The 111470-nt window shown below is 71.0% G+C and carries 116 protein-coding genes and 1 tRNA gene (2 of these 117 cut by a window edge); 78 read left to right on the top strand and 39 right to left on the bottom strand.

What is annotated here, in order from left to right; all coding sequences use genetic code 11:
* The 13 genes from recN to EV187_RS11810 all read left to right on the top strand — a co-directional run.
* A protein-coding gene (gene recN, locus EV187_RS11870; RefSeq protein ID WP_130353213.1) for a DNA repair protein RecN crosses the window boundary here: on the top strand, positions 1 to 993 show its 3' portion. The gene continues 708 nt to the left of window position 1, outside the view; the window shows 993 of its 1701 coding nt (coding positions 709-1701); its start codon lies off the left edge, out of view; its stop codon occupies positions 991 to 993.
* A 40-nt stretch (positions 994 to 1033) separates the two neighbouring features.
* Positions 1034 to 2818, top strand: coding sequence for a CTP synthase (locus tag EV187_RS11865; RefSeq protein ID WP_130353212.1), 1785 nt, complete (start codon positions 1034 to 1036; stop codon positions 2816 to 2818).
* On the top strand, positions 2811 to 3452 hold the full coding sequence (locus EV187_RS11860) for an NUDIX domain-containing protein (protein WP_130353211.1): 642 nt from the start codon (positions 2811 to 2813) through the stop codon (positions 3450 to 3452). The genes EV187_RS11865 and EV187_RS11860 overlap by 8 nt, the downstream gene beginning before the upstream one ends.
* A complete protein-coding gene (gene xerD, locus EV187_RS11855; RefSeq protein WP_130353210.1) occupies positions 3449 to 4354 on the top strand; it encodes a site-specific tyrosine recombinase XerD in 906 nt (301 codons plus the stop codon). Before EV187_RS11860 ends, xerD begins: the two co-directional genes overlap by 4 nt.
* 58 nt (positions 4355 to 4412) lie before the next feature.
* Positions 4413 to 5300 (top strand): ParA family protein, encoded by an 888-nt coding sequence (locus EV187_RS11850; RefSeq protein WP_130353209.1) that lies wholly within the window; start codon positions 4413 to 4415, stop codon positions 5298 to 5300.
* Positions 5284 to 6156 (top strand): segregation and condensation protein A, encoded by an 873-nt coding sequence (locus EV187_RS11845; protein ID WP_130353208.1) that lies wholly within the window; start codon positions 5284 to 5286, stop codon positions 6154 to 6156. The genes EV187_RS11850 and EV187_RS11845 overlap by 17 nt, the downstream gene beginning before the upstream one ends.
* A 61-nt stretch (positions 6157 to 6217) precedes the next feature.
* Positions 6218 to 6904 carry an SMC-Scp complex subunit ScpB gene (scpB, locus tag EV187_RS11840; protein WP_423190887.1) on the top strand — a complete coding sequence of 229 codons (687 nt, stop codon included), beginning with the start codon at positions 6218 to 6220 and terminating at the stop codon, positions 6902 to 6904.
* Positions 6897 to 7709: a pseudouridine synthase gene (locus EV187_RS11835; RefSeq protein ID WP_130353206.1), complete on the top strand. Its 813-nt coding sequence runs from the start codon at positions 6897 to 6899 to the stop codon at positions 7707 to 7709. Before scpB ends, EV187_RS11835 begins: the two co-directional genes overlap by 8 nt.
* Positions 7706 to 8788 carry a prephenate dehydrogenase gene (locus EV187_RS11830; RefSeq protein ID WP_130353205.1) on the top strand — a complete coding sequence of 361 codons (1083 nt, stop codon included), beginning with the start codon at positions 7706 to 7708 and terminating at the stop codon, positions 8786 to 8788. Before EV187_RS11835 ends, EV187_RS11830 begins: the two co-directional genes overlap by 4 nt.
* An 8-nt stretch (positions 8789 to 8796) precedes the next feature.
* Complete coding sequence (gene cmk / locus EV187_RS11825) at positions 8797 to 9477, top strand: (d)CMP kinase (RefSeq protein ID WP_130353311.1); 681 nt, start codon at positions 8797 to 8799, stop codon at positions 9475 to 9477.
* Between the two features lie 39 nt (positions 9478 to 9516).
* The gene (gene der / locus EV187_RS11820; protein ID WP_130353204.1) at positions 9517 to 11034 is read left to right on the top strand and encodes a ribosome biogenesis GTPase Der; all 1518 of its coding nucleotides are present in this window, start codon (positions 9517 to 9519) and stop codon (positions 11032 to 11034) included.
* 8 nt (positions 11035 to 11042) lie between these two features.
* Positions 11043 to 11486: a nitroreductase/quinone reductase family protein gene (locus tag EV187_RS11815; RefSeq protein ID WP_130353203.1), complete on the top strand. Its 444-nt coding sequence runs from the start codon at positions 11043 to 11045 to the stop codon at positions 11484 to 11486.
* A 40-nt stretch (positions 11487 to 11526) separates the two neighbouring features.
* The gene (locus EV187_RS11810; RefSeq protein ID WP_130353202.1) at positions 11527 to 12447 is read left to right on the top strand and encodes a CHAD domain-containing protein; all 921 of its coding nucleotides are present in this window, start codon (positions 11527 to 11529) and stop codon (positions 12445 to 12447) included.
* A gap of 14 nt (positions 12448 to 12461) precedes the next feature.
* Here the strand turns inward: EV187_RS11810 and EV187_RS11805 are convergent, their stop codons facing one another.
* On the bottom strand, positions 12462 to 13082 hold the full coding sequence (locus EV187_RS11805) for a GNAT family N-acetyltransferase (protein ID WP_165391171.1): 621 nt from the start codon (positions 13080 to 13082) through the stop codon (positions 12462 to 12464).
* 101 nt (positions 13083 to 13183) lie between these two features.
* Between EV187_RS11805 and EV187_RS11800 the strand changes: the two genes are divergently transcribed.
* Both EV187_RS11800 and EV187_RS11795 read left to right on the top strand, forming a co-directional pair.
* Positions 13184 to 13657 (top strand): MarR family winged helix-turn-helix transcriptional regulator, encoded by a 474-nt coding sequence (locus EV187_RS11800; RefSeq protein WP_130353200.1) that lies wholly within the window; start codon positions 13184 to 13186, stop codon positions 13655 to 13657.
* Positions 13654 to 14310 carry a hypothetical protein gene (locus EV187_RS11795; protein WP_130353199.1) on the top strand — a complete coding sequence of 219 codons (657 nt, stop codon included), beginning with the start codon at positions 13654 to 13656 and terminating at the stop codon, positions 14308 to 14310. Before EV187_RS11800 ends, EV187_RS11795 begins: the two co-directional genes overlap by 4 nt.
* A 23-nt stretch (positions 14311 to 14333) precedes the next feature.
* Here the strand turns inward: EV187_RS11795 and EV187_RS11790 are convergent, their stop codons facing one another.
* Positions 14334 to 14840, bottom strand: a complete 507-nt coding sequence (locus tag EV187_RS11790; RefSeq protein WP_130353198.1) for a hypothetical protein — start codon at positions 14838 to 14840, stop codon at positions 14334 to 14336.
* A 230-nt stretch (positions 14841 to 15070) separates the two neighbouring features.
* Between EV187_RS11790 and EV187_RS11785 the strand changes: the two genes are divergently transcribed.
* Positions 15071 to 15147: transfer RNA gene (locus EV187_RS11785), tRNA-Pro, on the top strand.
* Between the two features lie 118 nt (positions 15148 to 15265).
* Here the strand turns inward: EV187_RS11785 and EV187_RS11780 are convergent.
* From EV187_RS11780 to EV187_RS11765, 4 genes are all read right to left on the bottom strand, one after another.
* Entirely contained in the window at positions 15266 to 15865 is a 600-nt protein-coding gene (locus EV187_RS11780) for a hypothetical protein (RefSeq protein ID WP_130353197.1), read from the bottom strand.
* A gap of 16 nt (positions 15866 to 15881) precedes the next feature.
* Entirely contained in the window at positions 15882 to 17186 is a 1305-nt protein-coding gene (locus EV187_RS11775; protein WP_130353196.1) for a glycosyltransferase, read from the bottom strand.
* Between the two features lie 1149 nt (positions 17187 to 18335).
* Entirely contained in the window at positions 18336 to 19154 is an 819-nt protein-coding gene (locus EV187_RS11770; RefSeq protein WP_130353195.1) for an SDR family oxidoreductase, read from the bottom strand.
* Between the two features lie 289 nt (positions 19155 to 19443).
* On the bottom strand, positions 19444 to 20490 hold the full coding sequence (locus EV187_RS11765; protein ID WP_130353194.1) for a type 1 glutamine amidotransferase family protein: 1047 nt from the start codon (positions 20488 to 20490) through the stop codon (positions 19444 to 19446).
* A 205-nt stretch (positions 20491 to 20695) separates the two neighbouring features.
* Between EV187_RS11765 and EV187_RS11760 the strand changes: the two genes are divergently transcribed.
* Positions 20696 to 21220 (top strand): TetR family transcriptional regulator, encoded by a 525-nt coding sequence (locus EV187_RS11760; RefSeq protein ID WP_165391170.1) that lies wholly within the window; start codon positions 20696 to 20698, stop codon positions 21218 to 21220.
* A 317-nt stretch (positions 21221 to 21537) separates the two neighbouring features.
* Here EV187_RS11760 and EV187_RS11750 read toward each other — a convergent pair whose 3' ends face one another.
* Positions 21538 to 22854, bottom strand: coding sequence for a DUF2252 domain-containing protein (locus EV187_RS11750; RefSeq protein WP_207221811.1), 1317 nt, complete (start codon positions 22852 to 22854; stop codon positions 21538 to 21540).
* A gap of 632 nt (positions 22855 to 23486) precedes the next feature.
* Between EV187_RS11750 and EV187_RS11745 the strand changes: the two genes are divergently transcribed.
* A complete protein-coding gene (locus EV187_RS11745) occupies positions 23487 to 26351 on the top strand; it encodes a WD40 domain-containing protein (protein WP_130353191.1) in 2865 nt (954 codons plus the stop codon).
* Positions 26352 to 26433: 82 nt separating this feature from the next.
* On the opposite strand, the gene EV187_RS18555 is transcribed toward EV187_RS11745, so the two are convergent.
* The gene (locus EV187_RS18555; protein ID WP_207221810.1) at positions 26434 to 26577 is read right to left on the bottom strand and encodes a hypothetical protein; all 144 of its coding nucleotides are present in this window, start codon (positions 26575 to 26577) and stop codon (positions 26434 to 26436) included.
* A gap of 179 nt (positions 26578 to 26756) precedes the next feature.
* Entirely contained in the window at positions 26757 to 27755 is a 999-nt protein-coding gene (locus EV187_RS11735) for a caspase family protein (RefSeq protein ID WP_130353189.1), read from the bottom strand.
* A 277-nt stretch (positions 27756 to 28032) separates the two neighbouring features.
* Here EV187_RS11735 and EV187_RS11730 point away from each other — a divergent pair, with 277 nt between their 5' ends.
* From EV187_RS11730 to EV187_RS11715, 4 genes are all read left to right on the top strand, one after another.
* Entirely contained in the window at positions 28033 to 29172 is a 1140-nt protein-coding gene (locus tag EV187_RS11730; protein WP_165391169.1) for a serine hydrolase domain-containing protein, read from the top strand.
* A 164-nt stretch (positions 29173 to 29336) separates the two neighbouring features.
* Positions 29337 to 29672: a hypothetical protein gene (locus EV187_RS11725; protein ID WP_242609555.1), complete on the top strand. Its 336-nt coding sequence runs from the start codon at positions 29337 to 29339 to the stop codon at positions 29670 to 29672.
* Between the two features lie 178 nt (positions 29673 to 29850).
* Positions 29851 to 30198, top strand: coding sequence for a carboxymuconolactone decarboxylase family protein (locus tag EV187_RS11720; protein ID WP_130353187.1), 348 nt, complete (start codon positions 29851 to 29853; stop codon positions 30196 to 30198).
* A 137-nt stretch (positions 30199 to 30335) separates the two neighbouring features.
* On the top strand, positions 30336 to 32702 hold the full coding sequence (locus tag EV187_RS11715) for an arylsulfatase (protein ID WP_130353186.1): 2367 nt from the start codon (positions 30336 to 30338) through the stop codon (positions 32700 to 32702).
* Positions 32703 to 32858: 156 nt separating this feature from the next.
* Here the strand turns inward: EV187_RS11715 and EV187_RS11710 are convergent, their stop codons facing one another.
* From EV187_RS11710 to EV187_RS11700, 3 genes are read right to left on the bottom strand one after another with little or no spacing between them, the layout of a single operon-like run.
* On the bottom strand, positions 32859 to 33200 hold the full coding sequence (locus EV187_RS11710) for an SHOCT domain-containing protein (RefSeq protein ID WP_207221809.1): 342 nt from the start codon (positions 33198 to 33200) through the stop codon (positions 32859 to 32861).
* Positions 33201 to 33235: 35 nt separating this feature from the next.
* On the bottom strand, positions 33236 to 33676 hold the full coding sequence (locus EV187_RS11705; protein ID WP_130353184.1) for a DUF6325 family protein: 441 nt from the start codon (positions 33674 to 33676) through the stop codon (positions 33236 to 33238).
* Positions 33677 to 33686: 10 nt separating this feature from the next.
* Positions 33687 to 34076 carry an SHOCT domain-containing protein gene (locus EV187_RS11700; protein WP_130353183.1) on the bottom strand — a complete coding sequence of 130 codons (390 nt, stop codon included), beginning with the start codon at positions 34074 to 34076 and terminating at the stop codon, positions 33687 to 33689.
* Between the two features lie 246 nt (positions 34077 to 34322).
* On the opposite strand from EV187_RS11700, the gene EV187_RS11695 reads away from it, so the two are divergent.
* Entirely contained in the window at positions 34323 to 34673 is a 351-nt protein-coding gene (locus tag EV187_RS11695) for a carboxymuconolactone decarboxylase family protein (protein WP_130353182.1), read from the top strand.
* On the opposite strand, the gene EV187_RS11690 is transcribed toward EV187_RS11695, so the two are convergent.
* Positions 34670 to 36922: a winged helix-turn-helix domain-containing protein gene (locus EV187_RS11690; protein WP_130353181.1), complete on the bottom strand. Its 2253-nt coding sequence runs from the start codon at positions 36920 to 36922 to the stop codon at positions 34670 to 34672. The two genes, EV187_RS11695 and EV187_RS11690, sit on opposite strands and share 4 nt — an antisense overlap.
* 178 nt (positions 36923 to 37100) lie before the next feature.
* On the opposite strand from EV187_RS11690, the gene EV187_RS11685 reads away from it, so the two are divergent.
* Positions 37101 to 37496: an SHOCT domain-containing protein gene (locus EV187_RS11685; RefSeq protein WP_130353180.1), complete on the top strand. Its 396-nt coding sequence runs from the start codon at positions 37101 to 37103 to the stop codon at positions 37494 to 37496.
* A gap of 67 nt (positions 37497 to 37563) precedes the next feature.
* Here EV187_RS11685 and EV187_RS11680 read toward each other — a convergent pair whose 3' ends face one another.
* On the bottom strand, positions 37564 to 38298 hold the full coding sequence (locus tag EV187_RS11680; protein ID WP_130353179.1) for an alpha/beta fold hydrolase: 735 nt from the start codon (positions 38296 to 38298) through the stop codon (positions 37564 to 37566).
* 129 nt (positions 38299 to 38427) lie between these two features.
* On the opposite strand from EV187_RS11680, the gene EV187_RS11675 reads away from it, so the two are divergent.
* From EV187_RS11675 to EV187_RS11665, 3 genes are read left to right on the top strand one after another with little or no spacing between them, the layout of a single operon-like run.
* Complete coding sequence (locus tag EV187_RS11675) at positions 38428 to 39294, top strand: hypothetical protein (RefSeq protein ID WP_130353178.1); 867 nt, start codon at positions 38428 to 38430, stop codon at positions 39292 to 39294.
* Between the two features lie 29 nt (positions 39295 to 39323).
* The gene (locus EV187_RS11670) at positions 39324 to 40118 is read left to right on the top strand and encodes a ferritin family protein (RefSeq protein WP_130353177.1); all 795 of its coding nucleotides are present in this window, start codon (positions 39324 to 39326) and stop codon (positions 40116 to 40118) included.
* A gap of 32 nt (positions 40119 to 40150) precedes the next feature.
* Positions 40151 to 40954, top strand: a complete 804-nt coding sequence (locus EV187_RS11665) for a class I SAM-dependent methyltransferase (protein ID WP_130353176.1) — start codon at positions 40151 to 40153, stop codon at positions 40952 to 40954.
* Positions 40955 to 41059: 105 nt separating this feature from the next.
* On the opposite strand, the gene msrA is transcribed toward EV187_RS11665, so the two are convergent.
* Both msrA and msrB read right to left on the bottom strand, forming a co-directional pair.
* Complete coding sequence (msrA, locus tag EV187_RS11660; RefSeq protein WP_130353175.1) at positions 41060 to 41605, bottom strand: peptide-methionine (S)-S-oxide reductase MsrA; 546 nt, start codon at positions 41603 to 41605, stop codon at positions 41060 to 41062.
* On the bottom strand, positions 41602 to 42105 hold the full coding sequence (msrB, locus tag EV187_RS11655; RefSeq protein ID WP_130353174.1) for a peptide-methionine (R)-S-oxide reductase MsrB: 504 nt from the start codon (positions 42103 to 42105) through the stop codon (positions 41602 to 41604). Before msrB ends, msrA begins: the two co-directional genes overlap by 4 nt.
* A gap of 286 nt (positions 42106 to 42391) precedes the next feature.
* On the opposite strand from msrB, the gene EV187_RS11650 reads away from it, so the two are divergent.
* From EV187_RS11650 to EV187_RS11640, 3 genes are all read left to right on the top strand, one after another.
* Complete coding sequence (locus EV187_RS11650) at positions 42392 to 42583, top strand: hypothetical protein (RefSeq protein WP_242609554.1); 192 nt, start codon at positions 42392 to 42394, stop codon at positions 42581 to 42583.
* 71 nt (positions 42584 to 42654) lie between these two features.
* Positions 42655 to 44370, top strand: coding sequence for a cation:proton antiporter (locus tag EV187_RS11645; protein ID WP_130353172.1), 1716 nt, complete (start codon positions 42655 to 42657; stop codon positions 44368 to 44370).
* A gap of 375 nt (positions 44371 to 44745) precedes the next feature.
* Positions 44746 to 45513 (top strand): lytic transglycosylase domain-containing protein, encoded by a 768-nt coding sequence (locus EV187_RS11640; protein WP_242609553.1) that lies wholly within the window; start codon positions 44746 to 44748, stop codon positions 45511 to 45513.
* Between the two features lie 63 nt (positions 45514 to 45576).
* Here the strand turns inward: EV187_RS11640 and EV187_RS11635 are convergent, their stop codons facing one another.
* Complete coding sequence (locus tag EV187_RS11635; RefSeq protein ID WP_130353170.1) at positions 45577 to 47163, bottom strand: Na+/H+ antiporter; 1587 nt, start codon at positions 47161 to 47163, stop codon at positions 45577 to 45579.
* A 183-nt stretch (positions 47164 to 47346) separates the two neighbouring features.
* Between EV187_RS11635 and EV187_RS11630 the strand changes: the two genes are divergently transcribed.
* On the top strand, positions 47347 to 48408 hold the full coding sequence (locus EV187_RS11630) for a YihY/virulence factor BrkB family protein (RefSeq protein ID WP_130353169.1): 1062 nt from the start codon (positions 47347 to 47349) through the stop codon (positions 48406 to 48408).
* Positions 48409 to 48505: 97 nt separating this feature from the next.
* Here EV187_RS11630 and EV187_RS11625 read toward each other — a convergent pair whose 3' ends face one another.
* On the bottom strand, positions 48506 to 48724 hold the full coding sequence (locus EV187_RS11625) for a hypothetical protein (RefSeq protein WP_130353168.1): 219 nt from the start codon (positions 48722 to 48724) through the stop codon (positions 48506 to 48508).
* A gap of 175 nt (positions 48725 to 48899) precedes the next feature.
* Between EV187_RS11625 and EV187_RS11620 the strand changes: the two genes are divergently transcribed.
* Positions 48900 to 49406, top strand: a complete 507-nt coding sequence (locus EV187_RS11620) for a nitroreductase family deazaflavin-dependent oxidoreductase (RefSeq protein ID WP_130353167.1) — start codon at positions 48900 to 48902, stop codon at positions 49404 to 49406.
* Positions 49407 to 49448: 42 nt separating this feature from the next.
* Here EV187_RS11620 and EV187_RS11615 read toward each other — a convergent pair whose 3' ends face one another.
* The gene (locus EV187_RS11615; protein WP_130353166.1) at positions 49449 to 50363 is read right to left on the bottom strand and encodes a LysR family transcriptional regulator; all 915 of its coding nucleotides are present in this window, start codon (positions 50361 to 50363) and stop codon (positions 49449 to 49451) included.
* A 72-nt stretch (positions 50364 to 50435) separates the two neighbouring features.
* Between EV187_RS11615 and EV187_RS11610 the strand changes: the two genes are divergently transcribed.
* The 5 genes from EV187_RS11610 to ligD all read left to right on the top strand — a co-directional run bounded on the left by EV187_RS11610 (position 50436) and on the right by ligD (position 54460).
* Entirely contained in the window at positions 50436 to 51389 is a 954-nt protein-coding gene (locus tag EV187_RS11610) for an EamA family transporter (RefSeq protein WP_165391168.1), read from the top strand.
* Positions 51367 to 52143 (top strand): lysophospholipid acyltransferase family protein, encoded by a 777-nt coding sequence (locus tag EV187_RS11605; protein WP_130353164.1) that lies wholly within the window; start codon positions 51367 to 51369, stop codon positions 52141 to 52143. The genes EV187_RS11610 and EV187_RS11605 overlap by 23 nt, the downstream gene beginning before the upstream one ends.
* A 146-nt stretch (positions 52144 to 52289) precedes the next feature.
* Positions 52290 to 53057, top strand: a complete 768-nt coding sequence (locus EV187_RS11600; protein ID WP_130353163.1) for a DUF2306 domain-containing protein — start codon at positions 52290 to 52292, stop codon at positions 53055 to 53057.
* Positions 53058 to 53066: 9 nt separating this feature from the next.
* Entirely contained in the window at positions 53067 to 53345 is a 279-nt protein-coding gene (locus EV187_RS11595; protein WP_130353162.1) for a DUF2277 domain-containing protein, read from the top strand.
* Positions 53346 to 53437: 92 nt separating this feature from the next.
* On the top strand, positions 53438 to 54460 hold the full coding sequence (ligD, locus tag EV187_RS11590; RefSeq protein WP_130353161.1) for a non-homologous end-joining DNA ligase: 1023 nt from the start codon (positions 53438 to 53440) through the stop codon (positions 54458 to 54460).
* Between the two features lie 102 nt (positions 54461 to 54562).
* On the opposite strand, the gene EV187_RS11585 is transcribed toward ligD, so the two are convergent.
* Both EV187_RS11585 and EV187_RS11580 read right to left on the bottom strand, forming a co-directional pair.
* On the bottom strand, positions 54563 to 55351 hold the full coding sequence (locus tag EV187_RS11585) for an isocitrate lyase/PEP mutase family protein (protein ID WP_130353160.1): 789 nt from the start codon (positions 55349 to 55351) through the stop codon (positions 54563 to 54565).
* The gene (locus tag EV187_RS11580) at positions 55345 to 56160 is read right to left on the bottom strand and encodes a cytochrome P450 family protein (RefSeq protein ID WP_130353159.1); all 816 of its coding nucleotides are present in this window, start codon (positions 56158 to 56160) and stop codon (positions 55345 to 55347) included. The genes EV187_RS11585 and EV187_RS11580 overlap by 7 nt, the downstream gene beginning before the upstream one ends.
* A 64-nt stretch (positions 56161 to 56224) precedes the next feature.
* Between EV187_RS11580 and EV187_RS18885 the strand changes: the two genes are divergently transcribed.
* Both EV187_RS18885 and EV187_RS11575 read left to right on the top strand, forming a co-directional pair.
* The gene (locus EV187_RS18885) at positions 56225 to 56353 is read left to right on the top strand and encodes a hypothetical protein (RefSeq protein ID WP_278039406.1); all 129 of its coding nucleotides are present in this window, start codon (positions 56225 to 56227) and stop codon (positions 56351 to 56353) included.
* The gene (locus EV187_RS11575; protein ID WP_207221808.1) at positions 56350 to 56910 is read left to right on the top strand and encodes a helix-turn-helix domain-containing protein; all 561 of its coding nucleotides are present in this window, start codon (positions 56350 to 56352) and stop codon (positions 56908 to 56910) included. Before EV187_RS18885 ends, EV187_RS11575 begins: the two co-directional genes overlap by 4 nt.
* Positions 56911 to 56964: 54 nt before the next feature.
* Here the strand turns inward: EV187_RS11575 and EV187_RS11570 are convergent, their stop codons facing one another.
* Positions 56965 to 57603: a GTP pyrophosphokinase gene (locus EV187_RS11570; RefSeq protein ID WP_130353309.1), complete on the bottom strand. Its 639-nt coding sequence runs from the start codon at positions 57601 to 57603 to the stop codon at positions 56965 to 56967.
* A gap of 193 nt (positions 57604 to 57796) precedes the next feature.
* Between EV187_RS11570 and EV187_RS11565 the strand changes: the two genes are divergently transcribed.
* From EV187_RS11565 to EV187_RS11555, 4 genes are all read left to right on the top strand, one after another.
* Positions 57797 to 58663, top strand: a complete 867-nt coding sequence (locus EV187_RS11565) for an MBL fold metallo-hydrolase (protein WP_130353158.1) — start codon at positions 57797 to 57799, stop codon at positions 58661 to 58663.
* 89 nt (positions 58664 to 58752) lie between these two features.
* Positions 58753 to 59388: a flavodoxin family protein gene (locus tag EV187_RS11560; protein ID WP_130353157.1), complete on the top strand. Its 636-nt coding sequence runs from the start codon at positions 58753 to 58755 to the stop codon at positions 59386 to 59388.
* A gap of 24 nt (positions 59389 to 59412) precedes the next feature.
* The gene (locus tag EV187_RS18880) at positions 59413 to 59544 is read left to right on the top strand and encodes a hypothetical protein (RefSeq protein ID WP_278039403.1); all 132 of its coding nucleotides are present in this window, start codon (positions 59413 to 59415) and stop codon (positions 59542 to 59544) included.
* 69 nt (positions 59545 to 59613) lie between these two features.
* A complete protein-coding gene (locus EV187_RS11555) occupies positions 59614 to 60084 on the top strand; it encodes a VOC family protein (protein WP_130353156.1) in 471 nt (156 codons plus the stop codon).
* 23 nt (positions 60085 to 60107) lie between these two features.
* Here EV187_RS11555 and EV187_RS11550 read toward each other — a convergent pair whose 3' ends face one another.
* Positions 60108 to 60521, bottom strand: a complete 414-nt coding sequence (locus tag EV187_RS11550; protein WP_130353155.1) for a YchJ family protein — start codon at positions 60519 to 60521, stop codon at positions 60108 to 60110.
* A 151-nt stretch (positions 60522 to 60672) separates the two neighbouring features.
* Here EV187_RS11550 and EV187_RS11545 point away from each other — a divergent pair, with 151 nt between their 5' ends.
* A complete protein-coding gene (locus EV187_RS11545; RefSeq protein ID WP_242609552.1) occupies positions 60673 to 61512 on the top strand; it encodes an aggregation-promoting factor C-terminal-like domain-containing protein in 840 nt (279 codons plus the stop codon).
* Positions 61513 to 61633: 121 nt separating this feature from the next.
* Here the strand turns inward: EV187_RS11545 and EV187_RS11540 are convergent, their stop codons facing one another.
* The 10 genes from EV187_RS11540 to idi are packed head-to-tail and all read right to left on the bottom strand — an operon-like array spanning position 61634 to position 68726.
* Positions 61634 to 62320 carry an NAD(P)H-hydrate epimerase gene (locus tag EV187_RS11540; protein WP_130353154.1) on the bottom strand — a complete coding sequence of 229 codons (687 nt, stop codon included), beginning with the start codon at positions 62318 to 62320 and terminating at the stop codon, positions 61634 to 61636.
* Between the two features lies 1 nt (position 62321).
* Complete coding sequence (locus tag EV187_RS11535; RefSeq protein ID WP_130353153.1) at positions 62322 to 62615, bottom strand: GNAT family N-acetyltransferase; 294 nt, start codon at positions 62613 to 62615, stop codon at positions 62322 to 62324.
* Between the two features lie 59 nt (positions 62616 to 62674).
* On the bottom strand, positions 62675 to 63043 hold the full coding sequence (locus tag EV187_RS11530; protein WP_130353152.1) for an RNA-binding S4 domain-containing protein: 369 nt from the start codon (positions 63041 to 63043) through the stop codon (positions 62675 to 62677).
* 9 nt (positions 63044 to 63052) lie between these two features.
* Positions 63053 to 63961, bottom strand: coding sequence for a prenyltransferase (locus tag EV187_RS11525; RefSeq protein WP_130353151.1), 909 nt, complete (start codon positions 63959 to 63961; stop codon positions 63053 to 63055).
* The gene (locus EV187_RS11520; RefSeq protein WP_130353150.1) at positions 63948 to 64280 is read right to left on the bottom strand and encodes a lycopene cyclase domain-containing protein; all 333 of its coding nucleotides are present in this window, start codon (positions 64278 to 64280) and stop codon (positions 63948 to 63950) included. Before EV187_RS11520 ends, EV187_RS11525 begins: the two co-directional genes overlap by 14 nt.
* A complete protein-coding gene (locus tag EV187_RS11515) occupies positions 64277 to 64666 on the bottom strand; it encodes a lycopene cyclase domain-containing protein (RefSeq protein WP_130353149.1) in 390 nt (129 codons plus the stop codon). Before EV187_RS11515 ends, EV187_RS11520 begins: the two co-directional genes overlap by 4 nt.
* Positions 64663 to 66270, bottom strand: a complete 1608-nt coding sequence (crtI, locus tag EV187_RS18360; protein WP_165391167.1) for a phytoene desaturase family protein — start codon at positions 66268 to 66270, stop codon at positions 64663 to 64665. The genes EV187_RS11515 and crtI overlap by 4 nt, the downstream gene beginning before the upstream one ends.
* Positions 66267 to 67148, bottom strand: a complete 882-nt coding sequence (locus tag EV187_RS18355; protein WP_165391166.1) for a phytoene/squalene synthase family protein — start codon at positions 67146 to 67148, stop codon at positions 66267 to 66269. Before EV187_RS18355 ends, crtI begins: the two co-directional genes overlap by 4 nt.
* Complete coding sequence (locus EV187_RS11505; RefSeq protein WP_242609551.1) at positions 67145 to 68191, bottom strand: polyprenyl synthetase family protein; 1047 nt, start codon at positions 68189 to 68191, stop codon at positions 67145 to 67147. Before EV187_RS11505 ends, EV187_RS18355 begins: the two co-directional genes overlap by 4 nt.
* Positions 68184 to 68726, bottom strand: coding sequence for an isopentenyl-diphosphate Delta-isomerase (gene idi / locus EV187_RS11500; protein WP_207221807.1), 543 nt, complete (start codon positions 68724 to 68726; stop codon positions 68184 to 68186). Before idi ends, EV187_RS11505 begins: the two co-directional genes overlap by 8 nt.
* A gap of 58 nt (positions 68727 to 68784) precedes the next feature.
* Here idi and EV187_RS11495 point away from each other — a divergent pair, with 58 nt between their 5' ends.
* Together EV187_RS11495 and EV187_RS11490 are read left to right on the top strand one after the other, a co-directional pair.
* On the top strand, positions 68785 to 69336 hold the full coding sequence (locus EV187_RS11495) for a MarR family winged helix-turn-helix transcriptional regulator (RefSeq protein ID WP_130353148.1): 552 nt from the start codon (positions 68785 to 68787) through the stop codon (positions 69334 to 69336).
* 24 nt (positions 69337 to 69360) lie between these two features.
* Entirely contained in the window at positions 69361 to 69810 is a 450-nt protein-coding gene (locus EV187_RS11490) for an NUDIX hydrolase (RefSeq protein WP_130353147.1), read from the top strand.
* Positions 69811 to 69855: 45 nt separating this feature from the next.
* On the opposite strand, the gene EV187_RS11485 is transcribed toward EV187_RS11490, so the two are convergent.
* Positions 69856 to 70683: a DUF1295 domain-containing protein gene (locus EV187_RS11485; RefSeq protein ID WP_130353146.1), complete on the bottom strand. Its 828-nt coding sequence runs from the start codon at positions 70681 to 70683 to the stop codon at positions 69856 to 69858.
* 32 nt (positions 70684 to 70715) lie between these two features.
* Here EV187_RS11485 and EV187_RS11480 point away from each other — a divergent pair, with 32 nt between their 5' ends.
* From EV187_RS11480 to EV187_RS11465, 4 genes are all read left to right on the top strand, one after another.
* Entirely contained in the window at positions 70716 to 71339 is a 624-nt protein-coding gene (locus tag EV187_RS11480) for a CDP-alcohol phosphatidyltransferase family protein (protein WP_130353145.1), read from the top strand.
* Between the two features lie 110 nt (positions 71340 to 71449).
* Entirely contained in the window at positions 71450 to 71863 is a 414-nt protein-coding gene (locus EV187_RS11475; protein WP_242609584.1) for an FHA domain-containing protein, read from the top strand.
* Positions 71863 to 72555, top strand: a complete 693-nt coding sequence (ftsR, locus tag EV187_RS11470) for a transcriptional regulator FtsR (protein ID WP_130353144.1) — start codon at positions 71863 to 71865, stop codon at positions 72553 to 72555. Before EV187_RS11475 ends, ftsR begins: the two co-directional genes overlap by 1 nt.
* Before the next feature lie 110 nt (positions 72556 to 72665).
* On the top strand, positions 72666 to 73220 hold the full coding sequence (locus EV187_RS11465) for a MerR family transcriptional regulator (protein WP_130353143.1): 555 nt from the start codon (positions 72666 to 72668) through the stop codon (positions 73218 to 73220).
* A 39-nt stretch (positions 73221 to 73259) separates the two neighbouring features.
* Here EV187_RS11465 and EV187_RS11460 read toward each other — a convergent pair whose 3' ends face one another.
* On the bottom strand, positions 73260 to 74093 hold the full coding sequence (locus EV187_RS11460) for a ParA family protein (RefSeq protein WP_130353142.1): 834 nt from the start codon (positions 74091 to 74093) through the stop codon (positions 73260 to 73262).
* A gap of 75 nt (positions 74094 to 74168) precedes the next feature.
* Here EV187_RS11460 and EV187_RS11455 point away from each other — a divergent pair, with 75 nt between their 5' ends.
* The 3 genes from EV187_RS11455 to def all read left to right on the top strand — a co-directional run bounded on the left by EV187_RS11455 (position 74169) and on the right by def (position 79502).
* A complete protein-coding gene (locus EV187_RS11455; protein ID WP_130353141.1) occupies positions 74169 to 77573 on the top strand; it encodes a pyruvate carboxylase in 3405 nt (1134 codons plus the stop codon).
* A 64-nt stretch (positions 77574 to 77637) separates the two neighbouring features.
* Positions 77638 to 78999, top strand: coding sequence for a MinD/ParA family ATP-binding protein (locus tag EV187_RS11450; protein WP_207221831.1), 1362 nt, complete (start codon positions 77638 to 77640; stop codon positions 78997 to 78999).
* An 11-nt stretch (positions 79000 to 79010) separates the two neighbouring features.
* The gene (def, locus tag EV187_RS11445) at positions 79011 to 79502 is read left to right on the top strand and encodes a peptide deformylase (RefSeq protein WP_130353140.1); all 492 of its coding nucleotides are present in this window, start codon (positions 79011 to 79013) and stop codon (positions 79500 to 79502) included.
* Between the two features lie 78 nt (positions 79503 to 79580).
* Here def and EV187_RS11440 read toward each other — a convergent pair whose 3' ends face one another.
* A complete protein-coding gene (locus tag EV187_RS11440) occupies positions 79581 to 81410 on the bottom strand; it encodes an AMP-dependent synthetase/ligase (RefSeq protein WP_130353139.1) in 1830 nt (609 codons plus the stop codon).
* A 146-nt stretch (positions 81411 to 81556) separates the two neighbouring features.
* Here EV187_RS11440 and EV187_RS11435 point away from each other — a divergent pair, with 146 nt between their 5' ends.
* From EV187_RS11435 to EV187_RS11425, 3 genes are all read left to right on the top strand, one after another.
* Positions 81557 to 82504 carry an ROK family glucokinase gene (locus EV187_RS11435; RefSeq protein ID WP_130353138.1) on the top strand — a complete coding sequence of 316 codons (948 nt, stop codon included), beginning with the start codon at positions 81557 to 81559 and terminating at the stop codon, positions 82502 to 82504.
* Between the two features lie 53 nt (positions 82505 to 82557).
* On the top strand, positions 82558 to 83247 hold the full coding sequence (locus tag EV187_RS11430; protein WP_130353137.1) for a lysophospholipid acyltransferase family protein: 690 nt from the start codon (positions 82558 to 82560) through the stop codon (positions 83245 to 83247).
* Between the two features lie 80 nt (positions 83248 to 83327).
* On the top strand, positions 83328 to 84698 hold the full coding sequence (locus EV187_RS11425; protein ID WP_423190884.1) for a class II 3-deoxy-7-phosphoheptulonate synthase: 1371 nt from the start codon (positions 83328 to 83330) through the stop codon (positions 84696 to 84698).
* A 51-nt stretch (positions 84699 to 84749) separates the two neighbouring features.
* Here the strand turns inward: EV187_RS11425 and pknB are convergent, their stop codons facing one another.
* Positions 84750 to 86672, bottom strand: coding sequence for a Stk1 family PASTA domain-containing Ser/Thr kinase (gene pknB, locus EV187_RS11420; protein ID WP_130353136.1), 1923 nt, complete (start codon positions 86670 to 86672; stop codon positions 84750 to 84752).
* A gap of 117 nt (positions 86673 to 86789) precedes the next feature.
* Positions 86790 to 88031: a LysM peptidoglycan-binding domain-containing protein gene (locus EV187_RS11415; RefSeq protein ID WP_130353135.1), complete on the bottom strand. Its 1242-nt coding sequence runs from the start codon at positions 88029 to 88031 to the stop codon at positions 86790 to 86792.
* Between the two features lie 171 nt (positions 88032 to 88202).
* Between EV187_RS11415 and EV187_RS11410 the strand changes: the two genes are divergently transcribed.
* Positions 88203 to 88541 carry an Rv2175c family DNA-binding protein gene (locus EV187_RS11410; RefSeq protein WP_130353134.1) on the top strand — a complete coding sequence of 113 codons (339 nt, stop codon included), beginning with the start codon at positions 88203 to 88205 and terminating at the stop codon, positions 88539 to 88541.
* 6 nt (positions 88542 to 88547) lie between these two features.
* On the opposite strand, the gene EV187_RS11405 is transcribed toward EV187_RS11410, so the two are convergent.
* Positions 88548 to 89660: a polyprenyl synthetase family protein gene (locus EV187_RS11405; protein ID WP_130353133.1), complete on the bottom strand. Its 1113-nt coding sequence runs from the start codon at positions 89658 to 89660 to the stop codon at positions 88548 to 88550.
* Positions 89661 to 89734: 74 nt separating this feature from the next.
* On the opposite strand from EV187_RS11405, the gene EV187_RS11400 reads away from it, so the two are divergent.
* The 21 genes from EV187_RS11400 to dnaE form a co-directional block, all read left to right on the top strand.
* Entirely contained in the window at positions 89735 to 90118 is a 384-nt protein-coding gene (locus tag EV187_RS11400; protein ID WP_130353132.1) for a DUF3040 domain-containing protein, read from the top strand.
* A gap of 309 nt (positions 90119 to 90427) precedes the next feature.
* On the top strand, positions 90428 to 90859 hold the full coding sequence (gene mraZ / locus EV187_RS11395) for a division/cell wall cluster transcriptional repressor MraZ (RefSeq protein WP_130353131.1): 432 nt from the start codon (positions 90428 to 90430) through the stop codon (positions 90857 to 90859).
* Positions 90860 to 90960: 101 nt separating this feature from the next.
* Positions 90961 to 91914 (top strand): 16S rRNA (cytosine(1402)-N(4))-methyltransferase RsmH, encoded by a 954-nt coding sequence (gene rsmH / locus EV187_RS11390; protein WP_130353130.1) that lies wholly within the window; start codon positions 90961 to 90963, stop codon positions 91912 to 91914.
* A complete protein-coding gene (ftsL, locus tag EV187_RS11385) occupies positions 91911 to 92498 on the top strand; it encodes a cell division protein FtsL (RefSeq protein ID WP_130353129.1) in 588 nt (195 codons plus the stop codon). The genes rsmH and ftsL overlap by 4 nt, the downstream gene beginning before the upstream one ends.
* 19 nt (positions 92499 to 92517) lie before the next feature.
* Positions 92518 to 94323 carry a peptidoglycan D,D-transpeptidase FtsI family protein gene (locus EV187_RS11380; RefSeq protein ID WP_242609549.1) on the top strand — a complete coding sequence of 602 codons (1806 nt, stop codon included), beginning with the start codon at positions 92518 to 92520 and terminating at the stop codon, positions 94321 to 94323.
* A 13-nt stretch (positions 94324 to 94336) separates the two neighbouring features.
* Entirely contained in the window at positions 94337 to 95884 is a 1548-nt protein-coding gene (locus tag EV187_RS11375; protein WP_130353128.1) for a Mur ligase family protein, read from the top strand.
* Positions 95881 to 97293 carry a UDP-N-acetylmuramoyl-tripeptide--D-alanyl-D-alanine ligase gene (locus EV187_RS11370; protein WP_130353127.1) on the top strand — a complete coding sequence of 471 codons (1413 nt, stop codon included), beginning with the start codon at positions 95881 to 95883 and terminating at the stop codon, positions 97291 to 97293. Before EV187_RS11375 ends, EV187_RS11370 begins: the two co-directional genes overlap by 4 nt.
* Positions 97290 to 98387 (top strand): phospho-N-acetylmuramoyl-pentapeptide-transferase, encoded by a 1098-nt coding sequence (gene mraY, locus EV187_RS11365; RefSeq protein ID WP_130353126.1) that lies wholly within the window; start codon positions 97290 to 97292, stop codon positions 98385 to 98387. Before EV187_RS11370 ends, mraY begins: the two co-directional genes overlap by 4 nt.
* The gene (gene murD, locus EV187_RS11360) at positions 98372 to 99928 is read left to right on the top strand and encodes a UDP-N-acetylmuramoyl-L-alanine--D-glutamate ligase (protein ID WP_130353125.1); all 1557 of its coding nucleotides are present in this window, start codon (positions 98372 to 98374) and stop codon (positions 99926 to 99928) included. The genes mraY and murD overlap by 16 nt, the downstream gene beginning before the upstream one ends.
* A complete protein-coding gene (gene ftsW / locus EV187_RS11355) occupies positions 99888 to 101141 on the top strand; it encodes a putative lipid II flippase FtsW (protein WP_130353124.1) in 1254 nt (417 codons plus the stop codon). The genes murD and ftsW overlap by 41 nt, the downstream gene beginning before the upstream one ends.
* The gene (locus EV187_RS11350) at positions 101138 to 102238 is read left to right on the top strand and encodes a UDP-N-acetylglucosamine--N-acetylmuramyl-(pentapeptide) pyrophosphoryl-undecaprenol N-acetylglucosamine transferase (protein WP_130353123.1); all 1101 of its coding nucleotides are present in this window, start codon (positions 101138 to 101140) and stop codon (positions 102236 to 102238) included. The genes ftsW and EV187_RS11350 overlap by 4 nt, the downstream gene beginning before the upstream one ends.
* Positions 102239 to 102318: 80 nt before the next feature.
* A complete protein-coding gene (gene murC / locus EV187_RS11345) occupies positions 102319 to 103719 on the top strand; it encodes a UDP-N-acetylmuramate--L-alanine ligase (RefSeq protein WP_130353122.1) in 1401 nt (466 codons plus the stop codon).
* Between the two features lie 13 nt (positions 103720 to 103732).
* The gene (locus EV187_RS11340; RefSeq protein WP_242609548.1) at positions 103733 to 104866 is read left to right on the top strand and encodes a cell division protein FtsQ/DivIB; all 1134 of its coding nucleotides are present in this window, start codon (positions 103733 to 103735) and stop codon (positions 104864 to 104866) included.
* 178 nt (positions 104867 to 105044) lie between these two features.
* Positions 105045 to 106244 (top strand): cell division protein FtsZ, encoded by a 1200-nt coding sequence (ftsZ, locus tag EV187_RS11335; RefSeq protein WP_130353121.1) that lies wholly within the window; start codon positions 105045 to 105047, stop codon positions 106242 to 106244.
* Positions 106245 to 106275: 31 nt separating this feature from the next.
* Positions 106276 to 106947, top strand: a complete 672-nt coding sequence (locus EV187_RS11330; RefSeq protein WP_130353120.1) for a YggS family pyridoxal phosphate-dependent enzyme — start codon at positions 106276 to 106278, stop codon at positions 106945 to 106947.
* A 33-nt stretch (positions 106948 to 106980) separates the two neighbouring features.
* Entirely contained in the window at positions 106981 to 107451 is a 471-nt protein-coding gene (locus tag EV187_RS11325) for a cell division protein SepF (protein WP_130353119.1), read from the top strand.
* Between the two features lie 5 nt (positions 107452 to 107456).
* Positions 107457 to 107774 carry a YggT family protein gene (locus EV187_RS11320; RefSeq protein ID WP_130353118.1) on the top strand — a complete coding sequence of 106 codons (318 nt, stop codon included), beginning with the start codon at positions 107457 to 107459 and terminating at the stop codon, positions 107772 to 107774.
* A gap of 116 nt (positions 107775 to 107890) precedes the next feature.
* Entirely contained in the window at positions 107891 to 108574 is a 684-nt protein-coding gene (locus EV187_RS11315; RefSeq protein ID WP_130353117.1) for a DivIVA domain-containing protein, read from the top strand.
* Positions 108564 to 109223 carry a signal peptidase II gene (gene lspA, locus EV187_RS11310; RefSeq protein ID WP_165391164.1) on the top strand — a complete coding sequence of 220 codons (660 nt, stop codon included), beginning with the start codon at positions 108564 to 108566 and terminating at the stop codon, positions 109221 to 109223. Before EV187_RS11315 ends, lspA begins: the two co-directional genes overlap by 11 nt.
* A 2-nt stretch (positions 109224 to 109225) precedes the next feature.
* Entirely contained in the window at positions 109226 to 110146 is a 921-nt protein-coding gene (locus EV187_RS11305) for an RluA family pseudouridine synthase (protein ID WP_130353116.1), read from the top strand.
* A 90-nt stretch (positions 110147 to 110236) separates the two neighbouring features.
* A protein-coding gene (gene dnaE / locus EV187_RS11300) for a DNA polymerase III subunit alpha (RefSeq protein WP_130353115.1) crosses the window boundary here: on the top strand, positions 110237 to 111470 show its 5' end (the start). The gene runs 2297 nt beyond the window's last position; only the first 1234 of its 3531 coding nucleotides appear in the window; it begins with the start codon at positions 110237 to 110239; its stop codon lies off the right edge, out of view.

Genomic DNA, 111470 nt, shown 5'->3' with positions numbered 1-111470 from the left:
GTCTCGGCAGAGGACCTCGTCGACGGCGCCCCCGATGCGGTGGCGCTGGTCGACAGCGCTCGTCGGCACCTCGACCGCGTGGTCGAGCACGATGCCGCACTCGCACCGATCGCCGAGGTGCTGCAGAGCGCCGGCTTCCTCCTCGCGGACGCGGCGACCGAGCTCGCCGGCTATCTCGCCGGGCTCGACGCCGACGGTGCGCGCGAGCTCGAGGTCGTGCAGGAGCGGCGGGCGCTGCTCACGGCGCTCGTGCGGCGGCACGGTGGCACGCTCGAGGAGGTGCTCGACTTCCGACGCTCGGGCGGGCTCCGACTCGTCGAGCTCGACGGCGACGACGAGCGCATCGACGGCCTGGAGGCATCCGTCGCGACGCTCGAGGCGGAGGTCGACCGGCTCGCGGGCCGGCTCACCGAGCTGCGCATCGACGCGGCATCGCGCCTCGCCGACGCGGTCACCGCGGAGCTCGCGGCACTCGCGATGCCCGATGCGCGCCTCACCGTGAGCGTTGACCCCGACCATGAGCCGGCCGCACACGGCCGCGACCAGGTCGCGATCCTGCTGCGACCCCACCCCGGCGCCGAGCCCCGCCCGGTCTCCCGCGGCGCGTCGGGCGGAGAGCTCTCCCGGGTGATGCTCGCGATCGAGGTCGTGATCGCCGGCAGCGACCCCGTGCCGACGTTCGTCTTCGACGAGGTCGATGCGGGCGTCGGCGGCGCGGCGGCGATCGAGATCGGCCGGCGGCTCGCCCGCCTCGCCGAGCAGTCCCAGGTCATCGTCGTCACGCACCTCGCGCAGGTCGCGGCGTTCGCCACGAACCACCTGAGCGTGGTGAAGGGAACCGACGGCCAGGTGACGTCGTCGAGTGTGCGGCAGCTCTCCGGAGCCGACCGTGAGGCCGAGATGGCCCGACTGCTGTCGGGCCTGACGGATTCGGAGAGCGGGCTCGCGCACGCGCGCGAACTGTTGGAGATCGCCGCGGATCGCGCGGCGTGACGGCGGCGGCCGAGGCCGCCGGAGACGCGGCATCCGTCGGATGTCGCGGGATGAGGGGGAACGCGTGGGGCATGTCGGCGTGGGCGACGGCGAACGTGGGTTAGACTATAAGCCCGTGGTGGATGAACGCGGTAGAGCTCTTTCGAGCACAGACATTTTGAACGACACGACCAAGCACATCTTCGTGACCGGTGGTGTCGTTTCCTCGTTGGGCAAGGGACTCACGGCGGCGAGCCTGGGCAATCTCCTGACCGCCCGGGGACTCCGGGTCGTCATGCAGAAGCTCGACCCATACCTGAACGTGGACCCGGGCACGATGAACCCGTTCCAGCACGGCGAGGTCTTCGTGACCGACGACGGCGCCGAGACCGACCTCGACATCGGTCATTACGAGCGGTTCCTCGACATCAACCTGAGCCAGGCGGCGAACGTCACCACCGGCCAGATCTACTCGACCGTGATCGCGAAGGAGCGCCGCGGCGAGTACCTCGGCGACACGGTGCAGGTGATCCCGCACATCACCGACGAGATCAAGCGCCGGATGCGCCTGCAGGCGACTGAGAGCCCGAAGCCCGACGTCATCATCACCGAGATCGGCGGCACCGTCGGCGACATCGAGTCGCAGCCGTTCATCGAGTCCGCACGCCAGGTGCGCCACGAGCTCGGCCGCAAGAACGTGTTCTTCGTGCACGTCTCCCTGGTGCCGTACATGGGCGCGTCGGGGGAGCAGAAGACCAAGCCCACCCAGCACTCGGTCGCCGCCCTGCGATCGATCGGCATCCAGCCCGACGCGCTCGTGCTGCGCAGCGACCGCCCCGTGACCGAGTCGAACAAGCGCAAGATCGCCCTCATGTGCGACGTCGACGAGGCGGCCGTGGTGAACGCGGTCGACGTGCCGTCCATCTACGACATCCCGACGATGCTGCACGACCAGGGGCTCGACGCCTACATCATCGACTCGCTCGGGCTCGGCACCAAGGCCGACGACGTCGACTGGTCGGACTGGAGCGACCTCCTCGACGTGGTGCACGACCCCAAGCACGAGGTCACCATCGGCCTGGTCGGCAAGTACATCGACCTGCCCGACGCGTACCTCTCCGTCACGGAGGCCCTGCGCGCCGGCGGATTCGCGAACGACACCAAGGTGAACATCGAGTGGATCCCGTCGGACGAGTGCCGCACGCCCGAGGGCGCGCAGAAGCACCTCGCCCACCTCGACGGCATCTGCGTGCCGGGCGGGTTCGGCGTCCGCGGCATCGAGGGCAAGCTCGGCGCGCTGCGCTTCGCCCGCGAGAACGGCGTCCCCGTGCTCGGCCTGTGCCTCGGCCTGCAGTGCATGGTCATCGAGTACTCGCGCAACGTGGTCGGCCTTCCCGGCGCGTCGTCGAGCGAGTTCGACCCCGACACCCGGTTCCCCGTCATCGCGACGATGGAGGAGCAGGTCGAGATCATCGCCGGCGGCGACCTCGGCGGCACCATGCGCCTCGGGCTCTACCCCGCGAAGCTCGCCGACGGTTCGATCGCGGCCGAGCTGTACGGCTCGACCGAGGTCAGCGAGCGGCACCGTCACCGCTACGAGGTCAACAACGGCTATCGCGACCAGATCGCAGGTGCGGGCCTCGTCTTCTCGGGCATGTCGCCCGACCGGCACCTCGTGGAGTTCGTCGAGCTCCCGCGCGACGTGCACCCGTTCTACGTCGGCACGCAGGCGCACCCCGAGCTGCGCAGCCGCCCGAACGACCCGCATCCGCTGTTCCGCGGACTGGTGGCCGCCGCCCTCGAGCGCCAGCAGGCCAGCCTCCTCTTCGACGTCGCGAATGGCTGACGACCTCGCCGACGACCCGGTCGACCTCCCGCTGCGGGAGAGCGACCGGGTGTTCGACGGGCTCGTCTGGGACCTCCGGCGCGACACCTTCGAGCTCGGCGGTCGGCCGATCGTGCGCGAGTACGTCGACCACCCCGGTGCGGTCGCGGTGCTCGCACTCGACGAGCACGACCGCGTCTTCCTGATCCGGCAGTACCGGCATCCGGTGCGCACGCGCGAGTGGGAGATCCCGGCGGGCCTCCTCGACGTCGACGGCGAGGACCCGTTCGTCGCGGCGCAGCGCGAGCTCGCCGAGGAGGGCGACCTCGGGGCATCCGAGTGGGCCGTGCTCGTCGACTTCTTCACGTCGCCCGGTGGCAGCGACGAGGCGATCCGCATCTACCTCGCGCGCGGCCTCCGCGCCCTGCCCGACGCGTACCCGCGGGAGGACGAGGAGGCGCACATGGAGACCCGGTGGGTCGACCTCGACGCCTGCGTCGACGCGGTGCTCGCCCGCCGGGTGCAGAACCCGTCGCTCGCCATCGGCGTGCTCGCGGCCCACGCGTCGCGGGCACGCGGATGGAGTACGCTCGCCGCGGCCGACGTCCCCTGGCCCGGCCGCTCGACGCCGCGCGGGGAGCCGACCCGGCGATGACGGATGCCGCGTGGACCTCGGGGTACCTCCGGCACCTCACCGTGGAACGCGGGCTCTCACGCAACACGGTCACCTCGTACCGCCGCGACCTCGGCCTCTACGCGGATTGGCTGGCGAGCCGCGGCCTGGACGGACCCGCAGCCGTTCGCGAGCAGGACCTCGCCGACTTCGTGCGCCACCTCGGCACCGATCGACGGCCACCGCTCGCGACGAGCTCGATCGCCCGGGTGCTCTCGTCGGTGCGCGGGCTGCACCGGTTCCTCGCCGAGGAGGGCGTCATCGAGGCGGACGTCTCGCGCGAGCTGCGCCCGCCGAAGCTGCCGATGCGCCTGCCGAAGGCGATCCCCGTTGAGGACGTCGTCGCGCTGATCGATGCGGCGGGCGGCGAGGAACTGCACGAGCTCCGGGACGCGGCGCTGCTCGAACTGCTCTACGCGACGGGCGCGCGCGTGTCGGAGGCGGTGTCGCTCAATGTCGACGACCTCGTCGACGAGGATGTCGTCCGGCTCTTCGGCAAGGGCGGCAAGCAACGCGTCGTGCCGCTCGGATCGTATGCCCGGCGCGCCGTCGACGCCTACCTGGTGCGTGCACGGCCCACGCTGTCGGCACGAGGCCCCTCCACCCCGGCGCTGTTCCTCGGGCTGCGCGGACGACGGATGTCCCGTCAGGCCGCGTGGGACGTGATCCACCGCGCCGCGGAGCGGGCCGGGCTCGGGGCATCCGTCTCGCCGCACACGCTGCGGCACTCGTTCGCGACGCACCTGCTCGAGGGCGGCGCCGACGTTCGGGTGGTGCAGGAGCTGCTCGGCCACTCGTCGGTCGCGACCACGCAGATCTACACGCTTGTCACAGCCGATACACTCCGGGAGATGTACACGGCTGCCCACCCACGTGCTCGCTAGAATCGACCAAGCCCTCGCACGGACGCACGGCTCGCATGATGCAGGAGAGAGACCAGACGTGACCCACCAGACGCACGACCCGGCGGACGGAATCCTTTCGCTGGAGCCGGAGGTCGGTCCGACCGGGCGTCCCCTTCGCGAGTTCCCCGAGCCGAAGCGGCTGCGCTCGCACGGGCCGGCCCGCATCATCGCCCTGTGCAACCAGAAGGGCGGCGTCGGCAAGACCACCACCACGATCAACCTCGGCGCGACGCTCGCCGAGTACGGTCGTCGCGTGCTGGCCGTCGACTTCGACCCGCAGGGCGCGCTCTCCGCCGGGCTCGGTGTGCCGACGCACGACGTGCCCACGATCTACGACCTGCTGCTGTCGCGGGCCATCGACCCGGCCGACGCCATCCAGCAGACGGGCACCGAGGGCCTCGACGTGATCCCGGCGAACATCGACCTCTCCGCCGCCGAGGTGCACCTCGTCACCGAGGTGGCACGTGAGCAGATCCTCGCGAGCGTGCTGCGGCGCGTCGCCGCCGACTACGACGTCATCCTCATCGACTGCCAGCCGTCGCTCGGCCTCCTCACCGTCAACGCCCTCACCGCGAGCCACGGCGTCGTGATCCCGCTCGAGTGCGAGTACTTCGCGCTGCGCGGCGTCGCGCTGCTCATCGAGACGATCGACAAGGTACGCGACCGGCTGAACCCCGCGATCGAGCTCGACGGGATCCTCGCGACGATGTACGACGCGCGCACCCTGCATTCCCGCGAGGTGCTCGAGCGCGTGGTCGACGCGTTCGGCGACAAGGTGCTCGAGACGGTCATCACCCGCACGGTGAAGTTCCCGGATGCCACGGTCGCCGCCACCCCGATCACCGAGTTCGCCCCCGAGCACCAGGCCTCCAAGGCGTACCGGCAGCTCGCGAGGGAGCTGGTCTTCCGTGGCGCGGTCGCCTGAGGCCGTTCCGGTCTCGGGGGAGGGCGCAGCCGGCGCGACCGCGCCCGCCGGGGGCGACGCGACCGCGGCATCCGAGACCGGCTTCCGGGTCGCCCTCACGAACTTCGAGGGTCCCTTCGACCTGCTGCTCTCGCTCATCGCCAAGCACGAGCTCGACATCACCGAGGTCTCGTTGTCGGCCGTGACCGACGAGTTCATCTCCTACCTGCGCGGCCTCGACTCCGAGGAGGAGCTCGATCGCGCCTCGGAGTTCCTCGTGGTCGCGGCGACCCTCCTCGACTTGAAGGTCGCCGGGCTCCTGCCGCAGGGGGAGCTCGTGGACGCCGAGGACGTCGCCCTCCTCGAGGCACGCGACCTGCTGTTCGCGCGCCTGCTGCAGTATCGTGCCTTCAAGGAGGCGTCGCGGTGGTTCGCCGCGCACCTCGAGGCGGAGTCGCATCGACACGCCCGCATCGTGCGGCTCGAGGAGCGGTTCCGCCAGCGCGAGCCCGAGCTGCGGTGGACCCTCAGCGCCGAGGACTTCGCCGCCCTCGCGACCCTCGCGCTCACGCCGAGGGAGATCCCAGTCGTCGGCCTCGACCACCTGCATGCACCGCTCGTGTCGATCCGGGAGCAGGCCGCCCACGTCGTCGCCGTGCTGCGGCGCGGCGATCCCGTCACCTTCCGCGAGCTCATCGCGGGCATCGGGCAGCCGGGCGTGGTCGTGGCGCGGTTCCTCGCCGTGCTCGAGCTCTACCGGCACGCGGCGATCGGGTTCGAGCAGCTCGAGCCGCTGGGCGAGCTCACGCTTCGCTGGGCGGCCGAGTCGTGGACCGACGAGAACCTCGAGAGCCTGGGAGCCGACTATGACGAATGACACGGATGCCGCCGAGACGGATGCCGTGGCCGCCGACACGTCGGCCGCCGCAGTCGACGCCGTGACCGGGGAGACGTCCGTCGACGGCGCGCCCCACGCCGTCGACGGACCCGAGCTCTCGATCGTCACGCCCCTCGACGTGCCCGGCCAGCCGCGACTCGACCTCGACCGGGCGCTCGAGGCGATCCTGTTCATCGCGGACGAGCCGCTCCCGGTCGTCACCCTCGCGGCGGCCGTCGCCCGCCCCGTCGCGGAGGTGCGGGCGTCGATCGCCCGCCTCCGGGCCGACTACGACGGCGAGGGCGCGTCGGGCGAACCGCGAACGGATGTCGCAGACGAGGCACCGGCCGGCGGCATCCGTCGCGGTTTCGAACTCCGCGAGGTCGGCGGCGGATGGCGGTTCTACGTCCGGGCCGAGTACGACGCCCTCGTCGCCGACTTCGTGCTCGCCCAGTCGTCGACGCGGCTGTCGCAGCCCGCGCTCGAGACGCTGTCCGTGATCGCGTACAAGCAGCCGATCTCGCGCTCGTCGATCGCGTCCATCCGTGCCGTGAACGTCGACTCCGTGGTGCGCACCCTGCTCGGACGGGGGCTCATCACCGAGGTGGCGACCGACGCCGAGACGGGGGCCATCCTGTACGGCACGACCGACCTGCTGCTCACGAACCTCGGCATCAACTCGCTCGACGAACTGCCGCACATCTCGCCGTTGCTCGACGACGGCCAGGAGGGATTCGACCTTGACTGACGCATCCGCCCCGGGTGGCGATCCGACCGAGGGCGTGCGGCTGCAGAAGGTGCTCGCCGCCGCGGGCGTCGCGAGCCGTCGCGTGTCCGAGCAGCTCATCGTTGAGGGCAGGGTCGAGGTGAACGGCCGGATCGTGACCGAGCTCGGAAGCCGGATCGACCCGGCCACCGATCTCGTCGCGGTGGACGGCGTCGCCGTGCAACTCGATCCCGCGAAGCGCTACTACATGCTCAACAAGCCGCGCGGCGTCGTGTCGTCGATGCGCGACGAGCAGGGGCGCCCCGACCTCACGCGCTTCACCGAGGAGCTCGAGGAGCGGGTGTTCAACGTGGGCCGCCTCGATGCCGAGACGAGTGGACTGCTGCTCCTCACCAACGACGGGGACCTCGCGCACGTGCTCGCCCACCCGTCGTTCGGCGTGGAGAAGACGTACATCGCCAAGGTGCGAGGTCGCGTCACGCCGCAGGTCGTGCAGCAGCTCAAGCGCGGCGTGGAGCTCGAGGACGGCATCATCGCGGCGGACCGCGCACGGGTGCTGCAGCAGCAGGGCGACGACCAGCACTCGATGGTGGAGCTGACGCTGCATTCGGGTCGCAACCGCATCGTGCGCCGCATGCTCGATGCCGTGGGGCATCCGGTCGTCGAGCTGGTGCGCCGCAGCTTCGGGCCGCTCAACCTCGGGACCCTCCGATCGGGTGCGATGCGCGAGTTGACTAAGGTGGAACTCGGCCAATTGCTCACGATCTCCCGCGCCGCGGATGCCGCCCGGCACGCCGGCAGCGGAACGAACGAAGGGGACTCGTGACCGAATCACGCCTCATCGGGCCGGTCCGCGTCGTCGGTGCCGGCCTGCTCGGCACCAGCGTCGCGCTCGGCCTTCGCTCCCGCGGCATCGAGGTGATCCTCGCGGACGCGTCGCCGACGCACGTCGCGATCGCCGTCGACCTCGGCGCCGGACGTGTCGCCGCGCCGGGCGACGCCCCGCAGCTCATCGTCGTCGCCGTCCCGCCCGACGTGACGGCGTCGGTCGTCGCCGCCGAGCTCGCCGAGTTCCCCGATGCGATCGTGACGGATGTCGCGAGCGTCAAGGCCGGCATCCTCGACGCGCTCCGGGGGGCCGGCGCCGACGTCTCGCGCTACATCGGCTCCCATCCCCTCGCCGGTCGGGAGCGCGGCGGCCCGCTCGCCGCGCGCGCCGACCTCTTCGCCGGACGGCCGTGGGTCGTCGCGGCGCACGATGCCATCACCTACCAGCGCGCCGGCGCCATCGACGACCTCATCCTCGACCTCGGCGCGACCCTGGTGGAGATGACGCCCTCCGAGCACGACCGCGGGGTCGCGCTCATCTCCCACGTGCCGCAGGTCGTCGCGAGCATAATGGCCCGCCGGTTCATCGACGCGCCGAACGCCGCGCTGGGGCTCACGGGCCAGGGGGTCCGCGACGTGACGCGCATCGCCGCCAGCGACCCCGACCTCTGGGTGCAGATCCTCGGCGCCAACGCGACGCCCGTGCGCGACATCCTGCTCGCCTACCGCGACGACCTCGACCGGTTCATCGACGCGCTCGCCGACCCGACCGCGCCCGGCGCCCGGCGCAGGGTGGCCGAGGAGCTCGCCGGCGGGAACACCGGCGTCGAGCGGCTGCCGGGCAAGCACGGCACCGACAAGCGCTTCACGATCGTCGTCGTGATGGTCGAGGACCGTCCGGGCGAGCTGGCCAGATTGCTCGCGGAGGTCGGCGAGATCGGCGTGAACCTGGAGGACCTCCGACTCGAGCACTCGCCCGGCCGCCAGGTCGGGCTGGCCGAGATCTCCGTGCTGCCCGAGGCGGCAGACCGACTCACCAACGAGCTGGCCGAGCGCGGCTGGCGGATAGCAGGCTGAACGTGTCCGTGGTCTTCCCCCTCGTCGTCGCCGTCGACGGTCCAGCCGGCAGCGGCAAGTCGAGCGTCTCCAAGGAGGTCGCGCGGCGGCTTGGATTCGGGTTCCTCGACACGGGCGCCGCGTATCGGGCGCTGGCCTGGCATGTCGAGGCATCCGGAGTCGACACGGATGACGCGGCATCCGTGGTCTCGTGCCTGCCGAGCTTCGCGTACCGCATCGGCACCGATCCTGCGGGCTACGCGGTGCACGTGGGCGAGGTCGACGTGACGACCGCCATCCGCGACCCAGAGATCTCGGCGGTGGTGAGCCGGGTGGCGAGGGTGCCCGAGGTGCGCACGCATCTCATCGAGCTGTTCCGGAGCATCATCGCGGAGGAGCCGACGGCCGGCATCGTCGTCGAGGGGCGCGACATCACGACGGTCGTGGCGCCCGATGCCCCGGTGCGGATCCTCCTGACCGCGTCGGAGGACGTTAGAATAGCGAGGCGCTCCGCGGAGCTCGTCGGCGATTCGGCCCAGGCGGCGGGAGAGCAGCTCCATCGGCGCGATGAGGCGGACTCCAAGGTCGTGGACTTCATGACCGCCGCCGATGGCGTGACCACGGTGGATTCGACGGAGCTCGACTTCGATCAGACCGTCGATGCCGTGATCGGCGTGATCCGGGCCACGCAGCCCGAGGCGGTGCGATAGCGCCGGCGCCACGAGCGCACCAGACTCAGAGGAGACACCATGACCGACCAGCGCGACGAGTACGACGACGAGGCGATCGTCGAGGACGACCTCGCCGAGCGTCTCGCCGACGTCGACGAGGACCTCGCCGAGCGGCGCGCCGCCGCCCTGCGGTCGGGCCTGTCCGAGTACGAGCTCGACGAGGACGACCTCGAGGTGCTCGAGATCTCCGAGGAGGGCGAGGAGGGCATCCGCTATCTCCCGGCCCTTCCCGTGATCGCGATCGTCGGCCGCCCCAACGTCGGCAAGTCGGCGCTGGTCAACCGCATCCTCGGCCGCCGCGAGGCCGTCGTCGAGGACACCCCCGGCGTCACGCGCGACCGCGTGTCGTACAAGGGCGAGTACCTCGACCGCCGCTTCACGCTCGTCGACACGGGCGGGTGGGAGCCCGACGCGAAGGGCATCGACGCGTCGGTCGCCGCGCAGGCGGAGGTCGCGATCGATCTCTCCGACGTCGTGCTCTTCATCGTCGACGCGACCGTCGGCGCCACGTCGACCGACGAGCACGTCGTGCGCCTGCTCCGCAAGACGAACAAGCCCGTCTTCCTCGTGGCGAACAAGGTCGACGACGCCCGGCAGGAACCCGAGGCGGCGGCACTCTGGAACCTCGGCCTCGGCGAGCCGTACCCCGTCTCGGCGCTGCACGGGCGCGGCGTGGCCGACATGCTCGAAGAGGTCTTCAAGGTGCTGCCGCAGGTTTCGGCGGTCGCGAAGGACGAGTTCGGCGGACCCCGACGCGTCGCGATCCTCGGTCGCCCGAACGTCGGCAAGTCGAGCCTGCTCAACAAGGCCGCCGGCGAGGAGCGCGTCGTCGTCCACGACCTCGCAGGCACCACACGCGACCCCGTCGACGAGCAGATCGAGCTCGGAGGCAGGATCTGGCGGTTCGTCGACACGGCCGGCATCCGTCGTCGCGTGCACCTGCAGCAGGGCGCCGACTTCTACGCGTCGCTGCGCACCCAGGCCGCCCTCGAGAAGGCCGAGGTCGCCGTGGTCCTGCTCGACGTCTCGCAGCCGATCTCCGAGCAGGACGTGCGCATCATCGACCTCGTGCTCGAGTCGGGCCGGGCGCTCGTGCTCGCCTACAACAAGTGGGACCTGCTCGACGACGACCGGCGCCGCTACCTCGAGCGTGAGATCGAGCAGGACCTGCACCACGTGGCCTGGGCGCCGCGCGTGAACATCTCCGCACGCACCGGCCGTCACCTCGAGAAGCTCGTGCCCGCCCTCGAGACGGCCCTCGAGTCGTGGGACACGCGAATCCCCACCGGCAAGTTCAACGCCTTCCTCACCGAGCTCACGCAGGAGCACCCGCACCCCGTGCGCGGCGGCAAGCAGCCCCGCATCCTGTTCGGCACGCAGGCCGCGAGCCGCCCGCCCACATTCGTGCTCTTCACCACCGGGTTCCTCGACCCCGGCTACCGCCGGTTCATCCAGCGGCGCCTGCGCGAGATCTACGGCTTCGAGGGCTCGCCTATCGTCATCAACATGCGCGTGCGCGAACGGCGCCAGCGCTAGCACGGCGGATGACGCGACGCGGTCGGTTCGCCGACGTCCGGTTCAGAATGGTCTCACGCGGCCACGCCCTCCTCCTGAGGACGACCGGGTGGCGGGTGGGCGCGGGAATCGTCGGCATGCCGGTCGTGATGCTCGCGACGACCGGTCGACGCAGCGGACGCCGGCGCACGGTCGTGCTCTCGGCGCCGGTGGTCGACGGTGACCGAGTCGTGCTCGTGGCATCCAAGGGCGGCGACGACCGCGACCCGGAGTGGTACCGCAACCTCGTCGCGCACCCATCGGTGGAGCTCACGATGGGCGGCGTAACGCGGCGGATGACCGCCAGGACGGCCGACGCGGGGGAGCGCGCCACGCTCTGGCCCCGGGTCGTCGGCGCCTTCGACGGATACGCCGCGTACCAGCGGCGCACGACGCGGGAGATCCCGCTCGTGATCTGCGAGCCCGAGGACTGACGTCCGCCGGCACCGCACCATCTCGGCCTAGCATGACGCTATGACCGCGGACACGACTGGCCTCGATGCGGGCGATGCCGTCGTGCGCGCACTGCGTGCGATCAGCGAGCGCCTCGACGAACTCGAGCCCGCAGCGCTCCGCGACGAGCCCGACGCCGTGCACCAGATGCGCACGCACGTACGACGGCTCCGCAGCGTGCTGGCCGCCTTCGCGCCCCTGTTCGACAGCGCGGTGGCCGAAGCGCTCCGTCGCCGGTACGGGGAGTTCGGCCGCGAGCTCGGCACGGTGCGGGACCTCGAGGTGCGGATCGGGATGGCCGAGCGCGCCGTGGAGGAGCTGTCCGAACAGGGCAGGGAGGAGATCGCCGACGTCGACGCCATCCGCGTGCGGCTCATCGACGACGAGGTCGAGTCGCACCGGCTCGCCCATGCGCGCTTCGTGCAGCTGCAGCGCCTGCCGCGCGCTGCAGCGCGTCGTAGGGACCTGGCCGAGTTCCTCGCCGATGCGCCGCGCACGCCCGGCGCGGACGAGCCCGCCGGCTCCACGCTCGGCGACCTCCTGGATCGGGAGGCACGGCGCACGACGCGACGCGCCTCCCGGGTCGACGAGTCCGCCGGCGCCGAGCGCCTGCATGCGGTGCGCAAGGCGGGACGGCGCCTGCGGTACGCCGCGGAGGCCCTCACGGAGGAGCCGGTCGTGCTGTTCGGAAAGCGTGCGCGCACGCTCGCCCGCGCGGGTGAGGAACTGCACGACGTGCTCGGCGACCATCGCGACGAGGTGCTGTTCGCCGAGCACGTACGGCGGGTCGCGGCCCACGCCGCGCACGCCGGCGCACCGGTCGACGCGCTGGAGCGCATCGCCATCGACGCCGATCGTCGCGCGGCCGAGCGGCTCTCGCAGCTCGACGCGGTGGTGCGCGAGTTGCGACGCGCGAATCGGAAGTGGGTGGCCTCGCGCTGAGCAGGGCGAGAGGATCAGCCGCGCAGCCGACGTTGCATGATCGCGCGGTCGGCCTTCGGGCGCGCCACCTCGCTGAACCCGGCATTCTCGAACATCGTGACCGTGCCGGGGAAGAGATCGGCGGCGGGCGCTCCGGAGCGGGCGGACGGGTCGACGGCGTATCCCTCGAGCAGGCGGGCACCGCGGGCGCGCGCGTACTCGACCGCGGCCTCGGCCAGTGCCCGCCCGACCCCACGCCTTCGGTACGCCCGCGGGACGACGAAGCAGGTGACCGCCCAGATCGACGGGTCGTCGAAGTCGGGGTCGGGCGTGCCGCCGGCGATCGTGCGGCTGTGCGGCAGACGCTCGAGATTGGGACGGGGTTCGACCGCGCACCACCCGACCGGGGTGTCGCGGTCGTAGGCGAGCAGCCCCGGCCCGGCGCCTCCGGCTCGCACCTGGGCCTCGAGGAGGTCGCGCAGGGCCTCGTCGCCGACGTTGCGGAAGTCGCTGCCCGGGATCTTGTACCACTGGCACCAGCAGTGCGCCGGATCGCCCTTCGTGCCGAACACCGCGACGACGTCGTCGAACGGCGCGTCGTGCGCGGGGATGATGCGCAGCTCGCCGGTCAGGGCGTCGGTCACCGGGCTCGGCATGTCCTTCACGTTAGCGCGGGCGTCCGACATCCGCTCGCCGCCGGGGCGCGCGCAGCAACCCCGAATCGTGAAGTGAGGTAACGATGTAGTATCATCATGATATGGCTGCCGAGATCACCGTGCTCGACCGGCTCCTCGAGATCGGGGAGCTGTTCCAGAAGGACATGGCGCGCGCCTTCGAGGGCACGCCGCTCACCCCGGCACGTACGCGCCTGCTCTGGGAGCTGCAGCACGGCGGTCCGTCCACTCAGCACGCGCTGGCAGAGCGCCTCGAGGTGAGTCCGCGCAACATCACCGGGCTCGTCGACGCGCTCGAGGCGGGCGGCTACGTCACCCGCTCGCCGCACCCGAGCGACCGCCGGGCCACGATCGTGGCGCTCGCGGCATCCGCTCGTGACATGATGCGCGAGATGCAGCGCGAGCACGCCGAGCTGACCGAGGAGCTGTTGGGGGTCGTCGAGCCGGCCGACCGTGCGGCCCTCGAGCGCGGCGTCGACGCGATCGCGGCACGGCTGCGCGAACTGGTCGCCGCCGAGGAGGCGCGTCGTGCCGAACATACGGAGGTCGGCGCATGAGCGTCGAGGCACCGGCCCGCCCCGCGGCATCCGCCTGGCGTCGCGCCCTGGGGCTCGCGAAGCGGGCCCTGCTCGTCGAGCTCGCCGTGTACGCGAACATCGGGCGCTTCATCGCGCGTCGGCCGGCGATCCCACGGGGCGCCGCGGGCTTCGGCTACCACAAGCCCGTATTCACCGTGCTCATGATCTTCATCGTGCTCTCCGCGGTGGAGATCCCGATCGTCGATCTCATCGTGCATCGCTGGCCCGCGGTGCGCATCGCGTTCCTCATCCTGGGCATCTGGGGCGTCACCTGGATGTTCGGCCTGCTGTGCGCGTACCTCATGCGGCCGCACACCGTCGGCCCCGACGGCATCCGGGTGCGTCAGGGCTTCGAGACCGACGTCGCCCTCGGCTGGGACGACATCGCCTCGGTGGCCCGTGTGAAGCGGGTCGACGAGCCGAAGTCGCCCCGATTCGAGGAGACGGATGCCTCGCGCACGCTCGTCTACCGCATGCAGGACGAGACCGACATCGAGATCGAGCTCGAACGCCCCACCGTGGTGCGGCTGCCCGGCAATGGCCCCCGCGGCGGGGAGCAGACCATCACCGGGCTCCGCATCTGGGTCGACGATCCGCAGGGGTTCATGGACGAGGTGCGCAAGCACCTCTGAGGGCGGCCGCGGGACGTCGGGTGTCAGACGCGGTTCGCCGCCGTTTCCCTCGCGGTCTCGGAACCGCCCTCGAGCTCGGCTTCGTCCCTGGCGCGCTGCGGCTCGGCAGCGTCGGCGTCGGCGTCCGTCGCCTCGCCGTCAGCGTCGGCCCGGTCGCGCTCGGCGAGCACGTCGCCCTCGTCGAGGCGGTCGTCCAGGTCGTCGAAGTCCTCGGATGCGACGGGCTCGTGCGTCGCGGCATCCGCCACCGTGTTCGCGGCGAGGATCGCGGCAGATCGCGCGCGGGCGTGCGTCGCGAGGGCGAGCAGAAGGCCGACGACACCCGCGGCGAGCAGGAGTCCGCCCATCGTGGTGGTGGACTGGGCGGACAGCAGTTCGAGGGGGTCGGTACCGCCGGCGGTGTAGAACTCCGCCTGGGCGGCGTTGCCGCGCTGCACCAGCCAGTAGCCGACCGCGGCGACGCCGACGGCGGCGATCCACAGCACGAGCAGGGGCAGGTTGAGGGCGAGGCGTCGGGGCGTGGTCGGCAAGGGGTCCTCCATGGGGGTCGGTGTTCGCGGGGTGCGCGAGATGGCACCGGCAGGTTCGACCGTATCCGGTCCCGACGAGGCTACGAGCCGAACCTATGCATCGGGTATGGGGGAGCGGTGCGTCGCCCGTGGGTCGCGGAAGCGGGTTGGCGAGGAGCTTGGCGTGCCGTGGGCGTGCACGAGCACTCCTGCGGATGCCGCTATGATGGTCAAGTTGTCCTCGACGACAACGGGCTGTGGCGCAGCTTGGTAGCGCACTTGACTGGGGGTCAAGGGGTCGCAGGTTCAAATCCTGTCAGCCCGACCAGAAAGTCCCGGAAACTCAAGGGTTTCCGGGACTTTTGAGGTTTTCCATCGACGACTCGGCCTATGACCTCCTCGATGTCACGGTCGGCGTAGCCATAGACGGCACTGGCACCGCGCGTTCAGCGGGCATTCGATGCGAGGATGACCCACCACGCGGGAAACGCGATCATCGCGAGCGCGACCGGTATCCCGCCGGCGACGATGAGCACGTTTCGCATTGTCGAGCCTGCAGGGACCAGGAAGGCGCCTCCAACGACCGCCCCGCCCACCACGAACGCGAGCAGGATGCTGATGCTGAGCGGGAGTACCCAGCTCGGCACTGCCGACGCGCCGACCGCTGCTGCCGCTGCGGGCCACAGCCAGATGAATCCGACGAGCGTCATCGGCGTCGCCACAAGGAACTGCACGTTGAGCCCGACTCTGCCGGCCAGCATGAGCGCCGTCACGAAGGCACCGGCCGCAATGAGAAGGCAAAGGATTCCGGTGAGGATCCAGAGCAGCGCTCCACCGCGCACGCGCTCAACGAGCAGCACTGACGCGATGATCCAGGGTGCCGCGCCGAGTACGTAGAGCCAGTCGTTCACGGGCCCGAGCCACGCCCACCGCTGCTGTTCCGCTCCAAACGGCGTCGCGAGCGTGAAGAACAAGAGCAGAGCAAGCAATCCTGCGGCACTCACGAACCCTTGGAGTCCAGCCCAGATACGCAGCTGTTCGGTCATCGCCGCTCCTTCCCACTCACTCCGTGAGTGGGTCGGCGGTCGCGAGACTGTCCAGCAGTCCGCGCTCGATGATTCCGACTGAGTCGTATGCGGCCAGGGCGGTCTTCACCGCCGCCACCCGGACTCTCATGTCGGAATCGCTCAGCACCCGCTGGGTTCCGCGCGCGATGGCCCGTGCTGAGGGGTGCTCGGAGCGGAGATCCACCGCAAGGCCGCGGTAGGCGAGTCGGACATTGATGTCGCCCTTGCCCTCGCGTGTGCCCGCGACAAGGAGCGGAACTCCGTGGCTGAGCGCAAGAAGCACTCCGCCGAGCCCGCCGTTGGTGACGTAGAGCTCAGTGTGTGGGAAGAGCAGATCGAAGTCGACGAAGTCCTCGATCAGCAGATTGTCATGCTGATATCGGGCACGCAGCTCGTCGGTGCCGACCCCGCCGGTCACGACGACGAGAAGCCGGTCACCGCCCATGAATGCCTCGATTGCCGGGATCATGAGCTTCTGTGGGTCGTGATTATCGACTGTTCCCTGAGAGACCACGACCACGCGTCCGGAACGCTCGATGACACGCGGGTGCAGCGGTGCGGCGGCGGCCGTGCGGTGTGGGAGCAGCGCGCCGACCCACTCGGCGTTCGGAGGGACGTACGCGTCGGGAAAGTCGAGTTCGGGGAGCCCGACGTTGAACACGCGCCGCGCGACATCCGGTTGCTGTGTGCAGTCGAAGTAGTCCTCGACCGCCAAAGCGGGCAGCCCCTCCTCCGCGAGGTATCCGTTGAAGGTCTCGACCCCCTTCCGACTGCCTGACACGAGCATCGCGCGGGCCGCGCGGTTCACCATGCGACCGAGGAAGGTCCTCGGCGGACGCAGTCCGAAGAACGGCGTGACCGCATTCCTTCCCCGAAGACTCGGCGCTGCGATCGACCCCATCACGAACACCGGCACATCCAGGCGCTTCGCCACGAGATAGCCGGCATAGAACGCGCCGTCGATCAGCAGCGCGTCGAACGGGAATCGCTCGCGTGCGTTCCGGATGTCACGGAACTGCGCGTGAGCCGGACGTGCGAAGAACACGTCCGCGTCGAACTCAATCGCCTTCGCGCCCCTGAGCTTCGGACGTTCCGGGAAGAGTGCGTTCACGTTGTCGCCTGTGATCTCGGTCGCCTCCTCATACGGGATGACCTCGAGCCCGAGTCGCTTCACCCGCGCGGCGTACGCAGGGCCCGCGTACCACCTGACGTCATGGCCGAGTTCGGCGAGGCGCACGGCGGGGCCGGTGAGCGGATTGAAGTGACCCGCTGCAGGAACGGTGGCGATGAGAATCCGCATGTCGGCCCCCTGAACAGATGAAGTTTGCTGGAAGAGGCCCCTTGCGTAGTTCACTACCTGTCCGAGGCATCCGCTCTAACGCTCACGTTTGCTGCGTATCGTGGCTGCCGGAACGCGGCAGGCCCGAACTGCGGATACGGCGCGCTGCACTTCCTGATGGAGGCCAACCCCGGGTCAGGTCCGCAGAGAAATACGCGCCGCCTCGCGCCATCGACGGATGCGCGCATCTCGATTGGGCGTCTTCGTCCCCATCACCTACCCATCACATTCATCCGGGAGCGACCGAACCAACCGGTTGGAATCGGAGTCTGCGAACGGCCTGGTTCCCCGTCATCTCAAGGGAACCCGCGAGTTCCCGGGACAACCGGTGAAGACCCGAAAGCGGCCGAATCCTCCAAGGGGTCGCTGGTTCGAATCCAGTCAGCCCGACCAACGACAAGAGTCCCGGTAGATGTGGAAATCTGCCGGGGCTTTTCGCTCGGCTCTCGCCTACCACCCCGCCCGCACACCGTCGTCGTGAGCGTCTTCGACGGGTTGCGGTTGTTGAGTGTTGTCACCGGTCGAGGCGTCCTTGCTGCCAGAACTGTGCCGAGTGCATTGTGAGCGATTTCTGCTTTCGCTTGACGCCAGGGTGGCTGACCGGTGGCCGATGGCGGCCAGACGTCGGCCATGTCGTCACTCCGTCCGGTCCCCTTCGGGCGCATGGCGACGCCCGGTCGTCTTGCGCCCGAAGGGCTCGGGCTCGGCGTATCAGTGAACGACGACCCGGACCCGGTCGAGGTTCTGCGCCCGTGTGAACGGGTCATTCGTGTTGGACTACTCCCGCTGGACGGTGACGCGCACGACCGCGAACCAAGTGCCCGACTCGGTGAACGTGTGCGTCGCTTTCAGGTTCTTCACCATTGGGTTCTTCGTCGCCCTTGCGGTCGGGTACGTGCCAGTCCCGTCGAAGTCCCATTCCACCTTCGCGATCCTGCCCGTGCCTGGTGGAACCCCTCGCGTCCACCGAGAACTCGATCTCATCGCCGACGCCGGCCTCGCTCCGCTCCGGGATCCCGCGACCGACAGCTCCACCAATGGCTGGATTCCCCTGTGGTGCGGGTGCACGCCGTGGTGTGGGCGTGTCATGGCCCGCAGGCCCGGCGTTTTCTACTTGCCTTCTGCGGCCTTGGACACGTGCGCCCACTCGGCCCACTCGGCCAGGCGCTGCTGGTATACCTGCGGTGCCATCTGAGTCGGCCCCTCCCCGAAGAAGACACGCTTCGGAGCGACCTCGGCGTCCACGACCTTGAGGATCGCGGACTTGAAGCCGACCGGCTCCGGGAGTACGACCTGCGCCCGCTGCGCGGCCATGTTCTCGTGCAGAGCCGCGTACGCGGGATGCGCCTCGGCGACGATGGCGGATGCACCGGACCAGTCGGTGGCGAAGCCGCCGGGTTCGACCAGGGTGACCTTGATGCCGAAGCCGGCGACTTCTTGAGCGAGTGCGTCCGTCATCCCTTCCAGTGCCCACTTCGACGCATGGTAGGCACTGAGGGTCGGGAACGCGACGATGCCGCCCATGGTCGAGATCTGGATGATGTGGCCCGCGCGCTGCTCGCGGAGGATCGGGAGGACCGCCTGGGTGACATGGAAAACGCCGAATAGGTTCGTCTCGAGCTGGTCCCGCAGCTGCTGTTCGGTGATCTCCTCGACCGTTCCGAAGAGCCCGTAGCCCGCGTTGTTGATGACGACGTCGATCCGCCCGAACGTCTCGTGCGCGGACGTCACCGCGGCGAACACCTGGTCGCGGTTGGTGACGTCGAGCTTGACCGGGAGGACGGCGTCGCCGTACTGCTCGACCAGGTCATTCAGAGTGTCCGTGTTGCGGGCGGTCGCTGCGACCTTATCGCCACGCTCGAGGGCGGCGAGGGCGAACTCGCGGCCAAAGCCTTTCGACGCCCCGGTGATGAACCAAACTTCGCTCATGATGTAAATACCTCCTGTTGGTATGGACGGCCACCCGCAAGTGGAGGGCTATCCGGATTGTGTTGAGTTCGTTGTGGAGGTGGGCGGCGGTAGCGGCCCGCAGCTCCACGGTCAGCGGCCTTGCACTGATGTCACCGGAAACGGACTCTCGAGGGGCCTGAATCTCGTGCGGGAAGCTCGCCCCGGTGATCTGGCGGGCCGCATCAGCCCGCCACCGATCCAGTGATCCATCTGCTCGACCGGGTCGTTCACTGTGCGGCCGGCAGAGTGGATGGTCACGGTTACTTGATCAGCTGCTTGTCTTGCTCAGCTGCTTGTCGCTGGTGCGCTGGGCGGTTCGGGTGCTGGTGAGGATGCTGCGCAGCTTGGCGGCCTGCTGGTCGATGGCCTGCGGGCCGTTGCCGGTGAGCAGCCGTACTGACGGCTCGTAGGCCAGGAGCGGGGCGGAGATGTTGGGGGAGGTCGCGAGGGTGAAGCCGGCTTCCTTGATGGCCACGTCGACGAAGTAGGGCAGTCGGGTGGTCTTGCCGGGGACGCGGGGGTAGAGGAACCGCAGCGCGAACCGCTCGCCGATCGTGGGGACGGTCGAGATGGGGGCGGCGAGGAACGGGTTGTCGCTGACGAGGTAGGGGCGGCCCTGTGCGTCGACGCGCTGCCGGGTGGAGGTCACCGCGATGGGCGCGTGGCAGATCAGCGAGATGGTGACGTCGTTCTCCCGGGCCACGTGGAGGGTTTCGCCGAGCCACGGGTCGTCGCGGAAGTCGACCATGGGGGCGTGACCGCCGGGGGCGTGGATGAAGTCGAAGTCGGCGAAGGTGAACGGGTCGGCTGGGTCGCGGTGGCGCAGGACGAGTTCCTGCAGCGAGTGGAAGGTGCCCTCGGGCAGCTTGTTGAGGCGGCGGATCAGTTCGGGGCGGTACTCGGCGAGCTCCGGCTCGCTGTTGGGCAGTAGTTCGGAGACCGGGATCCGGCCGATGTGCCGCTCCAGCAGCCGGACTTCCTGCTCGCGGCGGGCGACCAGCTCGGGGTGGCGCTGCCGGAAGCTGCTCACGTCGAACGAGCGGCGGCGCTGCTGCATGCGCATGGGGAGGGTCTTGGCGCCGGTCTTCTCGATGGACTGCACGGACAGGGCCATGCCATTGATGTCGAGTTGCGGGGCGTTGCCGTCGGGGGTGGCGAAGGTGAACTCGTAGTCGTTCTCGAACTCCTTGAATACCTGGGCCATCTCGACCAGGAAGAACCCGGTCGAGATCGACGTGACCTCGACCGGCGCGGCCAGCGGCAGCTGGCGGCCGGACGAGATGAGGATCAGTGCGCGGCGCTTGGTGGTGGGCATGACGTTGCTCCTTCTGGATTCTGTCGGCCGGGGTGAGGGCAGGCCGCCCATGTCACTTATCGGCTCGACAGCTACTATACGCCATAAATGACACTCGGTGTCAAGTGTGCGTCCGCGTGGTATTGTTGTCGTCATGCAGAGCCATCCACTTCCAGTCCGGGAACGCACCCGCCGGGCCGTCCGCGGGGAGCTGGCGCAGCTCGCCGTGGACCTGTTCGTCGAAAAGGGTTACGACGAGACCACCATCGACGACCTGGCGGCAGCGGCCGGCATGTCCAAGCGCACGTTCTTCCGCTACTTCGCGTCGAAGGAAGAGCTCGTCATGGGCAAGTACGAGGTCCTCGGGGAGCAGCTCGCCGAGGACCTGGCCGCCCGCCCGGCCGACGAACCCATCTGGGTGTCGCTGCGGCAGGTGTTCGGCCGGGTCGCCGAATACTTTGAGAGCGAAGCCCGGGGAGCCACAACGGTCGCCATGGAGAAGATCGTGCGGGACCATCCGACGCTCAACGCCAGCTACCTCGACCGGGTGTCGCGGATGCAGGAGCTTGTGCTCGACGAGGCGCGCACCCGCACCGGCCGGTCAGATCCGGCCGACCCGCGCACCGCGGCGATCGTCGGTGCGGCCTTCTCCTGCCTCCTCGCGGCCTGGACCACCTGGCTCACCACCAACCAGGCACAGCCGTTCGGCGAGCTGCTCGACCAGGCAATGGATGCCATCCAACCCACCTGACCCGCGTGGCTGGCACCAGGGCGGACATCGACACCGCCACCTGGCCGCCCGCCCGGACCGGGCGCTGACTCACCTGGCGCACCACCAGCACCGGCCGCTCCTGACCGTCCCGCGGAACGTGGTCGACTGGAAGGAGATCCGCGCACCATGGGCGGCTGAATCATCCCACCGGCCCTCACGGAGGCCCTGCCGCTCAGAGGCGTGCGACTCCTCGGGCTTGCCGGCCTGGTCGCGGCAGCGCCGCCGTCGGCGCAGTGTGGCCCGCTGGCTCCTGGAATCTCGCGTCGGGGTCCGGAGGTGCACGCCCCGAACCGCGGTCAGACTCCGGTCTCGGCCGAGAGGCGTCCGGATGCGACGGCTCGGCGCAGCAGCTCGAAGTCGGCCTCGGCGACATCGGCGTACGCGGCCGACCATGCCGCCGTCGCCTCGGCGAATTCCTCGGATCGGCCGAGGTAGCCCACGATCGCAGCCGAGGCGGGGGACTGCCCGTGCGCCCGAGCCAGGAGTGCGGCGCACAGCGCACCGTACGAGCGGAACTGTTCGGTGTCGAGCGTGTCCGGCTCGATCGACCCCTTCATGTCGCGGAACTGCCGCCAGTAGTAGTCCACCCGGTAACGGTCCGCGGAGTCACCGGCCCAGCCGCGCATCCATCCGACGAAAAGGTCGGAGTTCGCCTGCAGGATCCGCTGGGCGGCGACGACGCGGTGACCCTCGATGAAGTCAGTCACGCCGGGGCGACCGGGGATGATCGACCGCCGGCCCCCGTACGTCGTCAGGACGGACGGCGGAGCCTCCTTGGCCTGGAGGAACAGCATGTCGCCGGTGGGGCCCTCGACTGCGAGCAGGTAGCAGCGGGTGCCGACGCTGCCGACACCGACGACCCGCAGGGCGAAGTCGACCACGCGGTACTGCTCCAGCAGGAACGCGATGTCCTCGCGCAGGGTCGCGCGGTATTGGGTGAAGAGGTCGGTGACCTCGCCCAACGTCGCGTGGTCGACGTGGCGCAGGATGGGAGGTTGATCGACGATGCGGATGCCGCCGTCGACCGAAATCGTCGTCAGGCGCTGCAGGAGCCGCTCGGACGTGCGTGCGCGAGCCTTCTTCGCCGCTTTGCGGACCGTCCGCTCGCCTTTCTCGCCGAGGTGACGTGCGACCGAGGACGTGTCGACCCGGGTGTAGTAGCGCTCTCGCGTGGAGAGGCGGCAATAGCTCCGCAACATCTCGCGGTACGCGTCAGCCGCGGCGAAGGCCGCGTCGCGGCATGCGTCCTCGCTCGAGCCGATGTCGCGCCCGCTGATGTACACGCTCGCGGTGAGCCGGCGCACGTCCCACTCCCACGGCGCGACGCCGCCCTCGTCGAAGTCGTTGAGGTCGAAGACGAGCGCGCGTTCGGGCGAGGCGAAGAAGCCGAAGTTCGAGATGTGGGCGTCGCCGCAGGAGACGACCTCGAGGTCGGTGGTGGGTGCACCGCGCAGGTCGGCCGCCATGACCGCCGCCGTGCCCCGGTAGAACGAGAACGGCGATTGCAGCATCCGACCCACCCGCACCGGCACGAGATCCTTCAGTCTCGACGCGTTCTGCTCCTCGAGGATGCCCATGGGATCCCGGTCGACGGGGAGGACCAGCTCGGCCAAGCCTCGCCGCGGCAGACGCTTGCGCACCCGGCGCCCGGCTTCATTCGCGGGTGACCGTCGCTCGCCGTTGCCCATGTGGGCAGGGTACCGCGTGACGGCGAGCGACCGGGGGCGCGTTCCGAACTGTTCGGGTTTCGACCACGCCCCACGCGGAGAAGACGATCGGCGACTGCTGGGTACATCCCATTCCCATCTTCTACCCATCAGATCGACCCGTGAGTGACCCAGGTGACCGGGTGAGCTCGGCGTCAGCGAACCGTCCGGTTCCCTGTAAACACGAGGGAGTCTGAGGGTTCCGGAGATTTTCGGGAGTGACCGGCAGACGCTCGGATCCTCCAAGGGGTCGCAGGTTCAAACCCTGTCAGCCCGACCGAAGTCCTGGGAACCAAAGGGTTTCCGGGACTTCCGAGGTCAAGAGTTTCGATCCCCCTGCCAGACCAGCTCGTCGTCCTGCTCCGTTCCGGACACTCGCCGTGTTGCCGAGCGAAAGCGGATCCCGACGATTCCGGGCTGCCCCGGAGGCTGGCAGACCGCCGATACGAGGAGTATTTGTGGGAGAGGTTCGAGACGTACACCGGGGTTGCCCAACCCCGGAGATGTCCCGGCACTGATATTGGACAAAGCGGCACACGATGTACAGCCCACGTAATAGATCCGCGCAATCGACAGACACCACGCCGGCAACTCGGGAAGGACCGGACGGGTTCAGCTTCGACGCGTTCCTGTCGTACAGCCACCACGACAGTGCACCGGCCCGGGGCGTACAGCGTGGTCTGGCGTCCATCGGTCGCCGGTTCGGGCAGTTGCGTGCGCTGCGGGTGTTCCGTGATTCCACCGACCTCACGGCAAGCCCCGATCTCTGGGAGAAGGTGGCCGCGGCGATGGATGCGTCCCGCCATATGGTCGTACTGCTCTCGCCGAAGGCGGCATCGTCGAGATGGGTGGACAAGGAGCTCTCCTATTGGCTGGACCGGAAGGGACCGGAGCGCCTGTTCCTGGTCATCGCTGACGGAACCTTGGAGTGGGACGAGTCGGAAGGATGCTTCGACCCCGCCCGCTCCTCCGCAGCGCCCGAGTTGTTGACCCATCCAGGTGTCCTTCCCGCCCAACCCTTCTACGTGGACATCAGCGGGGATGCGCCGTGGGATCCCAGGGCACCCGGATTCCGCGAGCGTGTCACCGATCTGGCCGCGCCCATGCAAGGCAAGGAGAAGTCCGAGCTCGCGGGTGAGGATCTCCGCCAGCAGCGCCGTGAGCGCAGGCTGCGCCGCGCCGCCGTCGCCGTCCTCGCCGTCCTCACCCTGCTGGCTGTCGTGGCAGGGGTCGCGGCGCTGCTGCAGGCCGCCGAGGCGCAAGCCCAGCGCGACGAGGCCCGGCGTCAACGCGACCAGGCGGTAGGGCAGGCCCTCGTTTCCGAGTCGCAGGTTGTCGTGGACGACAACCCGGCGCTAGCCCTTGCATTGGCTGCCGAAGCCCAGGGCGCGACGAGCACAGGCCCCTCGCGGGCGGTTGAAGCGGTCTGGGAAGCTCGGCGCGCAGCAATGACGAAGGCGGCGCATCAGATCGGTCGACCGCTGACCGGCCACGTCGACCGGGTCATGTCAGTTGCGTTCAGCCCGGACGGTGGCTTGCTCGCCTCGGCGGGTGACGACGGAGCTGTGCGGCTGTGGGATCCGAACACCGGAGATCCGATCGGAGAACCGCTTGCTGGCCATGTCGGCGTCGTGGAGTCCGTGGCGTTCAGCCCGGACGGCAAGCTGCTGGCTACAGCAGGTGAAGACGAAACGGTTCGGCTGTGGGATCCCGACAGAGGCGTTTCAATCGGAGAACCGCTCACGGGCCACAATGCAGATGTGGTGTCGGTTGCATTCAGTCCCGACGGGACCACGCTTGCGACTGGCGGAATCGACTCCGTGCGGCTCTGGGATCCGGGTACGGGCGAGTTCATCGGGCAGCCGCTCACGGATTACGACTACCGGGTGAAGCCGCTGGCCTTCAGCCAGAACGGAAGTCTGCTCGCTTCAGCAGGTCCTGACTGGGCCATGCGCCTATGGGATCCAGAAACGGGCGATCCAATGGGGGAACCGCTCACCGGCGAATACCTCTCAGCACTGTCCGCGGCGTTGAACCCGAGCGGGGATCTGCTCGCCATCGGCACCTATGAGGGGCCCGTGCAGCTCTGGGATTCAGCAACGGGCGAGCCGGTCGGCGAGCCGCTCACCGGCCATGACGACATGGTGTCGTCATTGGACTTCAGCCCCGACGGGAGTCTGCTCGCCTCCGCCAGCGAGGACGGGACCATACGGTTATGGGATGTTGGCACCGGTGATCCGATCGGCGAACCGCTTAGTGGACGCGGCGTCAGAGTCACGTCGGTCTCCTTCAGCCCTGACGGAGATCTGCTCGCGTCCGCGGGCTACGACGGGACCGTGCGGTTGTGGCACATCAGCACCAGCGATCCGATCGGCGAAGCCCTTCGAGTTCAAGACGAAGCTGTGACATCGGTCGCCATCGCACCGGACGGGAAGATGCTTGCCTCGGCCGGCGGCCGCGAAGGGATGGTGCAGCTTTGGAGTACGGACACCGGCGACCCCATCAGTCAAGTGCTCACCGGCCGAGAGTACTACCGAGCGTTGTCGGTGGCGTTCAGCCCGGACGGAACTCTCCTCGCGGCCGCCGGGGAGGACGGGGCTGTGCGGCTGTGGAGTACCGACACGAGCGACCTGATTGGTGAGCTGCTCACCGGCCGAGAGTTCTACCAGGCGTTGTCGGTGGCGTTCAGCCCGGACGGAAACCTGCTCGCATCCGCCGGCGACGACGGGGCCGTGCGACTGTGGAGCGTCAGCACCAGCGAACCAGTCGGACAACCGCTGACCGGCCACGACGACCGGGTGGAGTCGGTGGCGTTCAGCCCGGACGGGAACCTGCTCGCGTCCGGCGGAAGTGACGCAATCGTGCAGCTGTGGGATGTCGGCACTGGCGAGCCGGTCGGCGAACCGCTCATCGGTCACCTCGACCGAGTGACATCGGTGGCGTTCAGCCCGGACGGGAACCTGCTCGCTTCCGCGGGAACTGACGGGACCGTGCGGCTGTGGGATGTCGGCACTGGCGAGCCGGTCGGCGAGCCGCTCATAGGCCATCACGACTGGGTGAGATCCGTGGCCTTCAGTCCGGACGGCAATCTCGTGGTGTCCGCCGGCCATGACGGAACAGTGCGGCTGTGGCGTGCTGATACCGGTGAAGCGATCGGCGAACCGCTCACCGGCCACGACTACTGGGCAACGTCGGTTGCGTTCAGCCCGGACGGGATGATGCTCGGCTCAGGCAATATGGTCGCGGTTGACCCTCCATACGACTTCGACGGGAGCGTGCGGCTGTGGCCGACCTCTTGGCTGACTTCCGACGCCTGCGCACTCACGGAACCGTACGTGTCGTCTCTCGACCTCGAGCCGTTCCTTCCGTCTGACTGGACACCCATGTGCGACTACCGGAAGTGACGAGCACGGCAACAGCAGGAAACGCGATGGAGGCGTACCGCGCGAGGACGGTCCTCATTGGGTCGCGGCACCCACCGTGCGATCAGATCGCAGGCGCGCCATTCGTCGGTGGTGTGACTGGACACTCGCCCTCGAGCGCCCGTTCGATGATGGGCAGGTATCGTTCGACCTGCTCGCGGTCGCTGTCCTTCTCGGCCTCCGGCAGAGACGCGTAGAGGGAGTCCATCTGTCGGCTCCATCTCCGCACGAGCTCGGCCGGAATGACCAAGGACCCGTCGGCGGTCGGTACGCACTGGGCGAACAGGTATCGCTGCCAGGTGGACCAGCGCTCATGCTCGGCCGCAGCGAGTTCCTCGATGAGCCCCGGATCTCTGAGTCGCGCTCGCGGGACGTCTGCCGGCACGGTCATATGAGGTCCTCGTGCACGAGCTTCCAGTAGTGCTTTCCCAGCACCGTCAGTTCGCACGCCTTGCTCCCCATCGCGGCATGCCACATGTGAGGTGCGCCGACCGGCCGCACGAGATTGACGCTCACGTAATTCTGGAGGACCCGGAACGCCGCAGTGTGCTCGGGATCGGGCTCCGGGATCGTCGGATCTGCCGACTGCTCTGGGGATCGCTCTGGTTCGTATGACGGGTCGAGTTGATATCGGTGGTTCGCTGTGGGGAAGTACGTCGTGAGGGCACGCAGTTCTCGCAGGGCGATCGGTGGCTCGGCGCGACGAAGAGAGACGAACCGCTTCACGTTGGTCTTGAAGACGGGGCGCTGCGCCCACGGGCCGAGGGACTGATCGATATGCGCATAGACGCTTCCCGGCGTGATGTCGCCGACGAGATTTGCCGCCGCCCCGTCGAGCGCGTCCACGAGCAGTCGCGTGAACACCCCCCCGCCGCCACCCGACACTTCCATGGCGCCCTGCTTCGCCGTCGATGCCGTGAGGATGGTGAGACCGTCCGAGATCTCTGCGAGGTCCTGCGCAACTGGATTGTTGCCAACAGCTCCTCCGTGGCAACTGTCGAGGATGATGATCCTGTGCTTCGCCGGGGACTTGTTGGCCAGAGCCATCAGCTCCTGCAGCGAGAGCCCGTCGTCGCCGGTCTCTGCGTCGCTGGCGCACAGGAAGCCCCCCGTCGCGTCGATGTAACCATGCCCCGCGAAATAGACGAGCGCGATCTCCGCATCGTCGTCGAAGACGTCGCGCACGCCATCCCTCAACTGTCGCTTGGTCACGACCCGGGCGGGCGAATCCGCGAGCATGAGCTTCGGGGCCGGGAAGTTCAAGGATCCATCGGCGTTCCGCTCGAGGACGGCTCGGACCGACCGGGCGTCGTTGACACATCCGGTGAGTCCACCGATGCGCTCGTAGTAGTCGACGCCCACAATCAGCGCCTTGCGCGTGGTCATCGCGCGCCCCCCGACCTCGTAATGCGCTCGTCGGTCTCCGACTTGGCGATCACGATAGAGAGTGTAGCCGCGCAGGAGGACTGCGCCCAGAGTGCAGACCAAGCAGCGAGCCGGGTAAGCACCCCGTTGATCTGCCGAGCGCCAACACCTCCTGCCAGAAGACGCGAAGGGACGCCGGGCGCACGGGCATCAACATGGTCTTCCTTCAGAATGGTGCTAGTATTATTAGCACTATGGCGAGCGTCGAGGTCCGAAGGGCGGCCACGAGTTGAGGGCCGTGGGGATCGGTGCGGTGCTCGGGGTGGTCCTGCTGGTCGCGGGCTGCACCGGCACGACGACGCCTCCCGACGGCCCTGCGTCCTCAGCCCCAGCGACCGCGTTGGATCCGCTCCTGCCGGCCGCCACCTCCGCGGCCGACCTCGCCGTGGACCAGCAGCTGGCCGCGGCGCTGGATCAGGAGTTCGCCTCGGATGCCTACGCCGGCCTGGCCTCCGTCATCGTGCTCGCTGATGGCCGGACCGCATACGAGCGGTACTACGACTCGGTGGCGACCGATCACCACCACGTCTGGTCGGTGACCAAGAGCATCATCAGCACGCTGGTCGGCATCGCGATCGGCGAGGGGAAGATCCCCGGGGTCGACGCGACACTCGCCGAGCTGTTGCCCGACCATGCCGAGGACATGACGGCCGGCGTAGCCGGAATCTCCTTGGAACAGCTGCTGACGATGACCGCCGGCGTCGCGGGCGACCTGCCGACACCCGACGACGCCGTGGCCTCCATCGTGGGGGAGCAGGTGTCCGAGCCGGGCACCGCGTTCTCCTACGTCAACAACGGTGCCCACCTCATCTCGGCGATCCTGGTCGAAGCCACCGGCATGCCCGTGCTGGAGTACGCCCGCGCCTCGCTGTTCGACCCGCTGGGCATCCCCACCCGGCCAGCCGACCAGCCGACGTTCACCGACTGGGGCGACCTGACCGCCCCTTCGGGCTTCGAGTGGTACGTGGACCCCCAGGGAATCAACCTCGGGGGCCTCGGCCTCTCTCTACGCGCCCAGGACCTGGCCAAGATCGGCCTGCTCTACCTCAGCCGCGGCGCATGGCGGGGCGAGCAGGTCGTGCCCGCGGACTGGGTGAAGACGGCCACGACCGAGCACGTCCCGCTCGAGATGGGCGTCGAAGGCTTCGCTCCAGCCGGTGAGGTCGGCTACGGCTACCTGTGGTGGACCAGCCGTGTCGACGGTGACGCGGCCTACTCGGCCAACGGCAGCTTCGGCCAGAGGATCATCGTGGTCCCCGACCGCGACCTCGTCGTCGTGACGCAAGCGAACTTCACCTCTGCGACGAACGATTGGGCACCCGGCGACACCGCCGTCAATGACGCGTTCATCTCCCTCATCGCCCCTGCCTTCAGCTGACGGAGCACGCTCGGCCGGGCTCCGGATCCCGGACCGGCCACGTTGCCATCACATCCAGCCAACCTGCACGGCGTACGGCGACGAGCCGCGGGCCGACGAGTTGACTGACCTCGGACATCCGCCCCACGTTCGGTCATCGACGGGCGGAGGGAAGGGGAACCGCCATGGCGTTCGCACCGACCGTGCTCAGGAGCTGGACCGGCTGGATCCGTCGAGCAGACCGGGAGCCCTACCGCGAGTACCTGGAACGCACCGGCCTGCGAGCCTATCGAGACACTCCGGGCAATGTCGGCGCGGTGCTCCTGTACCGCGACGTCGAGGATGACCGCACGGAGGTTCGAACCCTGTCGCTGTGGCGTTCGCGCGCGGACATCGTCGCATTCGCGGGTGAGGACATCGACTCTGCGGTGTTCTACCCGGAAGACGACCGCTACCTGATCGACCGACAGACGACCGTCGAGCATTTCGACGTGGCGTGGTCGGACCTGGGCGCCGAATAGGCCCCCGCCCCGGTCCGCCTCGCCGACCACGCCACTCCGATGGGTCCTCCGGGCCCAGGGTGCTTTCACCCGATCTCCATGATGCGAGGCGGCCGCGCACGGAGTCACATGGGGGGGGGGGGGGGGACGGCATCGTTGCCGCCCGAATCGCATCCACCACCTGGGGGAAGGACCCTTCATGTCCGACGCACTGAACGACGACACTCCCGTGCTCGACCTTCTCGCACGAATGACCGCGGATTCGCTGCAGGCATCCGGCCTCGACGCCGAGACCCTGATCCTCGTGCGGATCGCCGCGCTCGTCGCGGTCGACGCTCCGCCGGTGTCGTACGCGCTCAACCTCGAGGTCGGTGCGGAGGCGGGCATCGACGCCGACGCCATTCGCGACGTCCTCACGGCGATCGCGCCGATCGTCGGCACCGCGCGGATCGCGGCGGCGACCGGCAACATCGTGAAGGCGCTCGCCGCCGAGATCGAGCTCGAGGACCTCGAGATCGCGCTGCTCGAGGAGGACGACGACGAGTGAGCGGGTGGCGACCGACGCCGGCACGATCCGTCGCGCCATCCATCGCGGGCTCCGCAATCATGCGGTCTGGGTGATGCGGGTGCCGGAGGGCGCCCACAGTCTGAAGTCTGCTCGTACTCCAAGGGGGAGGAACTGTCATGCGACCTGATCGCGATGCACGTGCGATGCTGCCGATTCCGGATCGGCCGGCACCTGGCCTGACCACTTATGACGCGAAGGATCCGGACACGGCGTTCGCGCCGATCGAGCCCTTGCTGCCGCCTGAGGGGGCGCCGAACGTGCTCATCGTGCTGATCGATGATGCGGGCTTCGGCGCAGCGAGCGTGTTCGGGGGACCGTGCCGGACGCCGAACGCCGAGAAGCTCGCGGCGGGTGGGCTCACGTACAACCGGTTCCACACCACCGCGCTGTGCGCGCCGACGCGGGCGGCGATGCTCAGCGGACGCAACCACCACTCCGTGGGCATGGGCAGCATCACCGAGACGGCGACGTCGGCGCCGGGGAACAGTTCGTTGCGGCCGAATACGAAGGCGCCGCTGGCGATGACGCTGAAGCTGAACGGGTACTCCACGGCGCAGTTCGGAAAGTGCCACGAGGTGCCGGTGTGGCAGTCGTCGCCGATGGGTCCGTTCGACGCATGGCCGTCGGTCGGTGGCGGCTTCGAGACGTTCTACGGCTTCATCGGCGGCGAGAACAACCAGTGGGACCCCTCGCTGTACGACGGCACGACTCCGGTGGAGCCGCCGGCGAGCCCGGAGGAGGGGTATCACCTGACGGAGGACCTCGCCGATCATGCGGTGACGTGGATTCGCACGCAGAAGGCCTTGATGCCCGACAAGCCGTTCTTCGTGTACTTCGCTCCGGGTGCGACGCACGCCCCGCACCATGTCCCGAAGGAGTGGGCTGACAAGTACGCGGGCGAGTTCGCCGATGGCTGGGACGTGCAGCGTGAGCGCACGTTCGCGCGGCAGAAGGAACTCGGGGTGATCCCGGCCGACGCGGAGCTCACGCCGCGGCATGCGGAGATCCCGGCGTGGGACGACATGCCGGACGACCTGAAGCCGGTGCTGGAGCGTGAGATGGAGGTCTACGCGGGGTTCATGGAGCACACCGACCATCACGTCGGGCGGGTGATCGACGCGATCGAGGATCTCGGCATCCTCGACGACACGATCATCTACTACATCATCGGCGACAACGGAGCCTCGGCGGAGGGCACCGTCAACGGCGCATTCAACGAGATGGCGAACTTCAACGGCATGGCCGCGCTCGAGACGCCGGAGTTCATGCGGGCGAAGATGGACGAGTTCGGCTCACCGAGCTCCTACAACCACTACGCGGTGGGCTGGGCATGGGCGATGGACACGCCGTTCCAGTGGACCAAGCAGGTCGCGTCGCACTGGGGGGGCACCCGCAACGGAACCGTCGTGCACTGGCCCGCGGGCTTCAGCGAGCGGGGCGGGCTGCGCACCCAGTTCACGCATTGCATCGACGTCGCCCCGACCATCCTCGAGGCGGCGGGCCTGCCCGAGCCGACGATGGTGAACGGCGTGCTGCAGTCGCCGATCGAGGGCACGAGCATGCTCTACACCTTCGAGGACGCCGACGCCGACGAGCGGCACGACCTCCAGTACTTCGAGATGTTCGCGAACCGCGGCGTGTACTACAAGGGTTGGAGCGCAGTCACCAAGCACCGCACGCCGTGGGTCATGGTCGGCGGCGACCTCCCCGCGTTCGACGACGACGTCTGGGAACTCTACGACGGCAGCACCGACTACAGCCAGGCCCGGAACCTCGCGGCCGAGCAGCCCGACAAGCTGCACGAGCTCCAACGACTCTGGCTGATCGAAGCGGTCAAGTACAACGTGCTGCCACTCGACGACCGCGGCGCCGAGCGCCTGAATCCCGATATCGCCGGACGACCCAGTCTCATACGCGGGAAGTCCCAGCTGTTCTTCCCGGGCATGGGGCGGCTGTCGGAGAACAGCGTGGTCAACATCAAGAACAAGTCGTTCTCCGTCACCGCAGAAGTGGTCGTGCCCGAAGGAGGCGCGGAGGGGGTCATCATCGCCCAGGGCGGCCGGTTCGGCGGGTGGACGCTGTACGCGAAGGACGGCAGGGCCAGGTTCGTCTACAACGTGCTCGGCATCCAGGAGTTCCCGACCGGTGCCGAGTCGCCGATCCCGGCCGGCACCCACCAGGTGCGCATGGAGTTCGCGTACGACGGCGGCGGCCTGGCCAAGGGCGGGGCGGTCACGCTCTACTACGACGGGGACCAGGTCGGTGCCGGCCGCGTCGGTGCGACCCAGGCCATGGTCTTCTCAGCCGACGAGACGACGGACATCGGCTACGAGTCGGGCACCCCGGTCGCCTCGGACTACACCACGAAGGCGAGCCGGTTCACCGGCAGGATCAACTGGGTCCAGATCGACCTGGGCGACGACGACCACGATCACTTCATCGATCCCGACGAGCGCATGCGGATCGCCATGGCGCGCCAGTAGCGTCGACGGCCGGATGCCGCGGTGTCAGCGGATGCCGCGGCATCCGCTGTGCCAGGGCGGACGTACGGAACGGCGCTGCAACGCGGCCGAGACGCAACGGAAGGCCGGTCGCGCGTCCCCCGATGCGCGACCGGCCTCCCTCGCCGGATGTGCCTGCTAGCCGAGGAGCTTCGCCTTCGCGTCGGCGAACTCCTGGTCGCTCAGCACGCCCTGCGCCTTGAGATCGGCGAGCTGCTGCAGCTGGGCGATGACATCGCTGGATCCGGAAGCCGCGGCGGCCGGCGCGGCAGCCGGAGCAGCCGCCTGCTGTGCCGCGACGGCGTCCGCCGCCGCCTGCTGCATCGCCGCCTGCTGCTGCTGGGCCTCGTTCTGCTCTGCTTCGTACTGCTGGTTCGCCTTCGCCTGCTGCTTCCCGGCGACGGCGCCGCTCACGGCGGTCGCGGTGCCCGCGACCACGGCAGTCCTGGCGGCCATGCCGACCAGTCCCGGTCGGCCCATCCTTCTCATCATCGGCATCGGTCTGCCTCCCGTTCTCAGTCCTCGGCCAACGCGCCGGCGACGCGTGCCTCTTCCACAACGGCGTTGACCACCGGAGCGGGGATCCGCACGGAGTCGACGACGTAGCCGTCGGCCTCGAACAGCCGGGAGGCGAGGTGCTTCGCCCAGGTGAGCTCGACGACGAGCAGGAGCGCCGAGGTGCCGTACGGCAGTCGGCCGCTCAGCTCCTCGAGGTCCTCGTGCGATGCCAGTCCGCTCGCCGCGAGGTCGATCTCGCCGAGCTCGATGCCCGACTCATCGAGCTCGACCCAGTCGACGACCCCGTCGTCGGAGCGGGTGACGTAGACGAGGTCGAGCAGGCGCACGGTGCCGGCATCCGCGAGGTCGAGGATCGCCTCGAGCACGCCCGCCTTCGGCGTATCGCCTTCGAACGCCGCGAGCACGAGCTCGACGGGCCCGAATTCCAGGTCAGTCATGATCGATCACCTACGACGTCTGCAGCGCCTTGGCCTTCAGCGCGTCGAACTCGGCCTGGGAGATCGCACCGCTGTCGAGCAGCTGCTTGCCCTTCTCGATCTCGGCTGCCGTCGAGGACGACGATCCCGCCACGGTCCGGATGTAGTCCGCATTGGCTGCCTGGGCCTCGGCTGCCCGTGCGGCGTTCCGCTCCGCCATCCCGCGTCCGCGGGCGATCAGGTAGATGAACGCGGCGAGGAACGGGAGGAAGACGAGGAACAGCACCCACAGGGCCTTGCCCCAGCCATTCAGGGTGTTGTCCCTGAAGATGTCGATGAACACGGTGATGAAGATCCAGATGCACGCGATGATCACGTAGAACCAGAAGAGCCAGACGAGGAAGTCCCAGAAAGAATTCATGACCACGGCCTTTCATGTCGAGTGGCCGGTCTCTGCCGGCATCTGTCCCGACGCTATGCCGCGGCATCCGGCCTCGCATCACGCAGATGGCATGAAGCGGGGTGCGCATTCACGCCGCCGTGTGCTCGGGTCGGCGGCGTGGAGGCACGGCGCACGCCGAATCATCCGATCTGCATGATGCGCCTCGGGTCGTCGGAGGCTGCACTTGGACGTAGCATCCGACCGAGGTGAGGGAGGGGGGTCACCGTGGACTACACCGACCGGCTCCGGCGACTGGCCATCAACGATGAGCGGCTCGCGGAGGACGACCTCGGCGTCCTGGGCGTCGGCGCGGAGTCACTCGACCCCAAGTCGTTGGCGCTCGCCCGGGTGGCCGCGTTGGTCGCGGTCGGCGGGGCCGAGCCGTCCTTCGGTTCGCAGGCGGATGCCGCGGTGAGCGCCGGCGCCACGCCGTCGGAGATCGTCGACGTGCTGGTCGGCATCATCCCGGTGGTCGGGCTGCCCCGGGTGGTGGCCGCCGCACCGAAGGTCGCGATGGCCCTCGGCTACGACCTCGACGAGGTGCTCGACCAGTCCGCGGGCGCCCCACGCGACTAGGCGCCCAGCAGGCCCATCGCCATTGCCCGCTCGACCGCCTCGCTGCGCGCCGACACTCCGAGCTTGCGGTAGATCGATCCGACCTCCGAGCTCACGGTGTTCCGTGAGATGAAGAGCCGCTCGCCGATCTCGCGGATCGACAGGTGCGTCTGCAGGTAGGGGAGCAGGCGAAGCTCGGCCGGCGTGAGGGGAGGGCCGCTCGTCGCTCCGGGCTGCTCCGTCGACGAGACGAACCGGCGGAAGTCCGATACCTCGTCGACCAGCGCTCCGAGTGCGGGCCGGTGCAGCAGGATGTCGTCGACCTCGCGCAGCAGGTGCCGTGCCGTCGCGTGGTCGTTGAGGGCCCAGAAGACCCTTGCGAGCTGCAGGCGGACCCGCACTGCGAGGTACGGGATCGCGGAGGTGCACATCGGCCGCGCGCGCATGGCTCGGGTCAGCTGCCGATGCACGTCATCGAGGTCACCGCGATGCATGGCGAGGCGGGCCGCTTCGGCGAAGGCGAGCACCGCCGTCGCGTAGTCGTGCATGCGCCGCCGCTCGATCGCGCCCAGTGCCGCGTGCACGTGGTCGGCCCCCTCATCCCATCGGCCGTGATCCATCGCCAGCACGGCGAGCTCCGACTCGCTGACGATCAGCACGTCGGTGTTGTCCCGCGCGCCGGCGCTCGCGGAGCACTCGAGGAACGCGGCCTCCGCCCCCGCCGCGTCACCGCTGAGCAGCTTCGCCTCGCCGAGCAGCACGAGCGCCTGGTCGCGCCACGGGCTCCAGGTCGGCTCCGCGGCGATCGCGAACTCGGCATCGGCCATCGCCCGTTCGGGGCCGTCGGCGCACATGACCGATCGGAGCATCGCTCGCGCGGAGGCGAACGATGCGGACCCGTCGTTGGGCCGACGGTCGTAGGATGCAGCATCCAGCAGGGCCGCCCATCGATCGGCCTCGTTGACCTGCCCGGTCAGTGCGGAGATCCAGCCCGCGAGCACGGCGAGCGGCGGGTACGCCTCGATCGCGGAGTCCCCGAGCTCGGCGAACCATCGCTGCACGGTCGTGAGCTGACCGGTCTGGTACGTCATGAGCGCGACGGATGCCACGAGGTGCGTCGCTCGCGTGCGCTTCGTCGAGTTGTCGAGCAGGTGCTCGATCGCCATGGCGGGAGAGCCGTGCTCCTCGAACCAGGCGGCCGCGGCGAGGTGCAGGTCGACGATCGCCTCGGGCTCGACGCGCCTGAGTTCTCCGAGCAGGAACTCGCGGAAGAGGGCGTGGTACCGGAACCACTCGCGACGTCGGTCGAGGGGGACCAGGAAGACGTCGGATGCCTCCAGCTCGCGCAGCACGTCCTGCGCGTCGACGCTGTCGAGCACGGCGTCGCAGAGCGTCGCGGAGAACGTGTCGAGCACGGCCGTGCGGCGCAGGAATCGCTGCTGGTGCTCGGGGAGCTTGGCGAGCGATTCCCGGTAGAGGTAATCGGCCACGTAGCGGTCGTCGCCGGACACCGCCGGCGCGTCGCCGCCGCCGTCGCGCGCGATGGCGGCGGCGAGGAACACCCCGACGGGCCACCCCTCGGTGCGCTCGACGACCACGACCGCGTCGTCAGGGCTGAGCGGAACCTGCGCCTCGGCGAAGATCCGGCTGGCACCCGCGGCATCGATCGCGAGCTCGGTCGCGGTGATCTCGAACGTGTCTCCCGAGGCGCGGAGGCGCGGCAGGTGCGGTTGCTCGCCGCGGCTCGCCGCCACCAGCTGGGATCCCCGCGGGATCCCGGCGAGCACCACCCCGAGCACGTCGTGGCACGCGGGGGAGCGTATCTCGTGGAGGTCGTCGAGCATGAGGACGAACGGCGCGGAGCCGGCCCTGAGCGCGCTTGCCAGCAGCGGCGCCGCGCGACCCAGCGCCGAGACGCCGTGACCGCGCACGTCGACCGCGAGGTGGTCCATGCCGGGCGCGATGCTCGCGTAGGCCGACGCCAGGAGGGCGAGGAGCGCAGCAGGATCGTCGTCGAAGCGGTCGAGCGACACCCACGCGACCGGACGTTCCTCCGAGTGCGCCCACTCGGCCAGGAGCGTCGACTTCCCGTACCCCGCCGGCGCCGTCACGCCCACCACGCGGCGGCCGCTCGACCGTGCCGATGCGATGAGCCGGGCTCGACTGACGGAGCCTCGGGCCGGTGGCTCCGGGACTGACAGCTTGGCGTCGAGCAGGAGTTGATCCAGCTCGACCCCCGGCGTGAGGGACCCCGGAGCTTCCTCGAACACGCTCGAAGCCTATTGTCGGGGCGTGCCCGGCTCAATAGGACGCGCGGCGCGTGCCCCCCGAAGTGGGATCCCCGGATCATCCGTGTCGACGAGAGCGAAGCGGGCGCCACGAGGAGTATGTTGAGCGACACGCGACCGCGACACGCGACGCGGCATCCGACCTCGAAGGGGGCGTGCGGTGAACTTCATCGGCAACGTCTGGGACATCTTCTGGTTCTTCTTCTGGATCTTCGCCTATGTGGCCTATCTGTTCGTGCTCGTCTACGTCCTCATCGACATCTTCCGCGACCACACGCTGAACGGATGGCTGAAGGCGGTGTGGGTCATCTTCCTCGTCTTCGTGCCCTGGCTCACGGCGATCGTGTACCTCATCGCGCGCGGCAAGGGCATGGCGGAGCGCTCGGCAGGCCGGCGCCCCGACATCGTCGAGTACTCCGACGACGAGGTGCGGGCGGTGTCGTTCGCGAGCCCGTCCGAGGAGATCGCGAAGGCGCAGGCACTGCGCGACCAGGGGGTCATCAGCGACGGCGAGTTCGAGGCGCTCAAGGCGAAGGCGCTCGGCAGCAGGTTCTGAGGCGTCGCCGACGCGCAGCGACGCGCACGTGCCCCGGCGGAGCCCGACACCGCCGGGGCACGATCCGTCAGATCGAGGCGACGGCCGCCAGGATCGCCGCGACCGCGGCATCGGGGTGCGACACCATCGAGACGTGCGACGCCTCGAGTTCACTCACGGTCGACCCGGCCCGCTCGGCCATGCGACGCAGCACCGCGACCGGGATGACCCGGTCGTCGGTGCCGATGACGGCCCAGCTCGGGATCGTCTTCCACGCGGGCGCGCCCGACGGCGTGACGTTCGCCACGAGCGACGCGGGACGCTGGCTGGCGACGATCGTCCACCGGTCCGCCTCGGGAAGGTCCTGCGCGAACGACGCGTGCACGACCTCGGGCTTCAGGAAGACCTCAGCCGCGCCCTCGGGTGCGCCCGGGTAGCCGGCGATGTCGAAGACGGTGGTGGGGTCGGCCACGGCCAGCGCCGAGCCCGAACCCTCGAGGATCTGGAGCACGGTCTCGGCCTCGTCGGGCATGAACGCGTTCACGTAGACGAGCGCGCGCACGTCGCCGCCGGATGCCGCGGCGTTGGTGATGACCGCGCCGCCGTACGAGTGCCCGACGAGCACGACCGGCCCGCTCGTGCGCTGCGCGAGGAACGACGCGACGTACGCGGCGTCGTCGGTGAGTCCCCGCAGGAGATTCGGTGGAACCAGCACCGTGAAGCCCTGCGCCTGCAGCTCCCTCGTCACGGCATCCCAGCTCGAGCCGTCGGCCCACGCGCCGTGCACCAGCACGATCGTCGGCTTCGTCGTCGCATCCGTCATCGTTCGCCCTCCCTTGATCAGGCGTCGACGAAACCCGCCTCGCCAAGGCGCAGGATACGCCGATTCGCCGACGCCACGCCAGAGCGGACCGAACTGGCACGCCGAAGCCCGACCACGTAGCCTCGGCCTATGACGCGCTCCCCGTCGTCCGGGCCCGCCGAACCGGCGGAGTTCGACGTGCGGGCGTTCGCACGAAGCGCGCACGGCAGCCTGCGCGACGACCTCGACCTCGAGGCCGTCGCCGCGGCGCCGCTCGCGCCCGACGTGGTCGCCGTGCTGGACACGCTGGCCGTACTGGAAGGCGCCACGATGGCGCACCTGCGCAACGTGCTCGTCACGAACACGCACAAGGACGCCCGCGTCACCGCGTTCCTCGTGACGTGGGCGTTCGAGAAGTTCTGGATCGCGGACGCGCTCCGCGCGATCGTCGACGCGAGCGCCGGGGCGGGTGCCGGCCCGGGCGTCGGCGCGGAGGGCCGTGGGTCGCCGCCCCGAACCGGAACCGCGGCGCCGGGCGCTGCGGCATCCGCAGGTCGTGGACCCGTGCGGCGCGCGTTCGCCGGGATCACGCAGGGGTGGGCGGTCGTCGGGGCGCACATGACGGTCGGCCTCGTCGACGACCGTGCGCTCGGGGCGGCCTACGCGAGGGTGGCCGAATCGTCCACGAGCGCGGCGCTCGATGCGGCGGTCGGGCGGATCGTCGCCGTGAAGGGCCGGCACGCGCGGTTCTTCGACGAGGAGGCGAGGCGCCGGCTGACGACGTCGCCGCGTGCCGCGCGGCTTGCGCGCCGTGAGCTCCGCCGGACCGCGTGGCCGCTCGGCGGCGCCGCGCTCACGGCCGAGCAGCGCGCCGGGTTCTCGCGATTCGCCTTCGGCGGCCCGGAGGGGCACGCGCGCGCGGCCGACCTCGAACGCGGCATCGCGGCGCTGCCCGGGATGGACGCCCGCACGGCCGCGATCGTCCGGCGAGGGCTCGCCGGCCGATCCGCGGCCTGATTACATGGAGCGGGCGGGAAGGGGCAGGCGTGGCGTTCGACATCGACAGGTACACCGCGACCTCGGTCGGCGTGCGCTGGGACGACCTCGACCTCGAGGACTTCCGAGCGCATCCGCTGCCCGAGCGGTCGCTCCGCACGCTTCGGTACATGGCCGACGTCGAGTACCACACGGTCTGCTACACCCGCGACCTCCTGACGACGCCGTCGCATCGCGAGCCCGACGTCAGCGCCTTCATGACCATGTGGAACCGCGAGGAGTTCTGGCACGGCGAAGCGCTCGCCGCGGTGCTCGCGATGCACGACATCACCGTCGACTACGACGTGCTCAGGGCGAGCCGACTAAAGCTCGGCTGGAAGGACCGGCTCGACCCGATCAAGCAGTCCGTGCTCGGCTCGCTCGTCGGCGCCGACTTCGTCGCCGTGCACATGTCGTGGGGAGCCGCGAACGAGTGGTCGGCGATCACGGCCTACCAGCGCATGGCCGAGCTGGAGGAGCATCCGGTGCTGGCCGAACTCCTGCGCCGCATCGCGAAGCAGGAGGCCAGGCACGTGGCCTTCTACACGTCGCAGGCGCGTGAGCGGCTCGCGGCGAGCACGAAGGCGCAGAAGGTCACGAGGTTCGCGCTCAGCCGGTTCTGGGCGCCCGTCGGCTCGAGCATCAACTCGACCGACGACGTGCGCCACGTCATGACGCATCTCATGAGCGGGACGGAGGGTCGGCGCGCGGCCCGCAAGGTCGACGAGAGCATCAGCGGGATGCCTGGCCTCGAGGGCCTGACGATCGTGCAGGACGCCCTCGAGGAGCTCGGCGTCCCCGCCTGAGACGGATCGACCGACACGCGGTACCGTTGAGCATGCCTCAACGACACGTGCCCGACACGTGGGAGCAGGGCCGGGCCTACGAGCGATACGTCGGCCGATGGAGCCGCGAGGTCGCGCCGCGCTTCCTCGAGTGGCTGCGCCAGCCCCCTGGGCTGCGCTGGTTGGATGTCGGCTGCGGCACCGGTGCGCTGAGCGCGGCGATCCTCGACACCTGCACGCCGGCCTCGGTCGACGGTGTCGAGCCGTCGGAGGGCTTCCTCGAGACGGCGGTCGCGGACCTCGGCAACCGGGTCACGTTCCACCGAGCGGATGCCTCGGCTCTGCCGCTCGACGACGAGTCCGCCGACGCCGTGGTGTCTGGTCTCGTACTGAACTTCGTGCACGACGTGGACACGGCGCTCGCCGAGATGTCGCGCGTCGCCGTGGACGGCGGCGTGGTCGCGGGCTACGTCTGGGACTACGCCGACCGGATGGAGCTCATGCGCTGGTTCTGGCGGGCTGCGGTCGAGCTCGACCCCGCCGCCGCCGCGCTCGACGAGGGCACGCGGTTCGACGACTTCACGCCCGAGGGCCTCACCTGGCGCTTCGCGAGCGCCGGGCTCGTCGACGCGGAGGCGGGCTCCGTCGAGGTCCCGACGAGGTTCGCCGACTTCGATGAGTACTGGTCGCCGTTCCTCGGCGGGCAGGGGGTCGCCCCGGCCTACGCCATGTCGCTCGACGAGCCGGCCAGGGACCGCCTGCGCGAGCGGCTGCGCGAGCTCGTGCCGACCGGCCCCGACGGCTCGATCGACCTCGTCGCGCGGGCCTGGACCGTGCGCGGGCTCGTCAGCCGCTGAACCTCCTGCGGCCGTCACCTCGGGACGAGTCCACGGGCCCGGCGGCCGGACGCTGACGGCCCCGGCGGACCTTCGCCCGCCGGGGCCGTCGTGCGCGAGCCGCGACTACGCCGCGGGCTCCGCATCGCGCTTCGGCAGCTTCCAGTCGGGCCGCACGAAGTGGCAGGTGTACCCCCACGGGATGCGCTCCAGGTAGTCCTGGTGCTCGGGCTCCGCCTCCCAGAAGTCACCTGCGGGGGAGACCTCGGTGGTCGCCGGTCCCGGCCAGAGCCCCGACGCGTCGACATCCGCGATCGTCTCGTACGCGACGACCTCCTGCTCGGGAGTCGTCGGGAAGATCGCCGAGCGGTAGCTCATCCCGACGTCGTTGCCCTGGCGGTTCCGCGTCGACGGGTCGTGGATCTGGAAGAAGAACTCGAGCAGGTCGCGATACGACTCCTTCGAGGGGTCGAAGACGATCTCGATGGCCTCGGCGTGCGTGCCGTGGTTGCGGTACGTCGCGTTCGGCACGTCGCCGCCGGTGTAGCCGACGCGCGTGTCGATAACGCCGGGGCGCTTGCGGATCAGGTCCTCCATGCCCCAGAAGCAGCCGCCTGCGAGCACGGCGGTCTCGGTGCCCGGGATCGTGGTGATGGCGCCGGGGGTGGTCATGATGCGTCCTCCTTCTCGGATGCCGCGCCCGCGGCATCCGTGGTCGTGGTCCCGCTGCCCGGGAAGAGCGAGCGGTACTGCCCGTAGCCCTGCTCCTCGAGCTCCGACGCGGGCACGAATCGCATGGCCGCGGAGTTCATGCAGTAGCGCAGGCCGCCGGCCTCGACCGGCCCGTCGTCGAACACGTGGCCGAGGTGGCTGTCGGCGCCAGACGAACGCACCTCGGTGCGCTTCATCCAGAGCGAGCGGTCGACCTTCTCGGTGACGGCGTCGGGCTCGATCGGCCGGGTGAAGCTCGGCCATCCGGAGCGGCTGTCGTACTTGTCGGTCGACGCGAAGAGCGGCTGACCGGAGACCACGTCGACGTAGATGCCGGGCTCGTGGTTGTTCCAGTACTGGTTGCGGAACGCGGGCTCCGTCCCGTCCTCCTGCGTGACGTGGTACTGCTGGGGGGTCAGGCGGGCGACCGACTCGGGAGTCCTGCGGTAGTCCTGTGGCACTTCGTTCCTCCTTCGTGGGCGACGCTGGCTGCGGCGCCTCGCACGCGCGGCGAACCCCTGGGGGTTCTCATGGCGTCACTGGAGAGAACGAGTGGCGGCGCCGCGCTGTTCCGCATCTCACGCCTCCCCGCTGTGACTTCGCTGTGAGCGCCGTCGTCGCCCTCCGGTCGTACGATGGAGGCACGTCGGCCGGGGCGCTCTGGAAGGAGCAGCACTGGCCACCACCTGGCACCCGATCCTCGCCGCGGCCGAGCCCGAACCGGGGCGCTGGCGCCTCGTCGACAGCATGGGCCGCGAGTACGGCACCGTCACCATCGTGCGCGTCGACGGCGAGGTGCGCTACCGCGCCGAGTTCGGCGGGCGCCTGCTCGGCTGGGGCACCACGCTCCGCGGCGCGTGCGAGCGCGTCCACCACGCGTTCGTGCGCTCGCACGGCCCCACGGAGTGGCCGGGATACCCCGACTTCCACGACCGCTGACGGCTCCGTCGTCGCGCCGCGGCTCGGTGTTGCGCCAGACTTGCGACAGGCGCGTCGGGGAGGTGGAGGCCGTGGAGCTCTTGGTCGTCGCCGTCCTCGGACTCCTCGGCATCGCCGGGGCGACGGCGATCGGCCCGAAGCTGGGCTTCTCGGCCCCGCTGCTGCTCGTCATCGTGGGCATCCTCGTGAGCTTCCTCCCGTTCGTGCCCGACGTGGAGATCGATCCCGAGTGGATCATCGCCGGCGTGCTGCCCCCGCTCCTGTACTCCGCATCGGTCTCGATGCCGTCCATGGAGTTCCGGCGGGAGTTCGGCGCGATCAGCGGCCTGTCGGTGTCGCTCGTCGTGGTGAGCTCCGTCGCACTCGGGCTGCTCTTCACATGGATCGTCCCGGGCCTCAGCCTCGCGGCCGGCATCGCCCTCGGCGCGATCGTGAGCCCGACCGATGCCGTGGCCACGTCGATCGTGAAGCGCGTGGGCGTCACGCCCCGCATCGTCACGGTGCTCGAGGGCGAGAGCCTGCTGAACGACGCCACCGCACTGGTGCTGCTGCGCTCGGCGATCGCCGCGACGGCCGCCGCGGTCTCGTTCTGGGAGATCCTCGGCGACTTCGTCTTCGCCGTCGTGGTCGCGGTCGTGATCGGGTACCTCGTCGGCAAGGGCAACCTGTGGCTTCGCTCCCGGGTCACGGATGCCACGGTGAACACCGTCATCTCCTTCACGGTGCCGTTCCTCGCCTCCGTGCCGAGCGAGGTGCTCGGGGCATCCGGCCTCGTCGCCGCCGTGGTCGCCGGGCTCGTGACCGGGCGCGGTGCGATCCGGAGCCTGTCGCCGCAGCACCGGATGTCGGACGTGCAGAACTGGCGCACGATCGAGCTGATCCTCGAGGGCGCGGTCTTCCTGGTCATGGGCCTCGAGATGTCGGCCATCCTCGGCGACCTCACGAACGAGACCCGGGGCATCGAGCTCGGCGGTCGTGTCGCGGCCATCACGCTGCTCGCGGTGATCGTGGTGCGAGCGCTGTTCGTGTTCCCGATGCTCGGCCTGCAGCGACGCAGCTCCCGCAGGGGCGCCAGCATGAAACCCAGGCTCACCGCGTTCCAGGAACGGCTCGACACGGCGGAGCTCGGCGCGATCACCGCGCCCGACCCCCGGGGCGCACCGGGGAGGGGCCGACCGGGTCGCGAGCTCTCCGCCGCCTCGCTCGGCCGCTTCCGGTCCCGGATCCGGCGCAAGGTCGCCGACATCGACTACTTCGTGGCGGAGCCGCTCGGGTGGCGCGAGGGCACCGTCATCGTGTGGGCCGGTATGCGCGGCGCGGTCACGCTCGCGGCCGCGCAGACGCTGCCGCAGGGAACGCCCGACCGGTCGCTCGTGATCTTCATCGCCTTCCTCGTCGCCACGGGATCGCTCCTCATCCAGGGCGGCACGCTGCCGTGGATCGTGCGGCTCGTCAAGCCCGCGGGCGTCGACCGCGAGGCCGCACGCGCCGAGCACGCCGAGCTGCTCGGGATCCTGCGCCGCGTCGCCGACGACGTCGTGCGTGAGCATCGCGAGGCACGCGCGGCAGCCGACGGTGGACCCGGGCACATCGATGGCGACCCGGGGACGGATCGCGAGCTGCACCGGGCGCTCCGGCTGGAGATCATCCACGCGCAGCGGGAGGCGCTCCTCACGGCCCGCGACGACGGGACGTTCAGCGCGTCGGTGCTGACCGGCGTGCTCGAGACGCTCGACGCCGACCAGATCAGCATCGAGCTGCGCGAGGAGCACCGCGACGAGGCGTGAGCCGAGGCATCCGGGGCACGGCAGGGCCGGCGGCGCCGTGCGAGGGCTGCGTTATCAGAACGTGATAATCGAGTCATCGTCAATACCACTGATGACATTCACAGGAACATGTGCGGATTCGCACAGAACAGGTCGTCAGACTGGCCACTTCGCCCGGGCGCCCCCGCGTCCGAGGAACGTCGAGCAAGGATCGAGTGGCCACGTGCCTCGCGGTCCGCACCCGTGAAAGTCATGCAGAACCAGCCTTCCTCCACTCCTGAGAACTCAACCGAAGCGGTCCGAACCGAGGCGGCACCCCGCCGGGCGAGGCGCAGCCCCACGGGCTGGCGACGCGGACCACTCATCGCCGCAGGCGCCGTCGCGGCCATCGGCGCGATGGTCGGCACGGGCTTCGTGGTCCAAGGCGCCGTCGCCGCGCAGAACGACCGGGTCGCCGAGACCAGGGCGCTCGCGGATGCCGCGAACATGGACGTGCAGCAGCTCGACGCCCACGGCGGCATCCTCGAGGCCCGCGCCGTGAAGCAGGCCGAGGACGCCCTCGCGGGCGCCGGCGACACGATCGCCGCCGCGCAGGGCAAGGCCGACGCCACCGCGCTCGCGGCCTCCGTCGCCGCCCTCGACGACTACGAGCTGCTCGCTCCCGAGCGCGTCTTCGCCCTCGTCGACTCGACGATGGTGCACGCGGAGAGCGTGCGCGGCGCCGTCGCGGAGGCCGACCGGGTGGCCGCCGAGCAGGCCGCTGCCGCCGCTGCCGCGAAGGCCGCCGCGGAGGCCGCGGCCGCAGCCGCAGCCGAGGAGTCGTCCTCGTCCTCGTCGAGCTCGCGGCCCGGCGCCCCGGCGAATCCGTCCGCGGCGCAGGCCATCGCCCGTGACATGCTCCTTGCCCGCGGCTGGGGCGACGACCAGTTCGGCTGCCTCGTCGAGCTCTGGAACCACGAGTCGGGATGGAACGTGTACGCGTCCAACCCGAGCGGCGCGTACGGGATCCCGCAGGCGCTGCCCGGCAGCAAGATGGCCACGGCCGGAGCCGACTGGCAGACCAACCCCGCCACGCAGATCTCGTGGGGCCTCGGCTACATCTCCGGCCGCTACGGCACGCCGTGCGGCGCGTGGGACACGTTCAACTCGCAGGGCTGGTACTGATCCGGCCGCGACCTCGTCGCGACCCGAACGCCCCCGACGGTCCACCGCCGGGGGCGTTCGCGTTCAGTCGTCGTCGGGCGGCGCTGAGAGACGCAGCTCCTCGAGGTCGATCCGCGACTGCAGGCGGCGGAGGATGACGTCGTCGATGCGCCGCTCGTGCCGGAGCGCGAACAGCGCGGCGCGCTTGGCGGGCAGGATCGCGAGGTGGAGGGCGTCCTCCTCGTCGCGCGCGCTCGCATCGCGCGCCGCGGCTTCCGGCCGGCCCTCCTCCCGGTGGATGAGCTGGAGGCGATCCTCGTAGGCGGCGCGCAGGCCGTCGACGATCGGGGGACTCGTGCCGAGCTCGCCGGCGGCGACGGGGAGCGCATCGAGCGCCGCGCGCAGCATCGCCTGCTCGCCGAGCAGCTCCTCGTCGAACTCCCTGGGGTCCCGGCCGAGACCCGACCACCGCACGACCGCCGGGAGCGTGAGTCCCTGGACGACGAGCGTGAACAGGATCACCACGAAGGTCACCGCGATCACCAGGTCGCGCCCCGGCAGCGGATCGCCGCTCGCGGTCTGCTGCGGCAGGGCGAGCGCGGCGGCCAGCGACACGGCCCCGCGGAATCCGGCCCAGCTGATCGGGAACCGCTGGCGGAATCCCACGCGCCGCGTGCGCTGCACGGGCCGCCGGTCGACGAGCCGGATCAGGTACGGCGTGGTGACGCCCCAGAGCAGGCGCACCGCCATCACCCCCACGGCGCAGGCGAGCCCGAAGAGGAGTGCGCTCGGCCATGCGGGTCCGAGCCCGTCGAGCACCGGCTTCAGCTCGAGCCCGATCAGCACGAAGAGGGCGCCGTTGAGCACGTAGCTCGCGAGCTGCCAGAAGCCGAAGGTCTGCGCGCGCGTCGCGGCGGTGATGATGCGCGGGCCGACCTGGCTGATGACCAGGCCGCACACGACCACGGCGACGACCCCGGATGCCCCGACGAGCTCGGCGGGCAGGTACGCCACGAACGGGGTGAGGACGCTGAGGGTGCCGCTGAGGAGTCGATCACCGCGGAACAGCTTCCGCACCTGGTACGCGGCGAAGCCGATCGCGAGGCCGATCAGGATGCCGACCGCATAGGCGTACAGGAACTGCGCGGAGAGGCTCACGAAGGTGATCGACGCGCCGGCCGTGGCCGCCCCGACCGCGACGGCGTAGAGCACGAGGGCGGTGCCGTCGTTCAGGAGGCTCTCCGCCCGGAGGATCGTGCCCTGGCGGCGCGGGAGGCGACGCACGACGGCAGCGACGGCCGTGGCATCCGTCGGCGACAGGATCGCACCGAGCGCGAGCGCCATCGGCCACGGCAGCCCGAACGCGGAGGCGAGCCAGGCGATGGCGAACGCCGTGACGAACACCAGCCCCACGGCCAGGAGCACGATGATGCGCAGGTTGTCGCGGATCTCGCGGAGGGAGGTGTTCAGCGACTCCCAGTAGAGCAGGGCCGGCAGGAACAGCAGCAGCACGAGTTCGGGCGGCAGTTCCACGTCGATCCCGGGCACGAAGCTGAGCCCCGCTCCTGCGACGAGCAGGATGAGGGGTGCCGGCACCGGGATCCGCTGTGCGAGCATCCCGCCGCCGAGGATGGTGGCGCCGAGCACCACCACGAGGACCAGGCCTTCCATCTGCGCTCCTCCGTGGGTGTGACGTCAAATGTAGGCGGCGCGGCCGCGCTCCGCTCCGTGCATCGCCGCCATCGCGGACGCCGTGACGCCGTGACGCCGGCCGAAACCGCGGTGCCGACCTGCCCCGTCGTCGTCGGCTGTCAAGCACCTGCGCGGGCATCCGGCCCTCGATAGCCTGACGGGATGGGCGATGAGCAGGCGCACGCGGGCAAGGGCGGGCCGTTCGCCGGCCTCATCGCGTGGGGCAGGCGGGTGACCGCTCGCGCGCTGGCGCTGCGGCCCGTGCGCGCCTGGTTCATCTTCCTCGAGCACCACGGACCGATGCTCGCCGACAGCATCACCTACCGCACCCTCTTCTCGGTGTTCGCGGGCGTGTTCCTGGGCTTCGCGATCGGCGGCATCTGGCTCTCGGGGCGTCCCGAGGTGATGGACGCCCTCGTCGACACGATCGGCGCCGCCATCCCCGGCCTGATCGGCGAGGACGGGCTCATCGACCCCGACGACCTGATCCAGCCGCTCACGCTCAGCATCGCCGGCATCCTCGCCCTGATCGGCCTCATCGGCGCGGCGATGGGGGCGGTCGGCTCGCTGCGCATCGCGTTCCGCACCCTCGCGGACCAGCCCGACGACCAGACGTTCTTCGTCTGGGTGTTGGCGCGCGACCTCCTGCTCGCCGTCGGATTCGGCGCCGCGTTGACCGCCGCCGCGTTCGTCACGTTCTTCAGCACGACGGCGGTCGGCACGATCCTCGGCTGGTTCGGCGTCGCGGAGAGCGACACGGTCTCCGAGGTCGTCACGCGCGTCATCTCGACGATCGTGATCTTCGCGATCGACGCGATCGTGATCGCGGCGATGTTCCGGCTGCTGTCCGGCCTGCGGCCGAGCGCGCGCACGCTGTGGGGCGGTGCACTCCTCGGCGGCGCCGGCCTCACCGTGCTGCAGGTGCTCTCCAGCCTGTTCGTCGCGGGCGCGACGAACAACCCGCTGCTCGCGTCGTTCGGCTCGCTCATCGCCCTGCTGCTGTGGATCAACCTGTCGAGCCAGGTCATCCTCATCGCCGGCGCGTTCATCGTCGCCGGCGTCGACGAGGAGCACGACCGGGTGCATGCACGCCACGGGTCGCCGACGCTGGCGTTGCGCCGGCTCCAGCGGGCGGAGCGCCGGGCGACGGATGCCGCGACGGAGCTCGCGGCGGCGCGGAAGGCCGTCGATCAGGAGCGCGAGGCCGCCCGGGCGGACGCCTGAGTCGGCGCGGGTGATCGCGGATTCGCCGCAACAGACGTCGGCGGCGCGCAGACGGTGCCGGCGTGCCGCCCCTGCAGCAGCACGCCGGCACCCGCTCTCAGAGCGCGGTGTCGCGCCTCGGCGGATACTCGGAGCCGTCGTCGATCTCGATGATCTCGACGTCGACCTCCTCGGTGTCCACCGTTCCGTCGTCGTCCGCCTCGACGACCTCCTCGACGGCCGCGTACTCGTCCTTGGAGAGCTCGGCGTCGAGCGGCAGTTCGGAGTCGGTGTACTCGCCTTCGACGGGTTCTCCCGGGCGCAGTGCGTCGGACATGGCTCCTCCGATCCTTCGGGCCGGTTCCCGCGGGCTGCGGCGGCCGATCTCCACGGTAGGTCCGCCGGTCTGAGACCGACAGGGATTGACGCGGGGAGTGCGCAGGGGTAGCGATCCGCAACGCGCCGGGCGGCCGCCCTTTCGGCGGGTGCCCGCGGCCGACGAGAATGGACGGATGGCCACCGTGCAGCAGATCGTCCGCTCCGTCATCGCGCCCCTGACGCGCACGAGCCTCTTCCGCGCGGTCGGGCCGGTCCTGCTTCCGCCCGTCGAACGGCTGCTCGCCCGCCTGACCGGGGGCCGGGTCCAGCTGAGCGGACTGCTCGTGCCGTCGCTGGTGCTGCACACGATCGGGGCGAAGTCCGGGGAGCCCCGCGACACGTACCTCATGTACACCGCCGACGGTCGAGGCCGGGCCATCGTCGCCGGCACCACGTTCGCCCAGGAGCGTCATCCGGGCTGGACCTACAACCTGCTCGCCCATCCCGACGCGTCGATCACGGTGCGCGGTCGACGCATGCCGGTGCGGGCGAGCCTGATCGGCGAGGACGAGCGCGACGCCGCCTGGGCGCGCATCGAGGCGCAGTGGCCCGGCTACCGCGGCTACGAGCGCGACTCGGGCCGGGTCGTGCGGTTGTTCCGCCTGCAGCCGGTGGCCGACACGCATCACGCGTCGATGTAGCGACGCTGCCGGGGCCGGCGCGCAGCGTGCCGTCGATCCGCGTCAGACCGCCTCGTGCGCGATGGCCGCACCCTGGTCGGCGAGCAGGCGCACGGCACGGCGGATCCCCGGCGTCTCGGCCATGGACCGACGATACGCGACGCGCACCTCCCGCACCTGGCTGTGGTCGCGCAGCGGACGTGCGACCGCTCCGTCGGGCAGGGGAGTGCGGCCGAGGCGCGGCACCAGGGCGATCGCGACGCCCTCGCGCGCCAGTTCGATGAGCGAGGCGAAGTCGGGGTCCTCGACGACCACGCGCGGCACGGTGCCGAGGTCGGCGAAGATGCGCATCAGGGCCTCGTGGCAGATCGCGCCGGCGGGAGTGCTCGCCCATGACTCGTCGACGAGGTCGGCGCGATCGAGCTCGGACCTGCCCGCCAGCGGGTGCCCGGCCGCGAGCACGATGTCGGCCTCGTCATGGCACACGTGCTCGGTCGCCACGTGCGCGGGCGCGACGAGCGGCACCGAGTTCCAGTTGTGCACGACGGCGAGGTCGACCACGCCGGAGGCGACCATCTCCATCGCATCCACCGGGTCGACGCTCGTGACCGTGGCGAACACGGGGGCCTCGTCATCGCCCAGCGCGCGCAGCAGGGGAGCGACGAGGCCGCGCGTGGCCGTCGAGAACGAGGCGATGCGCAACGGCGACGACGGCCTCGCACCGCTCGCCGCGAGCGCCTCGAGCCGCTCGAGCCCGTCGAGGAGCCCGCGGCCCTCGCCCGCGAGGGCCCGGCCGCGATCGGTGAGCAGCACCCCGCGGCCGTGACGTTCGAGCAGCACCGCGTCGAGGTCGCGCTCGAGCTTCTTGACCTGCTGGGAGACGGCCGACGGCGTGTAGCCGAGCCGTTCGGCCGCGGCGACCACGGAGCCGGCGCGATCGACGGCCACGAGGGCGCGAAGCCCCTGAAGATCGATCATGAAGCAATCGTACGTTGTCAGGCCAACGATTCGGAACTGGTGCTGCATCGATTGCACTGGGAGGCTGGTGCCGTGACCCCCCGACACCTCCTGCTCGGTGCGCTCGTGGCCCTCATCTGGGGCGTGAACTTCGTGGCGATCGACCTCGGCCTGCGAGACACGCTCCCGCTCGTGCTGGTGGCCCTCCGGTTCGCGCTGGTGGCCGTGCCGCTCGTGTTCCTGGTGCCGAAGCCGGATGCCCCGTGGCGGGTCATCGCGGGCATCGGGCTGTTCATGAGCGCCGGCCAGTTCGGCCTGCTCTTCACGGCCCTGCACCTCGGCCTGCCGGCAGGACTCGCCGCCGTGGTGCTGCAGTGCCAGATGATCTTCACCCTCGCCCTCGGTGCGGTCGTGCTGCGCGAGCGGCCCACCCGCATGCAGCTCGCGGGCGCGGCGCTGGCGGTCGGGGGCCTGGGCGTGGTCGCGCTCGGACGGCTCGACGGCGCGGCCGGATTCGGCGCCGTGGTGCCCATGCTCGTCTGCGTCGCCGCGGGCCTCAGCTGGGGCGTCGGCAATGTGATCTCCCGATCGGCGGGCGGTGCGAACGGGTTCGGCATCGTGGTGTGGTCGGCACTCGTGGTGCCGCTCCCGGTGCTCGGGATGAGCCTGCTCCTCGACGGGCCGGTGGCGGTGGGCGAGGCGTTCACCACGATCGGCTGGCCGACGATCGCGAGCGTCGCCTACACCGCGGGTCTCGCCTCGCTCGTGGGCTACACGATCTGGAACATGCTGCTCGGCAAGTACCCGGCAGGGCTCGTCGCCCCGTTCGCCCTGCTCACCCCGCCCGTCGGCCTCGCCGCGGCGGCGCTGCTGCTCGGCCAGGTTCCGAACGCACTCGAGCTCGCGGGCAGCGCCCTGCTCGTCGGCGGGGTGGCGGCGGGTCAGGTGCGACGCCGCGTCCGCGACCCCGCGGCCGCCGGGCGCGGCACAGCCGCCGCTCAGCGCGCACGCCTACGCTCGGGGGATGACGCGTGGACGCTCGAGTGAGCCCATCTACAGCACGGCGATCATCGTGGGCCGCGGACTCTTCGGGTTCTGGGGCCTGAAACGCCGCGTTCGGGGCGTCGAGCACGTGCCGGGCACCGGCGGGGCGGTCCTGGCGATGACCCACTTCGGCTACCTCGACTTCGCGCTCGTGGAGTGGGTGACCTGGCTGGCGAATCGTCGCCGCATCCGCTTCATGGCGAAGCAGGGCGCGTTCGACAAGCCGATCGTCGGCCGGCTGCTGCGCGGGATGCGCCACATCGCGGTCGACATGACCGCGGGAGCGGCCGCCTACGCGAAGGCGGTCGACGCGCTCCGGCAGGGTGAGCTGCTGGGCGTGTTCCCGGAGGCGGGCGTGAGCTCGTCGTTCACCGTGCGTGGGCTCAAGACCGGCGCCGTGCGGCTCGCCGCCGAGGCCGGGGTGCCGGTCATCCCGGTGGCCGTCTGGGGCGGCCAGCGCCTGCTCACGAAGCGCCATCGCGTCGGGTTCTTCGAGCGGTTCGGCGTGCCAGTGACCTTCGCGTTCGGCTCGCCCGTCCAGCTGAGCGCCGACGAGGACCCGAAGGTCGCGACCGAGCGGCTCCGCACCTCGCTCCAAGGCCTCGTCGATCGCCTCCAGCGCGAGTATCCCGTCGACGGAACCGGCGCCTGGTGGCAACCCAGGAGCCTCGGCGGCACCGCGCCGACGCCCGAGGAGGCTGCGGAGGCGGATGCCGCTCGCGATCGTGCTCGGGCTGCCCGCGAGGCGACCTCCTGACCACGACCCCCCGACGACGCCCCGACCGCGCCGCCACCACGGCGACGCCATGACGCGACGTGCGCTGGCCGGCGATCCGACCGCGGCATCCGATCGGGGGGTTCTCCCGATTCCGGCGGTGACGACCCGGTCGTAGCTTCGGTCGCATGACCACCGGAACCGATCACACGCCCCGCCCCGCCGGCGCCGGCCCGGCCAGCCTGCCGTCGCGCGTCGCCGCGACCCGCGTCGCCTGGGCCTGGGTCGCCCTCTCGTCGCTCGCGATCGCGGTCTACGCGGTGGTGCCCTACCTCACGGCATCGCTCGCGGACCTCTCCGAGTCGGGCGTCGGCCTCGCCGGCAATTACGACGAGAGGCCGGCGGTCGTGCAGGCCGCCTTCTACGCGCACATCGTCGCGGGCGGGCTCGCGCTCATCGCCGGTCCGTTCCAGTTCTGGCGCGGACTGCGTGATCGCCACCGCTCGGTGCATCGCTGGATCGGCCGCACCTACCTCGCCGCGGTCGCGATCGCCGGCGTCGCGGGGCTCGTGATGGCGCCGTTCAGCGAGGCGGGATTCGCCGGCCTCTTCGGCTTCGGGGCGCTCGCCGTGCTCTGGCTGGCCACCGGCTGGCAGGCGTATCGCGCGATCAGGCGCGGGGACGTCCCGAGCCACCGCGCGTGGATGATGCGCAACTTCGCCTTGACCTACGCCGCGGTGACCCTGCGGATGTGGCTCGGCGTCCTCATCACCGTGCAGGCACTCCCGGGCGGCGAGTTCGAATTCGAGGCGGCGTTCGCGAACGCGTACGCGGTGGTGCCCTTCCTCGCATGGTTGCCGAACCTCGTCGTGGCGGAGTGGCTGATCCGGCGGCGCGGGCTCCCGTCATTCCGTCTCACGATGGGAACCGAGGCGATCTCGGGATCACGGGGTTAGGCTCGGAGCATGTGCAGGAACATCCACACCCTCCACAACTTCGAGCCCGAGGCCACGAACGACGAGGTCCACGCCGCGGCACTGCAGTACGTTCGCAAGGTCAGCGGATCGACGAAGCCGTCGAAGGCCAACGCGGAGGCCTTCGACCGTGCGGTCGCCGAGATCGCCCACATCACGCGCCACCTGCTCGACGACCTCGTCACGGCGGCTCCGCCGAAGAACCGAGAGGTCGAGGCGGCGAAGGCCAGGGAGCGCTCGGCGCGCCGATACGCGAGCACCGCCGCCTGAGGGCTCGCACGGAACCCACCGTTCCTCGCGTCGACGGCACGCCGCCTGCGGCATCCGCCCGCCGTGTCGCACGGAGGGAGTAGCGTCGCAGCATGGCCGGCGATGCTGTCACCCTGTCCGTTCCAGGTCCCCACGGCGACCGCGAGATGCGCATCTCGAGTCCGACGCGGGTGATCTGGCCCGAGCCGGGCATCACGAAGCTCGAGCTCGCCGAGTACCTCGTCGCCGTCGGCGGCGCCTTCATCGAGGCCAACGGCGATCGGCCGGTGTCGCTGCAGCGCTTCCCGGGCGGCATCGACGGCGAGCAGTTCTTCTCGAAGAACCCGCCGAAGGGCGCACCCGACTGGGTGCGCTCGGTCACCGTCACCTACCCGAGCGGGCGACGGCATCCGCAGCTCGTGCTCGACGAGCCGGCCGCCGCGGTATGGGCGGCCCAGATGAACACCATCGTCTTCCATCCGTGGGCCTCCAGTGCGGGCGACACCGACAACCCCGACCAGTTGCGGATCGACCTCGACCCGCAACCCGGCACCGGATTCGCCGAGGCGGTCCCGGCCGCCCTCGCGTTGCGCGAGCTGATGGGGGAGGTCGGGCTCACGGCGTTCGTGAAGACGTCCGGCAACCGCGGGATCCACGTGTTCGCGCCGATCGAGCCCGAGCACGAGTTCCTCGACGTACGGCATGCGGTGATCGCCCTCGCCCGTGAGCTGGAGCGGCGCATGCCCGACGAGCTCACCACCGCATGGTGGAAGGAGGAGCGCGGCGACCGCATCTTCATCGACTACAACCAGGCCAACCGCGACCGCACCATGGCAGGCGCGTACAGCCCGCGGCCGTTGCCGCATGCGCCCGTCTCCTGCCCGCTGGAGTGGGACGAGGTCGAGTCCGCCGACCCGAGGGCGTTCACGATCCGCACCGTGCCCGACCGGCTGCGCGAGTCGGGCGACCCGTGGGCGGGCATGCCGTCGAAGCCCGGGCGCATCGGCACGCTCCTCGAGTGGTGGCAGCGCGACCTCGACGACGGGCTGGGCGAGCTCCCGTTCCCGCCCGACTTCCCGAAGATGCCGGGGGAGCCGATGCGCGTGCAGCCGAGCCGCGCACGCAACCCCGAGTGAGCGGATGCCGCGACCGGGCGGCCGGGCGCACCCTCGCGGTCGGGCCCGCATCCGCCTCAGGCCGCGGCGGGCCAGGGCAGGGCGCCTCAGGGCACTGCGGGCTCAGGGGAGGCCGGCGACGGTCGCGTAGTCCGGCGTCCACGGGTCGGGCGCGAAGGCGCCGTCGCGGATCTCGTGCACGGCGGCATCGATCGCGCCGAGCGCGACCCGGAGCAGCAGCGAGCCGGTGCTGATGCGGGCGACTCCGGCGTCCGCGAGCTCCCGCAGCGTGACGCCCGGCTGCACGAGGACATTCACGGGAGCCGGGATGTCGGCGGTGAGCGCGGCGATCGCATCGAGTTCGATCGCGCCCGGCACGAAGATGCCGCTCGCGCCCGCATCGAGGTACCGTCGCGCGCGGGCCACCGACTCGGCGTGACGTTCGGTCGCGTCCGCGTCGCCGCCGATCCAGAAGGGATCCGTTCGCGCGTTGAGGTACAGCCCGGGCGCAGCGGCGGCGATCGCGGCGACCTTGGCCGCCGCGCGATCGGGATCGACGAGGCGACCCTCGAGGTCGGAATCCTCGATGTTCACGCCGACCACCCCGAGCCGGGCGAGGCGTGCGGCGAAGGCGCCGACCTCGTCCGGGTCGTCGGAGAATCCCGCTTCGAGGTCGACCGTCACGGGGATGGATGCGGCGGTGAGCCGTTCCGCCAGGCCGAGCGTCTCCGCCGCCGTGACCCCGGCGCCGTCGGGCAGCCCGGCGGCCACGGCGACGCCGAGGCTCGTCGTGCCGAGCACCGGATTCCCCGCCGCGTGGAGCCAGCGGGCTGAAGCCAGGTCCCAGGCGTTCGGGAGCACGAACGGCTCGCCGGGGCGATGCATGGCCGTGAACTCCGAAGGCGTCAGCATGCGCGGACCTCCTCGACGATCGCACCGGCGATGGCGACGGCGGTGGCGCGGGCCGGACAGGCGCGCGAACCCGCCCCGAACGCGAGCGTGCGCGGTGGACGGCCCCGTCCACTGTCCCGGTCGGCCCCGTCGAACCGGAGCACGACCACCGCACCGTCGGGATCGACGCGGCGGGTGAGGCGCACCGGCGGATCATCACGCAGGGTCGCCTCGAGCAGTTCGGCCGTCGTCGCGGTCGCGGCGCCCGTGGCGACACGGCGCATGGCGCCCTCCACGAGCGCGGCCGTGGCGGCGTAGGCCTGCACGAGGAGCTGGACGCGGAGCTCGGCGTCGTTGTCGTGGCCGACGCCGTCGGCATCGCCGCCGGCACGTCGTGGCGCCGTCGCGAGCAGGCGCAGGACGGCCTCGTCGGCGGCATCCGACTCGGTTCCGTTCGCGTACGCCTCCGCCGCCTCCGCCACGAGCCGCGGGGCCTCGTCGGGCTCCGCGAACCCGAGCTGCCCGGCGAGGCATGCCACGGGCACGGTGCGGGCGATGCCGGGCACGTCGAGGCGTGCGCGCGGCGTGCCGGCCACCAGGGCACGCGTGCGCGCGGCCGCGTCCGCCTCGAGCCGTCGGGCGTCGAGGAGGCCGAGCAGGTCGACGAGGTGCGCGCGTCGGCGCTCGTGCGTCGATCCGTTCGCGAACCGCGAGGCGCCCGAGCGGAGGCGACCCATCGGCCGCCGTGCCTCGGCCGAAGCCTCGGGCACGGTGAATCGAGGGTCGCGCAGCACGCGCTCGACGTCGGCACGATCGATGAGATCCGTCATGCCCCAACGCTACGCCGCACACGATTCGACGGCGGACGAACCATGCCCGCCGTATCGTGGAGCCATGCACGGCGACGCCGACCTCGCGACCCCCGCGCGCCTCATGGGAGAGCCGGCGCGCGCCGCCATGCTCGTGGCGCTGCTCGACGGCGCTCGCTGCCGGCGAGCGAGCTCGCCGGCATCGCCGGGGTGAGACCGCCGACGGCCAGCGCGCACCTCGCGCAGCTCGTCGAGGGCGGCCTCGTGGTCGACCGGCGCCTCGGGCGGCATCGCTACTTCGCGCTCGCGGGTCCCGAGGTCGCCGACGCGGTGGAGGCCCTCCAGCGCATCGCGCCCCGGCGGCCGGTCGGTTCCTACCGGCAGTCCGCGACGGCGGCGCGCCTCGCGGAGGCGCGCTCCTGCTACGACCACCTGGCCGGTCGGGTGGCCCTCCGCCTCGCCGACGCGCTCGTCGCCGAGGGCGCGATCGCACCGCTCGAGGCCGGAGCGGACGGGCGCATCCTGCCCGCGGCGGGGGACTCGGGCACGCTCGCCGCGCGACTGCGCATTCACGAGGTCGAACCCACCGGGCGGCGCCCGGCCGTGCGCGGCTGCCTCGACTGGACCGAGCGACGCCCGCACGTGGCGGGTCGCCTGGGCGCGCACCTGCTCGAGGCCGTGCTCGTCGAGGGCTGGATGTCGAGGGTCCCGGGCGATCGCTCGCTTCGCGTCACCGACGCCGGGCGTGCTGCGCTCTCGGCGCTCGGGTGACGCGGCCGGCCGGGCACGATCGCGCGCCTCGAGCCGGCGGATGCGGCATCCGGCTCAGATCGCGACGCGTCCGCGTTCGTGCGCCGGCGCGCCGTGCACCTCGCGGTGGAGTCGCTCCATGCGCGCGTCGAGCTCGGCGGCCGTGTGCGCGGCATCCGTGAGCCCGTCGAGCAGCTCCTGGGGCACCTGACGCTCGTACTTGTAATAGATCTTGTGCTCGAGGCTGGCCCAGAAGTCCATCGCGATGGTGCGGACCTGCACCTCGACGGCCACGGGGTGCGCGCCGGTCGAGAGGAACACCGGCACCTCCACGATGAGGTGCAGGCTCTGGTAGCCGTTCTCCTTGGGCTCGGCGATGTAGTCCTTGACCTTCAGCACCCGGATGTCGCGCTGGGCGGTGAGCAGCTCGGCGAGCCGGTAGGCGTCGCTCACGAACGAGCACGTCACGCGCACGCCCGCGATGTCGGTGACGGTCTCGCGGATGGTGTCGAACGTCGGCTCGATGCCCTTGCGCTGCATCTTCGCGATGACGCTGTCGAGGCTCTTCAACCGGCTGGAGATGTGCTCGATGGGGTTGTAGTCGTGCGTCTGGTTGAACTCCTCGCGCAGGATCGACAGCTTCGTGATCACCTCGTCCATGCCGAACTTGTAGCGCAGCATGAATCGCTCGGTCTCGTCGCGCAGCGCGCGCATCTCGTCGAGCGTGCGGCCGTCGATCGCGTCGAGGGTGCGCTGCGCGCGTGCCGTAAGTAGGTGGGCGGCGTCGTCGCGCCGCGTGGTCGGGATGCCGTCGAGCGGAGTCACGCAGGCCACGCTACGGCGGCAACCTCGGGATTCCCTATGACGTGCGGGGGTTCCGCTCACGGCGCATCGCTAGGCTCGGGAGATGGCCACCTGGACGACGGTCGCTCGCGGCATCCACCACCGGCGCGGGGGACCGTTCGACCTCTCCGTCGTCGTCATCGAGGGCGACGACGGCCTCCTGGTCGTCGACACGGGCGCCGAGCCCGGCGAGGGGGAGGAGATCCTCGCCGACGTGCGTTCGCGGTTCGACCGTCCGGTGCGCTGGGTCGTCGACACGCACGCCCACTTCGACCACACGTTCGGCAACCAGGCCTTCGGGCCGGGGTCGACGACGGATGCCGAGATCCACGGCCATGCCGCCATCGCCCGCCATTTCGAGCGGTACGAGGGTCCGCGGCTCGCCGCGTGGCGCGCCGATCGCACCCGGGAGCCCGAGCGGCGCTGGGACGACGTGCGGCTCGTCGCCCCGACGCATCCGGTCGAGCGGATGACCCGACTCGACCTCGGCGGCCGGGTCGTGGAGCTGCGACCGCAGCCGCCCGCGCACACCGACACCGACCTCGTGCTGCTCGCCCCGGCGGAGCGCGTGTGGATCCTCGGCGACCTCGTGGAGGAGTCGGGCCCGCCCATGTACGGATCGGGGAGCTTCCCGCTCGGCTGGCCGGCAGTGCTCGACCGGCTCGTCGACGAGATGCTGCCGGGCGACCTGGTCATCCCGGGCCATGGCGCCGTGGTCGACCGCGGCTTGGTGGCGCACCAGGCGCGGGAGCTCCGTTCCATCGCCGACCGGTTCGTCGCCGCGCACGACGCGGGACTCGGGGCGGCCGAGGCGCTGGCCGCGCACGACGACTGGCCGGTGCCCGTCGGCGGGCTCGTCGGCGCCGTCGAACGCGCGTATGCGGCCCTCGACGGCCTCCTGCTCGAGGAGGGCGGCACCGCCGGGGCCTGATCGGAGTGGGTTGTCAAGCCACTCCCGAGTCGACCGAACGAGCCGGTAGGACTGGGACGGGTGCGACCGTCGCGCCGGGAAGGCCGCAGATGCGCTCCGACGAACAGACCGTCCTGCTCCTCAACTGCACGCTGAAGCACGCCCCCGAGGCGTCCAGTTGCCAGCTCCTCGCCGAGCAGCTGCTCGACGGCTTCACCGGGCGTGGGGCGGAGGGCGGCATCGTGCGCGTCGTCGACCTCGACGTGGCCCCGGGCGTGGAGGCCGACATGGGCGACGGCGACGAGTGGCCGTCGCTGCGCGCGCGCATCCTCGAGGCGGATATCGTCGTCATCTGCACGCCGACGTGGCTCGGCCACATGTCCAGCGTGGCGCAGCGGGTGCTCGAGCGTCTCGATGCCGAGCTGTCGGAAACGGATGACGCGGGGAGGCCGGAGCTCTTCGGCAAGGTGGCAGCGACCGCCGTCCTCGGCAACGAGGACGGCGCGCACAAGATCACGGCAGACCTGCACCAGGCGCTCAACGACGTCGGGTTCACGGTGCCCGCGCAGGGCGGGACCTACTGGAACGGCGCCGCGATGGAGAAGACCGACTACAAGGACCTCCCCGAGACTCCCGAGCCGGTGCTGCAGGCGAATGCGACCCTCGTCGCGAACGCGCTGCACCTTGCACGGCTGCTCGCGCGCGATCCGTACCCGGTGCCGTCGAGCGGCGGCGCGGACGTCTGAGCGGTCGCCTCAGCCGACGGCGTCGTGGACCACGCGCGGGCGGTGCTCGGCGAGGAGCGGCTCGCCGCGGTCCTCTCGCTCGTCGTCGCGATCAACGTCTGGAACATGGTCGGCGTGACGACGCGCTGTTGGCCGGTGCATCGCGCCGCCGCGTGAGCCCGGCCGTCACGCACCCTGCACACCGGTCGGGTCGCGGATGTCGCCGGGCGCTGCGAGGATGCCGGCATGACGGATGCCGCAACGCCCTCGGTCCTGCAACTCCGCGTCGTCATCGAGGCCGCGGACTACGAGGCCGCGGTCGCGTTCTTCCGCGACACGCTCGGGCTGCCCGAATACCTCGCCTTCGCGGAGGGCGGTGAGGAGCGGGTCGTCATCCTCGATGCCGGCCGCGCGACGCTCGAGATCGGGAATCCCGCGCACAAGCGCGCGATCGACCGCGTCGAGGCCGGCGGCGCCGAGAGTCCCCGCATCCGCCTCGCCTTCGAGGTCACCGACACCGAGGGAGCGACCCGCCGCCTCGAGGCCGCCGGCGGCACGGTGGTCGCCGAGCCCGTCGTCACGCCATGGCAGTCACTCAACTCTCGGCTGGACGCGCCCGCCGGAGTGCAGGTCACGCTCTTCCAAGAGCTCCTCGAGTCGGGTGAGCGCGCCGTCCTCGACGGTTTCACGACCGACGCGGCGCGCGACGGCGACTGAGCGAGGCCCGGCGCGGGCCGCCGTCAGCCGGCCGCGTCGACGTACCACCAACGGCCGCCCTCGCGAAGGAAGCGGCTCGTCTCGTGCTGCTCGCCGCGGCCGCCGTCGTGCCGGGCGAAGGCGCGGAATTCGACCATCCCGTCACGGTCGAGCGGGCCGCCGCGCTCGCGACGCACGATGTCCAGGCGATACCACCGCATCGTCGGGTCGAGCTCGAGCCGGGCCGGCCGGGTCGACGGATGCCACGTGGCGAGCAGGTACGAACGGTCGCCCACGACGTACGCGGTGTACCGCGACCGCATGAGCTGCACGGCGGTCGGGGCATCGGCCGCACCGGCGAGGAACGGCCCGCAGCACTCGCCGAACGGCGACCCGCTGAGGCACGGGCACCGGTCGTCGGGCAGGGGATCGGGGAACCCGATGGGCGGCGTCGGCATCCTCCCAGTATTGCGATGCCGGAACATGCATGGACATGGATTGCACAGAAGAAACTGAGGAACCGTCCAGATTCACCGTGCAGAGTAGGGGACTTGTGCCCGCGCTCGGAGGCGCAGCCCCCGACGATCACCATCCGAGCGACACGAACCCATGCGAAACGAAACCTCCAACACGCACGCCCAGAACGCCTCCAACTCCGACGCCGAACTCACCCGTCGCGGCATCCGCCGTCGCCGCACCGGCCGCAAGCGGATCATCGCCGCCGGCGCGCTCGCCGCGGCCGGCCTCCTCGTCGGCACGGGATTCACCGTGCAGAGCGCGGTTGCGACCCAGGCCCGCATCGACGCCACCGCGGCGCTCAACGCGACGTCGGGCCTGCGCTCCGAGCAGCTCGGCGCGTACAGCGCCATCGCCGCCGCGAAGGCCATCGACACCGCCGAGGACACCATCACCGCCGCGAACGCCACCCTGGCCGCAGCCGACGGCAAGGCGGACACCTCCGGTCTCGCGGCATCCGTCGCATCATTGAGCGACTACCGCAGCATTCCCGTCGACGAGGTCCTCGACCTCACGAAGGTGACCCGCGCCGAGGCGGCGAAGACCGCCGCGGCCGCTGCAGCGTACGACCAGGCGCAGGCCGAAGCGGCGGCCGCCGCGGCGGCGGACCTCGCCTCGCGCAACACGCCCGACGGCGCCCGCGCCTTCGCGGCCGACCTCGCGGCCTCGCAGTACGGCTGGGGCTCCGACCAGTTCCAGTGCCTCGACAAGCTGTGGCAGAAGGAGTCGGGCTGGTCGTACACCGCCTACAACGCGTCGAGCGGCGCCACCGGCATCCCGCAGTCGCTGCCCGGCAGCAAGATGGCGACCGCAGGTGCGGACTGGGAGACCAACGCCGCGACCCAGGTCACGTGGGGCCTCGGCTACATCAAGAGCGCCTACGGAACGCCGTGCAGCGCGTGGTCGCACTCGCAGTCGGTCAACTGGTACTGATCGGTCGTTCCTCCGAAGCGGGCCCGCGTCGAACGACCGGGGCCCGCTTCGTCGTCCCGGGTTCAGGGCACGGCCGTCCCGGGCTCGACCGACCGCGCGTGGCGTCGCGCCGGTGCGAGCCTCAGGGGACGCTGACGAGCGGCGTCACGGACGCGAGGTCGGGCCCGAGCCCGAGGTCGACGAGTTCCACGCGGCCCGCGTAGCCCGCTGCGGGCTCGAGGAGGAGTCCTGCCTTCACGGCTCCGAAGGTCACCGTGAGGGTCGCGGGCAGCACCGTCGGGTCCGGCACGCTGCCGTCGTCGGGGTGGATGCCGCTCGGCAGGTCCACGGCGACCACCGGGACGCCCCGATCGCGCACGATCGGGATCGCGGCCGCCACGAGTTCGCGAGCCGGCCCTCGCAGCGCCGGAGCCGCGCTCGTCCCCGTGCCGAGGATCCCATCGACGACCACCGCGGCCGACCGCAGCGCGTGGTCGACCTCTGCCCCCTCACCGGCGCCGCCCAGGATGCGCACCCCTGCGGCGCGCGCTGCCGCCGCGCCGTCGGCGTGCATCCGATCGGATGCGGCGACGGCCGACACGTCGACGCCGTCGCCGGCGAGCTCCGCTCCGGCGAACAGCGCGTCGCCGCCGTTGTCGCCCGACCCGACGAGGAGGACGACGGGGCCATCGGCGGCACCTGCCTCGCTGAGCACGCGTCGGAGCTCGGCCGCCAGGGCCGCCGCGGCCCGTCGCATGAGCGGCTCGCCGGCGGCGAGGTGCGGCGCCTCCGCAGCCCGCACCTGCTCGGCGGAGTAGCCGTGGATCATCTCAGGCCGTTCGCGGGTCGACCATGCGCGCGCGGTCGGGATGCCGGTCGAACCATTCGCCGACGTACCAGCAGCTCGGCACGATCCGGCGATCCGAGGTGGCCTCGACGTCGTCCACCGCGAAGGCGACGAGCTCGCCGGCGAGGCCGTTGCCGCGGTAGGGCGGATTCGTGAAGGTCCGCGTGAACGCGACGGAGTCGCCGAGCTCACGGTAGTCGAGCACGCTCGCGATGTCGCCGTCGAGGCGCAGCACGTAGCGTCGGGCATCCGGTTCATGGCTCAGTTCCTTCTGCACCGCTTCAGGCTACGCCCGGCCGCACCGGCTCGGGCCGGTCCGACGCCGTGGCGCGTCGTTCACCGGCCGCGCAGTCGCTCGAGGTCGCGCCGCTCCCGCTTCGTCGGACGGCCGGTTCCGCGATCGCGCACGGGGACGACGGGCACGGCCTCGCGTGGCGGCGGTGGAGGCGTGCGATCCTCGACCGCCGCGGCCGCGACCGTCGCCGACACGCGCTTCACGAGGGTCTGGCGCACGACCAGCAGCCGATCGAAGCCCTCGATGCGCACCCGCACCTCGTCGCCGGGCCGCACCGATTGCGCGGCCTTCGCCCGCTCGCCGTTCACGCGCACGTGGCCGGCACGGCAGGCCGCGGTCGCCGCGGAGCGTGTCTTGAACTGCCGCACCGCCCACAGCCACGCGTCGATGCGAACCGGGGAGTCGGACATGCTGCCAGCCTACGACCGGACGAGCGCCCACCAGATGAGGAGCATCGTCACCAGGAATCCGACCGCGTAGTTCAGGGCGATGAACCGTCGCCAGCCGCGGTTGGCCGTGCCGGAGTCGGCGTCGGTCACCGAACGGTACGGCCACGCGGTGACGAGGTACGGCACGACGAGCAGCGCGGCGAGCGGGCCGGGCCACTCGGTCACGAGCATGAGCGCTCCGGCGACGAGCCAGAGCCCGAGTGCGATCCGCACGGTCGCGCGTGCGCCGAAGGCCGTGGCGATCGACGCGATGCCGCCCTCCCGGTCGGGGAGGACGTCCTGCACGGCGCCGAACGCGTGGCTGGCCATGCCCCAGCAGAAGAACGCCGCGAGCACGGCGAGCAGTTGCGGGGTGGGCTCGGCGCCGCCCACGGCGAGCCCGTACACCGCCGGGCTCACGAAATGCGTGCTCGAGGTGATGGAGTCGAGGACGGGCCGCTCCTTGAACCGCAGCCCCGGCACCGAGTAGGCGAACACCGCGAACAGGCTCACGGCGAGCATGGCCCACGACCACGGATGCCCCGTGCCGCCGAGCCAGAGCATCGCCGCCAGCAGCGGGGCCGCCGTGACGACCCCGGCCCACACCACCACCCGATGGAGCCCCGGTTCGAGCAGCGCGCCCTCGGTGCCGCCCTTCCGCGGGTTCCGCAGGTCGGACTCGTAGTCGAACACGTCGTTCACGCCGTACATGAGGAGGTTGTACGGGATCAGGAAGAACAGGGTGCCGACCACGAAGAGCGCGTCGACCGAGCCGTTCGTGAGCAGGTAGGCGGCGGCGAACGGGAATGCGGTGTTGATCCAGCTGATCGGACGCGACGACAGGAGCACCTGCGAGATCGCGTGGAGGGCTCCCGTGCGCACCGCCTCAGTCTGCTCCATTCGCCCGCCTCCCGCCGCGCCCGCGCGCGAGCGTCCACACCGCCGGCACGAGCAGCACCGCCGCGATGGGATACGCGAAGTCCTCGATGGGTGCGAGCCCGACCGTCGGCCCGAGCCTGGTGCCCTCGGCGTAGTCGAACAGGCCGGCGGCGATCATGACCGAATCGAACACGCCGGTGAGCACGAGCAGCAGCGCAGCGGCGAGGCCGGTCGCGATCCAGCGCCGGCGCCGCTGCCGGGGTGGCAGTGTCCGTGCCGCCAGCACGGCCAGCACGGCCGCGACCGCGAGGAAGGGCAGGCAGATGAGGGCGTACGTCACGGATGCCCCCCGCCGGGCTTCGACGCCGCATCCGTCGATGACGCGGTGCCCGGCTCGCCGTCCGGCCCGGCATCGCGCCGCAGCATCCGCTCGATGCCGAGCACCGCGACGAGCGACAGGTAGCAGAGGAACACGAGGAAGACCGGCTCCTCCACGGGAAGCTCGGGTGCCAGCACGAGGCCGGTCGCCCAGGGGGAGTCACCGCGGAAGAACACGCCGAACCCGATCCCCGCGAGGTCCCACAGCAGCAGGAGCACCGTGCCCGCCCCCACGGCCGCGGCCGACGCGCCGGGCGACCTCCAGAATGCGAGCCGCCATCGTGCGTCGATGAGCGCCATCGCGCCGATGGAGAGGAGCAGGCCGCCGAGGTAGGCGAGTCCCGTCATCCCGGGTTCCGGTCGAACTCGGCCGAGCGCTCGGCGACGGCGGGCTCGGGCAGTGGACCGCTCGAGCGGTCGCCGCGCACGCGCTTCAGCACGTTCTCGGCGCTGATCAGGCACATCGGCAGGCCGACACCGGGCACGGTCGTCCCGCCCGCGTAGAGCAGCCCGCGCACGCGTCGCGAACGGTTCGTGCCGCGCAGGAACGCGCTCTGCCGGAGGGTGTGCGCCGGCCCGAGCGCGCCGCCGCTCCAGGAGTGCAGGTCCTCGGCGAAGTCGGCCGGCCCGACGGTGCGGCGCACGACGATCCGTCGCTCGAGGTCGGGGGAGCCGGTCGCCGCGGCGATGCGGGCGACGGCGCGATCGACGGCCTGCTCCACGAGGCGATCGCCCGCGCCGTCCTCGCCGCCCCGCCCGATCGAGACGTCGGCCGGCACCGGCACCAGCACGAAGAGGTTCGTGTCGCCCGGCGGCGCGACGGTCGGGTCGGTCGCGCTCGGCGCGCACACGTAGAATGAGGCCGGGTCCGGGATCCTGGGATCGTCGCCGAAGATCCGCTCGAAGTTGGCGTGCCAGTCCTCGGTGAAGAACAGCGTGTGGTGGAGCAGGCCCGGCATCCGCCCGCGCACCCCGAGCATCGCCAGCACCGCTCCGGGGCCCGACGTCCTGCGGTCCCACCATCGCTCGGGATACGTCTGCGCGTGGGGCGGGAGCAGCTCGGTCTCGGTGTGGTGCAGGTCCGCCGCCGAGACGACGCGATCCGCCGCCGCTCGATGCGGTGCGCCGTTCGGACCCTTGTAGCGCACGCCGGTCACCGACGGCACGGCGTCCTCGGTCAGCTCGATCGCCTCCACCGTCGCGTTCGTGATGACCTCGACGCCCGCCGCCTCCGCGAGCGCCGCGATGCGCCCGATGAGCGCACCGAACCCGCCCTGCGGGTAGAGCACGCCCTGCTCGAGGTCCATGTGGCTCATGAGGTGGTACATGGCCGGCGCCGTGGAGGGCGAGGATCCGAGGAACACCGCGGGATACCCGAGCACCTGCCGCAGCCGTCGATCGCGCACGGAGCGCGCGGCGAATCGGTCGAGCGGCGTCGCGAGCAGGCGGGCCAGGCGCACGGCTCCACCGAGGACCTCGGGCGCGACGAAGGCACGGGGGTCGTCGAAGTTCGTGTACAGGAAGCGACGTCGAGCGATGTCGTACGTCGACGACGCGGAGTCGAGGTACCGGTCGAGCGCCGCGCCGGCGCCGGGTTCGACCGACTCGAAGAGGGCCACGTTCTCGGCTCGCGACGCGCGCACGTCGAGCGGGGCGTCGTAGCCGTCGGCGTACACGCGGTACCCGGGGTCGAGCGGCGTGAGCTCCAACTCCTCGGCCGCGCTCGTGCCGAACATGCGGAAGAAGTGGTCGAACACCTCCGGCATGAGGTACCACGAGGGCCCGGTGTCGAATCGGAACCCGCTCCGCTCCCAGGTGCCGGCCCGGCCGCCGAGCTCCTCGCGCGCCTCGAGGAGGGTGACGCGGTGCCCGTCGCGCGCGAGCAGCGCAGCCGACGCCAGGCCGGCGATGCCGCCGCCGATGACGACGATCCGCTCGGATGCCGCGGTCATCGCCCGAGCCCCCCGGCCGCGATCGCCGAGCGGACGGCGATCGCGAGCTTCTCGCCGTCGGGCACCCGGATGCGCGTGGCGATGAGCCGATCGGCCGGCGTCTCCCGACACCGCGCGGCGAGCTTCGAGAAGAGCCCGTGCGCCGCGGAGACGGCGGCGCGCGCCCGACGCGGGAGCTCGCGGATCGAGCGCCCGGCGATCTCGAGGTCGTGGTCGATGTCGTCGAGGATGCTCGCCTTGTCCGCCTCGGTGAACGCTCCGGGATCCAGCCACGGGAAGTAGTTTCGGCCGAGCACGTGCCAATCCACGCCGAGGTCGCGGAGGAAGTTGATCTTCTGGAACGCGGCGCCGAGGTGCTCGGCGCCGTCCTCGAGGCGCGCGCGGCGCGCGGCATCCGCCGGCTCGTCCATGAGGAACACGGCGAGGCACATGAGCCCGACCACCTCGGCCGACCCGTGGATGTAGGCGGCGACCTCGTCGGCGGCGATGGGCGACGGATCGAGGTCGCGCCGCATCGAGGCGAAGAACGGCCGCGTGAGTCGTTCGTCGATGCCCGCATCGCGCGCGGTCTTCGCGAACGCGTGCACCACGAGGTTGGCCGAGTAGCCGCGCCGAAGTGCCGACTCCGTCTCGGCCTCGAGGTCGTCGAGCACCCGGCGCAGCTCGGCGTCGTCGAGCCCGGCCTCGCGCGCGGTGCCGTCGACGATCTCGTCGGCGACCCGCACGAGGGCGTAGATCGAGCGGATGCGGCGGCGCGAGGTCGCGTCGAGGAGGCGCGCGGCTGCCCCGAACGATGTCGAGTACCGGCCGATCACGACCGCGGCACTGGCCTCGGCCGCGTCGTCGTACCGGCCGAGCAGGGACGGCTCCTCGCTCATCGGATCCGCTCCGTGGCGCGCTGCGCGAGGTCGCCGAGCTCGGTCCGCAGGGCGCCGGGAAGGTCGGCGGTGTCGAGCTCGAACCGCGCGAGGGTGACGTGCTCGTCGGCGAGACGCCGGGCGGCATCGAGCGCTCCGCAGCCGAGCAGCGCATCGCGCAGGGCGTCGGCGGCGGCATCGTCGAGATCGGGGTCGCCGAGGCGGGTGGAGATGGCCGGCCAGGCGTCCGTGGTCGCGGCATGCGCGGTGAGCGCCGTCTGCTTGCCCTCGCGCAGGTCGGAGGCCGTGGACTTGCCCGTCACCTCCGGGTCGCCGAAGACGCCCAGGATGTCGTCGGTGATCTGGAAGGCGACGCCCACGAGTCGACCGTATCGTGCCAGCGCCCCGATCGCGTCCTCGCTCGCTCCGGCGAGCACGGCGCCGGCGGTCAGCGGGCACTCGAAGGAGTACACGGCGGTCTTGTGCTCGAGCGTCGCGAGCACCCGGCCGACCTCGGGCGGCTCGGGGGAGGCGGCGTGCACGACGTCGGCGAGTTCGCCCGCCGCGGACACGAAGACGGCGCGGTCGAGGATGTCGAGCAGGGCGGCCCGGCACTCGGCGGGAACGGGCAGCGTCGCGATCTCGCGATGGGCCCGGCTCAGGGCGAGGTCCCCGGCCAGCACTGCGGCGGTCTCGCCCCAGATCTCGCTCGCCCGGTCGTCGGCGCCGTGCGCGCGCGCACGATCCGCGAACCGCGCCGCGATGTTCGGCGCCCCGCGCCGGACGGTGTCGCGGTCGATCACGTCGTCGTGGATGAGGAACGCCGTGTGCAGCAGCTCGAAGGCCAGCGCGACGCGCGTGGCAAGCGCCGGGTCCGCGCCGCCGAGCCCGGCGTAGGCCGCGTTCACGAGGCGGGGTCGGATCCGCTTGCCGCCCGAGCTCTGCTGCTCGAGCGACTCCCAGAGGGCGGCGTAGTGCACGCCGAACGCGGCGGCACGGTCGCGGGCATCGGCGAAGAACGTCCGGAGCCCGTCGTCGATCGCGGAGTCGACGAGGTCAGGCACGGAAGAGCTCCAACTCCCTCGCCTGGAGCACCAGCCACGGGCTGAACGCCCAGGGCGCCGCAGCCACCGCTCGCCCGACCTCGTGCGGCGCGACCCAGGCGTACTCGGCGATCTCGCGGGGATTCGGGTCGGGTTCGTCCGCCGTGGCGGCGATGTAGACGGGGCACACCTCGTTCTCGACCGTGCCGTTCGCATCGGTCGCCCGGTAGCGGAACAACGGCAGCGCGAGCTCGACCTCGGTGAGCTCGATGCCGAGCTCGAACTCGGCTCGTCGCCGTACGGCGGCCGTCAGCGATTCGGCGGGCCTCGGATGTCCGCAGAACGAGTTCGACCAGACCCCGGGCCAGGCCTGCTTCGACAGGGCCCGCCGTGTCACGAGCAGCTCGCCGCGCGTGTTCACGACGTGGCACGAGAAGGCGAGGTGCAGAGCCGTGTCGGGGCCGTGCGCCGCGCTCTTGGGCGCTCGCCCGACCGGCGACCCCGACTCGTCGAGGAGGACGACCTCGTCTTCGATCGCCTCGATGGTGTGCGACATGGTGGCCTCCCAGCAATAATCGCTAACTAAGTTAGTGATGTGACGATAGCATCGTCCCATGCCGAGGGGAACAATCGAAAGTTCGAATGGCGATCGCTACTGGTACGACGAAGCCGATCCCTCCGCCATCGCGGTACTCGAGGCGGTGCGCCGGCACCGCGCCGCCGAGGCCGCGATGCGTCGGCGCACCCGCGACGACATGGACATGGGCGACACCGACCTGGCCGCGCTGCGCTGGATCATCCGCATGGAGCGGGGCGGGCGTCCCGCCACGAGCGCGGGGCTCGCGCGCGCCCTCGGCATCACCACCGCGGCGACGGTGAAGGTCGTGGCCCGGCTCGTGAAGGGCGCGTACATCGAGCGGTCCCGGCATCCGTCGGACCGCCGCGTGCTGCTGCTCGGCACGCGGCCAGGGGCCCACGAGCGCCTGCGGCGGGCGCTCGGCCCCATGCACGAGGCCATGCTCAGGCTGGCGTCCTCCCTTGACCCGGCGGAACGCGCGGTGGTGATCGGATTCCTCGACGGGCTCGCCGCGATCGTCGACCGTGCACCCGCCGCCGAGGCGCCGGTCGGGACGGCCGCGCCCGACGGGCCACCGTCCCCGGCCTGATCCGGCGTGCGCCATGCTGGACTCATGAGCGGTGCGAGCGGGGATGCGTGGGTCGAGGGTCCCGACGGATCGCGGTACTGGGGGCGATTCGGCGCCGCTGGGCTGCTCGTCGTCAGCCCGCGATTCGAGGTGCTGCTCCAGCACCGCGCGCAGTGGAGCCACTTCGGCGGCACCTGGGGCATGCCCGGCGGAGCGCGGCACGAGGGCGAGAGCGCGGTCGACGCGGCCGTGCGCGAGGCCGGCGAGGAGGCCGGCGTCCCGGCCGAGGCGTTGAGCGTCCGGTTCAGCTCCGTGTTCGACCTGGGCTACTGGTCGTACACGACCGTGGTCGCCGATGCGGCCGAACGATTCGCGCCGGTGGTCAGCGACCCCGAGAGCATCGAGCTCCGCTGGGTCGCGGTCGACCAGGTCGACGCCCTGCCGCTGCACCCGCGCTTCGCCGAGTCGTGGCCGGGCCTGCGCTCGCGACTCTGACGCCGGGCGCCATCCGACTCCGGCCCGGCGGGACGCCCTCGCCCCTCAGGCGGTGCGCTCGCCCGCCGTCGCGTGCGATCGCGGGAACCACGGCACGATCGCCGAGGTGCGAGCGCGGTAGGCGTCGTAGTCGGGGTACCTCGAGCGCGAGATCGACTCGGTGAACGCCGTCGACCCGATGAACAGCAGCGTGAGCAGCAGCGCACCCGCGATCGTCCAGTGCAGCCACACGCCCGTCGCGGCCACGGCGAAGCCGTAGAACACCCACCACTGCGCCTGCTCGAAGAAGAAGTTCGGATGCCGGGACACCCGAAAGAGCCCGGTCTGCAGGAAGCCCGGTCGCGGCACCCGGCCCGCCGCGCGCTCCGCCGCCTTCCACCGGTGGAACACCCACTGCTGATGGTCGGCGACCGTCTCCCCGGCGAGGAACGCGAGGAACACGATCGCGAGCACGACATCCCACGCGCCGAGCGGCGTCGGCCCCGCCGCGTACACCGTGAGGGCCGGGAGGCAGAACAGGAGGATGAGGGCGTTCTGGTAGATCGAGATGAAGAGCAGGTTGAAGAGCTGGAACTGCCACGGGGCCATCCGACCGCGCAGCACGGCCCAGCGGTAGTCCTCTCCGCCCGGACGGTAGCCGCCCTTGCGTGCGAAGTTGACGGTGAGCCGGATGCCCCAGAGGGTCACGAGCACGGCCATCAGCACGAGGCGCGCGTCGAATCCGCCCGACACGGCGAACACCCACACGTAGGCGACCGGCACGACCGACCAGATCCGGTCGACCCACGAGTACTCGCGGGTCACGAGCGAGGCGATCCAGGTCGCGGCGGTGACGGCCGCGCAGATGACGAGACACACGACGAGGGGACCCATGGCGGCATTCTAGGGGTCGATAGGATCGCAGCGTGGGCGGGGACGGCGCGGGGGCGGTGGGCACGAGGATCTGGACGATCCCGAACGTGCTCAGCATGCTGCGCCTGGCGCTGGTGCCGCCGTTCCTCGTGTTCATCGTGCTCGGCGACTACGTCGCGGCGCTCGTGATCCTCATCGTGGCCAGCTTCACCGACCTGCTCGACGGCTACCTCGCGCGGCGGCTCGGCCAGGTGACCCGGCTCGGTCAGCTCCTCGATCCCGCCGCCGATCGCCTGTACATCTTCGCGGCCCTCGTCGGACTCGCCGCGAACCAGCTCGTGCCGTGGTGGATCGTCGTGGTGATCGTCGCCCGCGACGTCTTCCTCCTCATCCTCGGCGTCGTGCTCGCGAACCACGGCTATGGACCGCTGCCCGTGCACCAGCTCGGCAAGGTGGCCACCTTCGCGCTCTTCTTCGGCCTCCCTGTCATCATGCTCGGCCTCGCGTTCCCCGTGGTCGAGCCCGTGAGCGAACCGATCGGGTGGGCGATCACCCTCTGGGGGGCGTTCCTGTACTGGTGGGCGGGCATCATCTACGCGATCGAGACGGCCCGCGTCATCCGCATTCCGCGTGTGGCGGACGAGCCTCGATCCGATACGCTGGAACAAGGAGGTTAGCCGTGGCGGATACCGACATTTCTCAGGCTGGCGGGGCGGACGAGGCCGACGGCAAGTCTCCGGCGACGAGCTCGAACGGCGTCGTCGGCGACGGAACCGCCGACACGACGATCGGGTTCAGCCGCGACGCGGCTGCGCAGTTGACCGCGGTCGACGCCGACATCACCGCAGAGGAGCAGGAGGCGATCGCCGCCCTGCCCTCCGGTTCGGCGTTGCTCATCGTCCGTCGCGGTCCGAACAGCGGAGCCCGGTTCCTCCTCGACACGGACGTCACGACGGTCGGCCGTCATCCCGACGCCGACATCTTCCTCGACGATGTCACGGTGTCCCGCCGCCACGCGGAGTTCCTCCGGCACCGCACCGCCTTCGAGGTGAAGGACCTCTCCTCGCTGAACGGCACGTACTTCGACGGGGTGCGCATCGAGACCGCGCTCCTCAGCGACGGCGCGGAGGTGCAGATCGGCAAGTACCGACTCACCTTCTACGCCTCCCGACGCGACCTGGCGCCGCTGGCGAGCGGCTAGTGCCGGGCACCGCCGCCTCCGCCCACGCGAGCGGCCAGGGCCAACTCCTCGGCATCGGCCAGGTCCTCGCGCGACTCCAGCCCGAGTTCCCCGAGCTGACGCCGTCGAAGCTGCGCTTCCTCGAGGAGCAGCGCCTCGTGTCGCCGGCGCGCACGGCGGCGGGCTACCGCAAGTTCTCCGAGGCCGACGTCGAGCGCATCACCGTCGTGCTGTCGATGCAGCGAGACCAGTACCTGCCGCTGAAGGTCATTCGCGCCCACCTCGAGTCGATCGACGCGGGCGCGACCCCTGCGCTCCCGGGAGCCGCCAGTGCGGCATCCTTCCTGGCCGGCGCGCGACGCTACCGCCGCGACGAGCTCGTGGAGGCGGCCGGCGCCTCTCGCGCGCTCCTCGACGAGGCGATCTCGGCGTCGCTGCTGCCCGCGGCCGAGGTGTACGGCGACGATGCGCTGGGCGTGCTGGCGGCCCTCGTGTCGCTCCGCGAGGTCGGCATCGAGGCGCGACACCTGCGCGGGCTCCGCGCTGCCGCCGAACGTGAGGCCGCGCTCGTCGAGCGTGCGATCGCGCCGTCGAGGCGGTCGGATGCCGCGGACAAGGCGCGTGCCGCGGAGCGCGCGCTCGAGCTCGCCGACCAGCTCGAGACGGTTCGCACGGCCGTCGTCAGGAGCGCACTCGCACGCCTCACCCGCTGATCCGCGACACGCCGTGACGTTCGGCCCGATGTGTTTGGCGGAGGCACCCCGCGTGGGTAGCGTGGGACTCGCGCCAACGGGGTGCGGGCGTGAGAGTGAGGGGCGATCGGATGAGTGAGCTCGACCGGAGTGAGCGCGATCGCTACGACCTCGGCCTGCTCTTCACCGACGGCATGCCGGAGCACGACGACGCCGCGGGATATCGCGGCGCGGTCGCGGCGCGTGCGGCCGGCATCTCCTACCGCCAGCTCGACTACTGGGCACGCACGCAGCTCGTCGAGCCCACCGTCCGCGGGGCCGCCGGCTCCGGATCCCAGCGCTTGTACGGCTTCCGCGACATCCTCGTGCTCAAGCTCGTGAAGCGCCTGCTCGACACGGGCATCTCGCTCCAGCAGATCCGCACCGCCGTCACCCAGCTCCGCGAGGCGGGCATCGAGGACCTCGCGCAGACGACCCTGATGAGCGATGGCGCGAGCGTGTACCTCTGCACCTCCGACGACGAGGTCATCGACCTCGTCAATCGCGGCCAGGGCGTGTTCGGCATCGCCGTCGGCAAGGTGCTGCGCGAGGTGGAGTCGACGCTCGTGGAGCTCGACACCCACCCCGCCGATCCGATGGACGAGCTCGCCGCGCGTCGCGGCACCCGGTCACGTCGCATCTCCTGACGGTCGCGGTGCCGACGCCGCCGGAGCGGCATCATGACGTCAGATGACGGGCGACTCGAGCTCGAGCGGCGTGCCCGCGTAGTCGGCGATGCGTGCCGTGCGGAGCACTCGCTCGAGGAGCTGGTCGAAATGACGCGACATCTCCTCGGCGCTCTCGCCCGGCCACATGTGCAGGGGCTTCGCCGCGCCCTGCGCCTGCTGCAGCGAGGTGCGCTCAGGCAGCTGGGGCGAGAGCACGAGCGGTCCGAACATGTCGCGCAGCTCCTTGATGCGGAACTGGTGCTCGAGTGACTGCACGCGCGCGCGGTTCACGATGATGCCGAGCGGCTGGAGCCTGGGGGAGAGGCCGCGGCGGATCTCCTCGATGGCACGCAGCGCGCGGTCGGCGGCGGCGACCGAGAACAGCCCGGGCTCGGTGACGACGGCCACGCGGTCGCTGGCCGCCCAGGCCGTGCGGGTGAGCGCGTTGAGCGAGGGCGCGCAGTCGATCAGCACGAGCTCGTAGTCGGCCTCGACGTTCGCGAGCGCCTCCTCGAGCTTCCAGATGTCGCGGATCGACGGGTGCGGGCCGTCGAAGTTGATGGCCGAGGGGCTCCCGATCATGACGTCGATCGTCGAGCTGGGGTTCGACCTGGCCCAACCGCTCGGGGCGATCGCCGAACGGACGATCTTCTCCTTCGGGGAGGCGAGCACGTCGGCCACGTTGAGGTGGCCGGCCATCTGGATGTCCATGCCCGTGGACACATCGGATTGCGGGTCGAGGTCGACGACCAGCGTGCGGACGCCGCGGGCGAAGGCCGCCGACGCCAATCCGAGGGTCACGGTGGTCTTGCCGACGCCGCCCTTCAGGGAGCTGACGGAGAGAACGTGCACGAACAGATACGTTACCTTTAGTGCTCGGGCGATACCTAAATGTTCGCTGTGCGGAAACCCGTCGGAAAGGCCTGCATGTTCACGAAGATCCTGGTAGCCAACCGCGGTGAGATCGCGATCCGGGCGTTCCGAGCGGCAGTCGAGCTCGGTGCGAAGACCGTTGCGGTGTATCCGTTCGAGGACCGCAACTCCCTGCATCGCCTCAAGGCTGACGAGGCCTACCAGATCGGCGTGCCGGGGCATCCGGTTCGCGCCTACCTCGACGTCTCGGAGATCATCCGCGTCGCCAGGGAATCGGGGGCGGACGCGATCTACCCGGGCTACGGGTTCCTCTCCGAGAACCCCGAGCTCGCGCAGGCGGCCGTCGAGGCGGGCATCACCTTCATCGGGCCGCCCAAGCAGGTGCTCGAGATGGCGGGCAACAAGGTCACGGCGAAGGAGCACGCGATCGTCGCCGGCGTGCCCGTGCTCAAGTCGACTCCGCCCTCGCGCGACATCGAGGAGCTCGTCGCCCAGGCCGACGAGGTCGGCTTCCCCATCTTCGCGAAGGCCGTGGCGGGCGGCGGCGGCCGCGGAATGCGGCGCGTCGCCTCGAAGGACGACCTCCGGGGCGCCCTCGAGGAGGCGATGCGCGAGGCCGACAGCGCCTTCGGCGACCCGACCATGTTCCTCGAGCAGGCGGTGCTGCGCCCCCGCCACATCGAGGTGCAGGTGCTGGCGGATGCCACGGGCGAGACGGTGCACCTCTTCGAACGCGACTGCTCGGTGCAGCGTCGCCACCAGAAGGTCATCGAGATCGCGCCGGCGCCGAACCTCTCCGACGACGTGCGCCGGTCGCTGTACCGCGACGCCATCGCGTTCGCGAAGTCGATCGGCTACGTCAACGCCGGCACCGTCGAGTTCCTGCTCGACACGGCCGGCGAGCGCGCCGGCCAGCACGTGTTTATCGAGATGAACCCGCGCATCCAGGTCGAGCACACCGTCACGGAGGAGGTCACGGACGTCGACCTCGTGGTCTCGCAGATCCGCATCGCGGCGGGGGAGACCCTCGCGCAGCTCGGCCTCGAGCAGGACGCCATCCGGCTGCGCGGCGCCGCACTCCAGTGCCGCATCACCACCGAGGACCCCACCGCCGGGTTCCGTCCCGACACCGGCAAGATCACGACGTACCGCTCGCCCGGCGGCGCGGGCATCCGCCTCGACGGCGGCACCGTCAACCCGGGCGCGCAGATCAGCCCTCACTTCGACTCGATGCTCGCGAAGCTCACCTGCCGAGGGCGCGACTACCCCGCTGCGGTCGCCCGCGCGAAGCGCGCCCTCGCCGAGTTCCGCATCCGCGGGGTCTCCACGAACATCTCGTTCCTGCAGGCGGTGCTGGAGGACCCGGCGTTCGTCGCCGGAGACCTCAGCACCTCGTTCATCGACGAGCGTCCGCAGCTGGTGCGCGGACGCGTCTCGAAGGACCGCGGAACCAAGATCCTCAACTGGCTCGCGGATGTCACGGTCAACCAGCCGAACGGACCGGCGCCCACGTCCGTGAGCCCGGCGGACAAGCTGCCCCCCATCGACCTGTCGGCGCCTGCGCCTGCCGGATCGCGACAGCGCCTGCTCGAGCTCGGACCGGTCGGATTCGCCGCCGCCCTCCGCGAGCAGACCCCCCTCGCCGTCACCGAGACCACCTTCCGCGACGCCCACCAGTCGCTGCTCGCGACCCGCGTGCGCACCAAGGACCTCGTCGCGGTGGCGCCGTACGTCGCCCGGATGACGCCTGAGTTGCTCTCCGTCGAGGCCTGGGGCGGCGCGACCTACGATGTCGCGCTCCGGTTCCTGGGCGAGGATCCGTGGGAGCGGCTCGCCGCGCTCCGCGAGGTCCTGCCCAACGTGAACATCCAGATGCTCCTGCGCGGCCGCAACACGGTCGGCTACACGCCGTACCCGACCGAGGTCACCGACGCCTTCATCCGCGAGGCGGCGGCCACCGGCGTCGACATCTTCCGCATCTTCGACGCGCTCAACGACGTCGACCAGATGCGCCCCGCGATCGACGCCGTGCTCGCCACCGGGCACGCCGTGGCCGAGGTGGCCCTCTGCTACACGGGCGACCTGCTCGACCCCGCCGAGGACCTCTACACGCTCGACTACTACCTCGGCCTCGCCGACGAGATCGTCGCGGCCGGCGCCCACATCATCGCGATCAAGGACATGGCCGGACTGCTGCGGCCGGCGGCAGCCGAGCGGCTCGTGTCCGCGCTCCGCGAGCGCTTCGACCTGCCCGTGCACCTGCACACCCACGACACGGCGGGCGGACAGCTCGCGACGCTGCTCGCCGCGAGCCGCGCCGGCGTCGACGCGGTCGACGTGGCCAGCGCACCGATGGCCGGAACCACGAGCCAGCCGTCGGCGTCGTCGCTCGTCGCGGCACTCGCGCACACGGATCGCGACACCGGGATCTCGCTGCAGGCCGTGGCCGACCTCGAGCCGTACTGGGAGGCCGTGCGCCGCATCTACAAGCCGTTCGAGTCGGGACTGCCCGGTCCCACCGGCCGCGTGTACCACCACGAGATCCCCGGCGGTCAGCTCTCGAACCTGCGCCAGCAGGCGATCGCGCTGGGCCTGGCCGACGATTTCGAGCTCATCGAGGACATGTACGCGGCCGCGAACCAGATCCTCGGCCGAGTGCCGAAGGTGACGCCGTCGTCGAAGGTGGTCGGCGACCTCGCGCTGCACCTCGCCGCGGTCAAGGCGGATCCGGCCGACTTCGCGGCCAATCCCGAGAAGTACGACGTGCCCGACTCGGTGATCGGATTCATGGCGGGCGAGCTCGGCGACCTGCCGGGCGGCTGGCCCGAGCCGTTCCGCACAAAGGTGCTCGCCGGCAAGGACGTGCGGATCGGCGTCACCGAGCTGACCGACGAGCAGCGCGCCGCCCTCGAGGCCGACGCGACCACCCGTCGCGCGATGCTGAACGCGCTGCTGTTCCCCGCGCCGACCCGCCAGTTCGAGCAGATCCGCGAGCTCTTCGGCGACCTGTCGGTGGTGGACACGACGGACTACCTCTACGGCCTGCGCCAGGGCTCCGAGCACGTCGTCGAGATCGCCAAGGGCGTCCGGCTGTACGCGGGGCTCGAGGCGATCGGCGAGGCCGATGACAAGGGCATGCGCACCGTCATGACGATCCTCAACGGCCAGCTGCGACCCGTGTTCGTGCGCGATCGCAGCATCGTCGTCGAGTCGCGTGCTGCCGAGAAGGCGGATGCCTCGCAGCCCGGGCACATCGCCGCGCCGTTCTCCGGCGTGGTCACCCTCCAGGTCGAGGCGGGGGCCGAGATCGCGGCCGGCCAGAGCGTCGCCTCGATCGAGGCGATGAAGATGGAGGCCGCCATCACGTCGCCCATCGCGGGGGTGGTGGAGCGGGTGGCGATCCCGAAGACCCAGCAGGTGGAAGCCGGCGATCTGCTCGTCGTCGTGCGCCCGCGCTAGGCTGTCCATGTGTTCGCACTGATGAGGAGGGGTATCGGTGGCTGACGACATGGGCGACGAAGAGATGACGAGGCGCCGGGCTGCCGGTGGGCACTCGACGTCGGCCGATCGCGCCGAGCTCGCACCGTCGACCGGTGCGCACGCTGCGGAAGCGGTCCCCGACAGCCTGAACATCCGCGTCGACCTCCCACCCGCGCCGAGGCCCGAGATGCCCGAGGACGAGGTCGCGGTCGCGATCGACGACGTCGCCGTCAACCCCGGATCGGTCGTCGGGGGCGGCGCCTCGACGACGTCGGTGGAGGTCGTCACCCCGGCACTCGCAGGCAGCTACCGCAGCTCCTACCGTCGGGACCCGTCGCCGTACAGCGCCATCCTCGCGTCCGACGCGTCGAGGCTCCGCCGTGAGCGGGTGAGCACCGACACCGGCAGCCACGTCGCGGTGGTCGACGTGCCGAACGACGGGCTCGCCCCGGCCGAGGTGCCCGAGACGTCGGAGTCGCTGACCGCCGACCGACTCATCGACCTCAACCGCACGACCCGTCCGGCACCGCACGGCGGGTTCAACCGGTTCCTCTACGAGGCCTCACTGCACCTGGTCAACCTGGGCGACTCCGCCAAGGTCCGCGCCCACAAGGAACTCAGCGGTCGCATCCAGCGGCGCTTCGAGGGCGGCGCGCGGTTCGTTCCCGTGCTCACCCGCAAGGGCGGCGTCGGCAAGACGACGATCACCGCGCTCCTCGGCATGGCACTGGCCGACGCTCGCGACGATCGGATCATCGCGATCGACGCGAATCCCGACCGCGGCACACTGGCCGAGCGCGTCGACCGGCAGACCCGCGAGACGGTGCGCGACGTCGTGACGAAGGCGTCGTCGATCGGCGGCTACACCGACTTCTCGGGCTTCGTCTCGCGCGACGAGACGCGACTCGACATCCTGGCGTCCGACACCGACCCGACCCTCTCCGAGGCGTTCGACGACAACGACTACAACGTCGTCGCCGGACTGGCCGCCCGGTACTACTCGCTGGTGCTCACCGACTGCGGCACCGGCATCGTGCACTCGGTGATGCGGGCGACGCTGCAGCGCGCCGACTCGATCGTCGTCGTGTCGGGCGGCAGCGTCGACGAGGCGCGACTCGCCTCCGAGACCCTCACCTGGCTCGAGGCCAACGGCTACGGCGAGCTCGTGCGCAATGCGGTCGTGGCGATTAACCTGGCGACGCAGGGCACGCACCTCGTCAAGGTCGACGAGATCGAAGCCCACTTCCAGTCGCGCGTGCGCGAGATCGTGCGGATCCCGTACGACCCGCAGCTCGCGGCCGGATCCGTCGTCCACTGGGATGAACTGCGTCCCGTGACGCAGCACGCGGCGCGCGAACTCGCGGCCCTCGTGGTGGAAGGCCTGCCCGTGGACCGCGGGCACTGATCGGAGCGCAATTGCCGGAACGTCCCATTCGCCTGTTCGGCGACCCCGTCCTGAAGACCGTCTCCACCCCCGTCGAACAGATCGACGATGGGGTGCGCGCGCTCGTCGCCGACCTCATCGACAGCGTGAGGCTCCCCGGCCGCGCGGGCGTGGCGGCGTCGCAGATCGGCGTCAACCTGCGCGCATTCAGCTACAACGTCGACGGTGAGGTCGGGTACATCCTGAATCCCGTGATCGTCGAGGTCTCGGGCGAGGCGGAGCTCATCGACGAGGGGTGCCTCTCGGTCCCCGGCCTCTGGCACAAGACGCCGCGGCATCCGTTCGCCCGGGTTCGCGGCATCGACCTCGACGGCAACGAGGTCGAGCTCTCCGGCACCGGACTCATGGCGCAGGCGCTGCAGCACGAGACCGACCACCTCGACGGCATCCTCTACCTCGATCGGCTCGAGAAGGCGGAGCGCCGTGCGGCGATGAAGGAGGTTCGCGAGTCGGACTGGTTCTGACCGCGCACGGCTCCGGCGCACGGCGGTCCACGACGAAGGGCCCCGCGGATGCCGCGGGGCCCTTCGTCGTGAGAACGATCAGTGCACGATCGAGTGGCCCTCGGTGGCCGGGGCTCCCGAGTACATCGCCTCGATCTGACCGGAGAAGTCCTCGAGGATGACGTTGCGCTTGATGCTGAGCTTCGGCGTGAGGTGCCCGCTCGCCTCGGTGAGCTCCGACGGGAGGATCGTGAACTTGCGGATCGACTCGGCTCGCGACACGTTCTCGTTCGCCGCGTCGATCGCGCGCTGCACCTCGGCGAGCACCGCCGCGTTCGTGGTGGCCTCCTCGACGCTCATGCCCGCGTCCTCGTGGTTGTTGTTGAGCCAGACCGGGAGCATCTCGGGGTCGAGCGTGATGAGCGCCGAGATGAACGGCTTCTTGTCGCCGACCACGACCACCTGGCCGATGAGCGGGTTCGCGCGGATCGGGTCCTCGAGCGCGGCGGGCGCGACGTTCTTGCCGCCGGCCGTGACGATGATCTCCTTCTTGCGGCCGGTGATCGAGAGGAAGCCGTCGCTGTCGAACGAGCCGAGGTCGCCGGTCTTGAACCAGTCGCCGTCGAAGGTGTCGGCCGTCGCCTCGGGGTTCTTCCAGTACTCCTTGAAGACGTTGATGCCCTTGACCTCGATCTCGCCGTCGTCGGCGATGCGCACGGACACGCCGGGCAGCGCCGGCCCGACCGAGCCGATCTTGGACTTCGTCGCGAGGTTCACCGTGGCGGGCGCCGTGGTCTCGGTGAGGCCGTAGCCCTCGAGGATCGTGATGCCGAGCGCGTGGTAGAAGTGGCCGAGGCGCGGGCCGAGCGGTGCGGAGCCCGAGACGGCGTACTTCACGTTGCCGCCCATCGCGTGCCGGAGCTTGCCGTAGACGAGCCGGTCGAAGAGGGTGAACTTGACCTTGAGGCCGAACGGGACCTTGCCGGCCTCCTTGGCGGTCGAGTACGCGACGGCGGTGTCGGCCGCAGCTCGGAAGATCTTGCCCTTGCCGCCCCCCTCCGCCTTCTGCTCCGACACGTTGTAGACCTTCTCGAAGACGCGCGGCACGGCGAGGAGGAAGGTCGGCTTGAAGCTGCCGAGCGAGGGGAGGAGCTGCTTCGTGTCGGGCTGGTGGCCGACGCGCACGCCGGCGTGCACTGCCAGCACGGCGATGAACCGCGCGAAGATGTGCGCGGTCGTGATGAAGAGCAGGGTCGATGCGCCGGGCTCGGACACGACCTCCTTGAGCGCCACGGCCGAGTTGCGGCAGAGCTCGACGAAGTTCGAGTGCGTGAGCACGCAGCCCTTGGGCCTGCCGGTCGATCCCGACGTGTAGATCAGGGTCGCGATGTCGGAGCCGACGGCGAGGTTGCGCCGCCGCTCGATCTCATCGTCGGAGACTCCCGTGCCCGACGACGCGAGCTTGTCGAGGTCGCCGAGGTCGATCTGCCAGGTGTTGCGGATCGCCGGGAGCTCGGGGTGCACCTCGTCGAACCGGGCGAAGTGGTCGGGCGTCTCGAGGATGACGGCGATGGCGCCCGAGTCGGCGAGGTTCCACTTCACCTGCGCGGGGGAGCTGGTCTCGTAGATCGGCACCAGCACCGCACCGGCGAACCAGGTGGCGAAGTCGATCAGCGTCCACTCGTAGCGCGTCTTGCACATGAGGCCGATCTTGTCGCCGGGCTCGATGCCGGCGGCGACGAGGCCCTTCGCAAGGGCGATGACCTGGTCGTAGAACTCGCGGGTCGTGACCGGCGACCAGCCGCCGTCGGCGGTGGGCAGGGAGAACAGCACCGAGTCCGGCGTCGCGGCGACTCGGTCGACGAGGAGGTCGGTCGCGTTCGCCTCGGGATCGGCCGGAACGACGGCGGGGGCATCGAATTGGATCACGGTAGCTCCTTCGGCACCGGGGGAGGCTGCGCAGCGCAGAGCGCGCGAACCTCGGCATTGGGGTCGATTACACTCTAGTCGTTGCTCGTGCGGCCTCGAGGCCCCGGGATCATTCGGCCTCACCCCCTTCGAAAGGCGGCTTCCTGGTGCACGCGATCGGTATCGACATCGGCGGGACGAAGATCGCCGGGGCGGTGGTCGACGAGTTCGGCGCCATCATCCGGAGCGAGCGCGTCGCCACCCCGGGCGATCCGCAGCTCCTCGAGGACGCCGTCGTCGCGATGATCGAGTCGCTCTCCGCGAACGGCCCGACGGCCGCCGTGGGCGTGGCCGCAGCCGGGTTCATCGACGCGGCCCAGTCCACGGTGTACTACGCGCCGAACATCCACTGGCGCAACGAGCCGTTCCGCGAGAAGCTCGAGGCCCGCGTCGGCACGTCGGTGGTCGTCGACAACGACGCGAACGCCGCGGGCTGGGCGGAGTTCCGGTTCGGCGCCGGCCGCCTCGTCAGCGACATGGTGATGCTCACGATCGGCACCGGTGTCGGCGGCGCGATCGTCGCGGGCGACCGGCTCTTCCGCGGCGGCTTCGGGGCGGGCGCGGAGCTCGGCCACATGCGCCTCGTTCCGGGCGGCATCGCCTGCGGGTGCGGGCAGCACGGATGCCTCGAGCAATACGGCTCGGGTCGGGCGCTCCTGCGCATGGCGAACGAGATCGCGGATGCCGGCGGCATCGGGCAGTCGCTCGCACGCGTGCGCGAGGAGCACGCCGCCCTCGACGGCCGCCTCGTCGGCGCGCTCATCGAGGAGGAGGACCCGGGTGCCGTCGCAGCCGTGCGCCAGCTCGGCCACTGGCTCGGCCAGGCCTCCGCATCGCTGTCGGCCGTGCTCGACCCGCAGCGGTTCGTGTTCGGCGGCGGCGTCGCGGTCGCGGGCGAGCTGCTGCTCGGCCCCATCCGCGAGGCGTACCTCGAGCACCTGCCGGCGCGGGGCTATCACCCCGAGCCCGACTTCGTGATCGCCGAGCTCGTGAACGACGCCGGCGTCGTCGGGGCTGCCGACCTGGCGCGCGTCTGGGTCGAGGACCACGCCTGACGCGCTCGGCGCTAGGCTGAATCGTTCGTTCGCCCGGGGAGGGGAGTACGCCGATGTTCTACTGGATCATGAAGCACATCGTCATCGGTCCGATCCTCCTCGCGATCTTCCGCCCCTGGGTCGTCGGGCTGGAGCACGTGCCCAGGGATGGCGCGGTCGTGCTCGCCTCGAACCACCTCTCGTTCATCGACTCGATCTTCCTGCCGCTCGTCGTCGATCGCCCGGTGGTCTTCCTCGCGAAGAGCGAGTACTTCACGGGCAAGGGCCTGAAGGGCTGGGCGACGCGCGTCTTCTTCCAGGCCGCGGGCCAGCTGCCCATCGACCGCTCGGGCGGCAAGGCGTCGGAGGCCTCCCTCGAGACCGGCCTGCGGGTGCTCGGCGAGGGCGGCATCCTCGGCATCTACCCCGAGGGCACGCGCAGCCCCGACGCCCGGCTGTACCGGGGTCGCACGGGCGTCGCCCGCATGGTGCTCGAGGCGGGCGTCCCCGTGCTGCCGGTCGCGATGATCGGCACGGAGAAGGTCATGCCGATCGGCACCAGGCTGCCGAAGGTGCGCCGCATCGGTATCATCATCGGCGAGCCGCTCGACTTCACGCGTTTCCAGGGACTCGAGGGCGACCGGTTCGTGTTGCGCTCCGTGACCGACGAGCTCGTCTACGAACTCCGCGCACTGAGCGGCCAGCCGTACGTCGACGTCTACGCGAGCTCCGTGCGGGAGCAACGCGCCACGCCTTCGGGGTAGGCTCGAAACAGCGGCGGCGCGACGTGCGGCGCCGCGTTCCCATTCCCGGCGCCCAGCGCCCGAACTCTCAGGACACTCCCGTGGTACAGCTCGTCGAGCCCGTCGTCAACGCAGATCCCTCCGTGATCGACGGCCTCGACTATTGGCGCACGCTGCCGATCAAGCAGCAGCCCCAGTGGCCCGACCCCGACGCCGCGCACGCGGCATCCGCCGAGCTCGCGACGCTGCCGCCGCTCGTGTTCGCCGGCGAGGTCGACATGCTGCGCACGCGACTCGCGGCGGCCTCGCGCGGCGAGGCGTTCCTGCTGCAGGGCGGCGACTGCGCCGAGACCTTCGCGGGCGCGACGGCCGACCAGATCCGCAATCGCGTGAAGACGGTGCTCCAGATGGCGGTCGTGCTCACGTACGGCGCGTCGATGCCCGTCGTGAAGATGGGCCGGATGGCGGGCCAGTTCGCAAAGCCCCGCTCGAGCGACACCGAGACCCGCGGCGACGTCACGCTACCCGCCTACCGGGGCGACATCGTGAACGGCTACGACTTCACGGCGGAGTCGCGCGCGGCCGACCCGGCGCGTCTCGTGCGCGGCTACCACATGGCCGCCTCCACGCTGAACCTGATCCGCGCGTTCACCCAGGGCGGGTTCGCCGACCTCCGCCAGGTGCACTCGTGGAACCAGGGCTTCTCGGTGAATCCGGCGAACGCGCGCTACGAGTCCCTCGCCCGTGAGATCGACCGCGCCATCAAGTTCATGGAGGCGTGCGGCGCCGACTTCGAGGCGCTCAAGCACACCGAGTTCTACACCGGCCACGAGGGCCTCCTCATGGACTACGAGCGGCCGATGACGCGGATCGACTCGCGCACCGGCACGCCATACGACACGTCGTCGCACTTCATCTGGATCGGCGAGCGCACGCGCGACCTCGACGGCGCGCACGTCGACTTCCTCTCGCGGGTGCGCAACCCGATCGGCGTGAAGCTCGGCCCGTCGACGACGCCCGAGACCATGCTCGAGCTCGTCGAGAAGCTCGATCCGAACCGCGAGCCGGGCCGCCTCACGTTCATCACGCGCATGGGCGCGGGCAGGATCCGCGAGGCGCTGCCGCCGCTGCTCGAGGCCATCAAGCGCAGTGATGCGAATCCGCTCTGGGTCACCGATCCCATGCACGGCAACGGGTACACGACGCCGAACGGCTACAAGACCCGGCGCTTCGACGACGTGGTCGACGAGGTGCGCGGGTTCTTCGAGGCGCACCGGGCCGCGGGCACGTACCCCGGCGGCATCCACGTCGAGCTCACCGGCGACGACGTGACCGAGTGCCTCGGGGGCTCCGAGCACATCGACGAGGAGACCCTCGCCACGCGATACGAATCGCTCTGCGACCCGCGCCTCAACCACATGCAGTCGCTCGAGCTCGCCTTCCTGGTGGCCGAGGAGCTCACCGCCCGCTGAGCGACGTCGCGGGGCGTCCGGCGCACCGATGCCCCGCGACCGCCGCCCGGGTCAGCCGAAGTTGACCGTGACCTCGGATCCTCGCTTGAGGCGTTCGCCCGGGGCCGGGCTCTGCACGGAGGCCACCACGGCGCCCTCGAGGAACGACGGCACGTTCGAGGCCACCGTGAAGCCGAGCGCCTCGAGCTGCTCGCGCGCCTGGGCGATCGTCTGGCCGGTGATGACGTTGGGCACCTCGACGAGGTCCTCGCCCTTCGAGACCGTGAGCACGATCGTGTCGCCCGGGCGCACCGGGTCGGTGGTGGGGGTCGCCGCGATCACGTGGTCGAGGGGAACCTCGTCGCTGAACTCGGGCTCGGCACGGCCGACCGCGAGGCCCGCGCCGGTGATCGCCGCCTCGGCCTCGGCGACGGGCAGGCCCGTGACGTCGGGAACCGACCCGACCGACACCACCAGGGTGACGTCGCCGAGCTCGGGGTACTCCGCGCCGAGGGGATTGCCATCGGCGCCGAGCACGGCGATCACGGAGCCGGCGGCGATGTCACCGGAGAACTGCGGTGCGCTCGCCTCCGCGACGGCGAACTCGGCGAGGGCCGCCCGCGCGTCGGCCTCGGGCTGCCCGATCACGTCGGGCACGGGCAGCATGCGCGGCCCGAGCGACACGAACATCGTCACCGCTGACCCCCGCCGCGCCTGCTGGCCGCCTGCCGGATCCGTGCCGGACACCTGGCCGGCGGGCACCCGCGGGTCGTTCCGTTCGCCGTCGACCACCTCGAAGCCCTCGGCCTCGAGCACCTGCCGGGCGTTGTCGGGGAGCAGCGTCGCCGTCTCGGGCACGGTCGCGAGCGCACCGGGGCCGGCGCCGAAGTACCAGCCGGTTCCGGCGGCGAGGCCGGTGAGCAGGAGCACGAGGGCGAAGATCCAGTAGCCGCGGCGCCGGCGACGAGCGGCCGTCGAGGTGAGCGCGGCCGCGTCCTCGCCGCCGTCGGATGTCGCGAGCGCGACGGCGGGGGCGGCTGGCGCGACGGCGGCGGCGCCGATCACGCTGGTCTCGGCCGTGGCGGCACCGATGGGCATCGCGGCATCCGCGATCACCATGGTGGCCTGCGTGCGGAGCGGGGTGCGCGACGCGCGGATGCCGGGCTCCACCTCGCGCAGCCGGTCGAGCATGACGCGGGCGTCGTTCGGGCGCTCCTCGGGGTCGCGCGCCGTCGCCCACAGGACGAGCTCGTCGAGCTCGGTTGGGACGGCGGGATTCTTCGAGCTCGGCGTGGGCACCGTTTCGTTCGCGTGCTGGTAGGCGATCGCCATGGGCGCCTCGCCGACGTAGGGCTGCTCACCCGTGAGCATCTCGTACATCATGATGCCCACCGCGTAAATGTCGCTGCGCGCGTCGGCGACGCCGCGGGTCACGAGCTCGGGGGAGAGGTACGCGATCGTGCCGAGCAGCGCCTGCCCGGTCGCCGTGTTCGCGCTCGCGGCGCGTGCGAGGCCGAAGTCGCCGAGCTTGATGCGGCCGTCGTCGGCGAGCAGCACGTTCTCGGGCTTCAGGTCGCGGTGCACGATGCCGGCCTTGTGCGCGGCCGCGAGGCCGGAGAGCACCGCGTCCATGATGTCGACGGTCTGCTCGGGCGTGAGCTTCTTGTAGTCCTTCAGCAGCTCGCGCAGGGTGATGCCGGGCAGGTACTCCATGACGAGGTACGCCATGTCGGAGTCCTGGCCCTGGTCGAAGACGTTCACGACGTTCGGGTGCGCGAGCCGTGCGGCCGAACGCGCCTCCTGGACGAACCGCGTCTTGAACGTGTTGTCGTCGGCGAGGTGGCCGTGCATGATCTTGATCGCGACCCGGCGCTCGAGCCTGAGGTCGGTCGCGAGGTAGACGGTGGCCATGCCCCCGCGTGCGATCCGCGAGCGCACCTGGTACCGGCCGTCGACGAGACGGCCGATCATCGGGTCGGCAGGCGCGGTGGTCACCCTTCGAGTCTACGAAGGCGCACATGCCGCAAGCCGACTAAACGCCGCAGAACGGCGAGATCGCAATGGCTTCGTGATGACGGATGCCGCGTCCCGGCGCCGCGCGGAATCGCGGGCTCAGCCCAGCTCCGACAGCCAGGCCCGCGCCTGCGTCTCCCACTTCGCGTAGTGATCGGGATGCGCGGATCGCTGCACCGCCTGCGCGGCCTGGGTGACGCTCAATGACTCCCAACCCGGGATGTCGAGCAGGCCGAGCGTGCCGCCCGCGCCGGGCTCGCCGTGTCCGACGTAGAACGCGGTCGCCGCCTGCACCGGATCGAGCACCTCATGGGGTGCGCCCCAGCCCTGGCTCGGCCGCTGCTGGAAGAGTCCGAGCGAGTCGAGGTCGCCGTGGTGCACGTTCCGGAGGCCCGACTCCTGCGCCGCGGCCGCGAGGGCGATGACGATGCCCTGGTCGGGGACGCCGAGCGCCCGCCCGACGTCGATGACGATCCTGGCGTTGGCGCGGGTCTCGTCGTCGAGCGGCATCGTGACCGACACGACCGGCGTGGGGCGGCGGACGACGAGCGACTGGCCCGGCAGGATGACGTTCGACCCGCCGAGTCCGTTGTTCGCGTCGAGTTCGGCCACCGTGACGCCGTAGCGATCGGCGATCGCGATGAGCGTCTCGCCCTCGACCACGACGTGCGCCTCGACGGAAGCCGGGGCGGGGGCAGGCGGGGCGGGCCCGGACCGTGGGACCGGCTCGGGCGCGACGGCGGAGGGGTCGGTGAGCGGGAGGACGATCGCCTCGCCGGGGAAGATGAGGCTCGAGGGTCCGAGTCCGTTCGCGCTGAGCACGCTCGCGACGTCGAGTCCGTACCTGGCGGCGATCCCCCCGATGGTGTCGCCCTCGACGACGACGTGCCGCGCGATCTCGGGCGCGACGGGAAGGGGTGCAATGGCCGCGTCGGCGCCCGGAGCGCCGGCGGGCAGCGCGAGCCGCTGGCCGGCGAAGATGAGGCTCGACCAGCCGAGCCCGTTCGCCGCGAGGACCTCCGCCGTCGCGAGTCCGAATCGCTCGGCGATGCCGCTCACGGTGTCGCCCTCCGCCACGACGTACTCGGCGGGCGCCGGCGCGACCGCGGCGACCGCGGCGGTCCGGTGCACGGCGGAGCCCTGCGCCTTCGCCTTCGCGTGCCGCTTGACCTGCGGCGTCGCGGCCTCGGCGGGGTGGGCGATGCCCAAGGTCACGGCGACCGTGCTCACGATCGCGAGCGGCACGCTGAGCACGGCCCGGATCCCGCGCCGACGGGGTCGATCGGAGGCGTCGGCGCGCGCCGGGGAGTCGCGCCGGATCTGCTCCGTCTCGCTCGCCATCGTTCCCCCTCAGGCCGGCGTCGGACCTCCTCGTCCGTGGCCAACGTCGCACACGGCATGGGTCGAGTCAACGACCTCGCCGCGCGTCTCCCGACTCCGTCCGGGAACCCGTCGCCACGCCGCGGGGGCCACCGCTTCCGCAGGGCCGCGTGCGTCTGGCAGGCTGGTCACGTGACCGACGACGCCCAGACCGACTGGCTGACCGTTCCCGACCTCGTCGAGCTGCTCGGGCAGACCCCGAGCCGCATCCGCCGCCTCATCGACGATCGCCACCTGCTGGCGGCGCGCGTCGACGGCGTGCTGAAGGTGCCCGCGCTGTTCCTGCGCGACGGCGCGCCGCTGACCGAGCTCCACGGCACGGCCATGGTGCTCTCGGATGCCGGCTTCACCGACGCCGAGGCGCTCGAATGGCTGCTCGAGGAGGAGGACAGCCTCGGCACGACTCCGATCGCGGCACTCCGCGCCGGGCGCAAAGCGGAGGTGCGCCGCATCGCCCAGGCGCTCGCCTGACGCCGCTCAGCTCGACCGGCGGGTGACCGCCTTCGCCAGCGCGCCGAGCTCGGCGCGGGCGTCCTGGCTGAACGGCGCTTCGGCCAGCACCGCGGTGGCGCGAGCGACGTTGTCGGCGATGAGGCGTTCGATCTCGTCGACGGCGCCGCAGTCGGAGATGGTGCGCTGCAGCATGGAGACCTGCCCGGCATCGAGCTCGGGATCGCCGAGGAGCTCGTCGAGCAGGCGTCGCTGCCCGAGGGCGAGGCGTTCGCGGGCGATCGCGATGAGCATGGTGCGCTTGCCCTCGCGGAGATCGTCGCCGCTCGGCTTTCCGGTGAGCTCGGTGTCGCCGTAGACGCCGAGCAGGTCGTCGCGCAGCTGGTAGGCGATGCCGAGGGGCAGGCCGAACCCGCGCAGCGCGTCGAGCTGGGCCGTCGTCGCGCCGGCGATCGTGCCGCCGATGGCGAGCGGCGACTCGACCGAGTACTTCGCCGCCTTGTACACGATCACGCGTTCTGCGCGGGTGCGCTGCTCCTCGTCGGACTGGACGACCCACGCGCGCTCCTCGAGGATGTCGAGGTACTGTCCGGCGGTCACCTCCGCGCGCATCCTGACGAACTCGGCGCGCGCCGCCCGGGCTGCCTGCCGGTCGGGGAGCGGTTCGAGGCCCTCGTCGAGCAACTCGTCGCTCCACCCGAGCAGCAGGTCGCCGAGCAGGATGGCCGATGCGCGGCCGAAGTCCGCGCTGCTGCCGGCCCACCCCGATTCGGCATGGAGCCCCTCGAACAGCCGATGGGCCGAGGGTGCGCCCCTTCGGGTGTCGGAGTTGTCGATGATGTCGTCGTGCACCAGGGCGGCGGCGTGGAACACCTCGAGCGCGGCGGCGGCCGAGACCACCGGGAACCGGTCGCGGCCGCCCTCCGCCTCGAACGGGTCGAAGCCCCGGCCGGCCACCGCGTCCCAGCCCCAGTAGCAGAACAGGGCCCGGAATCGCTTGCCGCCGCTGAGAAACCGCTTTGAGAACGCGTCGAGCGGCTCCAGGTCGGGACTGATCGAGCGGAGAATGGAAGTGCGTTCGGCGAGGAAGCCCTCGATGCGCGCATGCACCAGATCGACCAGCCGGGAACCGTGAGCCACCCGCCTAGCCTAGCGAGGCGGCGCGGCGCTAGAATGGCCTCGGATGCGTCGATCCCGAGCCTGAGGGGAATGAGATGCCGCTTTCAGAGCAGGAGCAACGTCTTCTCGAGGAGATGGAGCGGAACCTCTACCGCAACGACGCGGACTTCGTCCACGCGGTGGGCGGTGTCCGCGGACGACGGCCGAACTACCGGGCGATCGTGCTCGGCGTGCTGCTCGCCGTCGCCGGGGTCGGCGCGCTCATCGCGGGCGTGGCCCTGCAACTGCTCATCGTCGGCGTCATCGGCTTCGCGCTCATGTTCGCCGGCGTGCTCATCGCCATCACACCCAGCAAGCGCGGCGCCGCCGCAGCCGCCCCGACGGAGCCGTCGCCGGCCACCAAGGCGAAGCGCACGGGCGGCGGCTTCATGGACCGCCTCAACGACCGTTGGGACCGCCGCCAGGAGGGCCGCGACTAGTCCTCCACTTCGCACCACTGCGACGGGTCGATCTTCGGATCGGCCCGTTTTCGTCGTGCCGGGGAGTTCCACGAGCCCGGCGCCGCGACATCCGCTGACCCGACGACGGCGCATTCGCCCGACGAGCGGACCCACCACGCCCGTCGGTGTGGGATTTCCCTCCACCGCCCTCCACGGGCTGAAGGTCCCGTATTCACAGGCATCTCACACCTGATCCGCGTCGAAATCGAGCCAATGTCGTTGATCAGTGGATGAGAGTGGAGTAAAGTGGGGTCACCTGGATCCTGGCCGGAGGAAGGGGGTGGTGCGGTGTTCCTCGGGACCTACGAGCCGAAGCTCGACGAGAAGGGCCGTGTCATTCTTCCGGCGAAGTTCCGGGATGAGCTGTCGAGCGGCCTCGTGCTCACGCGCGGGCAGGAGCGCTGCATCTACGTGTTCAGCGCACGGGAGTTCGAGAGCATGAGCGACAAGATCCGCCAAGCCCCGGTCACGAGCAAGCAGGCGCGCGATTACATGCGCGTCTTCCTCTCGGGGGCGTCCGCGGAGACCCCCGACAAGCAGCATCGGGTCACCATCCCCGCCACGCTCCGCGGTTACGCGGGGCTCGACCGGGACCTGACGGTCATCGGTGCCGGCAGCCGGGTGGAGATCTGGGATGCCACGGCGTGGCAGACGTACCTCGCCGAGCAGGAGGCGGCCTTCGCGGAAACGGCGGAGGAGGTGATCCCCGGACTCTTCTAGTCCTCGGGCCCCGACTCCCAGCCGGCCGCCTGGTGCACTTCCCCGCATCAGGACGAACGGATGGGGATCGGGACCCGAGGCCCCGAAGACAGGGCGGAATCATGGACATCGGACGCATCCACACCCCCGTGATGCTCGAGCGCACGCTCGCCCTGCTGGCGCCGGCCGTGGAGGCCGACGACGCCGTCGTGGTGGACGCCACGCTGGGCATGGGCGGCCACAGCCTCGCGCTCCTCGAGCGGTTCCCGAACCTCACCGTCATCGGCCTCGACCGCGATCCCGATGCGCTGGAGATCGCGCGCGAGCGGCTCGCACCGTTCGGCGACCGCGCGCGGTTCGTGCACACGGTGTACGACGGCATCGCGGCGGCCGTCCGATCCGAGGGATTCGACGAGGTGCAGGGAGTGCTGTTCGACCTCGGCGTCTCGTCGCTGCAGCTCGACCGCGCGGAGCGCGGGTTCGCCTACTCGAAGGACGCACCGCTCGACATGCGCATGGACTTCACGCGGGGGCGCACCGCCGCGGACGTCATCGCCGAGTCGAGCGAGGACGAATTGCGGCGCATCTTCCACGACTTCGGGGAGGAGCGGCTCGCCGCCCGGTACGCGCGGGCCATCGTCCGCGCACGGGCCGAGGCGCCGATCACCAGGTCGGCCGAACTCGTCGCGATCATCACGGCGGCGACCCCGGTCGCCGTGCAGCGCCAGGGGCATCCGGCCAAGCGGGTGTTCCAGGCGCTTCGCATCGAGGTGAACGAGGAGCTGTCGGTGCTGGAGCGTGCGATGCCCGCCGCGCTCGACACCATCGCCGTCGCCGGGCGGATCGTCGTGCTCGCCTACCAGTCGCTCGAGGACCGGATCGTCAAGCGCGTGCTCCAGGCGGCGGCGAGCTCCTCCGCTCCCGCCGGGCTCCCGATGGAACTGCCCGAGCACCGCCCGCAGTTCCGGCTCCTCGTGCGCGGGGCGGAGCTGGCGAGCGAATCCGAGCAGGCGGAGAACCCGCGTGCGAAGCCGGTGCGACTGCGCGCCGCCGAACGAGTGAGGAGGCCGTCATGACTGCGCTGCCGGCCCGATCCGCCCCCGCACCCCGGAGGACCCCCGCACCCGAGCCGGAGCGCCGCCTGCGGCCGGTGCCCGAACCCGGCGGCCGTGCGAAACCCCGCCTCGCCTACGCGATCATCGCCCTCGGCGGCGTCGCGGTCATCGTGGTGGTGCAACTGCTGCTCTCGATCGCAGTGGCGCAGGGCGCGTACGAGATCGACTCCTACCAGGTGCAGCAGGCGACGCTCGCCCGCGAGGAGCAGAAGCTCTCCGAGGACCTCGACCGCGTCGAGTCGCCGCAGTTCCTGGCCGCGAACGCGGAGGCACTCGGCATGGTGCCGAACGCCAACCCGGTGTACCTTCGCCTCTCCGACGGCGCCGTGCTCGGCGAGCCCACCGCCGCGATCGGGGGCGCCGCGGCATCCGCCCCGCTCGTGCCGAATGCACTGATCAGCGGCGTGCCGCTCGTGACGGAGCAGCAGCCGGTGCAGACTCCGAGCGGGGGGACTCCGGGGGAGGCGTCGGCCTCAGCGCCCGGCGCGACGCCGGTCGTCCCGCCGCCGCCGGCCGACGGCCTGCCGACGCCCGCCACGCACTGACCCGACGAGGAAGGCCGGAATGAACCGCACGAGCCGACACCCGATGCGGCGGATCATCCTCGCCGCGATCGTGCTGGTCGCGCTCGTCGGCGTGTTCGTCGTCCGACTGGTCGACATCCAGGTCGTTCGCGCCGCCGAGCTGAGCGAGGAGGCCGAGGGACGGCGTTCGACGGCCGTGACGGTCTACGGCGCGCGCGGTGACATCGTGGACGCGAACGGCATCGTGCTGGCCGACAGCGTGATGCGCTACGACATCGCCGTCTCGCCGAAGAACGCGAGCGCCGGTCCCATCGTCCGCCAGCAGCCCGATCCCGACGACCCCGACGCGACGATGGCCGTCGAGATTCCGATCGAGCAGTCGGCGGCCGAGCTCGGGGCGGTCCTCGGCCTCACCGGCGAGCAGGTGAAGGGCATCATCGACGCCAAGCTCGCGGAGAACCCCGAGTCCGACTTCGCCTACGTGGCCAAGCTCGTCGACACGGCGACCTACGAACGGGTGAAGGCGCTCGACATCCCGTGGGTGGTGCCGTGGGAGCATCCGAGCCGCCGCTACCCGAACGGCGCCGTCGCGGGCAACCTGCTCGGATTCGTCGGCGACGACGGCGACGCCCTCGCGGGCCTCGAGCTCTCCGAGGACGAGTGCCTCGCGGGGGAGGACGGCGAGTACAGCTACCTGCACAGCCTCGAGGACTGGGTCCAGATCCCCGGCACGGAGGTCATCCACAAGCAGGCGCGCGACGGCGGCACCCTGCGCCTCACGATCGACTCCGACCTCCAGTGGATGGTGCAGCGGATCGCCGAGGCCCAGGTGCAGGCGGTCGGCGCCGACTGGGCCACCGTCACCGTGATGGAGGCGAAGACCGGGCGGCTGCTCGCGGTCGCCGACGTGCCGACGGTCGACCCCAACGACCCGGCGGCCACCCCCGAGGGCGACCGCGGCTCGCGGTCGTTCACGGCGCCGTTCGAGCCGGGCTCGACGTTCAAGGCGGTCACCGCGGCATCCGTCATCGACGCGGGCAAGGCCGACGCGCTCAGCCAGATCGTCGCGCCCTACCGCTACCGCCCGGCGAACGGCGCGGACGTCAACGACAGCTTCTTCCACGAGGACACCCCCTACACGCTCACGGGCGTGCTCATCGACTCGTCCAACACGGGCATGTCGCTGTTCGGCGAGCGGCTCTCCGACCAGGAGCGCTACGACGACATGCTCGCCTTCGGGCTCGGCGAGCGCACCGAGGTCGACTTCCCGGCCGAGGAGCCCGGCGACCTGCACGGTGGGCCCGACGAGTGGGACAACCAGACGAAGTACGCCACGATGTTCGGCCAGGGCCTCACGACCACCGCGGTGCAGATCGCGAGCTCGTACCAGACCCTGGCCAACGGCGGGGTGCGGATGCCGGTGCGGCTCGTCGACGGCTGCGCCGACGCCGACGGCGAGGCGACCGTCCCGCAGTCCGAGGGGACTCGCGTGATCTCCGAGAACGCCGCCGACCAGACGAGCCGGATGCTCGAGCGGGTGTACCTCGAGGGCTGGCTCGCCGACAAGTGGGAGATCCCCGGCTACCGGGTTGCCGCGAAGACGGGAACCGCCCAGGTCCCCGACGGCAACGGCGGGTACCTCAGCGGCTACCTCGTGTCGGTGTCCGGGTTCGCGCCGGCCGACGATCCGCAGTTCGTCGTTTCGGTGAGCATCATGAATCCCGTTAAGATGAACTCGTCCGCCGCATCCGCTCCCGTCTTCCAACAGGTGATGAGCCAGGTGCTGAAGAAGTATCGGACCGTTCCATCCGGCGCCCCGGCGCCCGAGCTGCCAGCCACCTGGTGAGAAAGTTGGGTTCGTGACCGGATCGCCTCCCGCGGCACTCCGGCCGCAGCATCCGAGCCCCCGATCGCTCCACGGCCTGGCCGAGACGTTCGACCTCGAGGTGCACGGCGACATCGACGACCTCGAGGTGACCGGCGTCGTGCTCGCCTCGTCCGCGGTGCGGCCCGGCGACCTGTACGTCGGCGTGCCCGGCCGCAACGCGCACGGGGCATCGTTCGCCGCCGCCGCCCTCGACGCCGGCGCGGTCGCCGTGCTCACGGATGCCGCGGGCGCCGAGCTCGCGGCGGGCGCCGGACTGCCGGTGCTGGTCACTCCCGACGCGCGGGCCGCGCTCGGCGAGGTGGCCGCATGGATCCACCGGACCGCCGACAACCCGGCGACGCTGTTCGCCGTGACCGGCACCAATGGCAAGACCAGCGTGGTCTACCTGCTCTACGGCATCCTGCGCCAGCTCGGGGTCGTCGCGGGGCTCACGTCGACGGCCGAGCGTCGCATCGGCGACGAGGCCGTCACCAGCTCCCTGACGACCCCGGAGGCGAGCGAGCTGCACGCGCTGCTGGCCCGCATGCGCGAGGTCGACGTGCGTGCCGTGGGCGTCGAGGTGTCGGCGCAGGCGCTCTCGCGCCACCGGGTCGACGGCCTGGTCTTCGACGTGGTCGGCTTCACGAACCTCACCCACGACCACCTCGACGACTACGCGTCGATGGACGTCTACTTCGAGGCGAAGCGCGAGCTCTTCCAGCCCGAGCGCTCGCGACGGGGCGTCGTGACGATCGACTCGGAGTGGGGACGCCGCCTCGTCGCCGAGTCGCGCATCCCCGTGACCACGCTCTCGACCGATCCCGACGTCGCCGCCGACTGGCGGCTCACGGTGCTCGAGGAGACCGCGACCCACACGTCGTTCGTGCTCGAGGGCACGGGCGGTCGCCGCCTCGAGACGCTCGTGCCGCTGCTCGGCTGGTACATGGCCGCCAATGCGGCGCTCGCGATCGTCATGCTCGTCGAGTCGGGATACGACCTCGAGCAGATCGCGCACGTGCTCGAACGCGACGGGGGCGTCGACGCCTACATCCCCGGCCGGGCCGAGCGCATCTCCGGCGACCGCGGCCCCCTCGTGTACATCGACTACGGCCACAGCCCCGATGCGTTCCTGCAGACGCTCGGCGCCATCCGCCGGTTCACGACCGGCAAGCTGATCATGCTCTTCGGCGCCGACGGCGACCGTGACACCACGAAGCGGGCCGAGATGGGCGCGATCGCGGCGCGCGGGGCCGACGTCGTCGTGATCACCGACTTCCACCCGCGCTGGGAGGACCCCGCGGCCATCCGCGCCGCGCTGATCGCGGGGGCCCGCGCTGCGGTGCCCGAGCGCGAGATCCACGAGATCCCCGATCCCCGCGCGGCATTCCGTGCGGCGCTCGAGCTCGCGGGCGAAGGCGACGCGATCCTCTACGCCGGCCCCGGCCACGAGGACTACCACGAGGTGAAGGGCGTGAAGATCCCGTACTCAGCAAGAGACGATGCGAAGCAGGCACTGCGTGAGGCGGGCTGGGGCGCATGATCGCCATGACCCTCGCCGAGATCGCCTCGGCGGTCGACGGCACGCTGCGCCTCGACGGAACGGATGCCGCGGGCGACGCCGTCGTCACGGGCAGCGTCACCACCGACTCGCGTGAGATCGCCGCCGGCGACGTGTTCTTCGCCAAGCGCGGCGAGTTCGACGACGGACACCGCTTCGCCCCCGCCGCCGCCGACCAGGGCGCCGCCCTGCTCGTGGTCGAGCACCCGGTCGACGTCGCCGCGCCCCAGGTGATCGTGGCCGACACCGTCGACGCGCTCGGCGCGCTCGCGACCGAGGTCGTGCGCCGCGTCCGCTCGCACGGGCGCCTCAGGATCATCGGGGTCACGGGCTCGAACGGCAAGACGACGACCAAGAACCTGCTCCGCGAGATCCTGCACGGCCACGGCAGCACCGTCGCATCGCGCAAGTCGTTCAACAACGAGGTGGGCGGGCCCATCACGGCGCTCGAGCTCACCGACGACACGGAGTTCCTCGTCGCCGAGATGGGCGCGTCGGCGGTCGGCGAGATCGCGCGCCTCGTGCGCATGGCGCACCCCGACGTCGGCATCGTGCTGAAGGTCGGCCTCGCGCACGCCGGCGAGTTCGGCGGCATCGAGCAGACCGTCCGCGCGAAGTCCGAGATGGTGACCGAGCTCTCCCCGGGCGAGGTGGCGGTCCTGAACGCCGACGACCCTCGGGTCGTGTCCATGGCGGCGCTCACCGCCGCCCGCGTGGTGTGGTTCGGCCTCGGCGAGGGCGCCGACGTGCGCGCCACCGACATCGTCGTGCACGCACGCGGCACCGAGTTCACGATCGCCGCGCCCGGCGGGGCATCCGCTCGCGTGCGCTTCGGCGTGCTCGGCGAGCACCACGTCATGAACGCGCTGGCGGCCACCGCGGCGGCGCTCCAGCTCGGCGTGCCGCTGCACGACGTCGTCGAGGCGCTCGAGTCCGTCACCCTCGCCGAGCGCTGGCGCATGCAGCTCATGGGCGGGCGCGACGGGATCACCGTCATCAACGACGCCTACAACGCGAGCCCCGACTCGATGGCGGCGGCGCTGAAGACCCTCGCGCAGGTGCAGGCGCCGGGCACGCGCACGATCGCGGTGCTCGGCGAGATGAGCGAGCTCGGGGAGTTCTCGGGCGAGGAGCACGATCGCATCGGCTTGCTCGCGGTGCGACTCGGCATCTCGCAGCTCATCGTCGTGGGCCAGGGCGCGCGGCGCCTGCACATCACCGCCATCAACGAGGGATCGTGGGACGGCGAGTCCGCCTACGTGGAGACGGCCGACGAGGCGTACGAGCTGGTCGTGTCCTCGGCGCGTCCGGGCGACACCGTGCTCGTGAAATCGTCGAACTCGGCGGGTCTCCGCCACCTCGGCGACCGACTGGGAGAATGGTTCGCGTGAGAGCACTGCTGACCGCCGGGGCGTTGTCGCTCGCCTTCACGCTGTTCCTGACCCCGCTCTTCATCCGCCTGTTCACCCGCCTCGGCTGGGGGCAGTTCATCCGCGACGACGGGCCCAAGAGCCACCACGTGAAGCGCGGAACCCCGACGATGGGCGGCATCGTCTTCATCCTGGGCAGCCTCTTCGGCTACTTCACGTCGACGCTGCTCGTCTCGAACGAGCCGCCGACCGCCTCGGCCATGCTGATCCTGTTCATGATGGTCGGGCTCGGGATCGTCGGCTTCATCGACGACTTCCTGAAGACGCGCAAGAAGCAGAGCCTCGGCCTCGGCGGCTGGGCGAAGGTCGTCGGCCAGGTGGTGGTCGCCGCGGCGTTCGCGTTGCTCGCCCTGCAGTTCCCCAACGACGAGAACGTCACTCCGGCCGACACGAGCATCTCGTTCATCCGGGACCTGCCGCTGGACTTCATGGTCTTCGGCACGGTCGTCGGCATCATCCTGTACGTCATCTGGATCTGCCTGCTCACGGTCGCCGCCTCGAACGGCGTGAACGTCACCGACGGACTCGACGGGCTCGCCGGCGGCGCCTCGATCCTCGCGATCGGGTCGTTCGTCATCATCGGATTCTGGCAGTTCAACCAGTCGTGCTTCAGCGAGAACCTGAACCCGAGCGACGTGTACCGCTGCTACGACGTGCGCGATCCGCTCGACATCGCGATCGTGGCCACGGCCATCGTGGGCGGCCTCATCGGGTTCCTGTGGTGGAACACGAACCCCGCGCACATCTACATGGGCGACACGGGCTCGCTCGCGCTCGGCGGTGCCCTCGCCGCCCTCGCGATCGTGAGCCACACCGAGCTGCTCCTGCTCCTCATCGGCGGGCTGTTCGTCATCGAGACCGGCTCGGTCATCCTGCAGCGGGCGTACTTCAAGCTCAGCGGGGGCAAGCGCATCTTCCTCATGAGTCCCATCCACCACCACTTCGAGCTGAAGGGGTGGGCCGAGGTCACGATCGTGGTGCGATTCTGGATCATCGGCGGCCTGCTCGTGGCGGCGGGCGTCGGAAGCTTCTACTTCGAATGGCTGCAGAGTTGACCGACCCGGATGCCTCGGCCGTCGCCGCCCGGCTCGAGACGCTCACGAGCTGGAACGCCGACTGGCGCGGGCTCCGCGTCGCGGTGCTCGGCCTCGGCGTCACCGGCTTCGCCGTCGCTGACACGCTCACCGAGCTCGGCGCCGACGTGCTCGTGCTCGCACCCGAGGTCGACGACGATCGGGCGCGGATCCTCGAGGTGATCGGAGCCCGGCTGCTGCGGCATCCGCTCGACGCGGTGCCCGAGGGGCTGGTCGCGTTCGCACCCGAGCTCGTCGTGGCCTCGCCGGGGTTCCACCCCGATCACGCGGTGCTCGAGTGGGCCGATGCGGAGGGCGTCGCCGTGTGGGGCGACATCGAGCTCGCCTGGCGGGTGCGGGACAAGGTGAGCGCCGCCGAGTGGATCCTCGTCACCGGCACGAACGGCAAGACGACCACGGTGCAGCTGGCCGCGACCTTCCTGGCCGCCAACGGCCTCCGCGCCGCGCCGTGCGGCAACATCGGCGTGCCGGTGCTCGACGCCGTGCGCGATCCGGGCGGTTTCGACGTCCTCGTCGTCGAGCTCTCGAGCTACCAGTTGCACCACCTGCCGAGGACGGGACCCGGTGCCCTGCATCCGTGGGCCAGCGTCGTGCTGAACGTCGCCGACGACCACCTCGACTGGCACGGATCGCCAGAGGCCTACCGGGCCGCCAAGGCCACCGTGTACGAGAACACCAAGGTGGCGTGCGTCTACAACCGCGCCGACGAGGCCACCATGCGCATGGTGGAGGACGCCGACGTCGAGGAGGGCGCCCGCGCGATCGGATTCGGGCTCGACGTGCCGGGCCCGAGCGACTTCGGCGTGGTCGAGGGGATCCTCTGCGATCGCGCGTTCCTCGATGAGCGACGCACCGCGGCACTGGAGATCATCACCGTCGACGAGCTCGAGCCGCGGGGCCTCGGCGCTCCGCACGTGGTGCAGAACATCCTCGCGGCGTCGGCGCTCGTGCGGTCGTACGGCGTCCCGGTGGGGGTCATCCACGATGCGCTCGGCGACTTCCGCCTCGACGCGCATCGGATCGAGCAGGTGGCGGTGGCCGGCGGCGTCCGCTGGATCGACGACTCGAAGGCCACGAATCCGCACGCCGCCGAGGCGTCGCTGCGCGCCTTCGGGCAGGTGGTGTGGATCGTCGGCGGACTGCTGAAGGGCGTCGACGCGGACGCATTGGTCGCCGCGCACGTCGGCCGGCTGCGCGCCGCGATCGTCATCGGCGTCGACCGTGCCGCCCTCGTCGCGGCGTTCCGGCGACACGCGCCCGAACTGCCCCTGTTCGAGGTGGTGACCGACGACACTGAAACGGTGATGCCCGAGGCGGTCGCGCTGGCGGCGTCCGTCGCCGAGGCGGGGGACACGGTGCTCCTCGCGCCGGCCGCGGCGTCGATGGACCAGTTCGCCGACTACGCCGATCGGGGCCGGCGATTCCACGAGGCGGTCAGAGCGAGGCTGGGAGGTGAGGCGGATGGCGACTCCGCCCCGCACGGCCCGACCCCCGAAGGCTGATCCAGCGGGCGTCTCCACCGCCCGCATCCGGCTCGGACGCGTCTTCCGCGTCGAGTCGAAGGACTACTTCCTCCTGCTCGGCACGACGCTCTTCCTCGTGGTGTTCGGGCTCGTCATGGTGCTCTCGTCGTCGTCGGTCGAGTCGAACCTCGAGGACGGCGGATTCTTCGTGCAGGCGACCCGACAGGGCCTGTACGCGCTCTTCGGCGTGCCCATCATGCTCATCGCGAGCCGGATGCCCGAGCGGATGTGGATGACGGTCGCGTGGCCGCTGCTCATCGTCGCGTGCGCCCTCCAGCTGCTCGTGGTGGCGACTCCGCTGGGCATCACCGTCGGCGGCAATACCAACTGGCTCGCGATCGGGCCCGTGCAGTTCCAGCCGTCGGAGCTCATCAAGGTCGCGCTCGTGATCTGGCTCGGGCTCATCGTCACGAAGAAGGAGGCGCTGCTCGGCGACTTCACGCGCGGCATCCTGCCGATCCTCCTCGTCGGCGGCGGAGCGATCGGCCTCGTGCTCCTCGGCGGCGACCTCGGCACCGTGATGATCATGGGCGCGATGCTGCTCGGCGCCCTCTTCCTGATCGGGGTGAGGTTCCGGCTGCTGCTGCCCCCGGTGCTGCTGGGCTCGGCCGTCTTCGTGATCGTCGCCGTCTCCAGCGACAGCCGGATGCGGCGCATCACCGCGTTCCTGCAGGAGAACTGCACCCGGTTCGACAACGAGGACTGCTGGCAGATCCAGCACGGCCGGTTCGCGCTCGCGAACGGCGGCATCCTCGGCGTGGGGCTCGGCAACTCGACGGCGAAGTGGTCGTGGCTGCCCGCGGCCGACAACGACTTCATCTTCGCGATCATCGGCGAGGAGCTCGGCCTCATCGGCGCGATCGTCGTGATCGGGCTGTTCGTCGTGCTCGCGGTCGCGTTCGCGAGGGTGCTGCGCGCGGCCCGCACCCCGTTCGCCAGGGCCGTCACCGCGGCGGTGCTCGTCTGGGTCGTCGGCCAGGCATGTGTCAATATCGGAGTCGTGCTCGGAGTCTTCCCCGTCCTCGGCGTGCCGTTGCCCCTCGTCTCGGCGGGCGGCACCGCCCTGCTCACGACGCTCTTCGCGATCGGCGTGGTGCTCTCGGTCGCCCGCGATCCCGAGGCGGCGACGCGTGCTGCCGCGCGCGCCGAGGCGCGGGCTGCGGCACGAGCGGCGGGGCGACCGGCGCGATGACCGTCTACCTCCTGGCCGGCGGCGGAACGGCCGGCCATGTGAACCCCCTGCTCGCCGTCGCCGATCGCCTGCGCGAGCGGCGGCCCGACGACGTGGTGCTCGTGCTCGGCACCGCCGAGGGCCTGGAGTCGCGACTCGTGCCCGCCCGCGGCTACGAGCTCCTCACGATCGCGAAGGTGCCGTTCCCGCGTCGCCCGAACCGTGCGGCCGTGGCCTTCCCCGCCCGGTTCCGCGGGTCGATCGACGACGTGTCGACGATCATCGCCGAGCGCGGCGTCGACGTCGTCGTCGGCTTCGGCGGCTACGTCGCGACGCCGGCGTACCTCGCCGCGCGTCGAGCGCACGTCCCGGTCGCGATCCACGAGGCCAATGCCAGGCCGGGACTCGCGAACCGGCTCGGCTCCCGCTGGGCCGCCGCCGTCGGCGTGGCCTTCGGCGGCACGCCGCTGCGCCGTGCCGAGGTCGTGGGCATGCCGCTGCGCCGCGAGATCGAGACGCTCGACCGGGCGGCGCTCCGCGACGAGGCGGCCCGCTTCTTCGGACTGGACCCGGCGCGACCGGTGCTGCTCGCGACGGGCGGTTCGCTGGGCGCACGGCGCATCAACCGCACGATGGTCGAGACCGCCGGCGACCTCACCGCAGCGGGCTGGCAGGTGCTGCACATCACGGGCGCGGCGTCCGACGTCGACGATCCCGGCATCCCCGACTACCGCATGGCCGAGTACGCCGACCGCATGGACCTCGCACTCGCGGTCGCGGACGCCGCAGTGTCGCGCGCCGGCGCCGCCACCGTGAGCGAGCTCGCCGCGCTCGGCATCCCGGCCGTGTACGTGCCGTACCCGGTGGGCAACGGCGAGCAGCGCTTCAACGCGGCCGACGTGGTGGCGGCGGGCGGGGGCGTCCTCGTCGACGACGCCGACTTCGTGCCCGACTGGGTGCGGGGCGAGCTGGTGCCGCTGCTCGGCGATCGCGATCGCGTCGCACGGATGGCGGCCGCCGCTGCATCCGTCGGCCACCGCGACGGCACCGACCGCATGATCGCCCTCGTCGACGCCGCACTCGGCGGGGGTGCCGGCGACACCGCGCAAGGCGCGTAACGTGGAGTGAGCGGATGCCGCGGCATCCGCCGCCCGAGCCCCCGACCGCAGACCGACGCACCGAGGAAGACCCGCCGCACGTGACCATCAAGCCCGACCTCACCGCCCAGATCCCCGCCGAGCTCGGCGCCGTGCACTTCGTCGGCATCGGCGGCTCGGGCATGAGCGGCATCGCGCGACTGTTCCTCGGCGCGGGGCACCGCGTCACCGGGTCCGACGTGCGCGACTCGGCCAACGTCGCGGCGCTGCGGGACCTCGGCGCCGAGATCGCGATCGGCCATGACGCCGCCAACGTCGGCGATGCCGAGGCCGTCGTCGTGACGGGCGCGCTCTGGCAGGACAACCCCGAGTACCAGCTCGCGCTCGAGCGGGGACTCCCCGTGCTGCACCGCTCGCAGGCGCTCGCCTGGCTGATCGCGGGGCAGCGGCTCGTGTCGGTCGCCGGCGCGCACGGCAAGACCACGTCGACGGGCATGATCATCACGGGCCTCCTCGAGCTCGGGGAGGACCCGAGCTTCGTGAACGGGGGTGTCATCGAGGAGCTCGGGGTCAGCGCGGCATCCGGTGACGGCGACCTCTTCGTCGTCGAGGCCGACGAGTCCGACGGGTCGTTCCTGCTCTACGACACGTCCGTCGCGCTCATCACGAACGTCGACCCCGACCACCTCGACCACTACGGATCGCGCGACGCGTTCGAGCAGGCCTTCGTCGACTTCGCCGACCGGGCGCGGGAGCTCGTCGTCATCTCCTCCGACGACGCCGGCGCCACGCGGGTCGCCGAACGTCTCTCCCACCCGCGGGTCGTCAGCTTCGGCGAGGCCGCGGACGCCGCCGTCCGCGTGCACTCGATCGAGACCGACGGTCCCGTGTCGTTCGCGATCGACCACGACGGGGTCACGCACCGGGCGACGCTCCGCATCCCCGGCCGCCACAACGCCATCAACGCCGCCGGCGCGTTCGCCGTCCTCGTCGGGCTCGGCTTCGACCCCGCGGCATCCCTCGCCGGCATCGCACGCTTCGCGGGCACCGGCCGTCGCTTCGAGCTGCACGGAACGGTCGGCGGCGTGAGCGTGTACGACGACTACGCGCACCACCCCACGGAGGTGGCCGCGGCGCTCTCGGCGGCCCGCACCGTCGTCGGCTCGGGGCGCATCATCGCGGTGCACCAGCCGCACACGTACAGCCGGACGCAGACGTTCGCGAAGGAGTTCGCCGAGGTGCTCGAGCGGTACGCCGACGAGACGGTCGTGCTCGACGTGTACGGCGCCCGCGAGGATCCCGTGCCCGGTGTCACCGGGGCGCTCGTCAGCGAGCGGTTCGATGATCCCGAGCGCGTCGCATTCGTGCCCGACTGGCAGGAGGCCGCCGACCACACGGCGCGCATCGCCCGCGAGGGCGACTTCGTGATCACCCTCGGCTGCGGCGACGTCTACCGCATCGTGCCGCAGCTGCTCGGCTCGCTCGAGCGGGAGCGCGGATGAGGACGCTCCGCGCGTGAAGCGCCCGCAGGGCTTCGATCGTCCTCCCGCACCGCGGGCGGCCGATCGTGCCGCGGGGGAGCGCCCGACGGCGGAGCGCGTCACGCCGGGGCGACCCGCGCCCCAGCCGAGCGCGCCGCTTCCGGGCCGGGGTGCGCGCGGCGCCTCGGACGCCGATCGGGTCTCGACCGAGCCGATCGCCGTGGTCTCGACGTCGGCCGGTCCGGCGGGGCGTGCGAGCGTCCCGTCGCAGCGGCGAGCCGCCCCGGCTGCGGCCGGCGGCCCCGTCGCGTCGGGCGTCGGCGTCCTCGCGGATCCCGGCACGCGAGCGGCATCGGTCGAGTCGGGGCCCGACGAGGATGCCGCGCCGTCGGCACCCGGCGACGCCCGATCGGCCAAGCGCGCTCTGGCGGCAGCCGCGCGCGAACGCCGACGCTACGAGCGCCAGGAGGTGCGCCGCTTCACGAAGCGCTCGCGCCGGCGTCGCGTCACCTGGGCGGTCGTCGCGGGTGCGCTGCTCGCCCTCGTCGCCGTGGTCGGGGTCGGCGCGTACTCGCCGCTCATGGCACTGCGCGACGTGCGCATCGAGGGCGCCCAGCGCATCCCCGCCGCCGACGTGCAGGCGGCGTTCGCCGACGTGGTCGGCACGCCGCTGCCGCTCATCGACTCGTCCGAGGTGCATGCCGCACTCGCGCGATTCCCCCTGATCGAGACGTACTCGACCGAGACCGTCCCGCCAGGCACGCTCGTGGTCCGCATCGTCGAGCGCACGCCGGTGGGCGTCATCGACACCGGTTCCGGACTCGAGCTCGTGGATGCCGCGGGCGTGGTGATCGACCGTCCCGACACGCTTCCCGCCGGCCAGCCCCTGATCCAGGTCGACGGCGGCGTCGCGGACGAGGGCTTCCGCGCCGTCGCGGCGGTGGTCCGGAGCCTCCCTGCCGACGTGCGCGGCCAGCTGACCGGTGCGACCGCCGCGACCGCCGACGACGTCCGGCTCGAGCTGGCGGGCGGCGCGAGCGTGGTGTGGGGGAGCGCGGAGGACTCCGCGCTGAAGGCCACGGTGCTCGCGTCGCTCATGCGCGCCGCGCCGCCCGACACGGTGTCGCAGTACGACGTGTCCGCACCGTCGAGCCCCGTCACGGAGTGAGTCCGTCCTTCATCGGGCCGTCGGGCACCCGGTCTGCCGAGCGGTTCGCGACACGCGGGCCCGCCTTTCCCGAGGGCGGTCGGTGGACACCTACCTTCGAATCAGGAATTGCATACTCAGCAAAACTTTAACCTTCGACTTGAGGTTCAGGGTTCAGAGTTCGCACGGAGGGCCGGACATGTCGTCTAACCAGAACTACCTCGCCGTCATCAAGGTCGTCGGCATCGGCGGCGGCGGTGTGAACGCCGTCAACCGCATGATCGAACTCGGCCTGCGCGGGGTCGAGTTCATCGCGATCAACACCGACGCCCAGGCGCTGCTGATGAGCGATGCAGACGTCAAGCTCGACGTCGGCCGCGATCTCACGCGCGGGCTCGGCGCGGGTGCCGACCCCGAGGTCGGCCGTCGGGCGGCCGAGGACCACGCCGAGGAGATCGAGGAGGCGCTCGCGGGCGCCGACATGGTCTTCGTGACGGCGGGCGAGGGCGGCGGCACGGGCACGGGCGGCGCGCCCGTCGTGGCGCGCATCGCGAAGTCGATCGGCGCCCTCACCATCGGCGTCGTCACCAAGCCCTTCGGATTCGAGGGCAAGCGCCGGCAGACGCAGGCCGAGCAGGGCGTCGCGCGGCTGAAGGAGGAGGTCGACACCCTCATCGTCGTGCCGAACGACCGGCTCCTCGAGATCAGCGATCGTGGCATCTCGATGCTCGAGGCTTTCGCGACCGCCGACCAGGTGCTGCTCGCCGGTGTGCAGGGCATCACCGACCTCATCACGACGCCCGGCCTCATCAACCTCGACTTCGCCGACGTCAAGTCGGTCATGCAGGGCGCGGGCTCCGCGCTCATGGGCATCGGCTCGTCGCGAGGCGCCGACCGCGCCATCAAGGCCGCCGAGCTCGCCGTCGCGAGCCCGCTGCTCGAGGCGTCGATCGACGGCGCGCACGGCGTGCTGCTCTCCATCCAGGGCGGGTCGAACCTCGGCATCTTCGAGATCAACGACGCGGCACGCCTCGTGCAGGAGGCGGTGCACCCCGAGGCGAACATCATCTTCGGCGCGGTGATCGACGACACGCTCGGCGACGAGGTGCGCGTCACCGTCATCGCAGCGGGCTTCGACGGCGGCGAGCCCGGCGCGAAGCCCCAGCCCGTGGAGGCGAGGCGCACGAGCTTCGTTCCCGCGGCGGTCGGCGCGGCGGTCGGCGGCTCCTCCATGGGGAGCGACGCCGCCGCCGAGGCGATCGGCGAGATCGACATCGACGAGCTCGTCGAGACCGCGAACTGGGGCGATGCGCCCACGGCGGCCGCCGACCAGATCGTGTCGGACCCCGCGTTCGACGACGACGGCGACGACCTCGACATCCCCGACTTCCTGAAGTGATCGCGAGCGAGTCGGTCGAGCGGGGTCGCACGTGAGCGCCCTCGCCGATCGACTGGCCTCGGTCCAGGGCAGCATCGCGGATGCCGCGCGCGACGCGGGCCGTCACCCGAACGAGATCACCACGATCGTCGTGACCAAGTTCCAGCCGGCGTCGCTCGTCGCCGAGCTCGCCGCCCTCGGCGTGCAGGACATCGGCGAGAACCGCCACCAGGAGGCGCAGGCGAAGGCCGCGGAGCTCGCGTCGCTCGGCCTCCGCTGGCACTTCGTCGGGCAGCTCCAGACCAAGAAGGCCAGGCAGGTGCGCGCGTACGCGAACGCCATCCACTCGGTGGACCGGCCCGCGCTGGTCGAGGCGCTCCGCTCCGACGAGTCCACCATCGACTGCTTCGTCCAGGTCAACCTCACCGAGGACCCGGCTCGTGGCGGCGTCGAGCCCGACGGGCTCGACGACCTCGTCGAGCTCGTGCTCGGCACGCCCGGACTCCGCCTGCGCGGGCTGATGGGGGTGGCCCCCCTGGGGGAGCCGGCACGCCCCGCGTTCGGACGCATGCGCCTGCTGTCCGAGCGCGTGCGGCGAACCGCACCGGATGCCGCGTCGCTGTCAATGGGGATGTCGCATGACTTCCGCGAGGCCATTCTGGAGGGCGCGACACACCTGCGGATCGGTACCGCAATCACCGGGAATCGGCCGGACGCCGGTTAGCCTCGAAGAGACGGAACACAGACGGAGGCAGCGATGTCGAACCCGCTCAAGAAGACCATGGTCTACCTCGGCCTCGCCGATGAGGAGCTCGAGCACGAGGCCCCGCAGGCTCCGGCGCCCGCTGCACCGATCGTGCACGCCGCCCCGGCCCCCAAGACGGGAGCGGCGGTCACGCCACTCCGCAAGCACCATGTCCAACCGAGCACACCGCAGGCGGAGATGAACGAGATCCTCACCGTGCACCCGCGTCAGTACCGTGACGCCCAGGTGATCGCCGAGTCCTTCCGCGAGGGGGTCCCGGTCATCATCAACCTCTCGCAGATGTCCGACGGCGACGCCCGGCGACTCATCGACTTCGCCAGCGGGCTCTCCCAGGGCCTGTACGGCAAGATCGAGCGCGTCACGAGCAAGGTCTTCCTGCTCTCGCCCGCCCACGTCGTGGTCTCGGGTGAGGCCGGCGAGGCCGAGGGCGACGTCGACGCCTCGTTCTTCACGCACGCGTAGCCGTCGTGGGCGCACTGGCCGTCGTCTGGAACATCCTCTACACGCTGCTCCTCATCTACTTCTTCCTGATGTGGGCGCGGTTCGTGCTCGATCTGGTGCGCACGTTCAACCGTTCGTGGCGTCCGCGCGGCTTCTGGCTCGTGGTCGTGGAAGTCGTCTACAGCGTGACGGATCCGCCCGTGCGCTTCTTCCGGCGGCTCGTGCCGCCGATACGCATCGGCCAGATCGCACTCGACCTCGGGTGGAGCCTGGCCATGCTGCTCGTCATCGTCGCCATGACCCTGGTGTCGTGGCTGGCGGCCGGAGCGGCGGCCTCCGGCTGACGATCTCCTGCGAGGGTGGCAGGCCGTGACGTTCGGCACTGCGCCCCCGATGAGGTCTTTGCTACCGTTAGCAGAACGTGATCGATCAGTTCGACAGATTCGAGGGATGGGAAGCCATGGCGCTAACTCCGGAAGATGTGGTCAACAAGCGCTTCCAGGCGACGAAGTTCCGGGAGGGCTACGACCAGGACGAGGTCGACGACTTCCTCGACGAGGTGGTCGTCGAGCTGCGCCGGCTGAACCAGGAGAACGACGAGCTGCGCCAGCGCCTCTCGGCCGCCGAGGCCCGCGCCTCGGATGCCGCGAAGGGCGCCCCCGCCGCACCGGCCCCCGCCGCGGTCTACACGGAGCCGGCCGCACCGCCGCCCACCGTCGCGGTGCCGACCCAGGCCCCCGCCGCGCCCCAGTCCGAGCTCGACGAGCAGACGTCGACCACGAACCTCCTGCAGCTCGCACGCCGCCTGCACGAGGAGCACGTGCGCGAGGGCATCGAGAAGCGCGACGCGCTGATCGCCGAGGGCCACGCCACGGCTGCGCGCGTCGTCGCCGAGGCCGAGGCCAAGCAGCGTGCGCAGATGGGCATCCTCGACCAGGAGCGCATCGCGCTCGAGAAGCGCGTCGACGAGCTGCGTGTCTTCGAGCGCGACTACCGCCTGAAGCTGAAGAGCTACATCGAGGGCCAGCTCCGCGAGCTCGACACGGCCGCTCCCGTGCAGGTCTCGGGCGGCCAGGGCTTCTCCTCGCCCGTGAGCGCGAGCGAGCAGGCACCCGCACCGACCTTCCAGGGCTTTGGCGGCTGAGCGGGCCGCGAAGGTCGGCACCACCACTGCACTCCTCGTCCTGGTCGGCGGCGCCCTCGCGGTGTACGGCCTCGACCAGCTGAGCAAGTTCCTCGTCGTCACGAACCTCACCGAGGGTGAGGTCGTGCCGGTGCTCGGCACGGTGCTGCAGTGGCAGTTCGTGCGGAACCCCGGCGCGGCCTTCTCGCTCGCGAGCGGCATGACGTGGATCTTCACGATCCTCGCGGCCGGCGTGATCACGTTCATCGTCTGGTTCGCCCGGCGCATCCGCTCGATCGCGTGGGCGCTCGTGTTCGGGCTCCTGCTCGGCGGGGTGCTCGGCAACCTCACCGACCGGCTCCTCAGGGAGCCCAGCTTCGGGCTGGGCCACGTCATCGACTTCATCTCGACGCCGTGGCTGATCCCCGCGATCTACAACGTCGCCGACATCGCGATCGTGTCGAGCATGGTGCTCTTCATGATCCTGACCATCCGCGGGGTCGGGCTCGACGGCATCCGCGAGTCCAAGCGCACGGATGCCGCGGCCGAGGCGGAGCCTGCGGCCGACGCGCCGGCGACCGGCCAGGCGACGACCGACGGTCCCGGCGCCGCCCCGGCCGGCGACGGGCGAACGCCGCTCGCGGGCTCGCCGCTCGCTGCCGAGTCCTGAGCATGGAGCACCGCTCGTTCCCCGTGCCCGACGGGCTCGACGGCGTGCGCGTCGACCAGGGCCTCGCGAAGCTCCTGGGCTTCTCGCGGACGCAGGCGGCCGACATCGCGGCAGCCGGGGGTGCCGTGCTCGACGGGGCATCCGTCGACAAGTCCGACCGCCTGCGGGCCGGCGGCTGGCTCGAGGTGAGCTGGCAGCCCCCGCGCACGCTCGAGGTCGAGGCGATCGCGGTGCCCGACCTCGGGATCGTGCACGACGACGACGACCTCGTCGTGGTCGACAAGCCGGCTGGCGTCGCCGCGCACCCCTCGCTCGGCTGGGAGGGGCCGACGGTCGTGGGCGCCCTCGCCGCAGCCGGATTCCGCATCTCGACGTCGGGTGCGCCCGAGCGCCAGGGCGTCGTGCACCGGCTCGACGCCGGGACGAGCGGCCTGATGGTCGTCGCCAAGTCGGAACGCGCCTACACCGAGCTCAAGCGGCAGTTCCACGACCGCGAGGTGGAGAAGATCTACCACACGGTCGTCCAGGGCCATCCCGACCCCCTCGCCGGCACGATCGACGCGCCCGTCGGGCGACACCCGCGATCCGAGTGGAAGTTCGCCGTGGTCGCCGACGGCAAGCACGCGGTGACGCACTACGAGACGATCGAGGCGTTCCCGTACGCGTCGCTGCTCGAGGTGCACCTCGAGACCGGCCGCACGCACCAGATCCGCGTGCACATGGCGGCGCAGCGGCATCCGTGCGCGGGCGATGCGATGTACGGCGCCGACCCGACCCTGTCGGCGCGGCTCGGCCTCGAGCGCCAGTGGCTGCACGCGAAGGAGTTGTCGCTCACGCACCCCGGCAACGGGGAGTGGACGACCTTCGGATCCGAGTACCCGGCCGACCTCGCGCACGCCCTCGAGCTGCTCCGCGGCGACTGAACGCGACGCGCGGTGCGACCCGCCGCGACGTGGGTCGGTCGCCGTAGACTCTGAGCACCCCCACCGAACACCCACCTCGCAGCACCCCCGATGAGGAGCCCAGTGGCCGCCGATTCCTTCGTCCACCTCCACGTGCACAGCGAGTACTCCATGCTCGACGGCGCAGCCCGGGTCGGGGAGCTCATCCAGGCCGCGAAGGACGAGGGCATGCCCGCGGTGGCGGTCACCGACCACGGCAACGTGTTCGGCGCGTACGACTTCTGGAAGCAGGCGACCGACGCCGGCATCAAGCCGATCATCGGCACCGAGGCGTACATCACGCCGGGCACCCACCGCGGCGACAAGACCCGGGTGCGGTGGGGGAGCGGCGGCGGCGACGACGTGTCCGGCTCCGGTGCGTACACGCACATGACGCTCCTGTCGGAAACGACCGAGGGCATGCACAACCTGTTCCGCCTCTCGAGCCGCGCCTCGATCGAGGGGTACTACTTCAAGCCGCGCATGGATCGCGAGCTGCTGCAGACGTACTCGAGCGGGCTCATCGCCACGACCGGATGCGCCTCGGGCGAGGTGCAGACCCGCCTGCGACTCGGGCAGTACGACGAGGCGTTGCGGGCGGCATCCGACTACCGCGACATCTTCGGGCGCGAGAACTACTTCGCCGAGATCATGGACCACGGGCTCGGCATCGAGAAGCGCATCATGGACGACCTGCTCCGGCTCGCGAAGCAGCTCGACCTGCCGCTCGTCGCCACCAACGACCTGCACTACACCCACGCCGACGACGCGAAGAGCCACGCGGCACTGCTGTGCGTGCAGTCGGGCTCCACGCTCGACGACCCCAACCGCTTCAAGTTCGACGCCGACGAGTTCTACCTCAAGACCGCGGCCGAGATGCGGCACCTCTTCCGCGACCACCCCGAGGCGTGCGACAACACCCTGCTCATCGCCGAGCGGGCCGACGTGCGGTTCAACACGAGCGCCAACTACATGCCGCGCTTCCCGGTGCCGGAGGGCGAGAGCGAGGAGAGCTGGTTCGTCAAGGAGGTCGAGCGCGGCCTGCACGTGCGGTACCCGAACGGCATCCCCGACGACGTGCGCCGGCAGGCGGACTACGAGGTGGGCGTCATCACGCAGATGGGGTTCCCGGGCTACTTCCTCGTCGTCGCCGACTTCATCAACTGGTCGAAGAACAACGGCATCCGGGTGGGGCCCGGCCGCGGGTCGGGTGCGGGCTCGATGGCCGCCTACGCCATGCGCATCACCGACCTCGACCCGCTGCAGCACGGACTCATCTTCGAGCGCTTCCTGAACCCCGACCGCG

The organism is Agromyces ramosus, assembly GCF_004216665.1.
Taxonomy (GTDB): Bacteria; Actinomycetota; Actinomycetes; order Actinomycetales; family Microbacteriaceae; genus Agromyces; species Agromyces ramosus.
This window is presented reverse-complemented; position numbering and strand designations above follow the sequence as displayed.

What these genes read in the sequence shown, in the direction of transcription:
- ligD (WP_130353161.1), top strand. Translation starts at nt 53,438, where the DNA reads ATGGCCGGCGATGCTGTCACCCTGTCCGTTCCAGGTCCCCACGGCGAC.
- murD (WP_130353125.1), top strand. Translation starts at nt 98,372, where the DNA reads ATGGCTGCAGAGTTGACCGACCCGGATGCCTCGGCCGTCGCCGCCCGG.
- EV187_RS11350 (WP_130353123.1), top strand. Translation starts at nt 101,138, where the DNA reads ATGACCGTCTACCTCCTGGCCGGCGGCGGAACGGCCGGCCATGTGAAC.
- EV187_RS11580 (WP_130353159.1), bottom strand. Translation starts at nt 56,160, where the DNA reads ATGACGGATCTCATCGATCGTGCCGACGTCGAGCGCGTGCTGCGCGAC.
- EV187_RS11710 (WP_207221809.1), bottom strand. Translation starts at nt 33,200, where the DNA reads ATGGGCCGACCGGGACTGGTCGGCATGGCCGCCAGGACTGCCGTGGTC.
- EV187_RS11705 (WP_130353184.1), bottom strand. Translation starts at nt 33,676, where the DNA reads ATGACTGACCTGGAATTCGGGCCCGTCGAGCTCGTGCTCGCGGCGTTC.
- EV187_RS11770 (WP_130353195.1), bottom strand. Translation starts at nt 19,154, where the DNA reads ATGAGCGAAGTTTGGTTCATCACCGGGGCGTCGAAAGGCTTTGGCCGC.
- EV187_RS11555 (WP_130353156.1), top strand. Translation starts at nt 59,614, where the DNA reads ATGACGGATGCCGCAACGCCCTCGGTCCTGCAACTCCGCGTCGTCATC.
- EV187_RS11805 (WP_165391171.1), bottom strand. Translation starts at nt 13,082, where the DNA reads ATGCCGAGCCCGGTGACCGACGCCCTGACCGGCGAGCTGCGCATCATC.
- EV187_RS11635 (WP_130353170.1), bottom strand. Translation starts at nt 47,163, where the DNA reads ATGGAAGGCCTGGTCCTCGTGGTGGTGCTCGGCGCCACCATCCTCGGC.
- EV187_RS11305 (WP_130353116.1), top strand. Translation starts at nt 109,226, where the DNA reads ATGGAGCACCGCTCGTTCCCCGTGCCCGACGGGCTCGACGGCGTGCGC.
- EV187_RS11625 (WP_130353168.1), bottom strand. Translation starts at nt 48,724, where the DNA reads ATGTCCGACGCACTGCGCCCGGGAGAACCCGTCGAAGGCGAGTACACC.
- EV187_RS11615 (WP_130353166.1), bottom strand. Translation starts at nt 50,363, where the DNA reads ATGATCGATCTTCAGGGGCTTCGCGCCCTCGTGGCCGTCGATCGCGCC.
- EV187_RS11565 (WP_130353158.1), top strand. Translation starts at nt 57,797, where the DNA reads ATGGCCACCTGGACGACGGTCGCTCGCGGCATCCACCACCGGCGCGGG.
- EV187_RS11530 (WP_130353152.1), bottom strand. Translation starts at nt 63,043, where the DNA reads ATGTCCGACTCCCCGGTTCGCATCGACGCGTGGCTGTGGGCGGTGCGG.
- EV187_RS11735 (WP_130353189.1), bottom strand. Translation starts at nt 27,755, where the DNA reads ATGACCACGCGCAAGGCGCTGATTGTGGGCGTCGACTACTACGAGCGC.
- EV187_RS11605 (WP_130353164.1), top strand. Translation starts at nt 51,367, where the DNA reads ATGACGCGTGGACGCTCGAGTGAGCCCATCTACAGCACGGCGATCATC.
- EV187_RS18355 (WP_165391166.1), bottom strand. Translation starts at nt 67,148, where the DNA reads ATGAGCGAGGAGCCGTCCCTGCTCGGCCGGTACGACGACGCGGCCGAG.
- EV187_RS18885 (WP_278039406.1), top strand. Translation starts at nt 56,225, where the DNA reads ATGCACGGCGACGCCGACCTCGCGACCCCCGCGCGCCTCATGGGAGAG.
- EV187_RS11700 (WP_130353183.1), bottom strand. Translation starts at nt 34,076, where the DNA reads ATGAATTCTTTCTGGGACTTCCTCGTCTGGCTCTTCTGGTTCTACGTG.
- EV187_RS11540 (WP_130353154.1), bottom strand. Translation starts at nt 62,320, where the DNA reads ATGATCCACGGCTACTCCGCCGAGCAGGTGCGGGCTGCGGAGGCGCCG.
- crtI (WP_165391167.1), bottom strand. Translation starts at nt 66,270, where the DNA reads ATGACCGCGGCATCCGAGCGGATCGTCGTCATCGGCGGCGGCATCGCC.
- EV187_RS11490 (WP_130353147.1), top strand. Translation starts at nt 69,361, where the DNA reads ATGAGCGGTGCGAGCGGGGATGCGTGGGTCGAGGGTCCCGACGGATCG.
- ftsW (WP_130353124.1), top strand. Translation starts at nt 99,888, where the DNA reads ATGGCGACTCCGCCCCGCACGGCCCGACCCCCGAAGGCTGATCCAGCG.
- EV187_RS11780 (WP_130353197.1), bottom strand. Translation starts at nt 15,865, where the DNA reads ATGACCGAACAGCTGCGTATCTGGGCTGGACTCCAAGGGTTCGTGAGT.
- EV187_RS11795 (WP_130353199.1), top strand. Translation starts at nt 13,654, where the DNA reads ATGAGCGTCGAGGCACCGGCCCGCCCCGCGGCATCCGCCTGGCGTCGC.
- EV187_RS11595 (WP_130353162.1), top strand. Translation starts at nt 53,067, where the DNA reads ATGTGCAGGAACATCCACACCCTCCACAACTTCGAGCCCGAGGCCACG.
- EV187_RS11765 (WP_130353194.1), bottom strand. Translation starts at nt 20,490, where the DNA reads ATGCCCACCACCAAGCGCCGCGCACTGATCCTCATCTCGTCCGGCCGC.
- ftsL (WP_130353129.1), top strand. Translation starts at nt 91,911, where the DNA reads ATGACTGCGCTGCCGGCCCGATCCGCCCCCGCACCCCGGAGGACCCCC.
- EV187_RS11430 (WP_130353137.1), top strand. Translation starts at nt 82,558, where the DNA reads ATGTTCTACTGGATCATGAAGCACATCGTCATCGGTCCGATCCTCCTC.
- der (WP_130353204.1), top strand. Translation starts at nt 9,517, where the DNA reads ATGACCGACCAGCGCGACGAGTACGACGACGAGGCGATCGTCGAGGAC.
- EV187_RS11650 (WP_242609554.1), top strand. Translation starts at nt 42,392, where the DNA reads ATGGGCCGCGAGTACGGCACCGTCACCATCGTGCGCGTCGACGGCGAG.
- EV187_RS11725 (WP_242609555.1), top strand. Translation starts at nt 29,337, where the DNA reads ATGGCGTTCGCACCGACCGTGCTCAGGAGCTGGACCGGCTGGATCCGT.
- EV187_RS11525 (WP_130353151.1), bottom strand. Translation starts at nt 63,961, where the DNA reads ATGGAGCAGACTGAGGCGGTGCGCACGGGAGCCCTCCACGCGATCTCG.
- EV187_RS11815 (WP_130353203.1), top strand. Translation starts at nt 11,043, where the DNA reads ATGACGCGACGCGGTCGGTTCGCCGACGTCCGGTTCAGAATGGTCTCA.
- EV187_RS11400 (WP_130353132.1), top strand. Translation starts at nt 89,735, where the DNA reads ATGCCGCTTTCAGAGCAGGAGCAACGTCTTCTCGAGGAGATGGAGCGG.
- EV187_RS11495 (WP_130353148.1), top strand. Translation starts at nt 68,785, where the DNA reads ATGCCGAGGGGAACAATCGAAAGTTCGAATGGCGATCGCTACTGGTAC.
- EV187_RS11550 (WP_130353155.1), bottom strand. Translation starts at nt 60,521, where the DNA reads ATGCCGACGCCGCCCATCGGGTTCCCCGATCCCCTGCCCGACGACCGG.
- ftsZ (WP_130353121.1), top strand. Translation starts at nt 105,045, where the DNA reads ATGTCGTCTAACCAGAACTACCTCGCCGTCATCAAGGTCGTCGGCATC.
- EV187_RS11800 (WP_130353200.1), top strand. Translation starts at nt 13,184, where the DNA reads ATGGCTGCCGAGATCACCGTGCTCGACCGGCTCCTCGAGATCGGGGAG.
- EV187_RS11370 (WP_130353127.1), top strand. Translation starts at nt 95,881, where the DNA reads ATGATCGCCATGACCCTCGCCGAGATCGCCTCGGCGGTCGACGGCACG.
- EV187_RS11415 (WP_130353135.1), bottom strand. Translation starts at nt 88,031, where the DNA reads ATGGCGAGCGAGACGGAGCAGATCCGGCGCGACTCCCCGGCGCGCGCC.
- EV187_RS11545 (WP_242609552.1), top strand. Translation starts at nt 60,673, where the DNA reads ATGCGAAACGAAACCTCCAACACGCACGCCCAGAACGCCTCCAACTCC.
- EV187_RS11630 (WP_130353169.1), top strand. Translation starts at nt 47,347, where the DNA reads ATGGGCGATGAGCAGGCGCACGCGGGCAAGGGCGGGCCGTTCGCCGGC.
- EV187_RS11560 (WP_130353157.1), top strand. Translation starts at nt 58,753, where the DNA reads ATGCGCTCCGACGAACAGACCGTCCTGCTCCTCAACTGCACGCTGAAG.
- EV187_RS11450 (WP_207221831.1), top strand. Translation starts at nt 77,638, where the DNA reads ATGACGAGGCGCCGGGCTGCCGGTGGGCACTCGACGTCGGCCGATCGC.
- EV187_RS11745 (WP_130353191.1), top strand. Translation starts at nt 23,487, where the DNA reads ATGTACAGCCCACGTAATAGATCCGCGCAATCGACAGACACCACGCCG.
- EV187_RS11675 (WP_130353178.1), top strand. Translation starts at nt 38,428, where the DNA reads ATGACGCGCTCCCCGTCGTCCGGGCCCGCCGAACCGGCGGAGTTCGAC.
- EV187_RS11600 (WP_130353163.1), top strand. Translation starts at nt 52,290, where the DNA reads ATGACCACCGGAACCGATCACACGCCCCGCCCCGCCGGCGCCGGCCCG.
- EV187_RS11455 (WP_130353141.1), top strand. Translation starts at nt 74,169, where the DNA reads ATGTTCACGAAGATCCTGGTAGCCAACCGCGGTGAGATCGCGATCCGG.
- EV187_RS11585 (WP_130353160.1), bottom strand. Translation starts at nt 55,351, where the DNA reads ATGCTGACGCCTTCGGAGTTCACGGCCATGCATCGCCCCGGCGAGCCG.
- EV187_RS11620 (WP_130353167.1), top strand. Translation starts at nt 48,900, where the DNA reads ATGGCCACCGTGCAGCAGATCGTCCGCTCCGTCATCGCGCCCCTGACG.
- xerD (WP_130353210.1), top strand. Translation starts at nt 3,449, where the DNA reads ATGACGGATGCCGCGTGGACCTCGGGGTACCTCCGGCACCTCACCGTG.
- EV187_RS11325 (WP_130353119.1), top strand. Translation starts at nt 106,981, where the DNA reads ATGTCGAACCCGCTCAAGAAGACCATGGTCTACCTCGGCCTCGCCGAT.
- EV187_RS11465 (WP_130353143.1), top strand. Translation starts at nt 72,666, where the DNA reads ATGAGTGAGCTCGACCGGAGTGAGCGCGATCGCTACGACCTCGGCCTG.
- EV187_RS11860 (WP_130353211.1), top strand. Translation starts at nt 2,811, where the DNA reads ATGGCTGACGACCTCGCCGACGACCCGGTCGACCTCCCGCTGCGGGAG.
- msrA (WP_130353175.1), bottom strand. Translation starts at nt 41,605, where the DNA reads ATGACCACCCCCGGCGCCATCACCACGATCCCGGGCACCGAGACCGCC.
- EV187_RS11720 (WP_130353187.1), top strand. Translation starts at nt 29,851, where the DNA reads ATGTCCGACGCACTGAACGACGACACTCCCGTGCTCGACCTTCTCGCA.
- EV187_RS11665 (WP_130353176.1), top strand. Translation starts at nt 40,151, where the DNA reads ATGCCTCAACGACACGTGCCCGACACGTGGGAGCAGGGCCGGGCCTAC.
- EV187_RS11715 (WP_130353186.1), top strand. Translation starts at nt 30,336, where the DNA reads ATGCGACCTGATCGCGATGCACGTGCGATGCTGCCGATTCCGGATCGG.
- EV187_RS11515 (WP_130353149.1), bottom strand. Translation starts at nt 64,666, where the DNA reads ATGACGGGACTCGCCTACCTCGGCGGCCTGCTCCTCTCCATCGGCGCG.
- EV187_RS11640 (WP_242609553.1), top strand. Translation starts at nt 44,746, where the DNA reads ATGGTCGGCACGGGCTTCGTGGTCCAAGGCGCCGTCGCCGCGCAGAAC.
- EV187_RS11570 (WP_130353309.1), bottom strand. Translation starts at nt 57,603, where the DNA reads ATGCGCGCGCTGCGCGACGAGACCGAGCGATTCATGCTGCGCTACAAG.
- rsmH (WP_130353130.1), top strand. Translation starts at nt 90,961, where the DNA reads ATGGACATCGGACGCATCCACACCCCCGTGATGCTCGAGCGCACGCTC.
- EV187_RS11775 (WP_130353196.1), bottom strand. Translation starts at nt 17,186, where the DNA reads ATGCGGATTCTCATCGCCACCGTTCCTGCAGCGGGTCACTTCAATCCG.
- EV187_RS11680 (WP_130353179.1), bottom strand. Translation starts at nt 38,298, where the DNA reads ATGACGGATGCGACGACGAAGCCGACGATCGTGCTGGTGCACGGCGCG.
- EV187_RS11810 (WP_130353202.1), top strand. Translation starts at nt 11,527, where the DNA reads ATGACCGCGGACACGACTGGCCTCGATGCGGGCGATGCCGTCGTGCGC.
- EV187_RS18555 (WP_207221810.1), bottom strand. Translation starts at nt 26,577, where the DNA reads ATGGACTCCCTCTACGCGTCTCTGCCGGAGGCCGAGAAGGACAGCGAC.
- idi (WP_207221807.1), bottom strand. Translation starts at nt 68,726, where the DNA reads ATGTCGCACACCATCGAGGCGATCGAAGACGAGGTCGTCCTCCTCGAC.
- EV187_RS11865 (WP_130353212.1), top strand. Translation starts at nt 1,034, where the DNA reads ATGTCGCGGGATGAGGGGGAACGCGTGGGGCATGTCGGCGTGGGCGAC.
- EV187_RS11485 (WP_130353146.1), bottom strand. Translation starts at nt 70,683, where the DNA reads ATGGGTCCCCTCGTCGTGTGTCTCGTCATCTGCGCGGCCGTCACCGCC.
- EV187_RS11380 (WP_242609549.1), top strand. Translation starts at nt 92,518, where the DNA reads ATGAACCGCACGAGCCGACACCCGATGCGGCGGATCATCCTCGCCGCG.
- EV187_RS11315 (WP_130353117.1), top strand. Translation starts at nt 107,891, where the DNA reads ATGGCGCTAACTCCGGAAGATGTGGTCAACAAGCGCTTCCAGGCGACG.